This is a genomic window from Mycobacterium persicum, from assembly GCF_002086915.1.
GTDB classification, from domain to species: domain Bacteria; phylum Actinomycetota; class Actinomycetes; order Mycobacteriales; family Mycobacteriaceae; genus Mycobacterium; species Mycobacterium persicum.
In genome coordinates this window covers 5,208,284-5,323,626 of record NZ_MWQA01000001.1, presented here as the reverse complement: position 1 = coordinate 5,323,626, position 115,343 = coordinate 5,208,284, and the positions used below count along the sequence as shown (strand labels likewise).

Annotated in this window: 63 protein-coding genes and 1 pseudogene (1 of these 64 cut by a window edge); 33 read left to right on the top strand and 31 right to left on the bottom strand. The window is 66.2% G+C overall.

All coding sequences use genetic code 11. The features are described from left to right. A protein-coding gene (gene ffh, locus B4U45_RS24105; protein WP_083028241.1) for a signal recognition particle protein crosses the window boundary here: on the bottom strand, positions 1-874 show its 5' portion. 722 nt of this gene lie to the left of the window's left edge; the window shows 874 of its 1,596 coding nt (coding positions 1-874); the start codon lies at positions 872-874; its stop codon lies beyond the left edge, outside the window. Positions 875-1,380: 506 nt separating this feature from the next. Between ffh and B4U45_RS24100 the strand changes: the two genes are divergently transcribed. Next, a complete protein-coding gene (locus tag B4U45_RS24100; RefSeq protein ID WP_075548616.1) occupies positions 1,381-1,596 on the top strand; it encodes a hypothetical protein in 216 nt (71 codons plus the stop codon). A 181-nt stretch (positions 1,597-1,777) separates the two neighbouring features. Here B4U45_RS24100 and B4U45_RS24095 read toward each other — a convergent pair whose 3' ends face one another. Beyond that, positions 1,778-2,626, bottom strand: a complete 849-nt coding sequence (locus B4U45_RS24095) for an META domain-containing protein (RefSeq protein WP_131808342.1) — start codon at positions 2,624-2,626, stop codon at positions 1,778-1,780. Positions 2,627-2,997: 371 nt separating this feature from the next. Between B4U45_RS24095 and B4U45_RS24090 the strand changes: the two genes are divergently transcribed. The 7 genes from B4U45_RS24090 (at position 2,998) to B4U45_RS24060 (ending at position 12,725) form a co-directional block, all read left to right on the top strand. Further along, complete coding sequence (locus tag B4U45_RS24090) at positions 2,998-3,159, top strand: hypothetical protein (RefSeq protein ID WP_156908224.1); 162 nt, start codon at positions 2,998-3,000, stop codon at positions 3,157-3,159. Between the two features lie 179 nt (positions 3,160-3,338). Then, the gene (locus tag B4U45_RS24085; RefSeq protein WP_158006373.1) at positions 3,339-6,542 is read left to right on the top strand and encodes a type 2 lanthipeptide synthetase LanM family protein; all 3,204 of its coding nucleotides are present in this window, start codon (positions 3,339-3,341) and stop codon (positions 6,540-6,542) included. A gap of 62 nt (positions 6,543-6,604) precedes the next feature. Further along, positions 6,605-6,802: a hypothetical protein gene (locus B4U45_RS24080; protein WP_131808343.1), complete on the top strand. Its 198-nt coding sequence runs from the start codon at positions 6,605-6,607 to the stop codon at positions 6,800-6,802. 17 nt (positions 6,803-6,819) lie between these two features. After that, positions 6,820-7,752: a tetratricopeptide repeat protein gene (locus tag B4U45_RS24075; protein ID WP_075548620.1), complete on the top strand. Its 933-nt coding sequence runs from the start codon at positions 6,820-6,822 to the stop codon at positions 7,750-7,752. Between the two features lie 8 nt (positions 7,753-7,760). Continuing rightward, the gene (locus B4U45_RS24070) at positions 7,761-9,035 is read left to right on the top strand and encodes a hypothetical protein (protein WP_131808344.1); all 1,275 of its coding nucleotides are present in this window, start codon (positions 7,761-7,763) and stop codon (positions 9,033-9,035) included. A gap of 40 nt (positions 9,036-9,075) precedes the next feature. Beyond that, entirely contained in the window at positions 9,076-10,821 is a 1,746-nt protein-coding gene (locus B4U45_RS24065; RefSeq protein ID WP_075548628.1) for an ABC transporter ATP-binding protein, read from the top strand. After that, positions 10,818-12,725: an ABC transporter ATP-binding protein gene (locus B4U45_RS24060; protein WP_075548622.1), complete on the top strand. Its 1,908-nt coding sequence runs from the start codon at positions 10,818-10,820 to the stop codon at positions 12,723-12,725. Before B4U45_RS24065 ends, B4U45_RS24060 begins: the two co-directional genes overlap by 4 nt. Before the next feature lie 323 nt (positions 12,726-13,048). Here B4U45_RS24060 and B4U45_RS24055 read toward each other — a convergent pair whose 3' ends face one another. Continuing rightward, positions 13,049-16,273 (bottom strand): type 2 lanthipeptide synthetase LanM family protein, encoded by a 3,225-nt coding sequence (locus B4U45_RS24055; protein ID WP_219859527.1) that lies wholly within the window; start codon positions 16,271-16,273, stop codon positions 13,049-13,051. A gap of 118 nt (positions 16,274-16,391) precedes the next feature. Here B4U45_RS24055 and B4U45_RS24050 point away from each other — a divergent pair, with 118 nt between their 5' ends. Continuing rightward, on the top strand, positions 16,392-16,553 hold the full coding sequence (locus B4U45_RS24050; RefSeq protein WP_156908226.1) for a hypothetical protein: 162 nt from the start codon (positions 16,392-16,394) through the stop codon (positions 16,551-16,553). Positions 16,554-16,656: 103 nt separating this feature from the next. Here B4U45_RS24050 and B4U45_RS24045 read toward each other — a convergent pair whose 3' ends face one another. Both B4U45_RS24045 and ltrA read right to left on the bottom strand, forming a co-directional pair. After that, complete coding sequence (locus B4U45_RS24045; RefSeq protein ID WP_075549320.1) at positions 16,657-17,499, bottom strand: GerMN domain-containing protein; 843 nt, start codon at positions 17,497-17,499, stop codon at positions 16,657-16,659. Positions 17,500-17,716: 217 nt separating this feature from the next. Then, positions 17,717-19,048, bottom strand: a complete 1,332-nt coding sequence (ltrA, locus tag B4U45_RS24040; protein ID WP_198929553.1) for a group II intron reverse transcriptase/maturase — start codon at positions 19,046-19,048, stop codon at positions 17,717-17,719. A gap of 897 nt (positions 19,049-19,945) precedes the next feature. Between ltrA and B4U45_RS24035 the strand changes: the two genes are divergently transcribed. After that, entirely contained in the window at positions 19,946-21,667 is a 1,722-nt protein-coding gene (locus tag B4U45_RS24035; protein ID WP_075549319.1) for a DEAD/DEAH box helicase, read from the top strand. 13 nt (positions 21,668-21,680) lie between these two features. On the opposite strand, the gene B4U45_RS24030 is transcribed toward B4U45_RS24035, so the two are convergent. The 11 genes from B4U45_RS24030 to sepIVA all read right to left on the bottom strand — a co-directional run bounded on the left by B4U45_RS24030 (position 21,681) and on the right by sepIVA (position 34,810). After that, complete coding sequence (locus B4U45_RS24030; RefSeq protein ID WP_075549318.1) at positions 21,681-24,128, bottom strand: [protein-PII] uridylyltransferase; 2,448 nt, start codon at positions 24,126-24,128, stop codon at positions 21,681-21,683. A gap of 51 nt (positions 24,129-24,179) precedes the next feature. Further along, positions 24,180-24,518, bottom strand: coding sequence for a nitrogen regulatory protein P-II (gene glnB / locus B4U45_RS24025; protein ID WP_023372285.1), 339 nt, complete (start codon positions 24,516-24,518; stop codon positions 24,180-24,182). After that, entirely contained in the window at positions 24,515-25,948 is a 1,434-nt protein-coding gene (locus B4U45_RS24020) for an ammonium transporter (RefSeq protein WP_089025233.1), read from the bottom strand. Before B4U45_RS24020 ends, glnB begins: the two co-directional genes overlap by 4 nt. Positions 25,949-26,090: 142 nt before the next feature. After that, positions 26,091-27,380, bottom strand: a complete 1,290-nt coding sequence (ftsY, locus tag B4U45_RS24015; protein ID WP_075549317.1) for a signal recognition particle-docking protein FtsY — start codon at positions 27,378-27,380, stop codon at positions 26,091-26,093. A 57-nt stretch (positions 27,381-27,437) separates the two neighbouring features. Continuing rightward, the gene (gene smc / locus B4U45_RS24010) at positions 27,438-31,052 is read right to left on the bottom strand and encodes a chromosome segregation protein SMC (protein WP_099222972.1); all 3,615 of its coding nucleotides are present in this window, start codon (positions 31,050-31,052) and stop codon (positions 27,438-27,440) included. Positions 31,053-31,063: 11 nt separating this feature from the next. Next, the gene (locus B4U45_RS24005) at positions 31,064-31,345 is read right to left on the bottom strand and encodes an acylphosphatase (protein ID WP_075549315.1); all 282 of its coding nucleotides are present in this window, start codon (positions 31,343-31,345) and stop codon (positions 31,064-31,066) included. Beyond that, on the bottom strand, positions 31,332-31,745 hold the full coding sequence (locus tag B4U45_RS24000) for an OsmC family protein (protein ID WP_075549314.1): 414 nt from the start codon (positions 31,743-31,745) through the stop codon (positions 31,332-31,334). The genes B4U45_RS24005 and B4U45_RS24000 overlap by 14 nt, the downstream gene beginning before the upstream one ends. A 61-nt stretch (positions 31,746-31,806) precedes the next feature. Next, a complete protein-coding gene (gene mutM / locus B4U45_RS23995; RefSeq protein WP_219859526.1) occupies positions 31,807-32,658 on the bottom strand; it encodes a DNA-formamidopyrimidine glycosylase in 852 nt (283 codons plus the stop codon). Continuing rightward, a complete protein-coding gene (gene rnc / locus B4U45_RS23990; RefSeq protein ID WP_075549312.1) occupies positions 32,659-33,384 on the bottom strand; it encodes a ribonuclease III in 726 nt (241 codons plus the stop codon). It abuts the gene before it with no gap. Then, positions 33,381-33,974 (bottom strand): YceD family protein, encoded by a 594-nt coding sequence (locus tag B4U45_RS23985; protein WP_075549311.1) that lies wholly within the window; start codon positions 33,972-33,974, stop codon positions 33,381-33,383. The genes rnc and B4U45_RS23985 overlap by 4 nt, the downstream gene beginning before the upstream one ends. A 98-nt stretch (positions 33,975-34,072) precedes the next feature. Further along, positions 34,073-34,810 carry a cell division protein SepIVA gene (gene sepIVA, locus B4U45_RS23980; RefSeq protein ID WP_075549323.1) on the bottom strand — a complete coding sequence of 246 codons (738 nt, stop codon included), beginning with the start codon at positions 34,808-34,810 and terminating at the stop codon, positions 34,073-34,075. 262 nt (positions 34,811-35,072) lie between these two features. Here sepIVA and B4U45_RS23975 point away from each other — a divergent pair, with 262 nt between their 5' ends. The 13 genes from B4U45_RS23975 to mtf2 all read left to right on the top strand — a co-directional run bounded on the left by B4U45_RS23975 (position 35,073) and on the right by mtf2 (position 71,623). Beyond that, on the top strand, positions 35,073-35,804 hold the full coding sequence (locus B4U45_RS23975; RefSeq protein ID WP_082275630.1) for a thioesterase II family protein: 732 nt from the start codon (positions 35,073-35,075) through the stop codon (positions 35,802-35,804). A 676-nt stretch (positions 35,805-36,480) separates the two neighbouring features. Next, a complete protein-coding gene (gene fadD26 / locus B4U45_RS23970; RefSeq protein ID WP_075549310.1) occupies positions 36,481-38,232 on the top strand; it encodes a long-chain-fatty-acid--AMP ligase FAAL26/FadD26 in 1,752 nt (583 codons plus the stop codon). Then, positions 38,229-43,781, top strand: a complete 5,553-nt coding sequence (locus B4U45_RS23965) for a type I polyketide synthase (RefSeq protein WP_219859525.1) — start codon at positions 38,229-38,231, stop codon at positions 43,779-43,781. Before fadD26 ends, B4U45_RS23965 begins: the two co-directional genes overlap by 4 nt. After that, the gene (locus B4U45_RS23960) at positions 43,778-48,442 is read left to right on the top strand and encodes a type I polyketide synthase (RefSeq protein WP_219859524.1); all 4,665 of its coding nucleotides are present in this window, start codon (positions 43,778-43,780) and stop codon (positions 48,440-48,442) included. Before B4U45_RS23965 ends, B4U45_RS23960 begins: the two co-directional genes overlap by 4 nt. Further along, positions 48,439-55,008, top strand: a complete 6,570-nt coding sequence (locus B4U45_RS23955; RefSeq protein WP_075545331.1) for a type I polyketide synthase — start codon at positions 48,439-48,441, stop codon at positions 55,006-55,008. Before B4U45_RS23960 ends, B4U45_RS23955 begins: the two co-directional genes overlap by 4 nt. Continuing rightward, positions 55,005-60,482, top strand: coding sequence for a type I polyketide synthase (locus B4U45_RS23950; protein ID WP_075545332.1), 5,478 nt, complete (start codon positions 55,005-55,007; stop codon positions 60,480-60,482). The genes B4U45_RS23955 and B4U45_RS23950 overlap by 4 nt, the downstream gene beginning before the upstream one ends. Continuing rightward, positions 60,479-64,906 (top strand): type I polyketide synthase, encoded by a 4,428-nt coding sequence (locus tag B4U45_RS23945; RefSeq protein ID WP_075545333.1) that lies wholly within the window; start codon positions 60,479-60,481, stop codon positions 64,904-64,906. Before B4U45_RS23950 ends, B4U45_RS23945 begins: the two co-directional genes overlap by 4 nt. A gap of 11 nt (positions 64,907-64,917) precedes the next feature. Beyond that, the gene (locus tag B4U45_RS23940) at positions 64,918-65,907 is read left to right on the top strand and encodes an ATP-binding cassette domain-containing protein (RefSeq protein WP_075545334.1); all 990 of its coding nucleotides are present in this window, start codon (positions 64,918-64,920) and stop codon (positions 65,905-65,907) included. Next, positions 65,904-66,770: an ABC transporter permease gene (locus B4U45_RS23935; protein ID WP_075545335.1), complete on the top strand. Its 867-nt coding sequence runs from the start codon at positions 65,904-65,906 to the stop codon at positions 66,768-66,770. Before B4U45_RS23940 ends, B4U45_RS23935 begins: the two co-directional genes overlap by 4 nt. Continuing rightward, a complete protein-coding gene (locus B4U45_RS23930; RefSeq protein WP_371687017.1) occupies positions 66,770-67,597 on the top strand; it encodes an ABC transporter permease in 828 nt (275 codons plus the stop codon). Before B4U45_RS23935 ends, B4U45_RS23930 begins: the two co-directional genes overlap by 1 nt. Positions 67,598-67,645: 48 nt before the next feature. Further along, on the top strand, positions 67,646-68,905 hold the full coding sequence (locus B4U45_RS23925; RefSeq protein WP_075545337.1) for a phthiocerol/phthiodiolone dimycocerosyl transferase: 1,260 nt from the start codon (positions 67,646-67,648) through the stop codon (positions 68,903-68,905). A gap of 620 nt (positions 68,906-69,525) precedes the next feature. Next, complete coding sequence (locus B4U45_RS23920) at positions 69,526-70,248, top strand: rhamnosyl O-methyltransferase (RefSeq protein ID WP_371687015.1); 723 nt, start codon at positions 69,526-69,528, stop codon at positions 70,246-70,248. Between the two features lie 565 nt (positions 70,249-70,813). Next, positions 70,814-71,623 carry a fatty-acid O-methyltransferase Mtf2 gene (mtf2, locus tag B4U45_RS23915; RefSeq protein ID WP_075545338.1) on the top strand — a complete coding sequence of 270 codons (810 nt, stop codon included), beginning with the start codon at positions 70,814-70,816 and terminating at the stop codon, positions 71,621-71,623. 222 nt (positions 71,624-71,845) lie between these two features. Here the strand turns inward: mtf2 and pks2 are convergent, their stop codons facing one another. Continuing rightward, the gene (pks2, locus tag B4U45_RS23910) at positions 71,846-78,151 is read right to left on the bottom strand and encodes a sulfolipid-1 biosynthesis phthioceranic/hydroxyphthioceranic acid synthase (protein WP_075545339.1); all 6,306 of its coding nucleotides are present in this window, start codon (positions 78,149-78,151) and stop codon (positions 71,846-71,848) included. A 576-nt stretch (positions 78,152-78,727) separates the two neighbouring features. On the opposite strand from pks2, the gene fadD28 reads away from it, so the two are divergent. Both fadD28 and B4U45_RS23900 read left to right on the top strand, forming a co-directional pair. Further along, on the top strand, positions 78,728-80,470 hold the full coding sequence (fadD28, locus tag B4U45_RS23905) for a fatty-acid--AMP ligase FAAL28/FadD28 (protein WP_075545340.1): 1,743 nt from the start codon (positions 78,728-78,730) through the stop codon (positions 80,468-80,470). Between the two features lie 82 nt (positions 80,471-80,552). Continuing rightward, a complete protein-coding gene (locus B4U45_RS23900) occupies positions 80,553-83,270 on the top strand; it encodes an MMPL family transporter (RefSeq protein WP_116671199.1) in 2,718 nt (905 codons plus the stop codon). Between the two features lie 34 nt (positions 83,271-83,304). On the opposite strand, the gene B4U45_RS23895 is transcribed toward B4U45_RS23900, so the two are convergent. The 6 genes from B4U45_RS23895 to B4U45_RS23870 all read right to left on the bottom strand — a co-directional run bounded on the left by B4U45_RS23895 (position 83,305) and on the right by B4U45_RS23870 (position 96,676). Beyond that, positions 83,305-84,000 (bottom strand): LppX_LprAFG lipoprotein, encoded by a 696-nt coding sequence (locus B4U45_RS23895; protein WP_075545342.1) that lies wholly within the window; start codon positions 83,998-84,000, stop codon positions 83,305-83,307. Positions 84,001-84,342: 342 nt separating this feature from the next. Beyond that, positions 84,343-90,699 (bottom strand): type I polyketide synthase, encoded by a 6,357-nt coding sequence (locus tag B4U45_RS23890; protein ID WP_219859523.1) that lies wholly within the window; start codon positions 90,697-90,699, stop codon positions 84,343-84,345. A gap of 16 nt (positions 90,700-90,715) precedes the next feature. Next, the gene (locus tag B4U45_RS23885) at positions 90,716-92,812 is read right to left on the bottom strand and encodes a p-hydroxybenzoic acid--AMP ligase FadD22 (RefSeq protein WP_075545343.1); all 2,097 of its coding nucleotides are present in this window, start codon (positions 92,810-92,812) and stop codon (positions 90,716-90,718) included. Between the two features lie 15 nt (positions 92,813-92,827). Next, entirely contained in the window at positions 92,828-93,418 is a 591-nt protein-coding gene (locus B4U45_RS23880) for a chorismate--pyruvate lyase family protein (RefSeq protein ID WP_075545344.1), read from the bottom strand. Between the two features lie 43 nt (positions 93,419-93,461). Then, positions 93,462-95,210 carry an AMP-binding protein gene (locus B4U45_RS23875; RefSeq protein WP_183154981.1) on the bottom strand — a complete coding sequence of 583 codons (1,749 nt, stop codon included), beginning with the start codon at positions 95,208-95,210 and terminating at the stop codon, positions 93,462-93,464. 290 nt (positions 95,211-95,500) lie between these two features. Then, positions 95,501-96,676, bottom strand: a complete 1,176-nt coding sequence (locus B4U45_RS23870) for an LLM class flavin-dependent oxidoreductase (RefSeq protein ID WP_241780137.1) — start codon at positions 96,674-96,676, stop codon at positions 95,501-95,503. A 176-nt stretch (positions 96,677-96,852) separates the two neighbouring features. On the opposite strand from B4U45_RS23870, the gene B4U45_RS23865 reads away from it, so the two are divergent. Together B4U45_RS23865 and B4U45_RS23860 are read left to right on the top strand one after the other, a co-directional pair. Next, on the top strand, positions 96,853-97,665 hold the full coding sequence (locus B4U45_RS23865) for a phthiotriol/phenolphthiotriol dimycocerosates methyltransferase (RefSeq protein ID WP_075545346.1): 813 nt from the start codon (positions 96,853-96,855) through the stop codon (positions 97,663-97,665). 54 nt (positions 97,666-97,719) lie between these two features. After that, the gene (locus tag B4U45_RS23860; protein ID WP_075545347.1) at positions 97,720-98,976 is read left to right on the top strand and encodes a saccharopine dehydrogenase family protein; all 1,257 of its coding nucleotides are present in this window, start codon (positions 97,720-97,722) and stop codon (positions 98,974-98,976) included. Positions 98,977-98,996: 20 nt separating this feature from the next. Here the strand turns inward: B4U45_RS23860 and B4U45_RS23855 are convergent, their stop codons facing one another. Continuing rightward, positions 98,997-100,349, bottom strand: a complete 1,353-nt coding sequence (locus tag B4U45_RS23855; protein WP_219859522.1) for a condensation domain-containing protein — start codon at positions 100,347-100,349, stop codon at positions 98,997-98,999. A gap of 328 nt (positions 100,350-100,677) precedes the next feature. Between B4U45_RS23855 and B4U45_RS23850 the strand changes: the two genes are divergently transcribed. Both B4U45_RS23850 and B4U45_RS23845 read left to right on the top strand, forming a co-directional pair. Further along, the gene (locus B4U45_RS23850) at positions 100,678-101,409 is read left to right on the top strand and encodes an FkbM family methyltransferase (protein WP_075545349.1); all 732 of its coding nucleotides are present in this window, start codon (positions 100,678-100,680) and stop codon (positions 101,407-101,409) included. A gap of 54 nt (positions 101,410-101,463) precedes the next feature. After that, on the top strand, positions 101,464-102,198 hold the full coding sequence (locus B4U45_RS23845; protein ID WP_075545350.1) for a glycosyltransferase family 2 protein: 735 nt from the start codon (positions 101,464-101,466) through the stop codon (positions 102,196-102,198). Between the two features lie 101 nt (positions 102,199-102,299). On the opposite strand, the gene B4U45_RS23840 is transcribed toward B4U45_RS23845, so the two are convergent. Beyond that, positions 102,300-103,553 (bottom strand): glycosyltransferase family 4 protein, encoded by a 1,254-nt coding sequence (locus B4U45_RS23840; protein ID WP_240316611.1) that lies wholly within the window; start codon positions 103,551-103,553, stop codon positions 102,300-102,302. Between the two features lie 200 nt (positions 103,554-103,753). Here B4U45_RS23840 and B4U45_RS23835 point away from each other — a divergent pair, with 200 nt between their 5' ends. Together B4U45_RS23835 and B4U45_RS23830 are read left to right on the top strand one after the other, a co-directional pair. Continuing rightward, positions 103,754-104,647, top strand: coding sequence for an FkbM family methyltransferase (locus B4U45_RS23835; RefSeq protein WP_075545352.1), 894 nt, complete (start codon positions 103,754-103,756; stop codon positions 104,645-104,647). Between the two features lie 131 nt (positions 104,648-104,778). Then, positions 104,779-105,768, top strand: coding sequence for a Gfo/Idh/MocA family protein (locus tag B4U45_RS23830; protein ID WP_075545353.1), 990 nt, complete (start codon positions 104,779-104,781; stop codon positions 105,766-105,768). A gap of 3 nt (positions 105,769-105,771) precedes the next feature. Here the strand turns inward: B4U45_RS23830 and B4U45_RS23825 are convergent, their stop codons facing one another. After that, positions 105,772-106,413 (bottom strand): class I SAM-dependent methyltransferase, encoded by a 642-nt coding sequence (locus B4U45_RS23825; RefSeq protein WP_158006292.1) that lies wholly within the window; start codon positions 106,411-106,413, stop codon positions 105,772-105,774. Between the two features lie 496 nt (positions 106,414-106,909). Here B4U45_RS23825 and B4U45_RS23820 point away from each other — a divergent pair, with 496 nt between their 5' ends. Beyond that, the gene (locus tag B4U45_RS23820; RefSeq protein ID WP_075545355.1) at positions 106,910-107,899 is read left to right on the top strand and encodes a Gfo/Idh/MocA family protein; all 990 of its coding nucleotides are present in this window, start codon (positions 106,910-106,912) and stop codon (positions 107,897-107,899) included. Positions 107,900-108,003: 104 nt separating this feature from the next. Next, on the top strand, positions 108,004-108,828 hold the full coding sequence (locus B4U45_RS23815; RefSeq protein WP_082275204.1) for a class I SAM-dependent methyltransferase: 825 nt from the start codon (positions 108,004-108,006) through the stop codon (positions 108,826-108,828). A gap of 10 nt (positions 108,829-108,838) precedes the next feature. On the opposite strand, the gene B4U45_RS23810 is transcribed toward B4U45_RS23815, so the two are convergent. The 5 genes and pseudogenes from B4U45_RS23810 to B4U45_RS23790 all read right to left on the bottom strand — a co-directional run bounded on the left by B4U45_RS23810 (position 108,839) and on the right by B4U45_RS23790 (position 115,070). Beyond that, positions 108,839-109,726 (bottom strand): FkbM family methyltransferase, encoded by an 888-nt coding sequence (locus tag B4U45_RS23810; protein WP_075545356.1) that lies wholly within the window; start codon positions 109,724-109,726, stop codon positions 108,839-108,841. Positions 109,727-109,898: 172 nt separating this feature from the next. Next, positions 109,899-110,861, bottom strand: a complete 963-nt coding sequence (locus tag B4U45_RS23805; protein WP_075545357.1) for a GDP-L-fucose synthase family protein — start codon at positions 110,859-110,861, stop codon at positions 109,899-109,901. After that, the gene (gene gmd / locus B4U45_RS23800; RefSeq protein WP_075545358.1) at positions 110,858-111,892 is read right to left on the bottom strand and encodes a GDP-mannose 4,6-dehydratase; all 1,035 of its coding nucleotides are present in this window, start codon (positions 111,890-111,892) and stop codon (positions 110,858-110,860) included. The genes B4U45_RS23805 and gmd overlap by 4 nt, the downstream gene beginning before the upstream one ends. A 327-nt stretch (positions 111,893-112,219) precedes the next feature. Then, on the bottom strand, positions 112,220-113,527 hold the full coding sequence (locus B4U45_RS23795; RefSeq protein ID WP_219859521.1) for a nucleotide disphospho-sugar-binding domain-containing protein: 1,308 nt from the start codon (positions 113,525-113,527) through the stop codon (positions 112,220-112,222). A 162-nt stretch (positions 113,528-113,689) separates the two neighbouring features. Continuing rightward, positions 113,690-115,070: pseudogene (locus tag B4U45_RS23790) on the bottom strand (glycosyltransferase). Positions 115,071-115,343: the final 273 nt, after the last annotated feature.

Here is a 115,343-nt window from a genome sequence, read left to right as displayed (position 1 = left end):
GGAAGACGTCGAAATCCTCCAGCTTCTCCCCGGTGGAGGCGAAAAGGATTGGCACACCGGTCACTTCGCGGACCGACAGCGCCGCCCCGCCGCGGGCGTCGCCGTCCAGCTTGGTCAACACCACACCGCTGAAGCCGACGCCCTCGCCGAACGCCTGAGCGGTCGCTACCGCATCTTGACCGATCATCGCGTCCAGGACGAACAGCACCTCATCGGGGTCGATGGTGTCCCGGATGGCGGCGGCCTGGGCCATCAGCTCCTCGTCGATGCCCAGCCGACCGGCGGTGTCGACGATCACGACGTCAAAGTGTTTAGCCCGGGCTTCGACCAGCCCCGCAGCGGCGACGGCCACCGGGTCGCCGGGACCGGACTCCGGTGATGCGCCCGGGTGCGGAGCGAACACCGTCACCCCGGCGCGCTGGCCGACGACCTGCAGCTGATTGACCGCGGCCGGGCGCTGCAGGTCGCAGGCCACCAACAGCGGGGTGTGTCCTTGGCTCTTGAGGCGCGCGGCGAGCTTGCCGGCCAGCGTCGTCTTACCGGAGCCCTGCAGGCCGGCGAGCATGATGACGGTTGGCGGCGTCTTGGCGAACACCAGTTCGCGGGTCTGGCCACCGAGGATGCCGATGAGTTCGTCGTTGACGATCTTGACGACCTGTTGGGCCGGATTGAGTGCCCCGGATACTTCGGCGCCGCGGGCGCGTTCTTTGATCCGGTGGACGAACGCCCTGACCACGGGCAGCGAAACGTCGGCTTCCAGCAGCGCCAACCGGATTTCACGCGTCGTGGCATCGATATCGGCGTCGGTCAGGCGACCCTTGCCGCGTAGCCCCTGAAGGGCACTGGTCAACCGGTCGGACAGCGATTCAAACACGCCTGCCAGCCTAGCCGGGCGACGATACGGGCCTCACCATCCAGCCCCGTGGTGAGTGCCAGCCCCGCGAAGCGGGGCGCAGCAGCTCACCACCATCCAGCCCCGTGGTGAGTGCCAGCCCCGCGAAGCGGGGCGCAGCAGCTCACCACCATCCAGCCCCGTGGTGAGTGCCAGCCCCGCGAAGCGGGGCGCAGCAGCTCACCACCATCCAGCCCCGTGGTGAGTGCCAGCCCCGCGAAGCGGGGCGCAGCAGCTCACCACCATCCAGCCCCGTGGTGAGTGCCAGCCCCGCGAAGCGGGGCGCAGCAGCTCACCACCATCCAGCCCGTGCCGCGCCACCTACACCACCGCGACGACACGCCGGAGCAGGTCGCGCCGACGTCAATCTCGGTGAGCGCGTCCGGCCCGAGGTGGCCGAGCCGAGCGCGGCGGCTCGCGATGGAAGGGCCTTGGTCGCTGCCCATTACCAACGATTGAAGGCGGAGCGAAAAGGATAATCAGGTCGCATGGTTGAGTTTCGAGTGATCGACCCACACGGCGCGATTGTCGCAACGAAAAATCTTGCCAGTGCCGAAGCCGCGCACGCCTGGTTTGTCGACTCCGTCACGGACAAGTCCGAGCTGGGATGGCGTATGGAGGTCAACGACGCCGGGGCGTGGGCGTTCTTCGACGACACCGGAGGTTTTACCGCGCCGGCGAGCCGCCATCCCACACGACACTGAATTGCCGTCTGCGGGCGACACCCGGATTCTCCCATTTCTCGTCCGGGTTCACAGACGGCGGCTGGCGCCATCATCGTGCCGCCGATACGCCGATTCGTGCGATGGGCGGCTTGATGTTCATTTGTGCGGACCAACTTCAATCTTTGCTCTGCGGTGGCAATCGCCCGAGCTTTGACGGGCCTCATGGGGCGACCAAACGCGCAAGCGTGGTGCCCTCGGAGGCCAGCAGGTAGAGCTGACCTGGTGGGCCGGTCACGCTACGAGTGCGATCCAGGGCGGCCTGCACTCCGAACTCGACCCGCATGACGTCCGGATCGCACATCTTCTTGGTGTATGAGAGCTCCGTAAAGGTGAGGATGGCTCCATCCAATTCGTACCGCCCGACAAAGTGGTTGCACCCCGAGAACCCCACCGCCGCGCCATTTGACAACAGCCCCAAGGTGGCCGCGGTCGTCATCGGCGTGGCCGCACCCATAACTTCGACGAATCGCCACGTTGTCCCCACCACTTCCGGAACGGCGGGCTCGTCCAACGGCACCGTGCCCGGCAGACGCGCCTGTCCACCCGACGCGGTGCGACTGGCCGACGCGGCGATGCAACCGACATCGCAGCCGCGCAGCGGGCCGCTATCGGCGGCCGCGCGGACCGTACACGTCAACGCGGCAAGAAGGGCTGCGGCCGCACATGCGACCAATCTGATCGCGAAACCTGACCGGCCATTGCCAAGCGCGGACACGCGGCGACGTCCGAGATGTTCGGAGCTACCCAGGACGCTGAAAGCGACGTTTTTCACCGCCCCCGCGTGGGCCTCCAGCCCAGCTGCGCCCGGTCGCAACACATCCCCCGAGTGCCACCTGAAATCATCACCGGCAGAAACGATCTGCTTACCGTCGCGACTGAAAACCACACTCTCCGCCGCGTGGCAGCCGGTCATCGGGACGCCGGGCCAACCAATACGTCTGCCGGCCGCAGGTCGCACGCCGATGACGTGGTCCTTGCGGACGGCCCGGACGCCGACCCGTTCTCCCACCGACTCATCTCCTTCTTCCCGCTAAATCATTCCAGATCAAAGCAATTCAGCCGAGGGCTGTCCTTGCCCGGCGTGCCTGCGAGAACTTCGATGCGTCGACTCTGGCCTTTCCAGCGATGTGGCGACAGGGCCTTTCGACTCTCATCCGGGTCTACCGCCCATCATGGGCCGGGAAACGGCAGAGATCGACGACGTCGTCGGCACGGGCACGAGCCTCGGCATCCCGGGGACCTTTGGCCCTACCGCGCCGGTTTGCGGGCGGCTATCGTTAGCAGCAGGGAGACTGTTCCACGCTGGATTTCGCCTGCATACGGTGAGATTCGCATCCTGAACCCCGCGGCTCAAGGAACGGAAAGTTGGAGGGAGTTAACGTGACCGGCAAGCTGATTCTGGAATTGCCGCCTTTCCTGATGGTGGAGAAACTTCAGGAAGATCCTGGCGATGAGGAACGGGCTGACAGCAACTTCCAAAGCTCCATTATCTACAACTGCTGCAGCCAATTTCCCTGTACGTTCTCGAAGTCCCGTTACTAGGCTCGACGGCACCGAGTTCAAACGTTGCCCAGGCGATGCCGTCCAGGCAGCGGGTTGTTGAAGCGGGTTAGCCCAGAAGGCTCGGGGCTGCTGCCGTCGGGGGTGATCAACACGTGCAAGTGATAGGGCCGGCGACGCGGCCCGCGGCGGAATTGAACCATGCGGAGCGCGTCGCATTGGTGTCCCGAGCGAGTTCCCTGCGCGAGCGGATTTCGCACCCAGATGCCTTCGACCCGGAAGGGGTTTCGCGCAAGGCAGCGGCACGGCTGAAGAAGTGGTGCGAGATCGTCGCCGACGGCGACGCGGACCAGTTTCGCCGCCGGTTGTCGCTCGACTCGATCGAACTAGAACGGGTACGGGCATTGCTCGGAGACGTGGCGAGGCCGGAAGTCTTTGGCCTGCCGACATGGACTGAGGTGCTGGACGAGGTGTTGCGGGCGGGCGCTGCCGGTGGGACCGGTAGCGGAGGCGATCGCGAGTTGCCCTTCCTGCACACGGATGCGCCGGTGCCGTTCGAGGAACTGCTGTTGCCGTTCCTCGCCGTTGCCGAAAACCGCTTGGACGAAGCCGCCAGCGACTACCGCGCGCTGCCGGTCCAGGTTCGCGGCAGCATGGAACATTCTCTGCTGCAAGCCCTCTCGCGAATTTCCTCGCGGGTGCTGGAGTTGGAGTTCCGCACTTTTCTGGCGTGCCGTCAACTCGACGGGCTGCCCTGTCCGGACCCGGCACGGGCACACGAGTCACGGACGGCGTATCTGGAGTTTGTCGCGGACATCCGCAGAACCGGCTGGCGGCCCTTGTTCGCAGAGTATTGCGTGATGGCAAGGCTGATGGCGGTCGCGGTGCTGCAGTGGGTGGCCAACAGCGCCGAATTCCTCACCCGGCTGCGAGCCGACCGAGCAGACATCGGCCGGATCTTCGGTGTCTGTGATCCTGGTGATCTCGCGGCCATCAAAATGGATTTGTCAGATCCCCACTTCGGCGGCAAGTCGGTGGTCGCCATTGAGTTCGCCGGTGGGGAAATGCTGATCTACAAGCCGAAGGATCTGGCACTGGAAGCGGCGTACTTCCGCTTCACCACGTGGCTGAACACACTCGGTGCGGATCCCACCTTTCCGGTGCTGAAAATGCTCGAGCGCGACGGATACGGGTGGGTGGAATTCATCGACAACCGGGCTTGCGAGTGCGACGACCAGGTTAGGCGCTTCTACCGCAGGTCAGGCGCACTCCTGTGCTTGCTCTATGCTTTCAACGGCACCGACTTTCACTTCGAGAACCTGATCGCCTGCGGGGAATATCCGGTGCCGGTGGACCTCGAGACCATCTACAGCCATCCGATGGCCACCGACGATTCTGAACTCACGGATGAAGTCGCGCGGCGGCTGGGCCGATCCGTCTTGGCCACCCACTTCCTCCCGAATCCGGTCAAGGGCCAACACCGCCATTACGACATCTCGGCGATCGCGCGATCTGCGGATGAAGAAGGCGAATATGAAGTCTTGACCTGGCAACACATCAACACCGACGGATTGGGATATCGATACGGAAAGGTCAAGGCCAAGCAGGGGGACAACCTGCCGCGTTTCGAAGAGCAATACCTGTCCCCGGACAGCAATGTGGAGGAAATTGTCGACGGTTTCCAGTCGGTCTACGAGCTGTTGACAAACCATCGGGAACAACTTCTGGCGCCGGACAGCCCATTTCACGAGATCTTCACTTACCCGGCACGTTTCATCCTTCGTAACACCATGCATTACATGTCCGTCCTCAACAGCGCCTGCCATCCCGACTGCCTGCGTGAAGGCATCGACTTTGACATCCAGCTGGACGTGCTGTCGCGGCCGTTCCTGCATGACAAACGGCGGCTTGAGCTTTGGCCGCTGGTCCGCGAGGAGGTGGCGGCATGCTGGCGAACCGATGTACCGAAATTCACCGCGCCGGGAGACAGCGATTCGCTGGTACTGCCGTCGGGCGAAACGGCGCATGCGTGTTTCACCGATTCCGCAGTCAACCAGTCGCAGCAGAATTTATCGCACTTCGGCGACGATGACCTCTGCTGGCAGGTCAAGCTGATCAGGGGGTCGATGGATGCCCGCGATGCCAAGAGATTCATCTGGTATGCCCCGCCCGGCGAGTACGACGACGAGCAGATGGAGCCTTTGGACCGAGCGCAACTGGTGGAACAAGCGGTCGCGTTGGGGCGCGGTCTGGAGCGCGCGGCAATTCGCCAAGCCAATGGTGAGCCGGGGTGGCTGGTCCTGAAGAGCCTGCCGCAGGGCGACGAATTCGCCTTGCGGGCAATGGAATTGGAACTCTACAACGGCCGGTGCGGGGTAGCGTTGTTCTTCGCCGCGCTCGAGAAGGTGGCCCCGGATCTCGGATTCGGCGAGTCGGCGCGGGCCGCCCTGGCGATCGTGCGCCGCTGGCTCGCCAAGGCCGACAGCCACGACATCGCATCGCTGGGGATCGGCGGACTGCTGGGATTTCCCTCGGTGACCTACGCCCTGGCGCGCGTCGGGGTCCTGCTCGAGGATGGCGGGCTGGTCGACGAAGCCGTCGGCGCGGCCCGCCGGATCGGCCCGGAGATGGTGAACGGGGACAAGGCATTCGATGTCCTCGGGGGTGGGGCCGGAGCGATCTTGTGCCTGCTCGCGTGCTGGCGTGCCGGCAGCGATCCGCAATTGCTTGCCATCGCCGACGCCTGCGGCCGACATTTGCTCGACGCGCGCAGCCTGACGCCCTCCGGGCACCGGACCTGGGCCACCCTTGCCGGCAAACACCTGACCGGCATGTCGCACGGAGCGGCGGGCATCGCCTACGCCCTGGCTGCACTGTTCAGCGCAACGGACGAACGGGAATTCCTGGAAGCAGCCAGGGAAGCGGTGCGCTTCGAAGCTTCGGAGTTTTCTCCCGAAGTGAACAATTGGCACGACCGCCGGGAGGTCCGCTACTCGGGAATGACGATGGACCAGCCCGGGTTTGGCATGTTCTGGTGCCACGGCGCCCCCGGGATCGGCTTGGCACGACTGGGTGGCCTGCCCGCACTCGACTCCCCTGAGATCCGTCGTGACATCGCGGCCGCGTTGGCAACCACCGGCGCTTGCGGTCTGTTGCCTCGCGATCACATTTGTTGCGGCAACATGGGTTTGGTGGAGACACTGCTGACCGCTGGTCAGGTGCTCGGCGACCCATCGTGGACCCGGGAAGCGCTGCGGATCAGCTCGCGCGTGGTAGCACGGGCCGGGCGCATCGGGGATTTCGCGATCACTTTCCGCCATGGCTTCCGAAGCCCGAACTTGTTCATGGGCGCGGCCGGAGTCGGCTATGAGCTGCTGCGCGTTGCCTATCCCGACGATTTGCCGGCGGTTCTGCTGCTGGCGTGATCACCGGCCGGTCACCACCGGAGCACCCCGAGACCAAGAGCGCCCAGACCGGAGGAGCGAAAATGGACGATCACCCGACCCTGACCGAGGACGAATTGCGGTCCGCGGTTCGCCAGGTGTTCAAGCGCGCCCAGACCGACTGGGAATTCCGGCAACTGTGCCTGTCCGATCCCGCCGCAGCGATTCGTGAGATCAGCGGCAAGTCGCTGCCGTCCGGCTTCGCACTACAGTTCACCGACACGCGAGAATCCGTCGGCTGAACTTTCGCGTGCCCCACATGGAACTCTACGAAGTTGTCAGAGATGCGGTGAACCCGCAGATGCTGCAACTCATCAAAGATTCACTGGTCATCTCCAAAGATGCTGACTACGCCATGAACGGCGTGCCGTTGTCCGACACCCAGCACTTCGGGGACCGTCAATGCCCGGACAGCTGGGCGCGTTATAGCCACCCGGTTTGCGAGGCACTGCTGCTCGCGGTCGCGCCGGTGGTAGCGCGGGTCAGCGACAAGGAACTGGTGCCCACCTATAGCTATTGCCGGATCTATTGGAACGGCGCGGTGCTCGAAAAGCACACCGACGGTGCGAGTTGCCAATACAGCGCATCGCTGTGTGTTGACGTTGACCCCGAGCCGTGGCCTCTTTACCTGGCAGACACCGAACTAGTCTTGAACCCCGGCGATTTGGTCTGTTACCGAGGCATCGACGTGGTGCACTGGCGCAAGGCCTACACCGGCCATCAGCAGATCCAGGTCTTCTTGCATTACGTCGACAAGAACGACCAACACGCGGCGTGGGCCTTGGACAAACGGCCCACGCTGGGCTTCGACACGAAGGCCGCCGAAATCCGCACCCTTGACCTTGTCCGGCGAGCGCTGGCCGCGCACCGGCAGGGCCGTTCGGATGACGCTCGAGCCACGTGCGAAGAAGCCCTGCGCATCGAGCCGCGTCAGTTTGATGCCCTGCACGCCTTAGGTGTGATTGCACGCGAAGCCGGGCAGCCAGAGCGCGCGCTGGAGTTGATTTCACAAGCAATCGAGATTTACCCGGAGGACCCGGCGTTCTATCTGAACTTGGGCAAGACCCACCAAGACCTGGGCAACACAACTGCTGCGATCGCCGCCTTCGAAAGCGCACTGCAGCTCAAACCTGACCTCGAGGCCGCGAAAGCTGCGCTTGGGACTGCTCGAGAACAACCGTTGGGCGGGTGATGCTCGCGATGAAAGCCGCGTCTGTTGAGGCCGTTTTCGGCAAGCTTGGCCAGGGCATCGAAAGACAATGGCGCAGTCTGGACTATGACCAGGACGCCTTCAGCGCGATCGCGGTCGAGATGCTCGCGTCCGCTGAGATCGTCGGCTCGATCGGGTCGCAAGACATCCTCGACTGGGCCATGGCGGCGCGTCAGCTACCCGCGCAACACGACATCGCAGCATCTTTCGGGCAGCCGCCGTTGACCATGTACCGGACCGAGCGCTTTCACGTGTCGGTGCTCTTCTGGCTGTCTGCGACCGTGTCCATTCACGAGCACGGCTTTGAAGGCGCGTTCGGCGTCCTCGACGGCTCCAGCATCCACTCGAGCTGGACTTTCGAACAGACGCTGCCGATCAGCACCAACCTCAAGCTGGGCACGGTGCGCCGTAACTCGACCGAGCTGCTGGAGATTGGTGCGATCCGCCCGATACTGGCGGGACAGTCCGGCGCGCACTCCCTCGTGCATCTGGATACGCCGTCGGCGACGGTGGTGATTCGCACCTGCGCGGACCCCCGTCATCACCTTCAGTACAACTACCTGGCGCCCGGTGTGGCCATCAATCCCGAATATCGGGACCCGACGCTCGTCAAGAAATGCCAGCTGGTCAAGCTGATCGCGTCCTACTACCCGCAGCGCCTCGGTGCGCTCATCGACGCGTCGTTGACCGGTGCCGACCCGCTGTCCGAACTCGAATTGCTCTCGGCGGCAATCACGACCGGCCCGTTTCGCCGCTGGTTCCCGAGTGCCAACGCGGCGACCCCGGCGCCCGCCGCGAGCGCGCCATGGATCCAGTCGGTCGTCGACGAACGGCGCCGGGAAAGCATGTTGATGTCCCTGCGCAGCCGCAGTCAGGATCCGGCCCAGCGGTTGGCGCTTGCCATCATCATGAACCACCTCGATGCCGCTACCGCCATCGAGCTCTTTGCTCGCAAGGGTTTCGCCGACCCGGTCGCGAGGATGGCGTCGGCAATCACCGAGCTACTGGTCAAGGGGCCATTCAAGGAGGTCGAAGACCCTCCGGCGGCAACGCTGCTGCACGACGTGATATCCAGGCTGATCGATCGCTGGAGCCTGGACCAGATCCGATCGTCGTTCGCGGACAAGCCAAGTGGCACCACCACGGACCAGGAACTCCTAGCACTCGCCGAGATTCTTCGGCGCACGACCTTCCTGGCCGACCTGATCCCGACCGATCGGCTCATGTCGCAACAGCGTTGCGCCGGGCCGATCGCGGCGCCATAACCCCCTGCACCCCACTACGGTGTTGTGCGACAGTAACCGGATGCTGGCGGGACTACTACGGCACTATGCCTGGCCGTATCGATGGCTGATCGCGGTCGTTGCCGGCCTCCAGCTGATCAGTACCCTTGCGTCGCTGTACTTGCCGACGGTCAATGCGTCGATCGTCGACGACGGCGTCGCCACGGGTGACACCCACACGATCATTCGGCTCGGTGGGCTGATGCTGGCGGTGACCGGCCTGCAGGTGGTGTGCGCGCTGGGCGCGCTCTACGCCGGGTCACGGGCCAGCATCGGGTTCGGGCGGGATCTACGGTCGGCGATGTTCGATCACGTCACCGAGCTCTCGGAGCCGGACACGGCGCGCATCGGAACACCGTCACTGCTGACCCGCACCACCAACGACGTCCGGCAGATCGAGGTGGTGGTGCAGATGACGAGCACCGTGCTGATCACCGCTCCGATCATGTGTGTCGGCGGCGTGGTCATGTCGATCCACCAGGATGTCGGCTTGTCGCGGCTGTTGATTGTCAGTGTTCCGGTGTTGACGGTGGCGAGCTACCTGATGATCTCCCGAATGCTGCCGCTGTTCCACCGCCTGCAGAGCCTGATCGACAACATCAATCGCGTCATGCGAGAACAGCTTTCGGGTATCAGGGTGATCCGAGCCTTCGCCCGGGAACGTTTCGAGCAGCGGCGGTTCACCAAGGCCAACCGCGACGTGTTCGTGACCGCGCTGGCGGTCGGTCGGTGGCAGGTGCTGATGGCGCCGGTGACGATGCTGGTGATCAATCTGTCCAGCGTGGCACTGACGTGGTTCGGCGGCCTGCGCATCGAAGCCGGGCAGATGCAAGTCGGGTCGCTGATCGCATTCTTGTCGTACTTCCTGCTGATCCTGATGTCCGTGCTGATATTGATGGAATTTCTCGAGCTGTTGCCACGTGCGTCGGTCTGTGCCGGGCGCCTGGGCGAAGTGCTGTCGACGACTCCGGCTATCACCAGCCCGCCGGACCGAAAGCGGCCGGCATACGGCATCGAAGGGGCGGTGCGGCTCGATCGGGCGACGTTTCGCTATCCGGGCGCTGATCGCCCGGCGCTACAGAATGTTTCGTTGACCGCGTCGCCGGGGACCGTGACGGCGATCATCGGTAAGAGTGGTTCGGGCAAGTCGACGCTGGTATCGCTGATCTGCCGGTTCTACGACGTCGCCGACGGCGCGGTGCTGGTGGACGGCATCGACGTTCGCGACTACGACACCGAAGAGCTTTGGTCGGCGATCGGTCTGGTGCCCCAGCGCGGTTATCTGTTTTCCGGCACCGTCGCAGACAACCTGCGCTTCGGCAGGCCGGGCGCCAGTGAAGCCGAGATGTGGGAGGCGTTGCGGGTGGCCGCCGCCGACGATTTCGTCCGCCAGCATGCCGATGGCTTACACATGCAGCTGGCTCAGGGCGGCATCAATCTGTCCGGCGGGCAGCGGCAGATGCTGGCGATCGCACGCGCGGTGATCAACCGGCCCGCCGTCTATCTGTTCGACGACGCATTCTCCGCCCTTGACGTGCAGACCGACGCCCAGGTGCGCACCGCCTTGCGTGAGGTGGCCCCGGACTCGACGGTGATCATTGTGGCACAGCGTATTTCGACAGTGGCCGCGGTTGACCAGATCGTGGTGCTCGACGCTGGCGAGGTGATCGGCGCCGGCACGCATGATCGGCTGCTGGCGACCTGCCCGGCCTATGCCCAACTCTCCGAACTGCAGTCGCTGCGCGCCGATGCGGTGGGCTGGCAATGACGTCGACATCGGCTCCCGTCCAAGGACAGCTCGAGGATTCCCGCGAGAAGCCGCAAAGCTTCACCGCCTCGGCGATACGGCTCGCGCAGCGCCTCACGCCGCACGCCCGATTGATCGCGGCGGTGCTTGCCGCCGCTGTCGCCGGTATCGCGTTGGCGGTGGTCGGCCCCCGTGTTCTCGGTCACGCCACCGACCTGTTGTTCAACGGTGTGATCGGCAAGCAGCTGCCGCCCGGGCTCACCAAGGAGCAGGCGATCGCGGCCCTGCGGGCCCGCGGTGACAACGGTTTCGCCGACCTGGTATCGGGGATGAATGTCGTGCCGGGCCAGGGCATCGACTTCGGCGCGGTGGCACGCACGCTGATGGTCGCGTCCGGCCTCTATCTGGCGTCGGCGCTGCTGCTGTGGGCCAAGGGACGCCTGCTCAACGTCATCGTGCAGCGCACGATCCTGGTGCTGCGCGCCGACGTCGAGGACAAGCTCTACCGGCTGCGGCTGTCGTATTTCGACTCGCATCAGCGCGGCGAGTTGCTGAGCCGGGTCACCAATGACATCGACAACATCGAGACCTCACTGTGGATGACGATCAGCCCGTTGCTGACCGCGGTGCTGACGGTGGTGGCGGTCTTGTCGATGATGCTGTCGATTTCCTTGTTGCTGACCGCGATTACGGTCCTGACCGTGCCGCTGTCCATCTGGGTCACCCGGGTGGTCGCGCCACGTGCACGGCGGCTGTTCGTGGAGCAGTGGGCCGTTATCGGGCGGCTCAACGCCCACGTCGAGGAGACCTACAGCGGGTTGCCGTTGGTCAAGACCTTCGGTCAGCGCACGCGTGCCCAGGAGCGGTTTCGCGACCTCAACGCCGGGGTCTACCGTGCCAGCTTCGGCGCCGAATTCCTGTCCGGGCTGATCTCGCCGGCGGCCGAGTTCATCGCGAACCTCAACTACGTTGCCGTTGCCGTGCTCGGCGGTATGCAGGTGGCGTCGGGACACATCACGCTGGGCAGCGTGCAGGCGTTCATTCAATATGTGCGCCAGTTCAACCAACCAGTCATCCGGATCGCCTCGATGTATTACGTCGCTCAGTCGGGGGTGGCCAGCGCCGAGCGGGTCTTCGAGTTGCTGGACGCCCCCGAGCAGGAGCCCGACCCCGCGGCGACGCTGCCATCGGCCGTCGAGCCGGGACCATCCGGGCGGGTGGAGTTTCGGCAGGTGAATTTCAGCTACCGTCCGGGCATCCCGGTGATCAAGGACGTTTCGCTGGTCGCCGAACCGGGAACCACGGTGGCGATCGTCGGACGTAACGGATCAGGTAAAACCACGCTGATGAACCTGCTGATGCGGTTCTACGAAGTCGATTCGGGTCGAATCCTGATCGACGGCGTGGACATCGCGACCGTGAGCCGGCCGTCGTTGCGTTCCCGGATCGGGATGGTGCTACAGGACACCTGGCTGTTCGAGGGGACGATCGCCGACAACATCGGCTACGGGCGTCCACACGCCGGCCGCGACGAAATCATCGCGGCCGCGAAAGCGGCCTGCGTGGACCGCTTCGTCGAGACGCTGCCCGACGGCTACGACACCCGGATCAGCGACGAGGGTGGTGACGTCAGCGTCGGCGAAAAGCAACTGATCACGATCGCTCGGGCATTCCTGGCCCGCCCTCAGCTGCTGATCTTCGATGAAGCCACCAGTTCGGTGGACACCCACACCGAGGTGCTGATTCGGCGGGCGATGTCTGAGCTGCGCCGTGGACGTACGAATTTTATTATCGCTCATCGCCTTTCAACTATCCGCGCCGCCGATATGATCCTGGTGATGCAGGGCGGGGAGATCATCGAACGCGGCACCCATGCCGAGTTGCTGGCGCGCGGCGGCGCCTATTATGCGATGTCCCGGGCCTGAACCGAAACGTGCGGCCTATCGGGGACCAAAGGCCCTTGTAGGGATTTGCGGCTGCGGCCGACAGTAAACCTCTATGTCAGATCCGCGCGATACCCGAGCAGCAAGGCGAATCAGAAGGGGTAGAACCATGGACGACGTCAGGACCGACATGCGGCTTGCGGACGATGTTTTCGTGCAAGCTGTTACCGATGACGCGTTGGAAGCCGCGGCGGGCAGTAGGTGGATCGGTTCGAAGAAGACCGATGCGGGTTCGGCGTGGTGTTGCGGGGACGAGACTATTCTGCACACCTGCGGAGGCTAGTTGGCACCTCACGCAGCTGCGGCTATTCCCAGACCAAGACGTTGGGAAGCGAGCCATCGATCCGGCGCAGCAGCGTGTAGCCGACGCCGGCCAGCCCCTGGAACATTCCGGGGTTGAACCGTCTGGTACCGCCGCTCCATCGGTAATCGCCGCGGCTGGCGGCGGTCGAGATGACCTCGGTCAGGTGCCGTGCTGCCAGTTCACGCAAATTGTCTCGTCCCAGGACGGCTCCGGCTTCGCTGAGAAATTCGATGCTGCCGAGGGTGCCGCAGCACAAGGTGTCCCGACGTATACCGGCCCAGCTGTCTTCCACGGCGGTCAGAGCGCGTGTTATGTCGTTGTACAGCAACGCGTTATCGGCGCATTGCAATCCGGTCATGGCGATCCGCGCCACACCGATGCCGGGAGATCCGTGACACCACTTACACGGCCACACCTTTTCTCCGTTGCTGTCCAGATCGGCCCAGGCGTGGCGGTGCGGGTCGAAGTTGGCGTTTTCGAACGCAATGCATTCCGCGGCGGCGCCGGCGAATTCGTCGATTCCGGTTGCCTCGGCCAACGAGGCGAGGGCGTAGGCGTAACCCGCTGCGCCGTGCGAAATGCCGTTGAGGTCCAGTGACCCCGATCCCTGCCCGCTCCAACTGCGGCGCCCCGCCGATCCGATACGCGGTTGATGCAATAGGTGCTCGCCGCAGCGGGTTGCACGGTCGAGCAGATCGCGAGATCCGGTGTCGCGGTGCAGACGAAGCAACCCGAGGATGGCACCGGCGCTGCCGCCGATGACGTCGAGTTGATTGTCCGCCGCGATCAGGTCGTCGGTGAGCAGTGCCGCCGCAACCTGCGCATCGGCGAGCAGGCCATCGTCTCGCAGGCATGCCGACATCACGGCAAACGCGTAGATGACCGACCCCAGGCCGCCACCGGCGCCCACTCCCAGCGAGCGGGCGAAGCGGGCCGCGTTGCCGCTGTTGAGTTCCTTGCGAACGTGGGCCAACCCGGCCAGCGCCAGTTCCGCCGAGCGGGCGCAACCCGTCACCGCCGCGTGCGCAGCCAGGAAGACCCCGATACCCGACACGCCGTTGTAGAGGCCGGGGCCCAGACAGATCAGTTGGAAGAGTTCGGAATCACCCAGCCAGTCGAGCGCGATCCATGCTGCGCTGCGTCCACGGCGAATCGCGTACCGCGACAAGTCCGCGGCGATCCGGTCCGCCTCGCAGCGGAACATCTCTGTCACCGGCACACCGGTTACGTCGGGGCTTGCTGTCGGTTCCAGCCCGAGCGCTTCCGCGGATATGCGTCCCCGCGCAAACGATTCCATGTTCTGCCGGATGATGGTGACCTGCCACTCGGTCCCCGCGCCGTCGAGGCCACCGGCCAGGGCCAGCGCGTGGCCCAGGCCGGAAACGCCGGCGGCATGGACCGAAGTGCCGGTGACGTCGCGAATGTCGGTGGTGTCACTGGTCATCACAAAATACGGAATGTTCAACGCCAGCAGCGCTGCCCGTTCCGCCCGCACCAGCGGCGACTGCGGATCGATGTCCTTGTCCCAGTCGGACAGCCGGGCAACAAAGTCGGCCTGCGCAGACCAGATGACGCCGTCGTCCATGCGCCGTGGATCCTTCAGCCGCTGCAGCAGCAGCGCATAGAACCTCGTGGGACGCAGTAGTTTTCGTACCGGCAGGCCGGCGAAACCATCGAAGAGCCCGCCTGTCGCGGCGTCGGCGCGCCACTCGGCCAGGAACCCCGCATAGGCTCGGAAGCCCTCGATGAAAGCCTCGACGTGGTCGGCGAACTTGGCGTAGCGGCCGCCCACGTGCGGCAAGTTCGGTGTGCTGCTATCGGTTTGACGAGGTCTGGCCGGGCGCATCGCGTCGGTGTTGACGTCGGTCCAGCGGATCCCGTCAGCGGGCGCCCAATCCGACAGCAACCCGCCGATGGCCCCGACCTCGTTGTCGGGATAACGCAGGTAGGACGGGATCAGGCGGACCATCATGACGGAGTTGGCGATGGTCTCCACGGCGGCCCGGTGGGCGTCGCTCTCCGGGTCGCCGGCATCGGGCCGATCGATGGTGGCCTGCAGGATGGTTTCGATGTCGATGGGTACCGGGTGGGCGCCGGCTGCGATGATGTTCTCCTGGTGCATGTCGCCGGCGGCAAAGCAGTAGAACAGCGCCAGCCAGGCACCGGCCCGGGTGAAGTAGGCCTCGACGTCGCGATCATCGGCGCAGGGCCCATGCTCGATAAACTCGGTCCACCCGTAACCGTCGCGGGCCAGCGCCCGCACCGCCCGCAACCTGACCGGCGCCACCGCGTTGAGCCGCTCCACCACCGCACACCACGCGACGTCGACCCGTAAATCCTTGGGCTTATACACAATTCGAGAACCATCCGCGAACACCACGACCTGCACCGAACGACCACCATTGTGCAAATCACCAAGCCCACCCTCGACACCGACCACCCGACCGACCACCGGCGCACCCAACAACTGAGCACCGATCACCGCCACATCCGCACCCAAGCGCACCACCAACTCCGCGCTGGCATCGATCCACTGCCGAACCACAACCGCCATCAGCCGCAACAACACCGGCTTGGCCTCAAACAACCGTCGAAACCCCTGCCCCCGCATCTCCACCACGAACTGGCCATAACTCAACGACCCCGCACGCGCAGTATCGAACAACGCATACAACGCCGGCGCACACAACTGCGACAACTGCGCCACCAACGCCCCACGCAAACTCGCCCGCCCATCCTCACCAAACAACCCGGCCACCGACGCCGCCACCGCCGACCACAACCGCGCCTCAGCCTGCACCACCACCGGCATCAACAACTGCTCAAACGCACACCCCACCCCCCCGCCACCGGCATCCACCCCCCGCAACGCCGCCTCGATCCACACCGCATCGAGCAACCACCCCGGCACCGGTGCCGACGAAACCCGCCGCGCACCGCCAAACCGCTCCAACACCAACGCAAAATCCCAACCATCGCGAGCCAACCGCCGAGCAAACTGACGCCAATCACCACTGGCACACGACCGACACCACGCCGCCAACCGCCGCCCCGCCCGATCAGCATCCGACTTCTGCCCCGGCACCGACTCGAAATCACCCGACAACAACTCATCAACACTGGCCGCACCCACCAACACCCGCTCAAAAAACGTGTCCATCCCGTCCCTTTCGCCGCCACCCGGCGTAAACCCCGCCCCACCACCATAATTGGCCACCACACTCACCAAAACACCCAACGACCATCAGCGCCCACCTTGAGGACCAAAGTCCCTACAAGCCCACCACCACTACGACAGACAGTAAAAGTCCACCATCAACCCATACCCAGAAAGGACCACCCCGATGAACCACACCATCCAACTCCCCCAACTCGACGACGACATCTTCGCCTTCAACTTCTCCGACGAAGCCATCGAAGCCGCCGCCGGCATCAGCAGCGGCATCGAAGACACCACCCAATGCACCTGGTCAGTCACCACCCTGTGCAACCCCTGCAAAGAATAAGCACCCCAACACCATTCACCATCTGGGTGCGGCCTGATCACTCGCCTGCCGAAACAGCTTGATTCTCTTGGCAATCGAGCTTCCTACAGCTATCGGCGGGGTCTCAGAAGTTCACCGGAACCTCGTAGACGTTGCGGTGGGATCCGTCCTTCATGCTTACTTCCCAGACGGTGACACGGCCCAGGCCAGGGCGTTGCGTCGAGTAATTCGAGGTGAATGCGAAGGGGCCCCAGTTTCCCCATTCCAGCCCCGTCACCGTGGTGAAACCCTGGTCTAGCTCGGCGCCGTCCGGGGCGTTGACCGAATACGTGACCGTTCCCTCGAAGACGTTGGCGATTCCGGAGACCTTCAACGGCGAGGTCACAGCTTGCCCGGGCACCGGCGACTCGATCAGAATCCTCGGTAGCACGGCGTCGATGTCGGCGCGTTTGAGGTTGGCCGCCCCTTCCAACGGCTTCCCGGCGACGGTGATGGTTACCTGGTCGACGCCGGCGAACTGGGTGAGCGTGCAGACGACCTCGGCGACTCGCAGCTGCATCGGGGCGCCCGGCAGCGCGGCGCCGTCGGCCCGGAAGTCGTTGGACAGGTCGACGGTCGCGGTGCCGCCCGCGACGTTGAGGCCCAGCAGCGTGGTGGCGGCCGGAATCTCCGTCGACAGGCCGATTCCCCGCTCGAAGTCGTCGGGCCCCGCCAGTAGCGCCCGGACCGCGAGTTCGGCCGCCATGGATGAGTGCGGATCGGCCGCGTTCCGCCCGGCAGTGGCGACCTTGCCGGCCCGCACGAAGTAGACCCGAAGGGCAACGCCGGTACCGGGCATCGTCGTCGGCGCCATCGACGTCGCACCGGACTTCGACGACGTGGTCGCAGCCGGCGGCTGGTGCGTGGCGCATGCAGCTCCCGCGTATAACCAGCCGATGGCCGAGATCAAGCACAGTGCCCGCCGCATGGGCTGAGAGTGCCACCAGAACGCGGTGGTGCGCCAGGGACGAATGGCCTCTCCAGGTGCCGCGGCCGTCGCTCGCTGCAAAAGCCGCACCCGCGGATCGGGTCACCTCATTGGTAGTCGGGGGCGCGGTGCTCAGTGAGCCCGTTTCCCCTTCCCCCTTTCAATCCGTGCGTGCGGTTTTCCCGCACACGGCTTACCGATGATCTTCTAGACATGGTTACGCTGCCTTCGGGTAGCGGATGGTGCCACGAAGCCGGTGCAGGCCGTGCCCGTTAAACCACTCTTCGGTCCACTGATCGGCTTGGCCGGCACGCAGATTGCGGCCCCGCTTTTGAACCATCAAGCGGAACAGCCGCCATCGGACGTACCGGTCGATCTGGCGGAACTTCTTGGCGGCATTGCCGGTACGAAAGTAGTTTCCCCAGCCGCGCAGGATCGGGTTCAGATCCGCGATGACGTCCCGGATATCGAGACCGACCCGATTGCCCCCGGTGCGGTCACGCACCTTGGCCCGTAGTCGGGCCATGGCCGTTTGGCTGGGCCAGCGGTGCAGGTAGTAGCGCACAATGCGCTTCTGTTCCCACAGCCGCCCCGACATGCGAGCTCGGAAATGACAGCCCAGAAAGTCCAGGCCCTCACAACCTGCCCGTAGGTCGACCACCTTCGTCTTATCCGGATGCAGCCGCAACCCCAACGACGCCAGGATTTCTCCTACCGCCGCTAGAGCGTGCTCGGCTTGTTCCGCCGTACGGCACAACACCACACCGTCATCGGCATAACGCACCAACTCACCTACCCCACGGGCAGCGAGTTCGGTGTCGAGCACATGCAGATAGACGTTGGCCAACAGCGGCGAGATCACCCCGCCCTGCGGAGTGCCCGCGACCGTCCGCTGGGTCACCCCCTCGACCAACACTCCTGCTTGCAGCCACAAACGCAGCAGTTTAAGCACCCGCCGATCCGAGACCCGCCTACCCACCTCCGTGAGCAGCCGGTCGTGGTCGATCTCACCGAAGAAATTGGCGATATCGAACTCGACCACAAACACCTGACCCTGGATGAACCCGGTCCGCAAGCGTTCCTTGGCCATCACCGCCGACCGCCTCGGCCGAAACCCGAACGAGCACGACAGAAAATCCGCCTCGAAAATCGGTTCCAACACGATCTTGGCCGCCGCCTGGACCACCCGGTCTCGCACCGTGGGAATACCCAACGGCCGCTTACCACCTCGTGGTTTCGGGATCTCCACACGCCTAGCAGGCGCGGGACGATACCGACCTGTGCGAAGGTCATGGCGCAACTCACGCAACATGCGGTCCACGCCGTAGTCCTCCACCGCGGCCACGGTGATCCGATCCACCCCGGCCGCGCCCTTGTTCTTACGCACCCGCTCCCACGCCTCCCACAGGACGTCACCCCTGTAGATACGGTCATACAGGGCGTGGAAACGCCGACCCTCAGACTGCTTGGCCGCAGCCCATAGCACCCGTTGCAGTTGTTGCACTTTCACCGGCGAGGCCACCAACGGCTCGTCGTCGGCTACGGGCAAGCGATGGCTTACCGGGGTAGTTGGACCGAGTCACCTCGGTCATGCCCTCACACTTACCCGCTTCGCGCGCGTGATCAAAGCAGGGGCCCTTCCCTCCCGGCGTGTCTCTCACACCGATCAGCGGTACTACGACCCCCTCGGACTCCCGCTGCCCTCCAAGGGATTTCACCATCGGCTTATACCCTTGGTCTTTGCCTGACGCAGGCTGAGCAGACCGACCTCTCCCCTTCCGAACCAGACTGTGTGCACGTGCCGCTCCCCATACCCCGGAAGGACCCGCCGAGCTAACCCCGGACCAGGGCTCGACAGACATAGGCCTTCGCCGTGACATGAGCGGCTCGGCTCCTCCGTTGTAAATTTGACGAGGCTGCAGGACTCGCGCCTAACGGCACTACGGCCCGCGCACTTGCTCCCTCCAAAGAGGCTCTCGACACCCCGCTTAGCCCGCCGCCTCTCAACGACGAACCGGGGCCTGCTACCCGGCGCTCCGGTGCCTACCGGGACGGGACTTACACCCGCAAGCCTGATCCAGCTTCTAGGACGCACCATGCGGCCCACCGTAGAACAGCCCGCGGTTATCGGTTGGCTTTCCACCAGGTGTACAGGCCGGCGAGGTCGGGTCCGCTGGCCAGAGCCAGCAGCAGGTCGCGGTCTTTCGCCCACAACTGACCCATGTCGCGACTGCACCCAAAAGTGTTGCCATGCTAGATTTCACACTCGCCGCCCAGCCGCACTGATTCGACCCGCAACACTTTCGTCGCGCCCGCCGGTGTGCCGACAACGGCTCCCCGCGTGTTATGCCGCGACATGCCAGCACGTCGGGTCGGCGTGCGGAGGCAGGTGACGGCGTGAACGTGAACCGCCACGCGCGGGTGAGCATCTGGGGGGCAGTGTTCGATGCAGCAGGTCAGTCACGCCGACGCCGACGGCAGTCGGCCGTTGCGGGGCTGGCAGCGCCGGGCAATCGTCAAGTACCTGGCCGCCGAGCCGCGGGATTTTCTGGCCGTGGCCACCCCCGGGTCGGGCAAGACGACGTTCGCCCTGCGGATCACGGCCGAATTGCTGAGCCATCGCGCGGTCGAGCAGGTCACCGTCGTGGTGCCCACCGAGCACCTGAAAATTCAGTGGGCACAGGCCGCCGCGCGGCATGGGCTGGCCTTGGACCCCAGGTTCACCAACTCCAACCCCCGGACCTCACCGGAGTACCACGGCGTCGTCGTCACCTACGCCCAGGTCGCCGCGCATCCGACGCTGCACCGGGTGCGCACCGAACAACGCAAGACGCTGGTCGTTTTCGACGAGATCCACCACGGCGGCGACGCCAAGACCTGGGGCGACGCCATCCGGGAGGCATTCGGCGACGCCACCCGCCGTCTCGGCCTGACGGGCACACCGTTTCGCAGTGACGACAGCCCGATCCCGTTCGTCAACTATGCCCCCGACGGGGACGGCGTGCTGCGTTCGGAAGCCGACCACACCTACGGCTATGCCGAAGCCCTTGCCGACGGCGTGGTCCGGCCGGTGGTGTTTCTCGCCTACTCCGGGCAGGCGCGCTGGCGCGACAGCGCCGGCGAAGAGCATGAGGCACGCCTGGGTGAGCCATTGTCGGCCGAGCAGACCGCACGGGCCTGGCGCACGGCGCTGGACCCTGCGGGCGAGTGGATGCCTGCGGTCATCACCGCCGCCGACCAGCGGTTGCGTCAGCTGCGCGCCCAGGTGCCCGACGCCGGTGGCATGATCATCGCTTCGGACCGGACGGCGGCCCGAGCCTATGCCGGGTTGCTGACCACGCTGACGTCCGAAGCGCCCACCGTCGTCCTGTCCGATGATCCCGGATCCTCTTCCCGCATCGCGGAATTCGCCTCCAGCACCAGCCGGTGGCTGGTCGCGGTGCGGATGGTCTCCGAAGGCGTCGACGTGCCCCGCCTGTCGGTGGGGATCTATGCCACCAGCGCCTCGACGCCGCTGTTCTTCGCGCAGGCGGTTGGCCGGTTCGTGCGGTCACGCCGACCCGGTGAAACCGCGAGCATCTTCTTGCCGTCGGTTCCCAGCCTGCTGCAGCTGGCCAGCGAGCTGGAGGCGCAGCGCAACCACGTGCTGGGCAAGCCGCACCGGGAATCGGGCGACGATCCGCTCACCGGTGACCCGGCCACCAGGACACAAACCGAACCGGGTGAAACCGGCTTCACCGCACTGGGAGCCGACGCCGAATTGGATCAGGTCATCTTCGACGGATCGTCGTTCGGCACCGCCACTCCGGCGGGAAGCGACGAGGAGGCCGACTACCTCGGCATCCCCGGGCTGCTCGACGCGGAGCAGATGCGCGCCCTGCTGCACCGTCGCCAAGATGAGCAGCTGCAACGGCGGGCCCGGCTTCAGCAAGGGGCCGCGCAAGCAGGCCCCGCCCAGCCGGCCACCACCCACGGCCAACTCCGCGAGCTGCGCCGCGAACTCAACAGCCTGGTGGCGATCGCGCATCATCGCACCGGCCGGCCGCACGGCTGGATCCACAACGAACTTCGCCGCCGCTGCGGCGGGCCGCCGATCGCCGCCGCAACCCGCGAGCAGCTCAAGGCGCGCATCGAAGCCTTGCGCCAGTTGAACTCCGAGCAGGCGTGACCGCGGGGGCGGGTCAATCGCCGACGGGCTCGTCGACCAATACGTCGGCGGGGGTACCCAGCACCGCCGACAGCTGCTGCTCGACCGCGGCGGGTACGTCGGACTCCCCGGGAACCATCACGCAGAAAACGTCGGCCGCGGTCGACCCGAACGTGTTGACCTTGGCCCACACGATATCGACGCCCGCGCGCTCCAGGGCGTGCGCGAGCAGCGCGAGCAATCCCGGTCTATCCATGGCACGAACCTCCAGGATGAGCTGACCGGAGCTGGCAGATTCCAGCCACATGATGCGCGGCGGGGCGGCCGAACGCGTGACCGGCACTCCGGCCACCACCTCACCGGCTCGCTCGGATGCGAAACTGCTGGCCTCGCTGTCCCGCTTTTCCACCATGGCCAGCACATCGACGTCGCCGCCGAGGGCACCGACGAATTGCTGGCGCAGCAGTTCGGCCGCCGGCGGCGAACCGAACAGCGGGGACACCACGAATTCGGTGATCGCAACACCGTCGTGACCGTTCACCGCCGCGGAATGGACACCCAGCGAATTCAACGCCAGCACGGCAGCGGCTTTGGAGACCAACCCCGGCTTGTCCGGGGCGACCATCACCACCTGGTACATCCGTGCGCTGTCGCCGGGTCCGATCTCCACGTGCACGCCGTGATCGGCGGCCAACGAAAGATAGTGCGGAGCAAGGGGTTTCGCCTGAGGCAGGGCCTCGCCTGCCATCACCATCCGGCAGCGTGACACCAGTTTGTCGACCAGCGACGCCTTCCATTCGCTCCACACGCCCGGGCCGGTGGCCTTCGAGTCGGCTTCCGTCAGCGCGTGCAGCACCTCGAGCAATTGCGGGTCCCCGCCCAGGGCCTCGGAGACACCCTCGATGGTCTTCGGGTCGTTCAAGTCGCTGCGGGTGGCGACGACGGGTAGCAGCAGGTGATGGCGGACCAGCTTCGAGAGCACATCGACGTCCGCCGGCGGTAGACCCAGCCGCTCGCCGATCTGCATGACCATTTCGGAGCCCAGGACACTGTGGTCGGCGCCCCTGCCCTTACCGATGTCGTGCAGCAGCGCGCCAAGCGCCAGCAAGTCGGGTCGGGCCACCCGGGTGGACAGCGGCGCCGCATGGATCGCGGTCTCGATCACATGCCGGTCCACGGTCCATTTGTGGGCGACATCGCGGGGCGGGAGGTCGCGGATGCTGCCCCATTCCGGCAGCAATCGGCCCCATAACCCGGTGCGGTCGAGCGCTTCGATCGTCCCCACCGCGGTGGGGCCGGCCAGCAGCACCACCAGCAGGTCGTCCAATACCTCACGCGGCCAGGGCGTCGGCAGCTCCGGAGTGCAGGTGGCCAGCCGGCTCAAGGTGGCGGCGCCGATGGGCAGTCCGGTGTCGGCCGCGGCGGCGGCCACGCGCAGCATCAGTCCCGGATCGCGTTCGGGGTGAGCGTCCCGGGCCAGCACGATTTCGCTGGCGTACTCGACGACGCCCTCGTCCAGCGGCCGCCGCTTGGGCCGGTGTCGTAGGGCCGAGATACCCCGCCGCGGCAACGCATTGGCGGCGGTGCGCAGTCCGGTTTCGGAGTGGTAGGCGATGGTGCGCCCGGCGCCGGACAGCATCCGCGCCAAGTCGAATCGGTCGCCGAAATGCAGGGCTGCGCTGATGTCATCGGCGTGCTGGGCCAGCAGCAGATCGTGCCCGCGGCCCGATACCCGGTGCAGTTCGGTGCGCACGTCGAGCAGCGTGAGGTAGGCGTCGTCCAGCGAACCCACCGGCAGGCCCGGAGCGGCCATGCCGTGGCGGTCGATGAGCTGCGCGATCGCCAGCGCGTTGAGCAACTGCACGTCGCGAAGGCCACCGCGACCCGACTTGAGGTCGGGTTCGGCGCGGTGGGCGATGCGACCGTATCGCAACCAACGATCATGCGTTATTTCGACGAGTTCGTCCATGCGCGAACGTATTCCGCTGCGCCATTGCCGCCGCACGCCTTCGATCAACCCGTCCGAAAGTCGCTTGTCGCCGGCGATGTGACGGGCTTCCAGCATGCCCAGGGCGGCCACCAGGTCGGAATTGGCCACGCCCAGCGCGTCAGTAACGGTTCGCACGCTGTGGTCGAGCCGAATGTTGGCGTCCCACAACGGGTACCACAGCTTGTCGGCGACCTCCCCCAGCACCTCGGCAGGCTTGCCGTCGTGCACCAGCAGCAGGTCCAGGTCGGAATGCGGCAGCAGCTCGCATCGGCCCAGCCCACCGACCCCGACGATCGCGAAGCCGCTGTCGTCGGTGATCCCGATTTCCGCGGCCTTGGCGGTCAGCCAGGACTCGTGCAGGTCCAGCCAGGCCTGTCGCAGCTCCGCGGGATCCGGTGCCCGCTGGTCGTCGGACAGCAATTGGCGCCGTGCGGCAACCAAATCGCTTGCCGGGCAGGCGGTTCCGGCCTGGTCGCGCTGGTCGGGGGTCATACCGGGTGGGGCCGGCGCGTCCCAGATCGGTTCAGCAATGCGCGACGACTCTCACAGCGCGTCCGGTCCGCGTTCACCGGTGCGTACCCGCACGATGGTGTCCACAGGGCTGACCCACACCTTGCCGTCGCCGATCTTGCCGGTGCGCGCCGCCCGCACGATGCTGTCGACCACCTTGTCGACGATGGAATCGTCGACGACCACTTCGACCCGGACCTTGGGCACGAAATCGACCGAGTATTCGGCGCCGCGGTAGACCTCGGTGTGGCCCTTTTGCCGTCCATAACCCTGGATTTCGCTGACGGTCATCCCCAGGACGCCGGCGTCCTCGAGGCTGGCCTTGACGTCGTCGAGGGTGAACGGCTTGACGATCGCGGTGATCAGCTTCATTTCGGCTCCGCCTCCACTTTCTCGCTCACTCGCTCTTCCAGGCCGTTACGCGAACCCAGCGCCGGGCCGGGACGGGGAAGAACCGAACCGCTGGTGACCGCGAAATCATAGCCGCTCTCGGCGTGCTCAGCCTCGTCAATACCCGCGTATTCTGCCTCCGCACCCAACCGCAGCCCGATGGTGTACTTCAGGATAAGAGCCAAGATAAGCGTGACGACGCCAGAGTAGACCAGAACGCTGAACGCGCCGACCGCTTGCCGTTCCAACTGCGCAAACCCGCCGCCGTAGAACAACCCCTTCGACACCCCGGCCACGCCGTTGATGGCCACGCTCTCGGGTGCGGCCAGTAAACCGATCAGCAACGTGCCCACCAGACCGCCGACCAGGTGTACCCCGACCACGTCGAGCGAGTCGTCAAACCCCAGCTTGAATTTCAGGCCGACCGCCAGCGCGCACAGCACACCGGCCACCGCCCCGACCGCCAGCGCGCCCAGAACGTTGACCGACGAGCACGACGGGGTGATGGCGACCAGTCCGGCGACAATGCCCGAGGCCGCGCCCAGCGTCGTGGCCTTACCGTCGCGGATGCGTTCGGTCAGCAGCCAGCCCAGCATGGCCGCGGCGGTGGCGACGGTGGTGGTGATGAACGTCGACCCGGCGGCGCCGTTGGAGCTGGTGGCCGACCCGGCGTTGAATCCGTACCAGCCGAACCACAGCAACCCGGCCCCGAGCATCACGAACGGCAGGTTGTGCGGCCGGAACAGCGTCGTGGGCCAGCCCTTGCGCTTGCCCAGCACGATCGCCAGCACCAGGCCGGCCACACCGGCGTTGATGTGGACCGCGGTGCCCCCGGCGAAGTCGATGGCGTGCAGCTTGTTGGCGATCCAGCCGCCGTGCGCGGAGGCGAACTTGTCGAACGCGAAGACCCAGTGCGCCACCGGGAAGTAGACGAACGTCGCCCAGAGCCCGGCGAAAGCCAGCCAGGCACCGAACTTGAGCCGGTCGGCGACCGCTCCCGAGATCAAGGCCACCGTGATGATCGCGAACATCAGCTGGAATGCCACGAACACGGTGGCCGGCAGGGTGCCGGCCAGCGGAATATTCACCGCCGCGGTTTGCGTCGCGGGATCGGCGGCCACCGCGTTGCCCCCGATCAGGCCCTTCAGGCCCCAGTATTCGGTCGGGTTGCCGGCAATGTTGCCGACGTCGTCGCCGAACGCCATCGAGTAGCCGTAGAGCACCCAGAGCACGGTGACCACGCCCATCGCACTGACGCTCATCATGATCATGTTCAGCACGCTCTTGGCGCGCACCATGCCGCCGTAAAAGAAAGCCAGGCCCGGCGTCATCAACAGCACGAGGGCAGAACTCGCCAGCATCCAGGCCGTATCGCCGGTGTTGGGTACGCCCATGATCGGGAATTGGTCCACTCGCTATCACCTCCAGTCAGCGTTGGGAGGGCCCCAGGACTATGACTGGCGACCTGATCCAGAACCATGCGCAGTAGTTGTTGCGGCGATGGTGCGGTGATGTTTCGTCAGGATTAACGTAAAACTTGCTGTGTAAGAGCTGCTAGCCGAGCAGCGCGTCGACGAAGGCGGCCGGTTCGAACGGCGCCAGGTCGTCCGGGCCTTCGCCGAGCCCGACCAGCTTGACCGGCACGCCGAGCTCCTGTTGGACGCGGAAGACAATGCCGCCCTTGGCCGTTCCGTCCAGTTTGGTGAGCACTACGCCGGTGATGTCGACGACTTCGGCGAAAACCCTGGCCTGCGCCAGTCCGTTCTGCCCGATCGTGGCGTCGAGCACCAACAACACCTCGTCGACGGCGGCGCGGCGGGTCACCACCCGCTTGACCTTGCCGAGTTCGTCCATCAACCCGACCTTGGTGTGCAGCCGGCCGGCGGTGTCGATGAGCACGACGTCGGCGCCGTGGGCGATGCCCTTGTCGACGGCATCGAAGGCCACCGATGCCGGGTCGGCGCCTTCGGCCCCGCGCACCACCTCCGCACCCACCCGGGCCGCCCAGGTCTGCAGTTGATCGGCCGCCGCGGCCCGGAAGGTGTCGGCCGCGCCGAGCACCACCCGCCGGCCGTCGGCCACCAGCACCCGCGCCAACTTTCCGACGGTGGTGGTCTTGCCGGTGCCGTTGACACCCACCACCAGCAACACCGAGGGATGGTCGGCGTGCGGCAGCGCCCGGATCGAGCGGTCCATGACCGGCTGCAGTTCTTTGACCAGGACATCTCGTAGCACGGCCCGGGCATCCGCCTCGGAACGCACATCGGCGCTGGCCAGCCTGCTCCGCAGCTGCGACACCACCGACGCCGTGACCACGGGGCCCAGGTCGGCGACCAGCAAGGTGTCCTCGACGTCCTGCCAGGAGTCCTCGTCCAGGTCGCCGCCGCCGAGCAAGCCCAGCATGCTGCGGCCGAAGGCGTTCTGCGACTTGGCGAGCCGTCCGCGCAGCCGCTCCAACCGCCCTTCCGGCGGCTCGATCGCCTCGACTTCCGGCGCTACCGGCGGCGCAACGGTCTCGGGTTCGGGCTTGACTTCGGGGAGATGGACATCAGAGATGGTGCGTTTGACGGCGTCACGCGGGAGGGTCGCATCGTCGCCCACCGCGGGCAGTCCGCTGGTGTCGATCCGATCGGCCGGTTCGACGGTCTCGACAGCCGAGGGCGTCTGGCTGAAGGTGATGCCGGACGACGCCGTGTAGCCGCCCGAACGGTCGATTACCCCCGGTTTCGGCTGGGTCGACAGGCGGATCCGGCGACGGCGATAGCGCACCAGGCCGATGACCAGCGCGGCGATGACGACCAGGACGGCGACGACCGCGATGGCGATCCACAGACCTTCCGACACACTGACATCCTTCCAGGGGCTTACCGGGGCGCCCGGTCCCCACGCTACGGGTCACCGTCACGAAGAATTGGCGACCAGCTCATCCAGCTGCTGACCCCGCATTCGCTGCGAGATCACCGCGGTGATGCCATCACCTTGCATGGTCACGCCGTAGAGGGCATCCGCGACTTCCATCGTCGGCTTCTGGTGCGTGATGATGATGAGCTGAGATCGGTCGCGCAGCTGTTCGAACAGGCCGAGAAGCCGCCGCAGGTTGGTGTCGTCCAGGGCGGCCTCCACCTCGTCCATGATGTAGAACGGCGACGGTCGGGCCCGAAAGATCGCCACCAGCATCGCCACCGCGGTCAACGCCTTCTCCCCACCGGACAGCAACGACAGCCGGGTGACCTTCTTACCCGGCGGACGGGCTTCCACCTCGATACCGGTGGTCAGCATGTCGTCGGGTGCAGTCAGCCGCAGCCGGCCTTCGCCGCCGGGGAACAGCGAGCCGAACACGACCCGGAATTCGCGTTCCACGTCGACGAACGCGTCGCTGAAAACCTGCAGGATGCGGGCGTCGACGTCGGCGACGACGTCCAGCAGATCCTTGCGGGCGGCCTTGACGTCCTCGAGTTGGGTGGACAAGAAGTTGTAGCGCTCCTCCAGCGCCGCGAACTCCTCGAGGGCCAGCGGATTGACCCTGCCGAGTTCGGCCAGGTCCCGCTCGGCGCGTTTGGCCCGGCGTTCCTGGGTAACGCGGTCGAACGGCATCGGGGCGGGCGCGACCACCTGCTCGCCGCGTTCGCGGGCCTGCTCGAACTCGGCCATCTCCAGCTCGGTGGGCGGCAGCGGCACTTCGGGACCGTACTCGGCGATCAAATCGGCCGGCGCCATCCCGAACTGCTCCAGCACCATGTGTTCGAGCTGCTCGATTCGCATTGCCGCCTGGGCGTCTGCCACCTCGTCACGGTGTAGCGAATCGGTCAGCGCAGCCACCCGCGCGCTCAACGTGTTGGTCTCCTCGCGAACCGCCGCCACGGCCGCCAACCGCTGCCGGCGTTCGGCGGCGAGCTCGTCACGAAGGTGCGACGCCGCGGCCACCACCCGGTTCAACCGCCCCGCCAACAGCCGCCCGGACTCGGCGACGGCCGCGGCCACCGCCGCCGAGCGCAGTCGCGCTTCCAGCGCCTGCTGGGCCCGCAGCCGCGCCTCCCGTTCGGCCGCAGCCGCGCGGCGCAGCGAATCTGCTCTTCCCCGAACGGCATTGGCGCGTTCCTCGGCGGTCCGCACCGCCAATCGCGCCTCCACTTCAACGGCCCGCGCACTTTCGGTCGCAGCCGCGATCGCTTGCCTGGCTGCTGCCGTGCTGGGCTCGGCCGCCTGCACGTGTTGGGTCTGCTGGGCGTTGCGCAGCCTGGTCTCGAGCTCGATGACCTCCTCGAGCGTCTGCGCCCGCCCGGCCTCCAGTTCCTCGCGCTGCCGCAGCAGCCTGGTCCACTCTTCCTCCGCCGCGCGCGCGTCCTGACCGAGCCGGCCCAGCTGCTCGTAGGTCGCCGAGATGGTGGCGTCGGATTCGTTGAGCGCGGCCAGCGCCTGGTCGGCCGAGTCCTGGCGAGCCGCTTGTTCGGTCAGTGCGCCGGACAGCGCCGCGCTGAGGTGAGCCACCTGCGCCTCGGCCGCGGCCAGCTCGCTGCGGGCCTTGTCGATTTCGGAGGTGATCTCCAGCGTGCTGGGCCTGCGGTCGGACCCGCCGCTCACCCAGCCCGCTCCGACCAGGTCGCCGTCGGTGGTGACGGCTCGCAGCTGGGGCCCAACCGCCACCAGATCCAGCGCCTCGGCCAGGTCGTTGACCACCGCGACGCCGGAAAGCATCGCGGTGATCGCCCCGCGCCAGCGCGGTGGCGCCTCGATCAGATCCAGTGCCCACCGCGCGCCGCCGGGCAATGGCGGGGCCGGGTTGTCCGGGGCCGGCCAGTCACTCAACACCAGCGCCGCCCGGCCGCCGTCGGCCTCCTTGAGCGCGCTGACGGCGGCGCGAGCCGCGCCGGGGCCGTCGACGGCCAGCGCGTCGGCCGCCGCTCCCAGCACCGCTGCCAGTGCGGCCTCGTAGCCAGGACGGACCTTGACCAGCTGGGCGATCGGCCCGAGAACTCCCGCGCCGCCGTGGTTGCGGGCTAGCCAGGCCGCGCCGTCCTTGCGGTCCAGTCCCACCGAGAGGGCGTCGATGCGGGCCCGCAGCGACGCCACCCGGCGTTCGGCGTCGCGTTCAGCCACCTGGAGTTCGGCCACCCGCTGGTCGGCCAGCCGCAACGCGGCCACCGTCCGCTCGTGCTGCTCGTCCAGGCCGACCTCGCCCTGGTCCAATTCGCCGACGCGGCCCTGCACGGCTTCGAATTCCGCGCGAGCCTGCTGAGCACGCGCGGCGGCCTCTTCGATCCGTTCGGACAGCCGCGCGACGCTGTCGTCGGTCGACTCCACGCGTGCCCGCATGGTTTCCACCTGTCCGGCAAGCCGCGCCAGGCCCTCGCGCCGGTCGGCCTCCGCCCGCACCGCCGCCAGATGGGCCCGGTCGGCCTCGGCAGCCTGACGCTCCCGTCCGGCCAGCTCGGCACGGGCGGCATCCAGGCGGGTGCGCGCGGCGGCCAGTTCCGCCAACAGCTGCTGTTCGGCGGCGGCCACCTGCTCGGCCTCGGCTTCCAGCTGCTCGGGCTTTCCGGGGTCGGTATCGGCGCTGGTCAACGGCTCGACGTCGAGATGCTGAGCGCGCTCGCTGGCGATGCGTACCGTCGCGCCCACCCGCTCGGCCAGGGCGGAAAGGCCGAACCAGGTGTGCTGTACCGCCTCGGCCCGTCGGGAGAGTTCGGTCAGCGCGGCCTCGTGCGCGGCCAGCTCCTCGGCGGCCACCGACAGCCGCGCGGCGGCCTCGTCATGTTCGCGGCGCATCGCGTTCTCGGCGTCCAAGATCGCTGCGCGCTCGGCGCGCCGGCCGACCAGATCGTCGGCGGCCAGCCGCAGCCGCGCGTCGCGCAGGTCGGCCTGGATGGTTGCGGCGCGGCGGGCGACCTCGGCTTGGCGGCCCAGCGGCTTGAGCTGGCGCCGCAGCTCGGTGGTCAAGTCGGTGAGCCGGGCCAGATTCGCTGCCATCGCGTCCAGTTTGCGCAGCGCCTTCTCTTTACGCTTGCGATGTTTGAGCACGCCCGCGGCTTCTTCGATGAAGGCCCGGCGCTCCTCGGGCCGCGACTGCAGGATCTCGTCGAGCTTGCCCTGCCCGACGATCACATGCATCTCGCGGCCGATCCCGGAGTCGCTCAACAGCTCCTGCACATCCATCAAACGGCAACTACTGCCGTTGATTTCGTATTCGCTGGCGCCGTCGCGGAACATCCGCCGGGTGATCGACACCTCGGTGTACTCGATCGGCAGCGCATTGTCGGAGTTGTCGATGGTGACGGTGACCTCGGCCCGGCCCAGCGGAGCACGCGACGACGTGCCGGCGAAGATGACGTCTTCCATCTTGCCGCCGCGCAGGGTCTTGGCCCCCTGCTCGCCCATCACCCACGCCAGCGCGTCGACCACGTTGGACTTGCCGGAGCCGTTGGGACCGACGACGGCGGTGATCCCCGGCTCGAACCGCAGAGTCGTTGCCGCGGCGAAGGATTTGAAGCCCTTCAGCGTCAGACTCTTGAGGTACACGAGCAGCCAGATTACCGCTCGCTGAACCCGGCGATCCGCTCCGACGCCTCCGACCAGTCGGCAACCACCTTGTCGACGCGACCAGGGGTGGCGCCACCCTGCAGCAGCCGCAGCAACTGCTCCCCCGACTCGCGCGGCCCCTGGGCGACCACCAGCACCCGGCCGTCGGCCCGGTTGGCCGCGTAGCCGGTCAGGCCCAGCTCCAGCGCCCGGCAGCGGGTCCACCAGCGGAAACCGACGCCCTGGACCCGGCCGTGCACCCAGGCGGTCAGCCGCACATCAGGTGCCGACATCGGTGACCTCGACGGTGACCGTGGTGCCCGACTTCAAGGTGCGCCCGACGGTGCACACCAGGTCGATGGCCCGGTCGACGACCAACAGCAGGCGCTCCTTCTCCTCGGCGGCCAGACCCGACAGGTCGAGCTCCAGGGTTTCCTCGAGCAGCGGATAGCGCTCCTGGTCGCGGTCGGCCGCACCCGATACCTTGATCACCGCCTGGTAGTCGTCGCCGAGGCGACGGGCCAGCGGCTGATCACTGGACATGCCGCTGCAGGCGGCGAGCGCGATCTTCATCAGCTCACCGGGGGTGAACACCCCGGCGACGTCTTCGGAGCCAACGAGCACCTGCGCTCCGCGCGAGCTGTATCCCGTATAGCGGCGAGTGCCGGTGCGTTCGACCCACAGTTGCGTCATGGCTTCTTTGTACCGGTTCGTGCCGGGGGTCCTCGCGCCGAGTAACGCCGATCTCGACGCGTCACCGCCGCGGCCGCGGCTGGCATCGCGGACAGTAGAACGACGAGCGGTTCATGAACTTCTCCCGGCGAATCACCGCACCGCAGCGCCGGCAGTTCCGGCCGTCGCGGCCGTAGGCGTCGAGCGATCGGTCGAAATAACCCGACTGGCCGTTGACATTGACGTACAGCGAATCGAACGACGTCCCACCCTGAGCCAGCGCGTCACGCATCACCTCGGCGGCGGCATCAAGGACGGCGCCCAGTTGCCGGCGGGTCAGGGGTGTTGCCAGCCGGGCGCCGTTCAGCTTGGCCCGCCACAGCGCTTCGTCGGCGTAGATGTTGCCGATTCCGGAGACCACCTGTTGGTTCAGGAGCTGGCGCTTGAGTTCGGAATGCTTGCGCCGCAAGACCTCAACGACGGCATGGGCATCGAACCGCGGATCGAGCGGATCCCTTGCCAGGTGGGCGATCGGCGCCGGCACCACGCTGCCGTCCACGGTCACCAGGTCAGCAAGCAGCCACCCGCCGAAGGTGCGCTGGTCGGCAAAGCTCAGCACGGTCCCGTCGTCGAGCAGGGCGGAGATCCGGACGTGGTCGGAGCGCGGCACTGCTCCCAGCAACATCTGCCCGCTCATGCCCAGGTGCACCACAAGCGCGCTATCCGGGCTATCCAGCGTCAACCACAAGTACTTGCCGCGCCGGTCGGTTCCGGTAATCCGCGCGCCCAGCAGCCGCGCCGTCAGGTCGGCGGGTCCGGCCTCGTGGCGCCGAACCGCCCGGGGGTGATGGACCCGGACCGCGGTCAGCGTCTTGCCCACCACATGGGCCGCTAAGCCCCGCCGCACCACCTCGACCTCGGGTAGTTCGGGCATCTAGGGCGAAGGTTTCCCAGCCGTGTCCAGCGCGTCCAACGCCTCGAGCGCCTTATAGGCGGCTGACGCGGCTTTCTGCTCGGCTTCTTTCTTGGACCGACCCATACCCGACCCGTACTCGCCGTCCATCACGACGACCACCGCGGTGAACTCCTTGTCATGGTCCGGGCCGGTGGAGGTGACCAGGTAGGACGGGGTGCCCAGCCCGCGCGCCGCGGTCAGCTCCTGCAAGCTGGTCTTCCAGTCCAGCCCGGCGCCCAGCGTCGCCGCCGCGTCCAGCAATGGTCCGAACAACTTCAGGATCACCTTGCGCGACACCTCGATACCGTGCTCCAGGTAGATCGAGCCCAGCAGCGATTCCATACCGTCGGCCAGGATGCTGGATTTGTCGGCTCCACCGGTATTGGCCTCGCCGCGGCCCAGCAGGATGTGCACGCCAAGACCGTTATCCGACAGGTTGCGCGCGACGTCGGCCAGCGCCTGGGTATTGACCACGCTGGCTCGCAGTTTGGCCAGGTCGCCTTCGGAACGGTCGGGGTGGCGGTGGTAGAGCTCGTCGGTGATGGTCAGCCCCAGGACCGCGTCGCCGAGAAACTCCAGCCGCTCGTTGGTCGGTAGCCCGCCGTTTTCGTAGGCATAGCTGCGGTGCGTCAACGCCAGTGACAGCAGTTCATCGGAGAGGTCGACACCGAGCGCGTCGAGCAGACTCTGCCGTGACGCTGTCACCGCTCACCTCGATCCGCGGTGTCGGGGCTCTGCGCGGTGGCGATATCGGCCAGCTTCGCCCACCTGGGGTCGATCTGGTCATGGTGATGGTCGGGATCGGTGTCCAGCGCGACACCGCACCGTGGGCATAGCCCGGGGCAGTCGGGGCGGCACACCGGAGAAAACGGCAGTTCCAGGCCGACCGCGTCGACAATCGACTGCTCGAGATCGATCTTCTCGTCGACGACGTGCCCGACCTCGTCATCCTCGGTGGTGGCCGCGGTGGTGCTGTTGGGATAGGCGAACAGTTCGGTCAGGGCAACCCGTACCCGGCCCTGAATCGCGGTCAGGCAGCGGGAGCACTCCCCGGTCGTGGGGGCGCTAACCGTCCCGGTGACCAACACTCCCTCGGAAACCGACTCCACACGCAGGTCCAGGGAGAGCGGGGCGCCCCGCTGGATGGCAATCAGCTCCACGCCGATGCGGGTGGGGCTGACCACGGTGTCCTGCACGGTGAACATGGCCCCGGGGCGGCGCCCCAACCGGGCGATGTCAATCGCCATCGGCGCGGTCAGACGTCCGTGGGCTGTCTGGCTGTGCTGCCTCGCCATAGGAGAGATCCTACGGCGCGCGCCGGGCTGCGGCGGGAATCCCCGCCTGCCGCGCCGAACCCATCGCCGCGGCGGACCCTCCCGCGGCGGGAACTCGACTAGCGCGTTGCGTAGTCGTGCGTACCGGCAGCGGTACGAAGCTGATGACGGCCTCGTCCGACGGAGCGGAGTGTGCCGTTGAGCATTTCCTCGAACTCGGCAAGCTTGGTGTCCACGTAGACGTCGCATTCGCCGCGCAGCCGGTCGGACTCGGCGTGCGCCGTGTCGATCAGGCGGGTGGCTTCGGCATTGGCCGCCTGCACGACCTCGTTCTGCGACACCAGGCGCTGCTGTTCCTTGATGCCCTCCTGCACCGCCTTCTCGTAGGAGATGTTGCCGCTTTCGATCAGTCGATCGCATTCGGACTTGGCCCGGCTGATGCTGGCCTCGTACTCCCGCTTGGCTGAGGCGGCAATGCGCATCGCCTCCTCCCGGGCGTCCGCGACCATCCGCTCACTGTGCTGGCGCGCTTCACCCACCATCCGATCGGCCTGGGATTTCGCGTCGGACAGAATCCGGTCCGCCTCCGCGCGGGCATGGTTCAGCATCGAGTCCGCCTCGGTGGTCGCCGCGGAAACCATGGAGTCGGCATGCGCTTTTGCTTCGTGCAGCATCGAATCGCGGGCGTCGAGCACATCCTGCGCGTCATCGAGTTCGCCGGGGATCGCGTCCTTGATGTCGTCGATCAGCTCGAGCACGTCGCCGCGCGGCACCACGCAGCCCGCCGTCATCGGCACGCCGCGGGCTTCTTCGACGATTGCGCTCAATTCGTCGAGCGCTTCAAAGACTCGGTACACGGCCATATCCTCCCGGCATCCCTGGCATGACTTGTTGTTACCAGTGTGCCTGCTGTTATCCCTGTGACGCTGGTGGCGACGTCGGTGTGTCGGCCCGTTTCCGGGCTTCGGCCGACCGCGGGCCGCACCCGCTCCGCCGACGCCGCCCGGGCCGGCATGGGTATCCATGGGTATTCCGTGGGCGGTGTACTCGATGGCTCGCCGCCCCTCGGTCGAGTTAACCGGCGTCGATGTGCGCGTTCGGCCACGGTAGGGTGGCGCCGTGCACGCCCGCTCGAACGACGGCAAAAGCCCTACGCTGTATATCTTCCCGCATGCCGGTGGAACCGCAAAAGACTATGTCGCATTCTCTCGCGAGTTTTCCGGTGACCTGAAGCGAATAGCTGTCCAGTACCCGGGACAGAACGACCGGTACGGCCTGCCGCCGCTGGAAAGCATTCCGGGTCTCGCTGACGAAGTGTTCGCCATGATGAAGCCGACCGCCCCGATCGGCGATCCGGTCATCTTCTTCGGTCACAGCATGGGCGGAATGCTGGCCTTCGAAGTCGCATTGCGGTTTCAATCAGCCGGTTACCGCATCCTCGCGCTGTTTGTGTCGGCCACCTCGGCGCCGGGCCATATCAGGTACAAACAACTCGAGGGTTTCTCCGATAACGAGATGCTGGATTTGGTGGCCCGGGCGACCGGCACTAATCCGGATTTCTTTGACGACGAAGAATTTCGGGTGGGCGTGCTACCCACATTGCGGGCCGTCCGCGCCATTGCCGGCTACACTTGCCCGCCGGAGACAAAAGTATCGTGCCCAATTTATGCATACATCGGGGATAAGGATTGGATTACCACCCGCGAAGACATGGAGCCGTGGCGTGACCGAACGACGGGAGAATTCGCGATCCGCGTCTTCCCAGGAGATCATTTCTATCTCAACAAGAATTTGCCAGAGCTCGTAGGCGACATCGAGGACAGGGCACTCCAGCAGCTCCACGAAGCTTAGCTGCGGCAAACCTCCGCCCACCTGGCCCGCACCTCACGCACCAGGTGGCGCCATTCCTGGCGCCCGGCTGCCGAAGTTCGCCACAGCTCGGCGCCACAGCCGGCCGGATGCCGCATCGCGGACCTCTGCCGGGCCCCGGGCCGGGTTGGCAGAACGACCGCCGCGCGCCCGCCGGCGCAGCATCCCAGGCAAGGCTGTGAACTTTGTCACAACGAGACGCCGGTCCCAAAGTGCTGGCACCAGCGTGCCAGAATCGACATACCAACTCTCACTGCACTAGTCATCTGTCACTGATGTATCAAATGTCACATCTGCCACCTCGGCTCACAGCGGACTGCCTGGTACAAAGGCTTAATGCACGTCGGAACGGTGCCATAGCAGGCGGTAGCATTGGCGGACGCTGTGGGGAAAGTGTGGATTTTCCCAATACCGCCCGCACCCGTCCCGAGAGGTGGTTACCTTACGTAGACCGACTAGTCGTATGGGGAACGGGGTCATTCTGGGGGCGGTCAGCATAGGCACATCGGTGTGCTTTAACAGCGAAAGCTGCCTCCGCGTCATAGCGAACTAGTCAGCTCAGACCCGCGGGTTCCATGATGCTGGTCAGTCGCACTGTGCCAGGGATTCACAGGTGCAACACACAATCAAACCGACAAGCCGATGGGAGTTAAGTGCGATGCCGGTGATCGACTCTTCCGTCCCTGCTTTGCTGAAGCAGCGGGCGGATCAGCAGGCTGACACCACCGCGTATACATTCATCGACTACGGATTGGACCCGAAGGGGTTCGCTGAGAGGTTGACGTGGTCGCAGGTGTACGGTCGCGCCTGCACCATCGCTGAAGAGCTCAAATTATACGGGTCACCGGGTGATCGCGTGGCTATTCTGGCGCCGCAGGGCCTGGAATACGTCATTGCATTCCTCGGCGCCCTGCAGGCCGGATTTATCGCAGTTCCACTCTCCACGCCGCAGTATGGTATTCACGACGATCGCGTTTCCGCGGTATTGCGCGACTCCAACCCGGTCGCCATTCTGACGACGTCGTCGGTCGTCGCCGACGTCACGAAATACGCAAACGCGCAAGACGGACGACCCGCGCCGTTCGTCATCGAGGTCGATCTGCTTGACCTGGACTCGCAACCTCAGCTCGCGGCGCCGCCGCGGATGTCGACCGGAGCGGCTTACCTGCAATACACCTCCGGTTCGACCCGCACGCCGGCCGGCGTCATCGTGTCGCACCAGAACGTCATAGCCAACGTGACGCAGAGCATCCATGGCTATTTCGGCGCTCCCGAAATGCCGACTGACGCGGTGCTGCTGTCGTGGCTGCCCTTGTTTCATGACATGGGCCTGATTCTTGGAATATGCGCGCCACTGGTCGCGGGCCGAAGCGCAGTCCTATTCAGTCCGATGTCGTTCTTGCGCCGTCCGGCCTGCTGGATGCAATTACTTGCCACCAGCGGACGCTGCTTCTCCGCGGCACCGAATTTCGCCTTTGAATTAGCCGTGCGGCGAACGTCCGACGAGGACATGGCTGGGCTCGACCTCGGCGACGTGGTCGGAATCGTCAGTGGCAGCGAGCGAATCCACGTGGCCACCGTGAAACGCTTCACCGACCGTTTCGCCCGGTACAACCTCAGCCCGACGGCCGTGCGGCCCTCCTATGGGCTCGCGGAAGCGACCCTCTACGTGGCGGCTCCCGAGCCGGGCACCGCGCCCAGGACCATTCGTTTCGACTACGAACGATTGACTGCCGGGCAGGCCAGGCGCAGCGGAACCGACGGGTCGGTCGGCACCGAACTCATCAGTTACGGTTCGCCGGATCCGTCAGCGGTGCGCATCGTCGACCCCGAGACCATGATCGAGAATCCGCCGGGGACGGTCGGTGAAATCTGGGTGCACGGTGACCACGTTGCGCTGGGATATTGGCGCAAGCCGGAGCAGACCACGCGCACGTTCACCGCCAAGCTGGTCAATCCCGCCCCGGGAGCGCCCGAGGGGCCATGGCTGCGGACCGGAGACCTGGGCGTCATATCCGAGGGCGAGCTGTTCATCATGGGCCGCATCAAAGACCTTCTGATAGTCGATGGCCGCAACCACTACCCCGACGACATCGAGGCGACGATCCAGGAGATCACCGGGGGCCGCGTCGCGGCGATCGCCGTCCCGGACGACATCACCGAGCAACTGGTCGCGATCATCGAGCTGAAGAGACGCGGGGCCTCGGCCGAAGAGGCCATGCGCAAGCTGCGTTCGGTCAAACGTGAAGTCACCTTCGCCATTTCGAGATCGCACAGCTTGCGCGTGGCCGACCTGGTTCTGGTCTCCCCCGGATCGATTCCGATCACCACCAGCGGCAAGATCCGCCGTTCGGCCTGCGTGGAAAGGTACCGTCGCGACGGCTTCAAACGCCTGGACGTGAGCGCATGACGGCGAGTATCAATGACGAAGCCGACCTTCGCCATTGGCTTGTCGACTACTTGGTGACGAATATCGGCTGTACACCCGACGAGGTCGATCCCAATCTGTCACTGGCCGATCTCGGGGTGAGTTCGCGTGACGCGGTGGTGCTGTCCGGTGAATTGACCGAGTTATTGGGCAAGACGGTATCCCCGATCGACTTCTGGGAACATCCGACGATCAACGCCCTGGCCGCATATCTCACCGCGCCCGAGACCGATTCCGAGTCGGACGCGACGCTCAAGCGCCCCGGTCGAAGCTCGCTGGAAGAGCCGATCGCCGTGATCGGCATGGGGTGCCGATTTCCCGGGGGGATCACCAGCCCAGATGCGTTGTGGCAGTTTCTTTGTGACCGCCGCTCGGCGATCGGGAAGGTCCCCGACGAACGGTGGGAGCAGTTCGACGACGGCTCACCGGAGGTACGGGCACTGCTGGACCGCACCACGCGGTGGGGCTCATTCCTGCCCGACATCGACGCATTCGACGCGGAGTTCTTCGAGATCTCCCCCAGCGAAGCCGACAAGATGGACCCCCAGCAGCGCCTGCTGCTGGAAGTGGCCTGGGAAGCGTTGGAACACGCAGGAATTGCGCCCAGCGCGCTGCGACGCTCGCAGACGGGAGTGTTCGCCGGGTCGTGCTTGAGCGAATACGGCGCGATTGCCTCCACCGATCTGTCGCAGGTCGACGGTTGGAGCAATCCCGGCGGCGCGATGAGCATCATCGCCAACCGCCTCTCGTACTTCCTCGACCTGCGCGGCCCGTCGGTGGCGGTCGATACCGCATGCTCGTCGTCGCTGGTGGCGATCCACCTGGCCTGCCAGGGCCTTCGGACCCAGGACTGCAACCTGGCCATCGCCGCCGGAGTGAATTTGTTGTTGTCCCCGGCCGTATTTCGCGGCTTCGACCAAGTCGGCGCGTTGTCGCCCACCGGTCATTGCCGCGCCTTCGATGCGGCAGCCGACGGTTTTGTGCGCGGCGAGGGCGCCGGGGTGGTGGTGCTCAAGCGGTTGACCGACGCGCAACGCGACGGCGACCGGGTGCTGGCGGTCATCTGCGGCTCGGCAGTCAACCAGGACGGCCGCTCCAATGGGCTGATGGCCCCCAACCCGGCGGCTCAGATGGCCGTGCTCCGCGCGGCCTACACCAACGCGGGGATGCAGCCCAATGAAGTCGACTTCGTCGAAGCTCACGGCACCGGAACGCTGCTGGGCGATCCGATCGAAGCCCGCGCTCTCGGCACCGTGCTGGGCCGCGGACGCCCCGAGGACGCTCCCCTGCTCATCGGCGCCGTGAAGACCAATCTCGGCCACACCGAGGCCGCGGCCGGCATCGCCGGCTTCATCAAAACGGTGCTGGCGGTACAGCATGGCCGGATTCCACCGAACCAGCGCTTCGAAAGCCCCAACCCACACATCCCGTTCGCCGACCTGCGGATGAAAGTTGTTGACACGCTGACGGAATGGCCGGCTACCGGCCATCCGCGGCGTGCTGGTGTGTCGTCATTCGGATTCGGCGGCACCAACGCGCACGTGGTGATCGAACAGGGCCAGGAACTGTCACCGTCACCTGAGCGCGACCCGGATCCGGCGGTGTCGACGCTGGTGGTGGCGGGTAAGACGGCGCAGCGGGTGGCCGCGACGGCAGGGGTGCTGGCCGACTGGATGGAGGGCCCCGGCGCGGAGGTGCCGTTGGCCGATGTCGCCCATACCGTCAATCATCACCGATCCCGGCAGGCCAAGTTCGGCACCGTGGTCGCGCGTGACCGTACGCAGGCGGTCGCTGGATTGCGTGCGCTGGCCGCCGGTCAGCACGCGATTGGTGTGGTCGGCCCCCAGGAGGGTTCACCGGGGCCGGGCATCGTGTTCGTCTACTCCGGTCGCGGCTGGCAATGGCCCGGCATGGGCCGCCAACTACTGGCTGAGGAGCCCGCTTTCGCCGAGGCCATCGCCGACCTGGAACCGGTGTTCGTCGAACAGGCCGGCTTCTCGCTGCACGACGTGCTCGCCGATGGCAAGGAACTGGTCGGTATCGAACAGATTCAGCTGGGCCTGATCGGCACGCAGCTGGCGCTGACCGCGCTGTGGCGCTCCTACGGTGTGCAACCCGACGCGGTGATCGGCCACTCGATGGGCGAGGTGGCCGCCGCCGTGGTCGCCGGAGCGCTGACACCTGCCGAGGGCTTGTGGGTGACCGCGACGAGGTCGCGCCTGATGGCGCCGTTGTCCGGGCAGGGCGGCATGGCCCTGCTCGAACTCGACGCCGCCGAGACCACATCACTCATCGCCGACTACCCGCACGTGACCCTGGGGATATACAACTCGCCGCGTCAGACCGTGATCGCCGGTCCCACCGGGCAGATCGACGAATTGATCAACCGGGTGCGCGCCCGGGATCGGTTCGCCAGCCGCGTCAATATCGAAGTGGCCCCACACAATCCGGCCATGGATGCGCTGCAACCCCAGATGCGTTCGGAACTAGCCGATTTGAGCCCGCGGACGCCGACGATTCCGGTCATCTCCACCACCTACGAAGACGTCGACACCTGCCCAGTGTTCGATGCCGAGCACTGGGCCACCAACATGCGCAACCCGGTGCATTTCCAGCAGGCCATCGCACGGGCCGGCGGCAACCACCACACCTTCATCGAGATCAGCGCACACCCGCTGCTGACTCAGGCGGTCATCGACACGCTGCGCAGCGCCCAGCACGGAACCCGATACACCAGCATCGGCACCCTGCAACGTGACAGCGACGACACCATCACCTTCCGCACCAACCTCAACACCGTGCACACCGACCACCCGCCGCACACGCCACACCCGCCCGAGCCGCACCCGCCCATCCCGACCACTCCCTGGCAGCACCACCGCCACTGGATCACCACCAAACGCTCGACCCACGTGGCCGCTGCGGCCCCCGCGGCGGGCACCCTGCTCGGCCAACACATTTCGGTCCTGTCGAGTCCGCCGTCTCACCTCTGGCAAGCCAGGCTGGCGCCGGATGCCAAGCCGTACCGGGGCCGGTATCGATTCCACGGGGTCGAACTCGTGCCAGCCTCTGTTGTGCTGCACACCATGGTCTGCGCCGCAACCGAATTGGGCTATGGCGCGCTGACCGACATCCGATTCGAGCAACCCGTTTTCGCCGACCAGCCGCGACTGATCCAAGTGGTCGCCAACAACCTATCGATCAGCCTGGCCTCGATTCCGGCTGCCGAAGGGTCGTCGAACCGGTGGACACGGCATGCGACGGCGCGACTTTTGTCGTCACCGGCGGGTTCGGCCCTTCCCGGCTACGGATACCACCGTCAGAATGTTCACCGCGACGAGATTCCCGACGTTGCAGCGTTGTTCGCCGCCCATGGCGTCGACGGTCTGCCCTTCACCTGGTCGGTGGATTCATGGACACCGGAAGCCGCCGGGCTCACCGTCGGGATCGAGCTTCCTGAGGCACTGCCCGAGGGCTCGAGCGCACCGCTACTGGACGCCGCAGTGCACGTCGGAGCGCTGGCCGACGACACCGACCCGCGGCTCTACGTGCCGGCCGCGATCGAGCAGATGTGGTTCGGCGACTCTGTCGGGGCACCGCGCGCCTCGGTGAGGCTCACCCGAACCGCCCGCGACGGTGACGGGATCACCGTCGATGTCGACATCACCGCCCCGGGCGGCGCAGCCAGCATGTCGATGCGCTCACTGCGCTACCGGGCGCTGGACTTCGGCGACGGGCAACCGGCCGCCGAGAGCACCGACGCCCGCAGCTTCGTGCACACGATCGACTGGCAACCACGCGCCGATGTCGTTGACGCGCAAGCCCACCCGGCGGCCGGTCGGGTGACCGGGCCACAGCCTATCGCGGTGATCGGTGATGACGGTGCCCCGCTGCGGACACATCTCGAGAACGCCGGATACCCGCCCGCAGCGGTGTCGGATGCCCGGTACCTGCTGTACGTCGCGGACTCCCAGCCGGCAACCGCCGACGAGACCGACGTCGACTTCTCCGTCCGGGTAACCGCCGAAATCGGCTCTCTGGTAAAGACTTTGGTGACACGAGATGCCGACAAGCCGGCCGCGCTGTGGATCGTCACCCGCGGAGTCCACGAATCGGCGGCCCCGTCGGCGCTGCGCCAGAGCTTCCTGTGGGGGCTTGCGGGCGTCATCGCCGCCGAACATCCCCAGCGGTGGGGCGGGCTGGTCGACCTCGCGGCCGACGCCGACGTGGACGAATCCGCGCCGATACTCATCGATCTGCTTGCGGCACCGAGCAAGTCGATCCTGGTGTCACGAGACGGCGTGGTACTGGCCCCCGCCCTGGCCCCGGTGCGGGGCACGCCGGTGCGCCCGTCTTTGCAGTGCCGGCCCGATGCGGCCTACCTCATCACCGGTGGGATGGGAGCGCTGGGTCTGCTGATGGCCGATTGGCTCGCCGACCGCGGCGCGCGTCGCCTGGTGCTGACCGGTCGTACCCCATTGCCACCACGGCGAGACTGGGAACTCGACACCCTCGACCCTGGACTGCGAACGAAGATCAACGCCATCCGTGCGCTGGAAATGCGGGGCGTGGCGGTGGAAGCCGTCGCCGTCGACGTCGGATGCCGCAATGACGTGCAGGCCCTGCTGGCCAAGCGCGATCGGGACGGAGCCGCGCCGATCCGCGGGATCATCCACGCCGCGGGTGTCACCAACGATCAACTGGTGACGCAGCTGACCGACGATGCGGTGCGACAAGTGATGTGGCCCAAGGTCGCCGGCAGCCAGGTGCTGCACGAGGCGTTCCCGCCCGGCAGCGTGGACTTCCTCTTCCTGACGGCTTCGGCGGCCGGCATTTTCGGCATCCCGGGACAGGGTTCGTACGCGGCCGCCAACTCTTATCTGGATGCGTTGGCACGGGCCCGCCGCCAGCAGGGCTGCCACACCATGAGTCTGGACTGGGTTGCCTGGCGGGGGCTTGGTTTCGCCGCCGACGCGCAGATCGTCAGCGACGAGCTACAGCGCATGGGTTCGCGGGATATCACGCCGTCGGAGGCGTTCACCGCGTGGGAATATGTCGACGGCTACGACGTCGCGCAAGCCGTCGTGGTGCCGGTGCCCTCACCGGCCGCCGGGCCCGCGTCGATCGGTGCAGCCGCGTACCTGAAGCCGGCGCAGGACTGGTCGCAGATGTCGGCCGCCGAGGTGCGCACCGAGCTCGAGAAGGGACTGCGCGGCATCATCGCCGCCGAGCTGCGGTTGCAGGAGACAGAACTAGACACCGACCGACCGTTCGCCGAACTGGGGCTCAACTCGTTGATGGCGATGGCGATTCGGCGCGAAGCCGAGCAATTCGTCGGGATAGAGCTTTCGGCGACCATGCTGTTCAATCATCCGACGGTGGCATTGCTGGCCCAGTACCTCACCAAACTCGTCGCACCACAGCAGGATTCGACTGCCGACGAGATGGCCGCGTTGTCCGCCTCGGCGGGAAGCGTGTTGGACAGCCTGTTCGACCGGATCGAATCGACCTCGACCGAGGGCGAAAGGTGATACGCACCGCCTTTAGCCGGATCTCCGGTATGAGCGCAGAGCAACGCGCCACGCTGGCCGAGGAGTTCACCAAGATCTCCCGGATCGCGGTGGCCGAGCCCGTCGCGGTGGTGGGGATCGGCTGCCGGTTTCCCGGCGGCGCCACCGATCCGGACAGCTTCTGGGACTTGCTGGTTGACGCGCGCAACGCAATCTCGCGGGTGCCGGCCGACCGGTGGGACGCCGACGCGTTCTACGACCCCGACCCGTTGACACCGGGCCGGATGACCACCAAGTGGGGCGGATTCGTGCCCGACGTCGCCGGCTTCGACGCCGAGTTTTTCGGCATCACCCCGCGCGAAGCCGCCGCGATGGACCCGCAGCAGCGGATGCTGCTCGAGGTGTCCTGGGAGGCCCTCGAACATGCCGGCATTCCGCCGGATTCGCTGGCCGGCAGCCGGACCGGCGTCATGATGGGCGTGTACTTCAACGAATACCAGTCCATGCTGGCAGCCAGCCCGGAAAACGTGGACGCCTACAGCGGCACCGGAAACGCACACAGCATCACGGTGGGCCGGATCTCGTACCTGTTGGGGCTACGCGGTCCCGCAGTGGCGGTGGACACCGCGTGTTCGTCGTCGTTGGTGGCGGTACACCTGGCCTGTCAAAGCCTGCGGCTGCGGGAAACGGACTTGGCGCTGGCCGGCGGCGTCAGCATCACCCTTCGCCCGGAGACGCAAATCGCGATATCGGCCTGGGGATTGCTGTCCCCACAGGGCCGGTGCGCCACCTTCGACGCGGCGGCCGACGGGTTCGTGCGCGGCGAGGGCGCCGGCGTGGTGGTGCTCAAGCGGTTGACCGACGCGGTGCGCGACGGCGACCGGGTGCTGGCGGTGGTCCGCGGCTCGGCGGTCAACCAGGACGGCCGCTCCAACGGGGTCACTGCGCCGAATACAGCGGCCCAGTGCGACGTGATCGCCGATGCGTTGCGATCTGGTGACGTCGCACCCGAAAGCGTGCACTATGTCGAAGCCCATGGAACCGGCACGGTGCTGGGCGATCCGATCGAGTTCGAGGCGCTGGCGTCGACATATGGCCGGGGCGAGGGTTCGTGCGCGCTGGGGGCGGTGAAGACCAATATCGGGCATCTGGAGGCGGCGGCCGGGATCGCGGGGTTCATCAAGGCCGCGTTGGCGGTGCAGCACGCCACGATCCCACCGAATCTGCATTTCTCGCAATGGAATCCAGCCATCGATGTCGCGCCGACGAGGTTCTTCGTTCCCACCGAGAACACCGCGTGGCCGGCCACGGCGGGTCAGGTCGGGCCGCGGCGCGCGGCGGTGTCGTCATTCGGACTGGGCGGGACCAACGCGCACATCATCATCGAGCAGGGTCCCGAACAGGTTCCGGTATCGGGTCGCGGCACTGAAACCGGCACGGAAACCGACGCCGATACCAGCACCGAGGTGTCGACGCTGCTGGTGACCGGCAAGACGCCGCAGCGGGTGGCCGTCACGGCGGCCGTGCTGGCCGACTGGATGGACGGCCCGGGCGCCGCGGTGGCGCTGACCGACGTGGCCCACACGCTGAATCACCACCGGGCCCGGCACGCCAAGTACGGCATCGTGGTCGCCCGCGAACGCGCCCAGGCGGTGGCCGGGTTGCGTGCCCTGGCGGCCGGGCAGCACGCCACCGGCGTGGTCGGCCCCCGGGACGGCTCGCCCGGGCCGGGCACGGTGTTCGTCTACTCCGGCCGCGGATCGCAATGGGCCGGGATGGGTCGCCGATTGCTCGCCGACGAGCCCGCTTTCGCCGCCGCGGTCGCCGAATTGGAGCCGGTTTTCGTCGCGCAGGCCGGCTTCTCGCTGCACGACGTGCTCGCCAATGGCAAGGAACTGGTCGGCATCGAGCAGATCCAGCTGGGCCTCATCGGCATGCAGCTGACATTGACCCAGCTGTGGCGCTCCTACGGGGTGCAACCCGACCTGGTGATCGGCCACTCCATGGGCGAGGTGGCCGCTGCCGTGGTCGCCGGAGCCCTCACCCCCGCCGAGGGATTGCGGGTCACCGCCACCCGTTCGCGGCTGATGGCCCCGCTGTCCGGGCAGGGTGGCATGGCCCTGCTCGGCCTCGACGCCGCGCAGACCGAAGCGCTCATCGCCGACTACCCGCAGGTGACTCTGGGGATCTACAACTCCCCGCGCCAAACCGTGATCGCCGGGCCCACCGCTCAGATCGACGAGCTGATCACCCGGGTGCGGGCCCAGAACCGCTTCGCCGGCCGGGTGAATATCGAAGTGGCCCCGCACAATCCGGCCATGGATGCGCTGCAGCCCCGGATGCGTTCGGAACTGGCCGATCTCACCCCGCGGACACCAACCATTCCGATCATCTCCACCACTTACGAAAACCCGCCTACCCAACCGGTTTTCGACGCCGAGCACTGGGCCACCAATATGCGCAACCCGGTGCGCTTCCAGCAAGCCATCACGCATGCCTTCGACGGCCCGGACGGCCCCCACCACACCTTCATCGAGATCAGCGCACACCCGCTGCTGACCCAGGCCATCACCGACACGCTGCAAGCCGCACACCCGGACGGCAGCGGGGGCACCTTCGCGACTATCGGGACGCTGCAACGCGATACCGATGACACCGTCACGTTCCGCGGCAACCTCTACACCGCCCTGGACCACCCACCGCAGACCCCGCACCCGCCGGAGCCGCGCCCCGCCATCCCCCCCACCCCGTGGCAACACACCCGCCACTGGATCAGCGCCGCGGCGGGCGCCGAACGTCCGACTCCCACCAAGGTCGTGGCGCCCGGAGAAGTGCACTCCGGAAACCGCCCGCTCGACGATTGGTGCTACGAACTGGCCTGGCCGGCCTGCCCGGCGCCGCAGGTCGACCGGTCAAGCGCCGCGCGCTGGCTGGTGGCAGCCGATGACGAATTGTGCACCGAGCTGCGCCGGGTCGCGGGTGCGGATTGCCGGGTCGAGCTCCTGCCGTTGACCGCGTTCGCCGGCGACGGTGACCTGCGCGCGCTGCTGGAGGCCCTGCCCGCGCTGGACCATGTGCTCTACGCGCCGCCGGTCTCCGCCGACCCCCTGGACGTGGGACATGCCTACCGGGTATTCCACGCGACCCGGCGGCTGGCTGCCGCGATGAGGGCCAGCAACTCGCCGGCGAAGTTGTTCGTCATCACCCGTAATGCCCAGCCCGTCGCGGAGGGTGATCGGGCCAACCCCGCGCATGGGGCGCTGTGGGGGCTGGGTCGGTCGCTGGCCCTGGAGCATCCCGAAATCTGGGGCGGGCTCATCGATCTCGACCACTCCACGCCGGCAGCACTGGCGGTGCGGCAGGGGCTGGCCGCGGTCCGGGGCGCCGACGCGGAGGATCATGAAGATCAGGTCGTGTACCGGCTGGGCGCCCGCCGCGTGCCTCGGCTGCAGCGGCGGCCGGTGCCCACCGACGCGGTCACCCTCAGTTCTGACACCAGCCAACTGGTGATCGGGGCTACCGGCAACATCGGGCCGCACCTGATCCGCCAATTGGCCCAGATGGGCGCCACCACCGTCGTCGCGGTATCACGCAACCCCGGTGACCGGCTGCACGCACTGGCCGAAAGCCTTGCCGCAGTTGGCAAGAACCTCGTCACGGTGGCCGCGGATGTGACCGACGAAGGCGCCATGACGGCGCTGTTCGACCGGTTCGGCGCCGACTTGCCGCCGCTGGAGGGCATCTACCTGGCCGCCTTCGCCGGCCGGCCGGTCTTGCTCAGCGAGATGACCGACGATGACGTCACGTCCATGTTCGCGCCCAAGCTGGACGCCGCAGCCCTGTTGCACCGGCTGTCGGTGACGACGCCGGCGCGCTATTTCGTGCTGTTCTCCTCGATCTCGGGCCTAACCGGTTCGCGGTGGTTGGCGCACTACACGGCGACCAGCGGTTACTTGGACGCCCTGGCGTACGCGCGCCGGGTTATGGGCCTGCCGGCCACCGTCGTCGACTGGGGTTTGTGGAAATCCCTTGCCGATGCGGAGCATCAGGCCAACCAGGTGAGTGTGGGATCGGGGCTGCTGCCCATGGACGACGAAGTCGCCATCGGGGCGCTGCCGCTGGTGATGAACCCGGCGGCCGGGGTGCGCACTGCCGTGGTGGCCGCGGATTGGCCGCTGCTGGCGGCGGCATACCGCACCCGGGGATCACTGCGTATCGTCGACGACCTGTTGCCGGCGCCGGAAGATGTCACGTTGCCGGAAAGCGAATTCCGCCAAGCCTTGCGCAAATGTCACCCGGAGCGCCGACAGGACATGCTGTTCGACCACGTCGGCGCATTGGCCGCCGCGGTGATGGGAATGCCCGCCACCCAGACGCTGGACCCCTCGGCGGGCTTCTTCCAACTCGGCATGGACTCGCTGATGAGCGTCACTCTGCAACGGTCGCTGTCGGAAAGCCTCGGCGAGTTCCTGCCCGCATCGGTGGTTTTCGACTACCCGACGGTGTACAGCCTTACCGACTATCTGGCCACCATCCTGCCCGAGCTCATCGAAGCAACGGAGGCGACCGGAGCGGCAACAGCAGCGGTCACAGCCGGCCAGCCGGACCCCGACACCTACGAGGACTTCACCGAAGACGAACTCCTGGAACAGCTTTCCGAACGACTAAGGGGAACGCGATGACCGCCGCGACACCGGATCGCCGAGCGATCATTACCGAGGCGCTGCACAAAATCGACGACCTGACGGCGCGCCTGGAACGTGCCGAAAAGTCCAGCACCGAGCCCGTCGCGGTGGTGGGCATGGGATGCCGGTTCCCGGGCGGGGTGAACAACCCCGAACAGTTCTGGGAGTTGTTGTGCGACGGCCGAAGCGGCATCGTCCGGGTTCCCGCCGAGCGGTGGGATGCCGACGCCTTCTACACCGACGACCACACCGTGCCGGGGACCATTTGCAGCCGTGACGGCGGATTCCTCACCGACTGGCAGCCCGACGAATTCGACGCGGAGTTCTTCTCGATCTCGCCCCGCGAAGCCGCGGCCATGGACCCCCAGCAGCGGTTGCTGATCGAAGTCGCCTGGGAAGCGTTGGAGAACGCCGGCGTGCCCCCGCATTTGATCCGCGGCACCCAAACCTCGGTATTCGTCGGCGTCACCGCCTACGACTACATGCTGACTTTGGCCGGCCAGCTGCGCCCCGAAGAGCTCGACGCCTACATCCCGACCGGGAACTCGGCGAACTTCGCCGCCGGACGGCTGGCCTACATCCTGGGTGCTCGCGGTCCCGCGGTGGTCATCGACACCGCCTGCTCGTCGTCGTTGGTGGCGGTGCACCTGGCCTGTCAGAGCCTGCGTTCGCGGGAAAGCGACATGGCGCTGGTCGGTGGGACCAACCTGTTGCTCAGCCCCGGACCGAGCATCGCGTGCTCGCGCTGGGGGATGCTGTCGCCGGAAGGTCAGTGCAAGACCTTCGATGCGTCCGCCGACGGATACGTCCGCGGCGAGGGCGCCGCGGTGGTGGTGCTCAAGCGGTTGGACGACGCGGTGCGCGACGGCGACCGCATCCTTGCGGTGGTGCGCGGTTCGGCCGTCAACCAGGACGGCGCCAGCAGCGGGGTGACCGTCCCCAACGGGCCCGCCCAACAAGCGCTGCTACGCACCGCACTGACGTCGTCCAAATTAGCGGCTGCCGACATCGATTACATCGAAGCCCACGGAACGGGTACGCCCTTGGGCGACCCAATCGAACTCGACTCGCTGAGCAAGGTTTTCGGCGAGCGAGAGAGTTCCCCTCCGTTGGTGATCGGCTCGGTGAAGACCAACCTCGGTCACCTGGAAGCCGCGGCGGGTGTCGCCGGATTCATGAAAGCCGTACTCGCCGTGGGCAACGGCTACATTCCGCGGCACCTCAACTTCCGGCAGTTGACACCGCATGCGAGTGAGGCCGCGGCCCGGCTGACCATCGCGGCCGACGGCATGGCATGGCCAGCAACCGGCCGGCCGCGGCGCGCGGGCATCTCGTCGTTCGGCGTCAGCGGGACGAACGCGCATGTGGTGATCGAGCAGCCGCCCGCCCCGGCGGCCGGTGCGCCGCGCGACCCGGCTCCGGCGGTATCGACCCTGGTGGTGTCGGGCAAGACGACGCAGCGGGTGGCCGCGACGGCATCGGTGCTGGCCGATTGGCTGGATGGCCCGGGCGCCGGAGTGTCGCTGGCCGACGCCGCGCACACCCTCAACCATCACCGGCCCCGGCACGCCAAGTTCGCCACGGTGGCCGCCGTGGATCGGGGCCAGGCGGTGGCGGGGTTGCGGGCGCTGGCCGCGGGTCAATCCGCCCCGGGCGTGGTGGCTCCTCGGGAGGGCGCGGTGGGGCCGGGCACGGTGTTCGTCTACTCCGGACGTGGGTCCCAGTGGGCCGGAATGGGCCGCCAGCTGCTGGCCGACGAACCGTCATTCGCTGCCGCCGTCGCCGCACTGGAGCCGGATTTCGTTGCACAGGCCGGGTTTTCGCTTCAGGAGGTAATCGCCGGCGGCAAGGAGCTGGTCGGCATCGAGCAGATCCAGCTCGGGGTGATCGGCATGCAGCTGGCGCTCACCGCGCTGTGGCGCTCCTACGGGGTGCAACCCGACCTGGTGATCGGCCACTCCATGGGCGAGGTGGCCGCCGCGGTGGTCGCCGGTGCGCTCACGCCGGCGCAGGGCCTGCGGGTCACCGCCACCCGGTCGCGGCTGATGGCGCCGCTGTCCGGGCAGGGCACGATGGCGCTGCTGGAACTCGACGCCGCCGAAACCGAAGCCCTCATCGCCGACTATCCGCAGGTGAGCCTCGGGATCTACGCCTCACCACGCCAAACCGTGATCGCCGGACCGCCGCAGCAGATCGACGCTCTCATCGAGACGGTGCGCCAACGGGGCGGCTTTGCCACCCGGGTCAACATCGAGGTGGCCCCGCACAACCCGGCCATGGAAGCGTTGCAGCCCCACATGCGTTCGGAACTGGCCGATCTCACCCCGCGGCCGCCGACCATGCCGATCATCTCCACCACCTACGCCGACCTCGACAGCCAACCGGTCTTCGACGCCGAGCACTGGGCCACCAACATGCGCAACCCGGTGCGTTTCCACCAGGCCATCGCGCACGCCTTCGACGGCCCGCGCGGCCCCCACCACACCTTCATCGAGATCAGCGCACACCCGTTGCTGACCCACTCGATCAGCGACACCCTCGCGAGCACGCATCACGACGCCGAGTATCTGAGCATCGGCACGCTGCAACGCGACACCCACGACACCCTGACGTTTCAGACCAACCTCAACACCACGCACACCGCGCGCCCGCCGCACACCCCGCACCCGCCCGAACCACACCCCGTGCTGCCCACCACCCCGTGGCAGCACACCCGCCACTGGATCAGCGCCACTTCGCACTCTGGGTCCGCATTACACCGGGCAGGCATCCACCCGCTGCTCGGCGTCGGTGTCACCGACCCCACCAACGGCACCCGGATTTGGGAAAGCGAGCTCGCCCCGGACCTGCTGTGGCTCGGCGATCACGTCATCGACGATCTCTGCGTGCTGCCCGGGGCGGCGTACGCCGAGGTCGCGCTGGCCGCCGCGACAGCGGCCTTCCCGGTCGAGCACGACGGGCCCGAGCAGCCCTGGATGATCGGCGAGCTCGACCTCCACCAGATGCTGCACGTGACCGAAGGCACCGTGCTGGTCACCACGCTCACCGGCGACGAACAACGATGCCGGATCGAAATACGCTCTCGCAGTGGGTCTTCGGACTGGACCACCCATGCCACCGCCACCGTTGCCCGCGTCCAGTCAGCCGCGCTGTCGAACGGCGAGGCACCAGCTGCGGCGGTCGGCGACACGGCGGACGAACTCGACCCCGAGGAGCTGTACCAGCTGCTGCGCGGCGCCGGCCAACAACACGGACCGGCATTTCAAGGCATCGTCGGACTCGCCGTCGAGCAATCCGGCGCGGCCCGCGCCGACGTGCGGCTACCCTCGTCGGCCAGGCCGGGTTCCCGCGACTTCTCGCTGCATCCGGTCATGATGGACATCGCGTTGCAGACGCTCGGCGCCACCCGGATGGCCACCGACCTGGCCGGCGGGCGAACCGCCCGGAAATCCCTGGTGGTGCCGGTACGTTACGCGGGCGTACACGTATACGGCGACGTCACCCGCGGCGTCCGCGCCGTCGGCACCCTCGCCGCACGCGAGGGTTCGGAGCGGCTGGTCGGCGAAGTCGTCCTGACCGATCCGGATGGCCGGCCGCTGCTGGTCATCGACGAGGTCGAAATGGCCGTCCTCGGATCCGGCGGCGGCGCAACCGAACTCACCCAACGCCTGTTCACGGTGGAGTGGGAGCCGGCGCCGCTCACCAAGGCGGACCCGACATCCGCGGGCCCGGACCGGCTGTTGTTGATCGGCGACCCTGCCGCGGGCGATCCGCTGCTGCCCGCGTTGCGGTCGTCGCTGTCCGACCGTACCGAGGTGGAACAGGTCTCGCCGCACGACGAAGCGGCGCTGCGCGCGGCGATCACCCGGTCCGGCTCCGGGTGGGACGGCATCGTCATGGTCTGTCCGCCCCGCAGCGTCGACGAATCGTTGCCCGACGACGCTCAGCTGGAGCTGGCGCGGGCGCGCACCCTGCTGATCGCGCGTGTGGTGGAGACCGTGACACGGATGGGCACCCGTAAGAGCCCGCGGCTGTGGATCGTCACCCGCGGCGCCCAGCAGTTCGATCCCACCGACTCGGTCACGTTGGCGCAGACCGAGTTACGTGGAATCGCCCGGGTGTTGACGTTCGAGCATTCCGAACTCAAGACCACCCTCGTCGACATCGAACCCGAAGGCACCGGCTCACTGGCTGACCTGACCGCGGAGCTGCTCGCCGGGTCCGAGCACGACGAGGTCGCCTACCGCGACGGACAGCGCTACGTCAACCGGCTGGTGCCCGCGCCCACCACCGCGAAGGGTGAGCTGGCCGCCGAGTCCCGCCGCACCGTCGTGAACCTCGACGGCACAGGGCCTTTGGGCGGAGCCGTCCGGCTGCAGATCGACCAGCCCGGCCGGCTGGACGCGCTCACGGTCCACGAGGTGAAACGGCCCAGGCCGCAGGGCGATCAGGTCGAGGTCCGGGTGGTCGCCGCGGGACTCAACTTCAGCGACGTGCTCAAGGCGATGGGCGTGTATCCGGGGCTCGACGGCGCCGCGCCGGTGATCGGTGGCGAATGCGTCGGCTACGTGACCGCCGTCGGCGACGACGTAAGGTCCGGGGAGGCCTCGGTCGAGATCGGGCAGCGCGTCATCGCCTTCGGTCCCGGCACATTCGGCACCCACGTGGGCACGCTTGCCGATCTGGTCGTCCCCATCCCCGACACGCTGCCCGACAACGAGGCGGCCACGTTCGGCGTCGCATATCTGACCGCCTGGCATTCACTGTGCGAGGTCGGGCGGCTGGCCCCGGGCGAACGTGTGCTCATCCACTCCGCCACCGGCGGCGTCGGCATGGCGGCGGTCTCGATCGCGAAGATGATCGGCGCCCGCATCTACACCACAGCCGGCTCGGACGCCAAACGCGACATGCTGTCTCAGCTCGGCGTCGAGTACGTCGGCGACTCACGCACCGTGGATTTCGCCGACGAGATCCTCGAGCTCACCAACGGCTACGGGGTCGATGTTGTTCTCAATTCGCTTGCTGGAGAAGCAATCCAGCGTGGCGTGCAGATCCTGGCGCCCGGTGGTCGATTCATCGAGCTGGGCAAGAAGGACGTCTACGCCGACGCCAACCTGGGGCTCGCCGCGCTGGCCAAAAGCGCGTCCTTCTGCGTGGTAGACCTCGACCTTAACCTGAAGCTGCAACCGGCGAAGTACCGCCAGCTGCTGCAACACATCCTGGAGCACGTGGCAGCCGGCAGCCTGCCGGTGCTGCCCGTCACCGAATTCAGCCTGCGCGACGCGGCCGACGCATTCCGGCTGATGGCCTCCGGTAAGCACACCGGCAAAATCGTCATCTCGATACCGGACAGCGGCAGCATCGAAGCGGCCGCGTCGCCGCCTCCGCTTCCATTGGTCAGCCCCGACGGCGGCTACCTGATCGTCGGCGGCATGGGCGGTCTCGGCTTCGTCGTCGCCCGCTGGCTGGTCGAGCAGGGCGCGGGATTGGTTGTGCTGAACGGACGTTCGGCTCCCGGTGACGACGTCGAGGCGGCCATCGCGGAGCTGCGCGCCGCGGGTCACCGGATCGAGGTGGTCACCGGTGACATCGCCGAACCCGGCACCGCTGACCGGCTGGTGCAAGCCGTCGAAGCGGCCGGTTTCCGGCTGGCCGGTGTCCTGCACAGCGCGATGGTGCTGGCCGACGAAATCGTGTTGAACATGACCGATTCGGCTGCCGCGCGGGTTTTCGCTCCGAAGGTCGCCGGCAGCTGGCGGCTGCACCAGGCAACGGCGTCGCGGGACGTGGACTGGTGGCTCACCTTCTCCTCGGCCGCCGCGCTGCTCGGCACACCCGGGCAGGGCGCCTATGCCGCCGCGAACTCCTGGGTCGACGGCCTGGTCGCGTACCGCCGATCCCGCGGACTGCCCGCGATCGGAATCAACTGGGGCCCATGGGCCGAGGTCGGTCGCGCACAGTTCTTCGCCGATCTGGGCGTGTCGATGATCACCGCCGAGCAGGGCCTGGCCGCGATGCAGGCGGTGCTCGCCGCCGATCGGGCGCGCACCGGTGTGTTCAGCCTGGACGCCCGGCAGTGGTTCCAATCCTTCCCCGCCGTGGCCGGGTCGTCGTTGTTCGCAAAGTTGCAGGAGTCGACGGCGCCCCAGCGAAGCGGCGGCGGCAAGGTCCGGGCGCAGCTGGACGCCCTGGACGCGGCCGAACGGCCGGGCTACCTGGCGTCGGCGATCGCCGACGAGATCCGCGGGGTGCTGCGCTCGAGCGATCCGATCGACCACGACCGGCCGTTGGAGACGCTGGGGCTCGATTCGCTGATGGCCCTGGAATTGCGAAACCGGCTGGAAGCAAGTCTGGGCATCACCTTGCCGGTCGCCCTGGTGTGGGCCTACCCGACGATCACCGATCTGGCGGCCGCACTGTGCGAACGCATGGACTATGCGCCGCCGGCCGCTGCGCAACACACGGCGGACGCGGAACCCGAACTGTCTGACGAGGAGATGGATTTGCTCGCCGATCTGGTCGAAGCCAGCGAGCTGGAAGCCGCCGCACGAGGTGAGTCATGACGAGCCTGGCAGAACGCGCGGCGCAACTGTCGCCCAACGCCCGGGCCGCCCTGGCGCGCGAGTTGGTGCGCGCCGGGACGGCCTTCCCCACCGACATCGCAGAGCCGATCGCGGTGGTGGGCGTCGGATGCCGTTTCCCGGGGAATGTGACCGGACCGGAAAGCTTTTGGCAACTGCTTCTCGACGGTGTGGACACCATCGGCGAGGTGCCGCCGGATCGCTGGGATGCCGACGCGTTCTACGATCCCGACCCGTCGGCGTCCGGGCGAATGACGACGAAGTGGGGCGGTTTCGTTTCCGACGTCGACGCTTTCGACGCCGACTTCTTCGGCATCACGCCCCGCGAAGCGGTGGCGATGGACCCGCAGCATCGGATGCTGCTCGAGGTTGCCTGGGAAGCGCTCGAACACGCCGGTATCCAGCCGGATTCCTTGAGCGGCAGCCGAACCGGCGTGATGATGGGGCTGTCGTCGTGGGACTACACGATCGTCAACATCGAACGCAGAGCCGACATCGACGCCTACCTGAGCACCGGTACCCCGCATTGCGCGGCCGTCGGCCGGATCTCCTACCTGCTGGGATTGCGCGGTCCGGCCGTCGCCGTGGACACCGCGTGCTCGTCGTCACTGGTGGCGATCCACCTGGCCTGTCAAAGCCTGCGGCTGCGCGAAACCGACGTCGCACTGGCCGGCGGGGTGCAGCTCACGTTGTCGCCGTTCACCGCGATCGCGCTGTCCAAGTGGTCGGCGCTGTCGCCGACCGGTCGCTGCAACAGCTTCGACGCCAACGCCGACGGATTCGTGCGCGGCGAGGGCTGCGGTGTGGTGGTGCTCAAACGGTTGGCCGACGCGCTGCGCGACCGGGACCGGGTGCTGGCGGTGGTCCGAGGTTCGGCAACCAACTCCGACGGCCGCTCCAACGGCATGACCGCACCCAACGCGCTGGCCCAGCGCGACGTGATCGCCTCGGCGCTGCGGCTCGCCGATGTCACCGCCGACAGCGTCCAGTATGTCGAAACACACGGCACCGGAACAATATTGGGCGATCCCATCGAGTTCGAGTCGCTGGCGACCACGTATGGCCTTGGTGGTAAAGGCCAGAGCGAGAGCGCGTGCGCGCTGGGCTCGGTCAAGACCAACATCGGTCACCTGGAGGCCGCCGCCGGGGTGGCCGGATTCATCAAGGCGGTGCTGGCGGTCGAGCGCGGCCAGATTCCGCGCAATCTGCACTTCACCCGGTGGAACCCCGCCATCGACGCGTCGGCGACGCGGCTGTTCGTGCCTACCGAAACCGCCCCGTGGCCCGCGGCATCCGGACCTCGCCGAGCCGCGGTGTCGTCGTTCGGGCTCAGCGGGACCAACGCGCACGTGGTGCTCGAACAAGGCCCGGACCAGGCGCCACCGGCGGCCGTCGAAGCATCCCCTGTCACCACCGTGACGGTGTCGGGTAAGACGGCGCAACGCGTGGCCGCCACGGCCGCGGCGTTGGCCGACTGGATGTCCGGCCCGGGCGCGGCGGCATCGCTTGCCGACGTGGCGCACACCATCAACCATCACCGGCCCCGGCACGCCAAGGTCGCCACCGTGATCGCGCGTGACCGCGCGGAGGCGATCGCAGGCTTGCGGGCGCTGGCGGCCGGACAGCCGCGGGTCGGTGTGGTGGGTTGTGATCAGCGTGCTGGCGGACCGGGCCGGGTATTCGTGTACTCGGGTCAGGGCTCGCAGTGGGCCGGGATGGGCCGGCAGTTGCTGGCCGACGAACCGGCGTTCGCCAAGGCGGTAGCCGAGCTGGAGCCGGTATTCGTTGCCCAGGTTGGCTTTTCGTTACAGCAGACACTTTCCGCGGGCGACGAGGTGGTCGGCATCGACCGCATTCAGCCGGTGCTGGTCGGGATGCAGCTGGCGCTGACCGAGTTGTGGCGGTCCTACGGCGTGACACCCGATGCGGTGATCGGGCATTCGATGGGTGAGGTGGCCGCGGCGGTCGTGGCCGGCGCATTGACACCCGAGCAGGGCATGAAGGTGATCGCCACCCGGTCGCGGTTGATGGCCCGGCTGTCGGGTCAGGGCGCGATGGCGCTGCTCGAACTCGATGCCGATGCCGCCGAGTCGCTGATCGCCGACTATCCGCAGGTGACGCTGGCGGTGTATGCATCGCCGCGTCAGTCGGTGATCGCCGGGCCGCCCGAGGCGGTGGACTCGATCATCGCCGCGGTTGCCGCACAGAATCGGCTGGCGCGACGCGTCGAGGTCGACGTGGCCTCCCATCACCCGATCATTGACCCGATCCTTCCCGAATTGCGAAGTGCGCTGCAGGATTTGACTCCGCAGCCGCCGCGCATCCCGATCATCACGACCACTCGCCCAATCGACGAATACTCACACCCGGTGATGGATGCCGACTATTGGTCGGCCAACTTGCGCAACCCGGTGCGATTCCACCAGGCTGTCGCCGCGGCGGCCGACCGTCACGGCTGTCATGCCTTCATCGAGATGAGTCCGCACCCGGTGCTCATCCACGCCATCACCGAAACCCTGGAGAGCGCCGGCGACCAGATCGTCACGGGGGCGATGAACCGCGACCACGACCAAACGCTGTTCTTCCACACCCAACTCGCCACCGTCGGGGCGACCACCCCGGACGACGCCAACGGACGTCTCGTGGACGCACCGCCCACACCGTGGCAGCACAGCAGGTTCTGGGTCACGGATCGGTCCGCGATGTCGGAACTGGCCGCCAGCCATCCATTGCTCGGCGCCCACATCCAGATGCCCAGCGGCGGAAACCACGTCTGGCAGGCCGATGTCGGCACCGACGTATCCCCGTGGTTGGCCGACCACAAGGTGTTCGGCCAACCGATCATGCCGGCCGCGGCGTTCGCCGAGATCGCGTTGGCCGCGGGCGCCGAAGCGCTGGGCGTATCCGCTGAGTCGATCGGCATGACCCAGTTCGAGGTCGAGCAGATGCTCCCGCTCGATGACCACACCCAGCTGACGACCCAGTTGATTCGCAATGGGGACAGCCAGATTCGGGTCGAAATCTATTCCCGCTCGCCCAACGGCGACTTCCGCCGGCACGCCACGGCCAGGGTCGAACAAGCACCGCCCGACGTCGCGCGCACCCGTCCCGAGGCGCATCGTGCTGCCACCGCGGCAACCGTGTCGCCCGCCGATTTCTATGCCCTGCTCCGCCAGACCGGTCAACACCACGGTCCCGCCTTCGCCGCGCTGAGCCGAATCTCGCGTTTGTCCGACGGTTCCGCCGAAACCGAGATCACCCTTCCCGACGAGGCTCCGCGGCACCCCGGATACCGGCTTCATCCGGCCATGCTGGATGCGGCCCTGCAAAGCCTGGGTGCCGCAATACCCGACGGCGAAGTCGCGGGATCCGCCGAAGCGAGCTATCTGCCGGTGTCCTTCGACAAGATTCGGGTCTACCGTGACATCGGCCGCCACCTCACCTGTCGAGCCCAGCTGTCCAACCTCGACGGCGGCGCCGGCAAGCTGGGCAACGTCGTCCTGATCGACGACACCGGGCAGGTAGCGGCCGAAATCGGCGGCATCTACCTGCGACGGGTTGAGCGCCGGGCGGTGCCACTGCCGTTGTCGCAGAAGATCTTCGATGCCGAGTGGATCGAAAGCCCGATCACGGTCGAGGCCGGTCCAGCGGCGGGATGCGAGGCCGCACCCGGCAGTTGGCTGGTGCTCACCGATGTGACCGCGGATAGCCAAACCCGGCTGATGGCCGACCAGTTCATCGAACGGTGGCGTTCGGTGCGGCGGGTGCTCACCGCCGATCTCGGCGACGAACCGGCGGTGCTGGCCGCATTCGCGGAAACGGCGGGCGATCCGGACCACCCGCCCGTCGGCCTGGTTGTCTTCGCCGGCGGCGCCTCGACCGGATTGGACGACGGACTGGTCGCGGCGCGAGACCGGGTGTGGTCGATCACGACCGTGGTTCGCGCGGTCGTGGGCACCTGGCACGGCCGCTCACCGCGGCTGTGGTTGGTCACCGGCGGCGGACTGCCCGTTCACGACGACGACCCGGGAGCCCCCGCAACGGCATCCTTGAAGGGTCTGGTCCGGGCACTGGCCTTCGAGCATCCCGACATGCGCGCCACCCTGGTCGACCTGGACGACATGCCAGACCCGCTCGCCAAGCTGACCGCGGAACTACGGGACTCGGGCACTGACGACGTGATCGCGTGGCGGGGTGACCGCAGGTTCGTCGAACGCCTGTCGCGCGCCACCCTCGATGCACAAGCGGGTCATCCGGTGGTCCGCCCCGGAGCCTCCTACGTCGTCACCGGTGGTCTCGGCGGGCTCGGGTTGGTGGTCGCGAAATGGCTGGTGGACCGCGGCGCCGGCCGGGTGGTGCTCAATGGCCGCAGCGAACCCACCGACGACCAGCGCCAGGTGTTGGCCGCACTGGAAGCCCGCGCCGAGATCGTGGTCGTCCGCGGCGACGTCGCGGCGCCGGGAGTGGCCGAACGTCTCATCGAGGCCGCAGGACAAGCAGGGGCTGAATTGCGCGGTGTGGTGCACGCCGCCGCGGTCATCGAAGACAGCCTGGTGTTCTCCATGAGCAGGGACACCCTCGAGCGGGTATGGGCACCCAAGGCGGCCGGAGCACTGCGGATGCACCACGCCACCGAGGGCTGTCAGCTCGACTGGTGGCTCGGATTCTCTTCCGTCGCTTCACTATTGGGCTCTCCCGGCCAGGCGGCGTACGCCTGCGCCAGTGCCTGGCTGGACGCGCTGGTCACCTGGCGCCGAGCGTCCGGGCTGCCAGCGGCGGTGATCAACTGGGGGCCGTGGTCGGAGGTGGGCGTGGCGCAAGCCCTGGTCGGCAGCGTCCTGGACACCATCACCCCGGCCGAGGGCATCGAGGCCCTGGATTCGCTGCTGGCCGCCGGCCGGGCCCGCACCGGTGTCGCTAGGCTGCGCGCCGACCGGGCGCTGATCGCCTTCCCGGAGATCCGCGGCATCAGCTACTTCACCCGGGTGGTCGACGAGTTGGACTCGGCGGGCGATCTCGGCGACTGGGCCGGACCCGACGCGCTTGCCGACCTGGACGCGGCCGAGGCGCAGCGGGTCGTGACCGAGCGGATGCGTGCGCGGATCGCTGCGGTGATGGGCTACGCTGACCGGTCAGCTGTCGATCCCGCCGTACCGCTGACAGAGCTGGGGCTTGACTCTCTGATGGCGGTGCGGATCCGCAACGGCGCGCGGGCCGACTTCGGCGTGGAACCGCCGGTGGCACTGATCTTGCAGGGGGCGTCCCTGCATGACCTGACCGTCGACCTGATGCGCCAACTCGGGCTCTCGGGCCCCGACCAGACGCTGGAAAACCAAAAAAGCATGGCCACCGTTCGCGACCGCGCGCAGCAACGCGCGGCAGCGCGACATGGAGCCGCGGCACGGCGGCGGCCAACACCCCCCAAACCTCAAGTACACGGAGGACAAGACTTGTGAGCACACCCGACAACGCCATCGCGGTCGTCGGCATGGCCGGCAGATTCCCGGGCGCGAACGATCTGTCGACCTTTTGGAGCAATCTTCGGCGCGGCAAGGAGTCGATCGTCACCCTGTCGGAACAGGAACTGCGCGACGCGGGCGTCAGCGACAAGACGCTGGCCGACCCGGCATACGTGCGTCGCGCGCCGCTACTGGACGGGATAGACGAATTCGACGCTGACTTCTTCGGATTCCCCCCGCTGGCCGCGCAGGTGCTCGACCCGCAACACCGGCTGTTCCTGCAATGCGCGTGGCATGCGCTCGAGGACGCCGGCTGTGACCCCGCCCAGTTCGACGGCTCGATCGGCGTGTACGGGACCAGCTCTCCCAGCGGCTATCTGCTGCACAACCTGCTGTCGCATCGAGACCCGAACGCCGTGCTGGCCGAGGGACTCAACTTCGACCAGTTCAGCCTGTTCCTGCAGAACGACAAGGATTTCCTGGCGACGCGGATATCTCATGCGTTCAACTTGCGCGGCCCGAGCATCGCGGTCCAAACCGCCTGCTCGTCCTCGCTGGTCGCGGTGCACCTGGCCTGCCTGAGCCTGCTGTCCGGCGAGTGCGACATGGCACTGGCCGGCGGGTCATCGTTGTGCATCCCGCACCGCGTCGGTTACTGGAACTCGCCGGGATCGATGGTATCGGCGGTCGGCCATTGCCGGCCCTTCGACGTGCGCGCCGACGGCACCGTCTTCGGCAGCGGTGTGGCGATGGTGGCGCTCAAGCCGTTGCAGGCGGCCATCGATGCCGGCGACCGCATTCACGCCGTCATCCGCGGATCGGCGATCAACAACGACGGATCGGCGAAAATGGGCTACGCGGCCCCCAATCCGGCCGCCCAGGCAGACGTCATCGCCGAAGCCCACGCGGTGGCGGGCGTCGATTCCTCGACCGTCAGCTATGTCGAGTGCCACGGCACCGGCACCCCGCTGGGTGACCCCATCGAAATCCAAGGGCTGCGAACGGCATTCGAGTTCTCCGAAACGCCCCGCCCGGGCCCGTGCGTGCTCGGCTCGGTCAAGTCCAACATCGGCCACCTGGAAGTCGCCGCCGGAATCGCGGGTCTGATCAAGACGATCCTGTGCCTGAAGCACAAAGCAATCCCCGCAACATTGCACTACACCAGCCCGAACCCCGAGCTGCGGCTCGACCAAAGTCCGTTCGTCGTGCAAAGCAAGTACGGCCCGTGGGAATGGGACGGCGTGCTTCGCGCCGGGGTGAGCTCGTTCGGGGTCGGCGGCACCAATGCGCACGTCGTTTTGGAGCAGGCACCCGCGGTTCCGGCCCACACCGCAACCACCGGACCTCAGGTGCTGCTGCTGTCCGCGAAAACTACTGCCGCGCTGCGGGAGTCGCGCAACGCCCTGGCCAGCGCGCTGGAACGGCCGGAGTGCCCGGACGTATCCGACGTGGCCTACACCCTCACTCGGCGCCGCAAGCACAACATCACCATGGCCGCCGTAGTCCACGACCGCGAACACGCCGTCAAGGTGTTGCGGGCGGCCGAGCACGACAACGTCTTCGTCGGCGACTCCGGCACCGGCGGTGCCGCTGAAACAACCACGTCGCCGGCGTCGGACCGGGTCGTTTTCCTCTTCCCCGGGCAGGGCGCACAGCACGTCGGCATGGCGAAGGGGCTCTACGACACCGAGCCCGTTTTCGCCGAATACTTCGACACCTGCGCCGCCGGATTCCGCGACGAGATGGGCGTCGATCTGCATGCCGAGGTGTTCAGCGGGACCGCAACGGATCTGGAGCGCATCGACCGATCGCAACCGGCGCTGTTCACGGTGGAGTACGCGCTCGCCAAGCTGGTCGACAGCTACGGGGTGCGTGCCGGCGCCTACATCGGCTACAGCACCGGCGAATACATCGCGGCCACTCTGGCCGGGGTATTCGACCTAGACACGGCGATCAAAACCGTCGCGCTACGGGCTCGCCTGATGCATGAGTCCCCGCCCGGCGCCATGGTCGCGGTGGCGGTGGGCCCCGACGAGGTCGCGCAGTACCTCTCACCAGGGGTGGAGCTCTCCGCAGTCAACGATCCCGGCAACTGCGTGGTCGCCGGCCCGAAGGGCGCGATTCGCGAGTTCACCCAACGTCTCAACGAGGCCGGGATACCCGTTCGCCGGGTCCGCGCCGGGCACGCGTTTCACACCAGCGCGATGGATCCGATGTTGGATGAATTCCAGGCATACCTGTCCCGGCAGCAGCTCAGTGCTCCGCGCACGCCGTTGCTGAGTAACCTCACCGGAACGTGGTTGACCGAGCAGCAGGTCACCGATCCGGCCACCTGGGCACGCCAGATCAGTTCCGCGATCAGGTTCGCCGACGAACTCGACGTGGTGCTGGCAGATCCGGGTCGAGTCCTCGTCGAGGTCGGTCCCGGCGGGAGCCTCACCGGTTCGGCGATCCGGCATCCGAAGTGGTCGGCCACGCATCGTGCTGTCCGGCTCATGCGTCACCCGATTCAAAACGCCGACGACCGCGACACCTTCCTGCGCGCCCTGGGTGAGCTGTGGTCCGCCGGAATCGAGGTTGACTGGACGCCGCGGCGTGCGGCCCAGCCGCAGCTGGTTTCCCTGCCCGGTTATCCGTTTGCCCGCCAACGGCATTGGGTGGAACCCAAGCACATGGTCTGGTCGCAGGTTCCCGCCGGGAGCAACGGCTCGCCGGTGGGTGCGGGGACTGGCGCGGGCACCGCCGAAGTGGCGCAGAACGGAGAATCCCAGACCGAGACCACGTTGCGTCGAATCTGGGAGCAGTGCATGGGTGTCAGCTCCATCGATCGAAACGCCAATTTCTTTGACATGGGCGGCGATTCCCTGATGGCCATCAGCATCGCGATGTCCGCCGCCAATGAGGGCCTGAGCATTACACCGCAGGACCTGTACGAATACCCGACCCTGGCCGCGCTGACGGCTGCCGTCGATGCCTCGTTCGCGGCGAGCGGTTTGGCCAAAGCCCCGGTGACTGACGCACATCCGGCGGTTCCACCGAATATCGCGTACTTCCTCGACCGGGGACTGCGCGACACCGGTCACTGGCGCGTCCCGATGATCCTGCGCCTCGACCCCAAAATCGGCTCGGAGGATGTCCGGGCAGTGCTGACCGCGGTGGCCAACCACCACGACGCATTGCGGCTGCAGCTCGTCGACAATGCCGGAATGTGGGAGCAACACATCGCACCATCGGCGGAGTTCACTCGGCTTTCGACGGTGTCACTTCCTGATGACGTGGCCGCCGGCAGCCCGGAGGAACGAGCTGCGGTGTCGAAGATTCTGGCCGAATTGCCCTCAGATCAAGGTGATTCGGATGTGCCGCTGGCAGCAGTGCATATCACCGGTGCGCACGGCGGTCCGCACTACCTGGGGCTGGCCGTGCACGAGACGGTCAACGACGATGTATCGCGTCAAATCCTGGGACGCGACATCGTCACCGCGTTCGAGCAGCGGTTGGCGGGCGAGGAGATCACGCTGGAGCCGGTCACCACCGGGTGGCGGGATTGGTCGGTTCGCTGCGCGGCCCTCGCGACGCATCCCGCAGCCCTCGACACTCGCTCCTACTGGATCGAAAACTCAACCAAGGCAACCTTGTGGCTGGCTGACCAAGACATCACGCAACCGCCCAGCACCGAGGATCTGACCAAGTTCTCAACTACGCTGAGCGTCGAGCAGACATTCGAGCTCGATGATGCTCGGCGCCGGTTCCGGCGGTCGATCCAGGAGATCGTGCTGGCCGCGCTCGGCCGAACGATAGGCAAGACGGTCGGTGACGGTGTGGTGGCCGTCGAACTCGAGGGCGAGGGGCGCTCGGTGCTACGGCCGGACATCGACCTGCGCCGGACCGTCGGCTGGTTCACGACGTACTACCCGATTGCGCTGGCCTGCGCGAGCGGACCGGGCACGTCGGCGATTCAACAGCTGGACGCCGTTCACAACACCGTTAAATCCGTTCCGCACTATGGGATTGGCTACGGGCTGCTGCGGTATCTGTATGCGCCGACCGGACGCATGCTCGGTGCGCAGCGCACCCCCGACATCCACTTCCGGTATGCGGGCGTCATTCCCGAGCTGCCGAGCACCGATGCACCGGTACAGTTCGACTCCGACATGACGATGCCCGTGCGCGAGACGATCCCTGGGTTGGGCCATGCGATCGAGCTCCGGGCGTATCGCTCCGGTGGCTCATTGCATCTCGATTGGTGGTATGACACCCGTCGTATCCCCGCAGCAACGGTGGAAACGCTGGCACGGAGCTTCCCGGCCACACTGAGCGGATTGATCCAGGAGGCCATCGCGGCCGAGCATGACGAGATCGAAACGATTGGGGCACCCGAAGCGGGTGCCCTGGTGGACTTGTCCAGCCTGGATGCGGGCTGAGGAGGATCGGAATGCGCAACAACGACATGGCAGTAGTGGTCCGCGGGATTCACAAGGCGTTCGGCACGGTAGTGGCCCTCGATGACGTCAGTTTCGAAGTGGGCCGCGGCGAAGTGATCGGGCTGCTCGGTCCCAACGGAGCCGGCAAGACCACCATGGTGGACATCTTGTCGACGCTGACCCGGCCCGATGGCGGCTCGGCGACGGTCGCCGGCCACGACGTCGTTTCGGATCCGGCCGGTGTGCGCCGCTCGATCATGGTCACCGGACAGCAGGTGGCCGTCGACGACGCCCTGACCGGTGAGCAGAATCTGGTGTTGTTCGGTCGCCTGTACGGGCTGAGCAAGTCCGAAGCACGTCGCAGGTCGCAGGAACTGCTCGAGCAATTCGGGCTCATGCATGCCGCGAAGCGGCGGGTGAGCACCTATTCGGGCGGGATGCGTCGGCGCATCGACATCGCGTGCGGATTGGTGGTCCAGCCGCAAGTGGCTTTCCTCGACGAGCCCACCACGGGACTGGACCCAAGAAGCCGGCAGGCGATTTGGGATCTGGTGGCCAGCTTCAAGAAGCTCGGCGTCGCCACCTTGTTGACGACACAGTATCTCGAGGAAGCGGATGCGCTCAGTGACCGGATCATTTTGATCGACCACGGCACGATCATCGCCGAGGGCACCGCGAATGAGCTCAAGCACCGTGCCGGCGACACATTCTGCGAAATCGTGCCGCGAGATCTCAAGGACCTGGACGCCATCGTCGCGGCGCTCGGCTCGCTGCTGCCCGAGCAGAGCAGGGCCATCCTGACACCCGAGTCAGACCGGATCACGATGCCGGCGCCAGACGGCACGCACACCCTGATCGAGGCCGCGCGCCGAATCGACGAGGCGAACATCGAGCTGGCCGACATCGCGCTACGCCGGCCGTCGCTCGATGACGTATTCCTGTCCATGACAACAGATCCCAGCGAGTCGCTGAGTCATCTAGCGTCGGCGGGCATGCGATGAGCGCCGCGGCCACCGTTCCCACCCCGGCACCGGCCTTCAAGGGGTTCAGCCCGACCGTGGAGAAGCTGAACCAGTCGACGCTTCGGCAATGGCGGGTGCTCATCAGTCGCTTGTTCTTGCGCACGAGCATCGGCGAGTTGCTCACCACCGCCGGCGCGCCGGTGGTTTTCATGGTGGGCTTCTACATACCCTTCGCCATACCGTGGAACCACTTTGTCGGGGGTGCAAGCTCCGGCGTCGCCAGTAACCTCGGGCAGTACATCACGCCGTTGGTCACACTGCAGGCCATCTCGTTCGCCGCCATCGGGTCGGGCTTCCGGGCGGCAACCGACTCGCTGCTGGGTGTCAATAGACGGTTTAGCTCGATGCCGATCGCCCCGGTGACGCCGGTGCTTGCCCGCGCGACGGTCTCGGTGTACCGGTGCTCCATCGGTTTGGCGGTATCGCTGGTCTGCGGCTACGTGATCGGATTCCGGTTCCACCGCGGGGCCCTCTACATCGTCGGCTTTTGCTTATTGGTGCTGGCGATCGGGGCTGTGCTGTCATTCGGCACCGACCTGCTTGGCACAGTTACCAAGAACCCCGACGCCATGCTGCCGCTGCTGACCTTGCCCATTTTGATCTTCGGACTATTGTCGGTCGGCCTGATGCCGTTGAGGCTGTTTCCTCGGTGGATCCACCCGTTTGTCCGCAACCAACCGATCTCGCAGTTCGTTGAGGCGATGCGGGCGCTGGCCGGAGATACCACCAAGAGAGTCTTACCGGTGACGTGGCCTGTGATGGCACCGACGCTGGCATGGATCGTCGGTTTCACACTGTTGTTGGTGCCCATGTCCGTCGTCGTATTGTCCAGGCGGCGATGATGCCGGCCACAACTGAGGAAGTCGGGCTCGCGCCGGCGCGCTCGCAGAACCCGGAGAACTCTGTTCGCCTGCTCGTTGAGCAAACTCTCTTGCAGACCAAGCGGTTACTCATTCGGTGGGCGCGTGACTATGTCACCGTCGTCGGAGCGATCGTGTTGCCGATTCTGTTCATGGTGGTGTTGAACATCGTGCTCGGTAACCTGGCTTACGCCGTGACCCACGACAGCGGGCTCTACAGCATTGTTCCGCTCATCTCGATCGGTGCCGCGATCACTGGCTCAACATTTGTCGCGATAGACCTGATGCGCGAGCGCTCCATGGGTTTGCTTTCCCGATTGTGGGTGGTGCCGGTGCACCGGGCATCGGGTCTGATCGCTCGAATTCTGGCGAATGCGGTACGGACGCTGTTCACCACTTTGGTGATGCTGGGCACGGGCGTTGTGTTGGGTTTCCGGTTTCGGCAGGGCGTGATCCCGAGCCTCATGTGGGTAAGTGTCCCGGTGATACTGGGCATCGCTATCGCCGCCATCGTCACCACCGTCGCGCTCTACACCGCGCAGACCGTCGTGGTTGAAGGCGTGGAGCTGGTGCAAGCGATCGCGATTTTCTTCTCCACCGGCCTGGTACCGCTCAACTCTTATCCAGGCTGGATTCAGCCGGTCGTCGCCCATCAGCCAGTCAGCTATGCCATCGCGGCGATGCGAGGCTATGCGATGGGCGGCCCGGTCCTGTCTCCGATGATCGGGATGCTGGTGTGGACCATCGGTATTTGCGTCGCATGCGCGGTACCGATGGCCATCGGTTACCGACGGGCCAGCACGCACTGACCGAGCATGCGCTGGCCCGGCATGCAATGACCAGTAGGGGTTCTTGAGGTGTTTTCCGGATCCGTGATTCGAAAGCTGTCACACAGTGAAGAAATCTTTGCGCAGTACGAGGTTTTCACGTCGATGACAATCCAGCTGCGCGGCGCGGTCGACGTCGACGCGCTGTCGGATGCTTTCGATGCCCTCCTCGAGGCCCATCCGGTCTTGGCGGGTCACCTCGAGCCAAGCCCCGATGGCGGTTGGAATCTGGTTGCCGACGACATGCTCCACTCGGGGATCTGTGTCGTCGACGGCACCAACGGGGCGTCTTCGGGAGACTCACAGATCCGGCTCGACCAGAGTGTGTCGTTGATGGATTCGCGGCTGACGCTCAACGAGGGAGGGGCCGAGCTGACCCTGTATGTCCATCACAGCATGGCCGATGGTCACCACGGGGCCGCTCTCGTAGACGAGCTGTTCTCCCGGTACACCGATGCGGTAACTACCGGTGATCCCGGTCCGATAATCCCGCAGTCCGCCCCGCTGCCCATGGAGATCCTGCTCGAACAGCGGGGCGTCAAGAAGCAAGGGCTATCGGGAGCCGAGCGTTTCATGTCGGTGATGTTCGCCTATGAGCTTCCTGACACCACCAAGGCGGCTGTCCTCGCCGATCCTGGATCACCCCAAGCTGTTCCAGTGAGCAGACTCCTGCTCTCCAAGCTGGAGACATCGGACCTCGTTGCATTCGGGCGTGAACATCGACTCAGCGTCAACGCCGTGGTCGCGGCGGCTATCCTGCTGACCGAGTGGCGGCTGCGCAACACCCCGCACGTCCCGATCCCCTACGTTTACCCCGTCGACTTGCGATTTCTTCTTGCGCCGCCGGTGGCGCCGACCGAAAGCACGAACCTGCTCGGGGCAGCCTCCTACCTTGCGGAGATCGGCCCGGATACCGACATCGTCGATCTGGCAAGCGATATCGTTGCCACCCTGCGCGCTGATTTGGCCAATGGTGTGATCCAGCAGTCGGGGCTCCACTTCGGCACAGCATTCGAAGGAACTCCTGCCGGGCTGCCGCCACTTGTCTTCTGCACCGACGCAACCGCGTTCCCAACTATGCGCACACCACCGGGTCTTGAGCTGAAAGACATTCGGGGCCAGTTCTATTGCTCCATCAGCGTCCCTCTCGATCTGTATTCGTGTGGCGTCTACGATGGGCAACTGATCATCGAGCATCATGGGCACCTGGCGGAACCGGAAAAGTCCCTCGAGATGATACGTTCCATGCTGTGCACTGTTCCCTCCGAGTATGGCTGGGTTATGGAATAACCGGATGTCAACGGCTGCAGAGTAATTCGTCAACCAGCCGGGGAGCTGGTGTCTCGTGGGTGATGCAGGTAGCGGCGGCGTTGCCGGATAACCGGTTTGCCGACCACGCCGGACCGGCGCTTGACCCGCGTCATTGAGCCAATCCAATCCCTCGCAACATCCTGGGAACCTTGTCCGGTGTGCCCCAAGGTCTGGCGCCATAACGGCGTCCAGCGTGCGACATCACACCGACGCTTTCCACGTATTCTCCACCGTGATGATGATCATAAGAAAGCTCACTTTCATTTGCAGGACGGGCGGGTGCGCTAACTTCGAAAAGGGCCGATGCCAATCGCATTAACCCGAATTTGCCGTCAATCGCCGTACCAACGAATGCGGGTATCTGCTACGATCCTGCGGTGCAGTGGCCGCCTCAGAACATCTTGAGCCGGTAGGCCGGGTCGCGCTGACCTGGCACTGAGCCGGAGAGAGGCAACTCACGGAGCCAACTAGGTTGACAACATGCGGGCCTGAAGGATCGCCATACTCGAGTCCGCGCCGACACCATAGGTTCCGTCCGGCAACTGGTCAAATGGCCAATACTTCAATAACCGCGGACTGGCTAGTGAGGAGATGACGGGATGGACGTGGCGGGCACATTCATGCGACTGATGGACGTGTTGCGGAAACTCACCAGCGCTGTGGCCCAACTGATTTACCGACCGACCGGCTCCGCGGCGGAGGAATACCATAAGTGGTACTACAGCAATTTGGTGTGGAATCAGACTACGTGGTTGGGCGTCCAGTGCTGGAAGTCCGTGAGCGATATGTGGAATTACCAGGAGATCCTGTTCGACTTGAAGCCCTCGCTGGTCATCGAGTTCGGCAGCCGCTACGGCGGTTCGGCGCTGTTCTTCGCGAACGTCATGAGACACACCGGCCAACCGTTCAAGGTGGTCTCAGTCGACATCTCACACAAGGCCCTCGATCCAATGGCCCGTCGGGATCCTGACATTCTGTTCATTGAGTCCTCATCCACCGTCCCAGCCGTTGCCGAGCACATCGAACGACTCAAAGGCGAGTACCGCGGCACCATCTTCGCCATCCTGGACAGCGACCACTCCATGGATCACGTACTGGCCGAGATGAAACTGCTGCGGCCCCTTCTCTCCTCCGGCGACTACCTGATAGTCGAGGACTCCGATATCAATGGGCATCCCGTCCTCCCGGGGTTCGGACCCGGCCCATACGAGGCCATCGAGGCTTACGAGCGTGAATTCCCAAACGATTACAAGCATGACGTGGCGCGGGAGAACAAGTTCGGCTGGACATCTGCTCCTAACGGGTTCCTGATCCGCAACTAAGCGGTCCGCCAGCAGAATTGGATGGCCGAGGCCGTATGCGCGGCAGGTGCCGGGCATGCGAGCGACCGGCGCGGCGGCTGATCCGTTCTGCCACAGATGCCAATTGCGCTGTGCCGAATAATTTCCCGGGTTCATCGGATGGTCGGAGACGACGCCGTGGACATTCTCCACGGCTGGGGCGCGCTGGCCGAATGCCCCCGACATGCTCGGTCCACCGCCCCGGCAGTGTCCGGCCGACTGGCTGAGGCTTTGCGATGCCGCCAGACGGGTACGCGGCCAGGCCGGTTGATCGCATGCGTCAACCTGCCGTTGCGTAGTGTCAATCAGCACTCGACACCCTCACGGGCGCAACGAGTTTGTCGCCCACAAACTGCGCGGCGCAGACAACCCGAAGCCCCGGTGACGCCGCGGCTGGCGGAATCGGCTCGCCGTGGTACCAACCGTTGAGGGGCAGCGGTATCAGCGGTATCAGTAGCGGACATAGCGGCGGAGGCGTGGCAGACCGCTCCGGCGGTCACCGAGCGGACCATTTGGACCTTGACCGGCGGCCTGTCATACTCCGCATATGGCACTCAAAGACCGCGTGTACGACGTGGTTCTCCCGGTCGGCTGGAAGCTGAATCAGAAGGCCCAGAAGTACATTTACCCTTCGTTCACCAAGCGCGTCGCCACCGATGAGCTGGTGTTCCTCAACATGGGCTACGAAGAGGATCCACCGATGGCGATACCGCTGGAACCCGCTGACGAGCCCGACCGGTACTCCATCCAGCTTTACCACCGTGTTGCGGCCCAGGTGGATCTCACCGGCAAACGGGTGCTGGAGGTCGGTGCCGGACACGGCGGCGGAGCCTCATACCTCACACGTACCCTGCACCCGGCGTCCTACACCGGATTGGACCTGAACCCGGCCGGCGTTGCGTTTTGCCAAAAGAAACACCATGTTCCAGGCCTCGATTTCGTGCAGGGCGATGCTCAGAACCTGCCGTTCGCCGACGAATCGTTCGAGGCCGTGATCAACATCGAATCCTCACTCTACTACCCTGATTTCCCTCGTTTCCTCGGCGAAGTGGCGCGGGTCCTGCGTCCGGGAGGCCATTTCCTGTACACCGATTTCCGGCTCCCGTTTGGCATTGCCGCCTGGGGGACGGCGCTGGCCAACGCGCCAATGCGAATCGTTTCGCAGACCGAGGTCAATGATGAGATCCTGCGCGGATACGAGAAATTGTCGCCGTCACTGAAGGCGCTTTACGATCGCAATACGCCGCGGCTGCTACGGGGCGTATACGCAAAGCTTTTCGCAGTGGATGGCAAGACCACACATCCCCTGAAAAGCTGGGGATTCTCTTACCGCGTCTATTGCTTAACCAAACCCTGAGGCGGCGTCGGAGACATTGACCGACCGCAGGCGTCCCGCGGGATACCGCTGAACCAGCGGCTGATCCAGGCCTCGTCTTCGAAACCGCTGACGCTGCGTCGCCGCGACAGCGCCCATGGGGGGTCCTGAGAAAACGTTGTCCGGCCAACAACTTTGGCGGCCGGGTAGGAGGCACCGGGGACGACCAGCGAGTCGTCCCCGGGGTCAACCAAGCTCCGGCCTTTATGCCGCCGGCGTCGCCGCTTCTTCCTGGGCCAGCGTGTCCGCCAGGTGCTGGGCCAAGGCGCGCGCGGTGTTGTGCGTCGCGATGACCTTGGGAGACAGGCGGATCCCGGCCTCGGCCTCAATGTGAGTACGCATTTCGAGCATCCCCAAAGAGTCCAGACCGTACTCGAGGAATGGGCGGTCGGCGTCGACTGTGCGACGCAGGATCACGCTAGCCTGCTCGACGATCAGACGCCGCAGTCGGGCGGGCCATTCATCTTGCGGCACCGACATCAGCTCGGTGCGGAATTTGCTTGGGCCCCTTGAGCCTTGGCCAGCTGATTGGAACATTTCACCCCACGGGCTGCGCCGGACAAGGTCGGGCAGCCAAGGCGCCCCGATGATGGGGATGTACCCGGTGTATGCGCGGTCATAGCGCAGCAATGTTTCGAAGGCGTACGCACCTTCATCCGGGGTGATCATGACTTCGCCGCCCTCGGCCAGGAACGTGGCGCGACCTACCTCTGCCCACGCACCCCACGCGATCGCGCAGACCGGCAGTCCTTGCGCACGGCGCCAGTGAGCGAAGGCGTCGACCCAACTGTTGGCCGCGGCATAGGCACCCTGCCCGGGCGACCCCAATAGGGCCGCACCCGAGGAGAATAAGCAGAACCAGTCCAGCGGCTGTCCACTCATGGCGCGGTGCAGGTTCCACGATCCGAAAACCTTCGGGGACCAGTCGCGGTCGATCAGCTCATCGGTGATGTTGGCCAGCGTGGCATCCTCGACCACCGCCGCCGAATGCAGCACGCCGCGTACCGGAAGCCCGGTGGCGGTTGCCACGCTCACCAGGCGATCACCGGTCTCAGGTTCGGCGATATTGCCGCACTCCACCACGATGTCGGCACCGGCCGCGCGAAGACTCTCGATGGCCTGCCGCGCCTTGGGGTTTGGCTGGGAACGAGCGGTCAGCACGATCCGACCACAGCCCGCCGCAGCCAGTTTCGAGGCGAAGAACAGGCCAAGACCCCCTAGGCCACCCGTGATGATGTAGGCGCCGTCGCGGCGGAACACCGGCACCCGCTCCGGAGACACCACGGCACTGCTGCGCCCGCTGCGCGGCATGTCGAGCAGCAGCTTGCCGGTGTGCTCGGCATTGCTCATCGCCCGGATGGCATTGGCAGCGTCGGCCAGCGGGTAGTGCGTGCACTCCGGTGCGGTCAGCACACCGTCCGCGGTCAGTTTGAACACCGTGGTGAGCAACTCGCGGACGCGGTCGGGCTGCAGCACGGACATCAGCGCCAGGTCCAGGTAGTAGAACGTCAGCCCGCGACGGAACGGGTACAGACCCAGCCGGGTGTTGCCGTACACGTCGGCTTTGCCGATTTCGACGAACCGCCCACCGAACGCAAGCAGCTCCAGCCCGGCCCGCTGAGCCGCACCGGTCAGCGAGTTCAGCACGATATCCACCCCGTACCCGTCGGTGTCGCGCCGGATTTGATCGGCGAACTCGACGCTGCGGGAGTCGTAGACGTGCTCGATGCCCATGTCGTGCAGCATGGCGCGCTTGCGCGGATTGCCGGCGGTCGCGAAGATCTCCGCTCCGGCGGCACGCGCGATGGAAATGGCCGCCTGTCCCACGCCACCAGTTGCGGAGTGGATCAACACTTTGTCACCGGCCTTGATCCCGGCCAGGTCGTGCAGCCCGTACCAGGCGGTGGCGTTTGCGGTGGCCGCCGCGATCGCCTGTTCATCGGCCAGCCCGGGTGGAAGCGTGACTGCGAGGTTGGCGTTGCACGTGAGGAAGTTGCGCCAGCAGCCTCCTTCGGAAAAGCCGCCGACGCGGTCACCTACCTGGTGGTCGACTACCCCTTCCCCGACTGCCGTCACCACACCGACGAAATCCATGCCCAACTGCGGCTCGCGGTCGTCGATGATGGGGAATTTTCCGAACGCGATAAGAACGTCGGCGAAGTTGATGCTGGAGTGGGTGACAGCCACCTCGATCTGCCCGGGCCCGGGCGGAACGCGATCACAGGCGGCGAGTTCCAGTGTTTGCAGGTCGCCGGGCGTGCGAACGTGCAGCCGCACACTGTCGTGTTCATGGTCGACAGTGGTGGTTTGTCGCTCGTCATGGCTCAGCGGGCTGGGGCAAAGGCGCGCCACATACCAGTCACCATCGCGCCAGGCGGTCTCGTCCTCATCGGAGCCTCCCAGCAGTTGCTGGGCCACCTTTTCTACTTCCGTGTGTTCGTCCACATCGATGTGGGTGGTGCGCAACAGCGGGTGTTCGCTGCCGATCACCCGCAGCAAGCCACGTAGCCCGGCCTGCTCCAGGTTCGCCTGGTCGTCCGACCGAACGATCTGGGCTTGCCTGGTCACGACGAACAGGCGAGGAAGCTCACCCTCCAATTCCGCCAGCTCCCGGATGATCCGAACCAGATGACGCACCTGCTCGCGGCCCTCCAACAGGCTGTCCTGGTCCGGCTCGCCGCCGCGCGGCCCACAGAGGATCACGACACCGTTGTTCGCGCGAGCACGCAGCTGACTGCCGAGCCTTTCCAGCGTGGTTGCCGCCTCGACCTCCCTCGGCAAGTGCAGGGTGCTGCATTCGGTGCCTTGGGGGCCGTGGGTTTTCAGGGCGTCCGTCAACGTGGAAGTCAGCATGTCGGCGCCGTCGGAGGCGTCGATCAGCAGCCATGATCCCGCCTCGGCCGCGGTGGCCTCGGGCAGGTTTCGCTGCTGCCACGCCAGGGTCAGCAGCCGCTCGCTGAGCACGCGGTTGCGCTCGGCGCTTTCGGACGTACCGGTTCCCATGTGCAGGCCTCGCACCGCCAGCAGCACGGTCCCGTGCTCGTCCAACACGTCGAGGTCAGCCTCGCCCCCAGTGACCCCGGCCTTGGTCAGCCGTGTGTAGCAGTAGCGGGCATTGCGTGTTGGTCCATAGATACGCAGGCTGCGCACACCCAGTGGCAACAGCAGACCACCGCTGCCGGCGGCATCGACGCCGGCACCGACCGACTGGAAACAGGCATCCAGCAGCGCGGGATGAACGTGGTAGGCGCCCTGTTGGAAGCGGATCGAAGCGGGCAACCCGACCTCCGCCAACACGGTGCCGGCTCCGGCCTCCGCGGTGTGCGCGGTGGCCAGACCGCTGAACGCGGAACCTAACTGAACGCCACGCTTGGCGAACGATTCCCGCATCTCGGCCCCGTTCACACTGGACGGGTGCGCCGCCAACAGGGCGGCGATGTCGTAGGCCGGCGGCAACAAATCGTCCGCGACGGCATGCAGCGTCGCGGTGGCGTGCCGCGTACTCTCACCGTCCTGATTAGACGCCACCGCGAAGTTGACGACACCTGGCGCATCGACCGAGGCGATTGCGTCGATCGGGGTCTGCTCGTCGAGCAAAAGCATTTGCTCAAAGGCGATGTCGCGGACCTCCGACGCCTCGCCGAAAACCTCCCCCGCCGCGGCCAACGCCATCTCACAGTAGGCTGCGCCGGGCAGTGCGGCCACGCTATGCACCTGGTGGTCGCTGAGCCAGGACAACGTCGCGGTACCGATATCGGCCTGCCAGACGTGGCGCTCCGGCTGTTCGGTGAGCCGCACATGCGAGCCCAGCAGCGGATGCACGGTAATGGTGCAGGCGCCTTGCGCCCTTTGTTCTTGCCCTTCGCCTTCGATGTACAAGTGCGGGTGGGTCCACGCCGGCAACGGCGTATCGACGAGCCGGCCCGCGGGATACAACACCGAAAAGTCCACGGCGGCACCCGCGCTGTGCAGATCAGTCAGCAATCCGCGCAGCCCCAGCGGCAGCGGCTGCTCACGCCGCATGCCCGCCAGAGCCGCCGCCGACATGTCGAGACTGCGGGCGGTCTGGTCGACGGCCCGGGTCAGCAACGGGTGAGGTGACAACTCGGCGAAGACCCGGTAGCCGTCCTCCAGCGCAGCCTGCACCGCCGCAGCGAATTGGACCGTATTCCGCAGATTGTCCACCCAGTACCGGGCATCGCACACCGGCCGCTCGCGCGGGTCGAACAACGTCGCCGAGTAGTACGGAACCTTGGGTGTCATCGGTTTGAGATCACCCAAGGCCGCGGCCAAGTCGTCAAGGATCGGGTCGACTTGAGGCGAATGCGATGCGACATCGACGGCCACCTCCCGCGCCATCACGTCACGCTGCTCCCACCGTGCGACCAGATCGCGCACCGTTTCGGTGGCGCCGCCGATCACCGTCGACTGCGGCGAGGCCACCACCGAGACCGCGACATCGTCGATTCCGCGTGCCATCAGCTCCGAATTCACTTGCTTGGCAGGCAGTTCCACCGACGCCATCGCGCCGGCCCCGGAAATGCGGCACATCAACTTCGAGCGGCGGCAGATGACCCGCGCCCCATCTTCCAGCGACAGCGCTCCAGCGACCACGGCTGCGGCCGCTTCGCCCAGCGAGTGTCCGACCACCGCGCCCGGGCGGACTCCGTAGGACTGCTCCATCGTGGCGGCCAACGCGGTCTGCATTGCAAAGATGGTCGGCTGCACCTTGTCGATGCCGGTCACCGTCTCTGGCGCAGTCATGGCCTCGGTGACCGAAAAGCCCGATTCTTCGGCAATGACCGGCTCGAGCGCCGCGATGGTGGCGGCGAAAACCGGTTCGCTCGCCAGCAGGTCAACGCCCATCGCCGCCCACTGCGAACCCTGACCGGAAAATACCCACACCGGTCCGCGGTCGCCCTGCCCCACCGCGGCCTCATACGGGAGCTCGCCATCGGCGACCTCACGCAACCCCTGGACCAGCTCGGGCAGACCGCTGGCCACCACCGCGGTGCGCACCGGCCGGTGCGCGCGCCGCCGCGCCAACGTGTAGGCCACATCCGACGGCACCACGGAGTCCTGGTGGTCTTCCACCCATTCGGCAAGCCGGCGTGCGGTCTGTCGCAGCCCTTCGGTGGAGCTGGACGAGATGGGGAACAGCAGCGGCCCCCCCGCCTCGGACGCCGGCGCGGAAACTACTGCGCGGCCTGGTGCCTGTGCTGGTGCTTGCTCCAGGATCGCGTGTACGTTCGTTCCCGACATCCCGAACGACGACACCGCGACCCGCTTCGGCGCGTGGTCGTCGCCATTGGGCCACGGCGTAACCGCCTGCGGCACAAAGAGTCCCGTCTCGATCCCGGCAAGTTCATCGGGAAGGCGGTTGAAGTGCAGCAGCGGCGGCAGCACCCCGTGCTGCATGGACAGAATGGCCTTGATCAGACCGACCGCCCCCGCCGCGGCAGTGCTGTGGCCCATGTTGCTCTTGGCCGACCCGAGCGCACACCGGGTGCCGGCGCCGTACACCCGCGCCAGGCCCCGGTATTCGATCGGGTCACCGATTGGTGTGCCGGTGCCGTGCGCCTCGACCGCGCCGACCGTTTCGGCCTCCACGCCCGCTGCCGCCAACGCCGCGCGGTACACGGCCACCTGGGCATCCTCCGACGGCATCGTGAGCGTCTCCGTGCGACCGTCCTGATTGGTGGCGGTGCCGCGCACCACGGCAAGAATCCGGTCGCCGTCGCGCAGCGCATCCGGCAGCCGCTTGAGCAACACCATCGCGCACCCCTCGGAACGCACAAACCCGTCCGCGTCGGCGTCGAAGGAGTGGCAACGTCCGGTCGGTGAGAGCATGCCCTGACCGGATGCCGCCACGCTTGCGTGCGGCTCCAGCAGTACCGCGCAGCCGCCCGCCAACGCCAGGTCGCTTTCGCCGTCGTGCAGGCTGCGACAGGCCAAGTGCACCGCCATCAGACCCGACGAACACGCAGTGTCAAACGTCAACGCCGGACCATGCAGGCCCAGTGCGTAGGCGATCCGCCCGGATGCCACGCTGTTGTTCAGTCCGGTCACCACGTAGGGGCTCGCCAAGCCGCTGGCTCCATGGGTGACCACCAGGTAGTCCTCATGTGTCAGACCGGTGAACACCGCCGTCGATGAGCCGGCCAGCGACGCCGGGTCCAGGCCGGCATGCTCGATCGCCTCCCACGAGGTTTCCAGCAATAGCCGGTGCTGCGGATCGATCGAGATCGCCTCCCGCTCGCTGATCCCGAAGAACTCGGCATCGAATCCGGCGACGTCGTCGAGGAACGCACCCCACCGCGACACCGTCCGCCCAGGCACTCCGGGCTCAGGGTCGTAATAGTCGTCGGCCTCCCAGCGGTCTGGTGGAATCTCGGTGACCAAGTCGTCGCCACGCAGCAACGACTCCCACAGTTTCTCGGGCGAGTCGATTCCCCCCGGAAGCCGACATCCCATGCCGATGACCGCAATGGGAGTGACACGTGTTTCCATTCGCTCTCTAACCTCGTCTCAGCTCAGCTCAACGGGAGTTCCCCGACGACATCCCCGAATTTTTCACAACAGGCAGCGAGCTGGCCGCACCGCCGCTCTGCCAGTCCCCAGCCCGGATCTCGACACCAAGGCAGGTCTCGGAGAGACAAGCTTAGACGGCTGTACAAGATTCTGAGGACCAATGGGGCGAATTCCTCCGGTTTCCGCTGCGGTTAGCTGCCTGAGCAGCGCAAATGAAAATCACCGACCGCCGACCGACGCTCGTGACGAGGGTGGTCCCCCTGTGCAGCCTGGTTCGCCTCGGCAGCAACCTGACGTCCATAACGTCGAGATGACGCCATGACGAGATGACGCCATGACGTGCCAAACGCTGCGATGGGTTCCCCGGCGGCCACAGTGCCGAGCCCGGCAGGTCCGCATGGCGCGACCAGCGTGTCGACATCGCCTCGCTGCGCCTGCTTCATCGGCGCCGGGCCCCGCTGAATCGGCGGTTGTGACCCTGCAGCCCGCTGGGTCCTAACCCTGCGGATGCCGTCTCACAGCCGTCATGACGGCCGGACGGTAACGTGATAGCTCATGAGTGTGCGTTCCCTGCCGGCTGCGCTCCGCGCGTGCGCCCGGCTACAGCCCAATGACCCAGCGTTTACCTACATCGATTACGAAAAGGACTGGGCCGGTGTCCCCGAAAGCCTGACGTGGTCACAGTTGTACCGGCGAACGTTGAACGTTGCACGCGAGCTGAGTCATTGCGTTCCGGCCGGTGAGCGCGCGATGATATTGGCCCCCCAGGGACTCGATTACATCACCGCTTTTCTCGGCGCGTTACAGGCCGGAGTTATCGCGATTCCGCTTGCGGTCCCTCAGGGCGGCGCCACCAATGAACGCGTTGATGCGGTACTGCAGGACGCGTCGCCGGGTGCCATTCTCACGACATCTTCGGTTATCGACGATGTCAGCCAGCACGTTACCGCGCAGCCCGGTAAGTCCGCGCCCTCGATCATCGAAGTTGATTTACTGGACCTGGATTCTGCGAGTGGATCCAGTGCCGGCGACGATAACCACCCCTCGATTGCGTATCTGCAATATACCTCCGGGTCGACCCGTACCCCGGCGGGCGTCGTGATGACACATCAGAACCTGCGGACTAATTTCGAACAGCTGATGGCCGGCTACTTTGCCGACACTGACGGGATCCCCCCGCCAGGTTCGACCCTGGTTTCGTGGCTGCCGTTTTATCACGACATGGGTTTGGTTCTGGGAGTTTGTGCGGCAATTTTGGGGGGATATCCCTCACTGTTGACCAGCCCAGTCGCGTTCCTGGCACGTCCGGCACGGTGGTTACACATGCTGGCCAGCACTCCGCACACATTCTCCGCAGCGCCGAATTTCGCCTTCGAACTGGCGACAAAAAGGGTATCTGACGAGGAAATGGCCGGGCATGACCTCGGCGAAGTACTCACCATCCTCAGTGGCAGCGAGCGGGTGCACCCGGCGACGATCAAGCGCTTCGCCGACCGATTTGCGCGCTTCAATCTGCAAGAAAAGGTGATCCGTCCCTCGTACGGCCTGGCAGAAGCAACTGTCTTCGTGGCCACCAGCAGGCCTAACCATCCGCCGAAATTTGTCGATTTCGAAACCGAAAAATTGACCGACGGCGAAGCAAAGCCCTGCAATAACGGAGACGGCACAGCGCTAGTCAGCTATATTTTGCCGCAATCACCCATCGTGCGAATCGTGGATCCGGAGACTAGCACCGAATGCCCGGAAGGAACGGTCGGTGAGATTTGGGTGCATGGCGACAACGTCGCTACCGGCTATTGGCAAAAGCCGGAAGAGAATGCACGCACTTTCGGCGCAAAGATTGTGAACCCCTTGGCGGGAACACCCGAAGGTCCTTGGCTGCGAACCGGAGACTCGGGTTTCGTCAGGGACGCCGAATTCTTCATCATCGGCCGGATCAAAGACCTGCTGATCGTTTACGGGCGCAATCACTCTCCCGACGACATCGAGGCGACGATCCAAGAGATCACCCGGGGCCGCTGCGCGGCAATAGCAGTCCCCAGTGATCGCAGCACCGAAAAGCTGGTCGCCATCATCGAACTGAAAAAACGCGGCGACTCGGATCCCGATGCGATGGAGCGGCTGGGCGCCATTAAGCGTGAAGTCACCACGGCTTTATCGGCTTCGCACGGCCTTAGCGTCGCGGACCTGGTGTTGGTTGCGCCGGGCTCGATCCCGATTACCACCAGCGGCAAGGTCAGGCGAGCAGCATGCGTCGAGCAATACCGCCAAGATCAATTCGCTCGCTTAGACGTTTAACAAGGCCGGCCGTCATCCCCAGAATTGGTACATCCGTGTGAAAACGTCGTGCCCGGACACCGACGTCAGTACGATCGCGAGCGTGCCCGGCGACGAGAGCCATCGGCGATCTCGGGTCGCCCGCCTACTTGTTGTCGCCGCTTGGATTGCCGCAGCGGTGATCGCCAACGTGGTTCTTGCGCTGACACACGCGAAACCCGGCGATACCGCCTCGGCGCTGCTGGCCCCGGACGCCACGACGGCGGCAGCCAACAGCCGGATCGGGCAGTGGTTCCCGGGCAGCGGCACCAACGCCATCGCCTACCTGGTGGTGGACGGCCGCGACCAGCTCGGGCCGGCCGACCAGCATTACTATGACGCCGCGGTGAGCGCACTGCGCGCCGACACCGCCCACGTCGGATCGGTCCTCGACTGGTGGTCTGACCCCCTCACCGCGCCGCTGGGAACCAGTCCCGACGGGCGCTCCGGCGTCGCGATGGTGTGGCTGGTGGGCGAGGCCGGTAGCGACAAGGCGCGCGAATCGTTCGATGCGGCCCGAGCGGTGGTGCGTAAGCTACCGCCGAGTCCGGGGCTTCGCGCCCGCATGGTGGGCGCGGATGCCATCAACCACATCCCGCTGCGCATGCAGGTGTGGCAGGGTGCGGCGGTCGCGGTCGCCGCGGCGGTGCTCGCCGTGCTGCTCCTGCTCCGATCGCGGCAGTCCCCGCGTTCGGTCGCGATGGTGCTGCTGGCCACCGGACTCTCATTGACAGTGGGGTGGCCGCTCGCCGCGATGGTGCCGCGAAGCAGCACGGCGCTGACGGTGTTTTCCGGGACCCTCGCCTTTGTCTTGACGATCGCCACAATGACCGCAGCCACCCTGCTTGCTGCCCGGCTCGGGCCCGACGGCAGTGTTGCGGTGACGGACCGGCACGCATACCGCGCTTTGCTGCCCCGGTTGGCGCTGCCCGGAGCGTGCGTCGCGCTGGTCACCGGCCCGCTGCTGCTTGCGCAAACACCCGCGCTGCACAGCGTCGGCAGCGCCGCACCGGATGTTGCGGTGGCACTTGCGGTTTCGTTGACACTTCTGCCTATCTTGCTCGGCTTCGCCATGCCTCGCGGGCTGTCAGGGCCGCAGACCGGCGGCCTCGGCTGGGCTGGCCGGTTGCCAAAGCCCGGCTTCTCCAACCCCATTGCCGTGGCTGTCGTGGTGCTGGCGATCTGCGCGCTACCCGTCATCGGAATGCGCTGCGGTATCGACGAATCCCGGGCAAACCCACCCGGGACCAGCGCCGCGCGACTGCTGCCCGGAAATCCCCTGCCCGACGTGGTGGTGGTCAACTCCGCCGCGGATCTTCGCCAGCCGGCAGGGCTCATCGCCATCGATCAACTCAGCCACCGACTGATGGAGATTCCCGGGGTGCGCAAGGTGGAGTCGGCGGCATGGCCGGCCGGTGTCCCGTGGGCCGACGCCTCGCTTACCTCCGCCGCGGGCAAGCTCTCCGATCAGTTGAACCGGGGGGCCGGGTCGTTCATGCCGCAGCTGAATGCCATCAAGTCTCTGGGAGCCACGATCGATCAGGTCAGCGCCGCCGTCGACGAGCTGGACAGCAGCGTGAGAATCGGTCTCGCCGGGGCGAATCAGATACAGCAGAACATCAACCGCGTCATCTCTGTCACGCAGAACCTCCGGGGCAGAGCTGCCGAAGTTTCGCAATACCTGAACCCGTTCCGGGACTTGATCACCGGCGGTACGTATTGTCCCGACGAGCACCTGTGCTCGGTCGCGCGGCAGATCGTGGGACCCCTGGACCTGGTGGTCGCCGATGTGGCCGCGCTGACCAACGGCGCCGACCGCATGGCCGCGGTGTCGAACCAAACAATGGGCGCCTTCGCCTCGACACCGCACGTGGTGGGGGAAATGCGGTCGACGCTGAGCCAGCTGCGCTCCTTCGTGCCAAAGCTCGAATCAAGTATCCAAGAGATCCTGCCGCAACTCGTGCAGGTGTCGGCGTTCCTGAAGAACATCAGCGTCGATTTCGCCGACACCGGAGAGGGCGGTTTCCACCTCACCCGCAAGGAACTGGCGGATCCGTCGTATCAACACGTGCGCCAATCGATGTTCTCGGCCGACGGCACCGCGACCCGGCTGTTCGTCTATTCCGACGGGAACGGTCTGGACCTCGGCGCGGCGGCGCGGGTGCAGTCGCTCCAACTTGCCGCGGGCGCGGCAATGAAGTACGGAAGCCTTGTCGACAGCCAGATCACGGTCGCCGGGGCCGCGCAAGTAGCCGCAGCCGTCCGCGGCGCCCTCACCCATGATGCCGTGCTACTGGCCGTGACGATGCTCGCGGTGGCGGCCTTGATCGGCCTGTGGCGCGGCGCGGTCAGCGGACTGGCGGCCGGCCTGGTGGTGGCCGCGTCCTACCTTGCCGCGCTGGGGATTTCGGTGGCGCTGTGGCAACACTTGCTGGATCGCGAGCTGCAGGCCGCGGTTCCGCTGGTGTCGTTCGCTATCCTCGCCGCGTTCGGCGTCCCGCGTCTCGCCGCCACTTTTCTCGCCACCGATCGTGTGGGGACCGTGACGCTTCGGAGCGCCGTCGCCCCGCTCACCGGCCTTGGTGCCGTTTTCGCCGGCGGCCTACTGTTGGTGTCGGCCGCTTCCCCCGACGCTCTCACCCAGCTCGGTACCGTTGTGCTGATCGGGCTGGGCGTGCTGACCGTGGCCGTGCGCGTGGGCATCCCGGCCGTGATCACCAGGGGCCGCACTCAGCGGCCGGCCGAGCAGCCGCCGGCCGTCGAGCCCACAGCGGACAGCTGAAACGTGTTGGCTCCCGGCGTTGCTAGTCGACTTACTAGTCGACGTTGAGGGGTTCGTTCCATTTCGACAGGGTCAGCTCGACCGCCCCGGACCCGATGTCGATGTTTGCCCGCACGAGGCGGTGCGACCCGTCCGAGGCGATCCACACGGTCGCGGGCCTAGGCTGCCTGGCTGCAGGATCCAACATCTTGACGGTGTCCGTCGGCACGGTTCCGCTGATCTTGGTGGTGGGAATTCCGTCGATCACCTCCGAGCCTTGCGACTGCAGATTGGTGATACCCGCGAGCACCTTCGCCACCCCGTTGCTGGGATCAACCACCCGTGAGGCTGCCAACTCGGAGACCGAGCCCAGGTTGGTCCAGTCATCGAACAGCTTCACCGAGATGTTGTCGTCCTTGGTGCGGAACGGGACGTCCGGCTGGCCCTGATAGGTGCACACCCCCTTCGCGGCGAGCGGATTGGCCCGGACATCGACGTCGGCGCTGGTGATACCGAGCAAGCTGTCGACTTTCCCGGACGTTCGAATCGCCAGGTGCACGCTCGTCAAGGCCTTTGTCGCCTCGAGCGACTGCTTGACCTCGGTCACCAGCGCGGGGTCGCTCGTCGTGCTGACCGAACTGTGCGCCTCGGATTCGGGTTTGTCGGCAGCGCAGCCGGATAGCCACAGCATCAGCCCGGCGGCCACCGCCACCACGAGGGCGAAAGTCACCGGCGGTTTCCGATCGTTCATTGCTCATCCTCTCGATGATGTTTCGCCCGAACCGCACGCGACGCGTGCGGCATCGACCCAACACACAGACCAGTCAAGCCACCACAGCTCAGCAAGGCAGCGACGACGTTCACCGGTTCAGTGCCTTGTCCCGGCCCTGTCCCGGCCCTCTCCGGCCCCCGTGATCCGCCGCGTGTGGCTGATCAACCCAGCCGACTATAGGTTCGTTGCGTCCACACTAGTCCGGCGCGGTAACGCCCGGGCGCCCGTCGCGAACCCGGCATCCGAACGGTACGACGGGCCGTCGGCACCCGGGTGCTGACGGGCCGATGCCGCGACCCTGCCGGTGCCGGCCGGACCGTGCTACGCATGGACCGAGACCTTCTCCTCGTCCTCTTCGTCGCGTTCGGCATGCGGTGACTGGTCACCATTGGACTCGGGATGGATTTGCCGGGCGATGTAGTCGGCGACGGCCGTCGGGGTGGGGTGGTCCAAGATCACGGTGGGCGGCAGGGTCAGCCCGGTGGCGTTCTTGAGACGGTTGCGTAGCTCGACGGCGGTCAGCGAGTCGAAGCCCAGGTCTTGGAACCCGCTGTCGGGGTCGATGTCCTCGGGAGCGGGACGACCCAGCACCGCCGCGGCCTGCGCCCGCACTATCGCGACCAGCAGGCCGTGTTGCTCGTCGGGGGCCAGCCCGTGGAGGCGTTGGGCAAGCGCCGACTTCGATTGGGTGGCATCTGCGGTGTCGTCGATTTGGCGTCGCCGGGGGCGGCGGGCGAGCCCGCTGAACAATGCCGGCAAGCCGCCGGCCTGGGCCCGGGCGTTGAGTGCGGCGCGGTCCAGGCGGGTCGCGACCATGACGGGGTGATCGATCGTCAGCGCGGTGTCAAACAACTCCAGCGCCTGCTCCGGGCTCATGGCGACCAGCCCGCTACGACTCATCCGGGCCAGATCACGCTCGCTCAAATGAGCGGTGATGGCACTGGTTTGCTCCCACAACCCCCACGCCAGCGATGTTCCCGCCAGGCCCGCGGCCTGCCGGTGAGCGGCCAGCCCGTCCAGGAACGCGTTCGCCGCCGAGTAGTTGCCCTGCCCCGGAGAGCCCACCGTTGCCGCGATCGAGGAGCACAGCACAAACATCGACAGATCCAGACCTCGGGTGGCCTCGTGCAGGTTCCAGGCGGCGTCCACCTTGGCCCGCAACACCGTGTCGATCCGATCCGGCGTCAGCGAGCTGATCACCGCATCGTCGACCACACCTGCGGCGTGAATCACCCCGCGCACCGGCGGCCACTCCGCCGCAAGCTGCGTGAACAAGCCTGCGACCGCGTCCCGATCGGCCACGTCGCAGGCCACCACCTGAACCCGGGCACCCGCGTCCGCCAACTCGGCGGCCAGCTCGGCAGCCCCCTCGGCGCGATCGCCGCGCCGACTGGCCAGCACCACATGACGCACCCCGTACGCGCGGACCACGTGGCGGGCCAGGACCGCACCGACCATCCCGGTGGCACCGGTGATCAGCACGGTGCCGTCGGTGAGCCCGTCGGCCAACGCCGAGGGCATGGTCAACACCACCTTGCCGATATGGCGGGCCTGGCTCATGAACCGGAATGCCGCCGGCGCGCAGCGCACATCCCAGCTGGTGACCGGCAGCCGATGCAGCACCTCGGTGTCGAACAGCTCCTTCACTTCGCGAAGCATCGCCTGCATGCGCACCGGACCGGCCTCCGAGAGGTCAAACGCCCGATACCGCACGCCCGGATAGTTGGCGGCGATCTTCTGCGGATCGCGGATATCGGTCTTGCCCATCTCGAGGAACCGCCCGCCGCGGACCAGCAAACGCAGCGAAGCGTCCACGAACTCGCCGGCCAGCGAGTCCAGCACCACATCGACCCCGCGGCCTTCGGTGACCGCCAAGAACTTCTCCTCGAACTCGAGCGTGCGGGAATCGCCGATATGGTCGTCGTCGAACCCCATGGCGCGCAACGTGTCCCATTTGCCGCGGCTGGCGGTGACGAAAACTTCCACTCCCCAGTGGCGAGCCAGCTGCACCGCCGCCATGCCCACGCCGCCGGTGCCGGCGTGGATGAGCACCGATTCGCCCCCCTTGATCTCGGCCAAGTCCGACAACCCGAACAAAGCCGTCAAGAACCCCCCCGGCACCGCCGCAGCCTCCGCGAACGACCAGCCGCGGGGCGCCCGGACAACCAGTTGCTGGTCCACCACCGCCAGCGGACCGGCTCCACCCAGGAAGCCCATCACCGCGTCGCCGACGGCCACACCGGTCACGTCCGGGCCGGTCTCGATCACCACTCCGGCGCCTTCGGCACCCAGCGGTGGCGCCTGGCCGGGATACATCCCCAGCGCGGCCACCACATCGCGGAAATTGACCCCGACGGCTGCCACAGCCACCCGCACCTGCCCGGCCTGCAGCGGCGCCCGGGCCTCCGGGCAAGGCTGAATCACCAGATCCTCCAGAGTGCCGCCGCCACCGGCGGCCAACCGCCACGCCTCTTCGGCGGGCAGCGCCAGCAGTGGCGGCGCCGGAGCCAGCCGGGCGTTGTGCACCACGCCGCCACGCACCACCAGTTGGGGTTCGCCGACGGCGGCCAGCGCCACCGCATCCACTCCCTGATCCACCGGTGCGTCGGTGTCGACCAGGACGATCCGGCCGGGTTGCTCGGCCTGTGCCGAGCGAACCAGACCCCACACCGCCGCGGCAGCCAGATCGCCGACATCTTCACCGGGCAATCCCACGGCGCCGCGGGTCAGCACCACCAAGGTGCCGGCCCGGTCGGTGCCCAGCCAGGACTGCAACACCTGCAACGCGGCGTGGGTAGCCGCATATGTCGAGCCCACCGCGTCCGCACCGGCAGAACCGCACTCCCACACCACCACGGCGGCATCGCCGGCTCCGGCGCCATTGCCGTTGACGCTCGCCGACGTACCCGCAGCAGCGGCGCAATAGTCCTCCCACGACAGCGCCGACAGCACCTCGGGTCGGTCAGGGTCGTCAATACTGTTGTGGTTCACCGGCATTGGTGACCAAACCACTTCCAGCGGCCCCTGGTCCGGCCCGCGGCCGGCCGCGCTCACGGCAGCGCGCAACTGCTCGGCCGTCGTCGCCCGAGTCACCAGGGCGCCGACCGTCAGCACCGGCAGCCCCTCGGCATCGGCGATCTCGACCGAGATGGCGTCGGCACCCGCCGAGGCGAGACGGGCCCGAACCCGCCCGGCGCCACCGGCGTGCAGCGACACCCCGCGCCAGCAGAACGGCAGCATCGTCTCGGTGGTCTCGATAGCCAGTCCCAGGGCATGCAGCACCGCGTCCAGCACGGCCGGGTGCATCCCCATACCCTCGACCGCCACCCCGTGCTGCGCGGGAGCAACCACCTCGGCGAACAGCTCCGACTCGCGCCGCCAGACCGCCACCAGCCCCTGAAATGCCTTGCCGTAGGCATAACCGCGGGCGGCCAACCGGTCGTAGCCGTCGGAAATATCGACAGGCTCGGCACCCTCCGGCGGCCACACCGACAAGTCCGCCGAGGCCTGCGCGGGGCTCTCCCCGACGGTGCCCATGGCATGCAGCAACCATTCCCCGTCGCAGTGGTCGCCGCGGGAATACACCGACACCGCACGGGTTCCCGCATCATCGGCGGCGCCGACCACCACCTGCACCCTGACCCCGGCGCCCGGGTGCATCACCAGCGGCGCGGCCAGGATCAGCTCGTCGATGACCGCACAGCCGACCTCGTCGGCGGCGCGGATGACCAACTCCACAAAACCCGCCCCGGGGAACAGCACCACCCCGCCGACGACGTGATCGGCCAGCCACGGTTGATCGGCCAACGACAACCGGCCCGTCAATACCACTCCGTCGGAGTCGGGCCGCTCGACCACCGCACCCAGCAACGCATGTTCGGTCGGGCCCAGACCCAGACCGACCGCGTCGGCGGGCCCGTCGCCGCCCGGCGTCTCCCAAAACCGCCGCCGCTGAAAGGCATACGTGGGCAAGTCGACGCGCCGTCCACCCGAGCCGGCGAACACTGCCGGCCAATCCACCGGCACACCAGTGGTGAACAACTGACCGGCCGCACCCAGCGCAGCGGCCAATTCGGGACGGTCTTTACCGAGCATCGACACCACGACCGCCTCAGCCGGGGCCAACGACTGCTCGATGGAGCTCGTCAAACCACTGCCGGGACCGACCTCGATGAAGTGCGTCGCGCCGAGCTGCTGTGCATGGCGCGCGCTGTCGGCGAAACGCACCGGCCGCCGGACATGGTCGACCCAATACGACGCTGACCCGAAATCACCTGTGGCGCCGGCTAATTCGCCCGTGACGTTCGACACCAGGCCGATTTGCGGCGGCCGCGGCTCGAACCGGGCCGCAATCCGGGTGAACTCGTCGAGCATCGGCTCCATCAGCGGCGAATGAAAAGCATGCGACACCGCCAACCGGTGCACCCGCCGACCCTGCTCGGCGAAGCGATCCGCGATCGGGCTCACGGCGGCCTCGGCGCCGGAGATGGTCACCGATCCGGGCGCGTTGATCGCGGCGATGCCCACCCCCTCGCCCAGCAGCGGCGTCACCTCATTTTCTGAAGCGGCCACCGCCACCATCGCCCCGCCCGCCGGCAGCGCCTGCATCAACCGCCCCCGCGCCACCACCAACATGGCCGCGTCCGCCAGGGTCAACACCCCGGCGACGTACGCCGCCGACAGCTCCCCCACCGAGTGGCCCATCACGAAATCGGGCTGCACACCCCAGCGCCGCAACACCGCGAACAACGCCACCTCGACCGCGAACAGCGCCGGCTGAGCAAACTCGGTGGTATCCAGCAACGCCGCATCGCTACCCCAGACAACTTCGCGCAGCGGCAATCTCAGATGCTGATCCAACTCATCGGCCACTTCGTCGAAGGCTTCGGCGAATACCGGCAGCCGCTCGTACAACTCGCGGCCCATCCCGAGGCGCTGAGAGCCCTGCCCGGGAAACACCACCGCCGTCTTGCCCGGCGGACCCGCTTGACCCACCGCGACGCCGGCGCCCGGGTCACCATCGGCCACGCTGGTCAGCCCCGCGATCAACGCCTGCCGGTCGGCGCCGACCACCACGGCTCGATGCTCGAACACCGACCGGCCGGCAAGCGCGCAGCCCACGTCGAGCGGATCCAATCCCGGGTTGGCCTGCACATGGGCCGCCAACCGGCCCGCCTGCGCTGTCAACGCCTCAGCCGATCTGGCCGACACCACCCACGGCAGCACCGACAACCGGTGTCCGTCCCCGGTGGTGTGGTCCGTCGCGACGGGGGCCGGCGCGGGAGCCTGCTCCAGGATCACGTGGGCGTTGGTGCCGCTGATCCCGAACGAGGACACTCCGGCCCGGCGCGGACGCCCGTCGACGGGCCAGTCCCGGGCCTCGGTCAACACCGACACCGCGCCGCTTTCCCAATCCACCCGCGGCGAAGGCGCATCCACGTGCAGCGTCGCCGGCATCAGGCCATGCCGCATCGCCTGCACCATCTTGATGACCCCGGCCACGCCCGCCGCGGCCTGGGTATGACCCATGTTCGACTTGATCGAACCCACCCACAACGGCCGCTCCGCAGGACGGGCTTGGCCGTACGTGGCCAACAAGGCATTCGCTTCGATCGGGTCACCCAACGTGGTGGCCGTCCCGTGGGCCTCCACCACGTCCACGTCTGCCGCGGTCAACCCGGCGCTGCCCAACGCCGCCCGAATGACCCGCTGTTGGGCCAGCCCGTTGGGCGCGGTCAAGCCATTGGACGCGCCGTCCTGATTGATGGCGCTACCGCGCACCACCGCCAGCACCGAGTGCCCCAACCGCAGCGCATCCGAGAGCCGCTCGAGGACCACCACGCCGGCGCCCTCACCCCAGCCCGTCCCATCGGCCGCCGCGGCGAACGCCTTGCAGCGACCGTCGGCCGCCAGTCCCCGCTGCCGGCTGAATCCGACGAAGATCGACGGCAACCCCATCACCGTCACCCCGCCGGCCAACGCCAAGTCGCACTCCCCCGAGCGCAACGACGCCATCGCCCAGTGGATGGCCACCAGCGACGACGAGCATGCCGTGTCCACCGACACCGCCGGGCCTTCCAGCCCCAACACGTAGGAAACTCGACCCGAGGCCACGCTGACCGCCGTGCCGGTCAACCCGTACCCTTGCAGCCCCCCGGTTTCCTTGCTGCCATAACTCGGCGCGAAGATCCCGGTGAACACCCCGGTCGCCGACCCCCGCAACGACAGCGGGTCAATTCCCGCGTGCTCCAACGCCTCCCACGAAACCTCCAGCATCAATCGCTGCTGGGGATCCATCGCCAACACCTCACCGGGGGCGATCCCGAAAAACCCGGCGTCAAAACCCGCGGCATCGTCTAGGAACGCGCCCCAGCGCGTATAGGTCTTGCCCTCGGCATCGGGGTCCGGATCGAACAACCCCTCCACATCCCAGCCGCGATCCGTCGGAAACTCCGACACCAGATCCCGACCCTCGGCGACCACCTCCCACAACTTCTCCGCGGAATCGACCCCGCCCGGAAAGCGACACCCGATACCCACCACCGCCACCGGTTCGGTGGCGCGCTGTTCGTAATCCCGCAGCCGCGCGCGTGCCTCATCGAGCTCGACAGCAACCTTTTTCAGATAGCGGAAGAGCTTTTCGCTCTGCTGGTCGGCGCCTTCCATGCTCGTCGTCATCGCCACTTGCTCCTCTTCATGATTCGCCCAACTCCGCATCGATCAGCTGGAAAATTTCGTCCGGAGTCGAGGCGTCCTGGATCCGTTTGCCCAACCGATCACCGGCGTCGGTGATGGTGCCGAGGATGGCACGCAAACGGTCGGCCACGCGCTGCTTGTCGCCGTCCCCGATCGTCAGTACCAGCTCATCGATTCTTGTCAATTCCTCGTCGACTCGCCCCTTCGCGTCGATATTCGCCGACAGGGGCATGGCCGCCCGGCCCCCACCGGACAGTTCGGCCTCCAAATATTGGGCCAATCCCGATATCGAGCCGTAGTCCCACCCGACCGTTTCCGGGAGCCGCAGGCCGGTAGCCGCGGCCAGCCGATGACAAAGTACGACCGTCATCTGGGAGTCAAACCCTAGCTCGGAGAACGCGACATCCCGATTGAGCGACTGCGGATCCGGCTCACCCAGCATCTTGGCGGCCTCGGCAGACACCGCCTCCACCACCAACCGGTGACGCTCCTGCTGCAACGCGCTCAGCCGTTCCTTCAGCGTCACCTCGCCGGCGGTCCGCCCGGCAGCCGAGTGGTCGTCGAGCCGTGGGTCGGTGTCAGGCCGGGGCTGGGCCGACGAGAGTTCCCAGATCGGTTTCGCTGGGCTCTTGGCACGAAGCGCGCTCCGCAACAACTTTCCGTTGGCGGTCCGGGGAAGCCGTTCCACGACGGCGAGTCTGTGCGGGACCTTGAATGCGGACAGTCTGGTCAGCAACCCCCGGTGGATGTCTCGCATCACCGATTCGTCGATGACCGCGTGGCCTGCCGGCACCAGAAATGCCTGCAGTGCCGAGGCGCCGGTGGACTCCTTCACTCCGACAACGGCGACCTCAGCCACCGCGTCGTGCTCGACCACGAGTCGTTCGACTTCCCGCGGATTGACGTTGACGGCTCCGACGATTTCCGTGTCATCCGCGCGGCAACGGTACGAAACCCAACCCTCGGCGTCGATCCAGACCGTGTCGCGGGTGTCGAGCCACCCGTCATCCTCCAGGATCGGTTCGGGACAGTTCCAGTAGCCGGTCGCGATCGATGGTCCGCGGACCCATAGATTTCCGTCCACCCCGGGTTCTGCGGGTGCGCCATCCGGTCCCAGAACACGAATCTCGTAGGGCGGAAGAGCCTTTCCCATAGTTCCCGGACGCCATTCGTCGACGGTATTCGAGACGAAGGTCTGGCCCACCTCCGTGGATCCGATTCCGTCAAGAATGGGGATACCGCCGAAAAATTCGACCAGCCGCTCGGCGAGTCCCCTGTCGAGGGCCTCGCCCGCTGACACCAGGCACCGGAGCGTCCGAAAAGACTCCGAAGAACAGGTGTCGACAACCCTGGCAAAGAAATTCGGCACGCCATAGAGCACGGACGGCTCGAATCTCTCGCACAGCGTGGCGGCCATTTCCGCACCCACCGGCAATGGATTGATGACCGCGGAACCGCCGGTCGCAAGGGGGAACCAGACCGAATTACCCAGGCCATAGGCGAAATACATGCGTGCGGTGCTCAGCCCCGTGTCGTCGGCCGTGAGCCGCAGCGCCTGGTGACACATGGCGTCAACAAATGTCAACGGGTCGGCGTGCCGATGGATGGCCGCTTTCGGCGGCCCGGTGGTACCGGAGGTGTAGGTCGCATATGCGTCGGCATCGCCCTCGAGCCGCTCGTATTCCGCGGGCTGGGCCCGCGCCGCCGCCGACAACAGCTCGGCGGCATCGACCACACCCGACGGGCGAAACCGGCCGCACAACGGGCCGGAGGTGACGACCAGCGCCGGCTCGGTGTCGCGCTCCAGAAACGCATGATCGTCGCGATGCAACTCCGGATTCGCCAGAAACGCCATGACGCCTCGAGCCAGGCACGCCAGCAAGAGCTGCACCAGCTCCGGTGAATCCGGAAGGCACAGCAGGACGCGATCCCCGGCGCCGAGGCCGCGTTGTCGCAGCACCTGCGCAAGCCGCGCGGCGCCGTCATGGATTTGGCCGTGTGTGACGATCTCCGGCGCATGGTAGGCGGGCCGGTCGCACCATCCCGCTTCCGAAGCCCGCTCAGCCAGGAACCCTGCCAGGTTGCCATTCCGCATTAGTAGGTGACCGCCCTAGCGCGCCGCAGTGATGACGTTCGAAAACTGGCGGCAATCGGCTTCCTCATGCGGGACATCTTGGAATACGGTGCGGAGGAAATACTCGGTGATAAGCATGATCGGCTGACCGCCCGACAAAATGCGGTAGCGGCGCGCGACGGTTCTGCGGCGCGAATGCTGGTATCCGTCGAGAGCGAGCCAGCGGGGCGAGGCTCCGACCCAGACTTTGGCCGCCTCCTTGAATGTCTCGATGTAGCTGGCTGCCATAACCTCGCCAATAGGGTGATCCGTTCTGGTCAATCGCGCCACTATTTCGGCGGGCAGCAGATCAATGGCGACCAACGACTCCGCGGCCACGAACACGTTGCCTGAATTCCGGCCCTTGAGCAGAATATTGCGGTGCAGAACCCGGCTTTCCGCCGATCGGCCGAGTTCGACCATTTTTGGTGCGGCCCGCCGAATATGTTGATTGACAATCTGCATGACGATCTCTTCGTTGGCCACCACGTTAAGAATCCGTGTCAGGGTGCCATTGGTTGCGATGAGTATCCGAAGATCGCGATCGAGGTGTCGGATCTCTTCATCAGATAGCGTGCAGTCGGTCATATTCCATGTCTCGGGTAACGCGCAAACCCCCATACGTGTGCCGTCATGCGGCACCGTCCACGCGGGTGAATTCCTGGTTCAGGTAACGCTCGACGCAGGTTGAACGTCGGACCTTACCGCTGGTGGTGACGGGGATCGAGCCCGGAGCCACCATAACGACATCCGCGACACGTACCCGGTGTAAACGCGATATCGCGGACGTGACGTCACGTTTGACCGTGCGCAGCCTATCCGCTGCCGCGTCGTCGGGGTGACCCCACGTCGTGACCTCGATGATGGTGACCAGCTGCTCGGTGCGGTCGTCGGGCACCGCTATCGCCACCACCCGGCCACCGGTGATCTCCTGGATCGTCGCCTCGATGTCGTCGGGATAGTGGTTGGACCCATCCACCACCAACAGATCCTTGATACGGCCGGTGATGAACATTTCGTCCTCGAACATGACGCCGAGGTCTCCGGTCCGCAGCCACGGACCGACCGGCGTGCCGGCCGAGGGATCGACGAGCTTTGCCCCGAAGGTCCGCTCGGTGAGTTCGGGGTTTCGCCAATAGCCCATGGCGACGTTGTCGCCCTGCACCCAAATCTCGCCGACGGTTCCCTGGCGAGTCTCGGTCCTGGTGTCGGGATCGACGATCCGCACGGTGGATGCCCGCGGCGTACCGTAACTGACCAGCTTGGCGCCTTCATCGCCGTCGCTCTCGCAGCGCTTCGCTCGGCCGGCCGCCAAATGCTGGTAGTCGAAACAGACAGTCTTGGGCGGGCGTCCCGGTCCGGCGGTCGCCACGTACACCGTCGCCTCGGCGAGTCCGTACGAGGGTCGGATCGCGGTCTGGCTGAGGTTGAACTTGGCGAACCGGTCGATGAAACGCCGGACCGTGGCGGGGTTTACGCGTTCGGCGCCGGTCGCGATCGCCCGCACGTGCCCGAGATCGAGACCGGCCATATCCTCATCGGATGTTCGGCGCACGGCCAAGTCGAAGCCGAAATTCGGTGCACTGGAAATCTGTCCACGATGTCGGCCCAGCAATTGCATCCAGCGGGCCGGCCGCTGCAGAAATGCCATCGGGCTCAGCAACACTGCGGTGTCCTGGTTGATCATCGGGAGAATGACGCCCAACATCAAGCCCATGTCGTGATAGAACGGCAGCCACGACACCGCGGTGGACGGAACCTTTTCCGTGTCCCCGAGGTAATCGGACATCAGCTGTACGCAATTGCTGATGACGTTCTTGTGCGACAGGACAACACCGGCCGGCGAGCGGGTCGACCCCGACGTGTACTGGATGTAGGCGGTGCCCGGATGTGCGGGCGCGGCGGGGGTCAGTTCCCGCGGCGAGTCCAGGTCCAGCGAGTCGATCGCGACGACGACGGGTTCGCGGCCCTGCGGGGCGCGGGCATGCGGCACATACTTGACGACTTCGTCGACAGCCGACGACGTCGTCAGAATGACCGTCGGCAGGGAATCCCGCAGGGCCGCGGAAATTCGTTCGTCGTGGATGCCGAACTGCGGTACCGGCAGCGGAACGGCGATCAGACCGGCCTGCAGCGTGCCCAGGAAGGCAACGATGTATTCGAGTCCCTGGGGGGCCAATATCGCCACCCGATCACCGCTCGACCCGCAGATCCTCAGCTCGTCCGCGACGATCGTCGCGCGCCGATTGACCTGCCACCAGGTGAGGGTTTCGGTGAATCCCTTCGGATCTACCTCGTAGTCGATGAACTTGTACGCGGCACGGTTGGGGTACTGGCTGGCTGCCTTCTGCAGCAGATCAGTGAGCGACGATTCGCTCATCGCGAATCGCGTTGCGGTCCCGTTCGACGGTTGCACCGCTTGCGGATCCGCGATCCGTTCGGTTTGCGTTGCCACCTCGCCCCCAGCCTGAAATGACAAGTTCGTCTGCATGATCATCCTTCGGCTCTTGACGGAAGAGACTACGGACGTTTTGCTGCCGTGTCCTTCGAATCGGAATCGGCGCATATACGGCTCGTAGATTGCCCGGAGGCGCAATGCCACGTCGATGAGGCCCCACGACAATAACAGGTCTTGGCCACTGTGCCCGCGGCGCAGAATTAACCCGATGGTCAGCGGCGCTTCGGCGAGCTGACGCCCAGCTTCCTGAGTCCGCGCAGCACCTGGGCGTGCGGCAGGCTCGCCGCGACCGCCTTGCGCAGGCTGGGATTGACCAGACTGCCATTGATCACCAGCAGGTACTCGAGGCCGTGATCGCGCCATTGGGCTACTTGGTCGACGACTTCCTCGGGGGTGCCGCTGAAGACAACCTCTTTCATGAGCGCGGGCGGGACTTTCGCGGTGTATGACAAGACCGTCTGCTCGTCCATGGTTTGGGGAATGACATCCTGGACCCCGGCGAAGTCGGCTCCCATCGGATGCTCGACACCGTGGCGGGCCCAGGCCGTACCGGGCACCCCCAGCGCGGTCATCTTCACGACGACAGAGTCCAGCGCCTCCTCGACGTCGTCGCGATCTCGGCCGGTGATTACGCCGCGCACCGCCGAGGGGATGATCGACATCGGGTCACGACCGGCGTCGGATGCCGCGGTGCGCACGGCTTCGAGGGCCGTGCTGTAGTCGCCGGGACGCACGAGCACAATCGGAACCCAGGCATCGGCGTAGCGTCCGGTTGCCCGCAGCATCCGCGGACCGTGCGCGGCGACCCAGATTTCCGGCCATTTTCCCCGGTATGGTGGCAGCTCGAACGCGGCGTTATGCAGCGGAAAGTACGCCGATTCGCGCGAGACAAGCTCCCCGTTCGCATTCCACAACGCACGTATTGTGGCCAGCGCTTCTTCAAAGCGCGCCACCGGTCTGGTCCACTCCACGCCGTAGGGCTCGTTGCCTTCACGTTCCCCGACACCGATGCCGAGCATGGCGTTACCCCGGGTAAGCAGTTGCAGGGTCGCGGCGGCCTGGGCCGTGACCGCCGGGTTGCGGCGACCGGCGTCGGTCACGCATATGCCGAGCCGCAACCGCTTGGGTCTGCCATAGGCGAGGTTTCCCAGCATCGTCCACGGCTCGTAGTTCGCGTCGACGCTGGGCACCAGTTTCGCCGCGATTCCCAGATATTCGGGTGTCGCGATCGAGCGCGGCACCAGCCCGTTCAGATGGTCACCCACCCAATAGGAATCGGCACCGGTCAGCGTGGCCGCCACCATACTGGACCGCGCCAGCCAACCGGGCCGAAACCGCGAGTGCACCAGCGAATCGACAAAGCCGAAACGAAATCCGCCCCCGCTCACTGCCCGCATTCCGCGGTGTTGATCACTGACATGCCGGGGAGGCTACCTCAGCAGGCCGCTTCCGGCGGGCCGGCCGACGCCGGACCGGCGGCGGGCAACGGTCCAGAGCTCAACGCGGTCGACGCAGTTCCCGCAACGGACTCGCTCGTCTTCGGCGTCTGCCATACTGCTTGCCCATGCCCTTCAGTCCCACCCACAGCCTGCTTGCCCGCGCCGGGAGCACCGCGCTCTACAAGCGAGTTTGGCGGTTCTGGTACCCGCTGATGACGCGCGGGCTCGGTAACGACGAAATCGTGTTCATCAACTGGGCTTATGAGGAAGATCCGCCGATGGCCCTGCCCCTGGAGGAATCCGACGAGCCCAACCGAGCCCACATCAACCTGTACCACCGCACGGCGACCCAGGCCGACCTGACGGGCAAACGGGTGCTGGAGGTCAGTTGCGGCCACGGCGGCGGAGCCTCCTACCTGACACGCACCTTGGCGCCGGCCTCCTACACGGCGCTCGACTTGAACCCGGCCGGTATCAGACTTTGCCAGAAGCGACACCACTTGCCGGGTCTTGATTTCGTGCGAGGCGACGCCGAAAATCTGCCCTTCGACGACGAATCCTTCGACGTGGTTCTCAATGTCGAAGCCTCGCACTGCTATCCGCACTTCCGCCGCTTCCTCGCCGAGGTGGTGCGGGTGCTGCGTCCGGGAGGGTACTTCGCCTACGCCGACCTGCGCCCCGGCAACGAGATTCCCGACTGGGAGGCCGATCTGGCCGGCGCCCCGCTGCGGCAACTGTCGCAGCGGGAGATCAACGCCGAGGTCCTGCGCGGCATTGAAAGGAATTCCCAGAAGTCACGAGAGCTGGTCGAACGCCATCTACCGGCCTTTCTTCGTTTCGCGGGCCGGGAATACATCGGGGTGCAAGGCACCCAGCTGTCCCGCTACCTGGAAAGCGGCGACATTTCCTACCGGATGTACTGCTTCGTCAAGGAGTGAGACGGCCAACCGCCCGCCCCAGGGGCGCAGCGATGCTCGGGTAGTGTCACCCGGATGAGTCCGGCCGAACGCGAGTTCGACATCGTCGTGTATGGCGCCACCGGCTTCTCGGGCATGTTGACCGCCGAACACCTAGCGCGCGCCGGGTCGAGCGCACGGATTGCGCTGGCCGGCCGCTCCAGCGAAAAGCTGCGCGCCGCGCGGGAAACGTTGGCCCCGGCCGCCCGTGACTGGCCACTGATCGTCGCCGACGCGTCACAACCGGCGACTCTCGAGGCAATGGCCACCCGGACCCGGGTGGTGCTGACCACCGTAGGCCCCTACACCCGCTACGGCCTGCCGCTGGTGGCGGCCTGCGCCAAGGCCGGAACCGACTATGCCGACTTGACCGGTGAATTGATGTTCTGCCGCAACAGCATCGACCTTTACCACAAGCAAGCCGCCGACACCGGCGCCCGGATCGTGCTCGCCTGCGGATTCGATTCGGTGCCTTCGGATTTGAGCGTCTATCTGCTGTACCGCCGGGCGATCGAAGACGGCACGGGTGAACTCTGCGACACCAACCTGGTGCTCCGCTCGTTCTCTCAACGCTGGGTCTCCGGCGGCTCGGTTGCAACGTATTCCGAGGCGATGCGCACCGCATCCCGTGACCCGGATGCCCACCGGCTGGTCACCGACCCGTATACGCTGACCACCGATCGCGGCGCCGAACCCGAACTGGGTGCGCAGCCGGATTTTCCCCGCCGCCGCGGACGCGACCTGGCGCCCGAACTTGCCGGCTTCTGGACCGGCGGGTTCGTGCAGGGCCCATTCAACACCCGGATTGTCCGTCGTAGCAACGCATTACAGGACTGGGTCTACGGCCGGCGGTTCCGCTACTCGGAGACCATGAGTCTGGGACGGTCGTTCGCAGCGCCGGTCGCATCCGCCATCGTCACCGGCGCCGTCGCGGGCGCCATCGGTTTGGGCAACCGGTACTTCAGTCGACTGCCCCGCCGGTTGGTGGAGCGCGTCACGCCGAAACCGGGCACCGGTCCAAGCCGCAAGTCCCGGGAGCGCGGCCACTATCGATTCGAGACGTACACCACCACCACGACCGGCGCCCGTTACCTGGCGACATTCGCGCACGATGTCGACGCATACCAGTCGACCGCGGTGTTGCTCGGGGAAAGTGGTCTGGCACTGGCGCTCGACCGCGACAGGCTTTCCGAATTGCGGGGCGTTCTTACCCCGGCGGCGGCAATGGGCGATGCACTGGCGGCACGTCTGCCGGGTGCCGGGGTTTCGATGGGGACGACCCGGCTGAACTGACGCCGACCCGGGTGGGATGGCTACCGCGCCCCGCCGACCGGCTCGGGGCATCCCCAGCCCACCGTACCGACGAGCGAGAACTCCGACAGCGTGCTCGAAAGATCTTGGCGCAACTCATCATTCGAGTTCGACCGGCCCGGCTGATAGGAAAGCACCGACACGAAGACCTCGGCGGGCGTGCGTCCCGACAGCAATCCCAGATATCCGCCGCTGCGATCCATGACCGATGTGCTCACTCCCCAGAAACCCGTTACGGCGAAGTGGTCGGCGTCCGTTCCGTCCGGACGGCAGGCGGCCGGGTTGACCACCCCGATGTTGGACGAGACATTGCCGGCCGCCGCGCCGACCGTTCGCCGGACCAGCCACCGCGGCAACAGCGGTACCAGGGGCAGCAGCACCGACTGCTCGTTGGGGAACTGCTGACGGCGGATCAGCGCTTTCTTTGTGGCGGCGCGGATTTGGCGCAAGTCCGTCGCCGCGGAAGCGGGGTCGACGGTGATGTCGACCTTGGTGACCGCGTTGGCGCGAGTGTCACCGGCGGTGCGTTCGCTGACGGGGATGGCCACAATGACCGAGCCGTCCGCGGCGATCCGTCCCAATCCCCGGGCGAGACGCACCGCCAATCCGGCTAGCAGGGTGTTGCTGGTCCCGCCCAGCGATTGCGCGCGAGCGTCCCATTCTTCGGCATCGACCAAGATCGTCGCTGCCGGAAATTTGAACGTTCGGTCCGCTGCGGCGGGCCCTGCGACGGGTCGGGTACGTCGCGGCGCCGCTGTCGGCGGATGGCGGCGGTGATTCCGGGCCATCCGTGCTGCGTCGGCGGCGGTGCGGGCGATGCCGGGGATGTCACGCACGGCCTGGCCGAAGTCTTCGCGGATGGCTTCCCAGCGCCGGCGTGACCCTGCTGCCGGCCAGCTGATCTGCTGGTCGCGGCCGCAGGCCGCGTCCGCCACCGCCTCGCACAGCCCGACGGCGTCGGTGAGGCAATGGGAGATGACCAAGCTGACGCCCGCGCCGCCGCCGACGAACGGGTGCACCGCGAGCCGCCATTCGGGTCCCCGCTCGGCGTCCAGAGGCGCGCTGGCCTGCTCGTTGACCCAGGTGTCGAATCCTTCGCGAGGCCGCGGCACCGCGACGATCTCGAGGTCGGTCGGACCATTGGACGAAACCCAGCGATGACGGCCGAACGGCAGGGGTGAGCATTCGATTCGGCGGGCCAACCGTCCCCGCTGCAGATGGTGATGAAACTGGCGCAGCCGGTCGATGTCGACCTCGCGGTCGTACACCCAGACACACTGCAGCACGTTGAAGGTTCCGGTCGCTCGCTCGGCGGCAAAGAACGTCTGGTCGAGTAGATCGACCACGTTGCTCATGGCGACAAGTCCCTTCGCTTTAGCCGCACCCGGTCCGAGCCCACCGCATCCCCTCCGGCGGCCGCCGCACGCAAGCCCAAGTACCACACCATGATTGAACGACGTGCGGGCGACTCGACGCCGCGTGACGCGGTGCCGCCAACTCGAGGGCAAGCTCTCAATCTCCTCGCGTTGCCGCGGTGTAGTCTAGCGCGCCTCGCCGCTGGAGCGGTTCGCCATCAACGGGGTGATCGCCCTTCGCCGTTCGTCGACAAGCACCCGACCACCGGCCGCGCAGCCCCCGCTCCGGCCGGGCGGGTCAGGCCGACGGGCATGTTAGTGTCACACGGTGCATTTGTCGGACCTTGCTCGATTCATCGTGCGCAGCGCCGCCTTCGAGGTGCCGCGCCGTTATTCCGAGTGGGACCTGCGGCACCAGTTTGTGAAACAACTCGAATTGCGCCGGGTCGATGTCGTTTTCGATGTCGGAGCCAACACCGGGCAATACGCCAAAGGCCTCCGCCGAGCGGGATACAAGGGCCGCATCGTCTCGTTCGAACCGCTATCCCGGCCATTTACCGCTTTGGAAAGAAAAGCGGCAACCGATACGCTTTGGGATTGCCGGCGGTGTGCGCTAGGCGATGCCGAGGGGACGGTCTCGGTCAATGTCGCCGGAAACGCCGGTCAAAGCAGTTCGGTGTTGCCGATGCTGACGCGTCACCAGGAGGCATTTCCCCCGGCCAACTATGTCGGCACCGAGGAGGCGCCGATTCACCGACTGGATTCCGTGGCACCCGAATTTCTCCGGCTGAACGGCCCCGCTTTTCTCAAGGTCGACGTGCAGGGATTTGAAAAACAGGTACTCGACGGTGGCAAGTCTACGGTCAATGACCATTGTGTTGGGCTGCAACTCGAACTCTCCTTCGCGCCATTGTACGAGGGCGGCATGCTCATTCCGGAAGCATTCGAGCTCGTGTATTCATTGGGCTTCACATTGACCGGTTTACTGCCCTGTTTCATCGACGCGCGTAATGGTCGAATGTTACAGGCCGACGGTATCTTCTTCCGCGATGCCAATTGACTGGAACCGCTACGCGAGGCCGGCTTGACCGCTGCTGAAACAACGAAAGCCGCCATGTCCGCACCAATGTTTTCCCTCATCATCCCCACCTTGAACGTGGCCTCGGCGCTAGGAGTTTGCCTCCAGAGCATCGCCTGCCAGACCTTTCGGGACTTCGAGCTGATACTGGTCGACGGCGGCTCGACGGATGCCACCCTCGATATCGCGAACAGCTTTGCCCCCAACTTCGGCGCGCGACTGGTCGTCCGTTCCGGCACCGACCGCGGGGTCTACGACGCGATGAACCGCGGCGTGAGCCTGGCTACCGGGACGTGGTTGCTGTTTCTGGGCGCCGACGACGCGCTGTACGAGGCGGACACCCTGGCCCGGGTGGCCGCCTTCATCGGCGAACATGAGCGCAGCGATCTGGTATATGGCGACGTGCTCATGCGCTCAACCAAATTCCGCTACGGTGGCGCCTTCGACCTCGATCGCCTGCTGTTCAAGCGCAACATCTGTCATCAGTCGATCTTTTACCGCCGCGAGCTCTTCAGCAGCATCGGCCCCTACAACCTGCGCTACCGGTCGTTGGCGGACTGGGACTTCAATATCCGCTGCTTCTCCAACCCCGCACTCGTCACCCGGCACATGGACGTCGTCGTCGCACGCTTCAACGAGTTGGGCGGACTCAGTAATACCTTCGTAGACAGGGCTTTTCTCAAGCGGCTGCCGATCACCACCAGATTCGGCATCAGGCTGGTCATCATTGCGGCGCGCTGGTGGGTGAAGTGGCGGGCACGCGGTGATTGAGTCCGGCCAGGGCCGAGCAGGGAGCCAACCCTGTTGCCGCCCAAGGTGATTCGGCCAAACACCGCTGCGAACGACATCACCACATCGGATATGGCTGTGGCTCAAAGTATTTCGCGATAGATTCGGGCCGTCTCCGCCGCGTTCTTGTCCCAGGAGAACGCCGGGAGCCGTGCGTAGCCACGCTCGCGCAGATCGGCGCGCAGGCTTTCGGTGGTCACCACGCGCTCCAGAACCGTACGCAGCTCCTCGGGGTTATCCGGATCGAAGAAGACACCGGCATCGGCGACCACCTCTGGAATTCCGCCCGCATTGCTGCACACGACCGGGCAGCCCTGGCTCATCGCTTCGAGCGGGGGGATCCCGAAACCCTCGTACTGCGACGGATAGACAAAGGCGGCGGCTGTCCGGTAGCGCGCCGCCAGCTCCTCGTCAGACCCGGACTCGAAGCGCACCCGGTCAGCGACTCCCAACCTGCTGATTTCTTTCTGCTCGTCGCGCAGGAACGGGGGGCCGCCGAAGGCGATCAACTCGAAATCCCGCAATACCGGCGAACTGCTGTAGGCGCGCAGCAGGGTGGCAAAGTTCTTGTATCCCCCGCGACGCCCTACATACAGGATCGTGGGCCTGCGCCCGCCGCTGTCGACTGTCGTGGTGTTTTCCTGCACGGGCAGCGAACAGGCAAGGTGCACAACGCTGGCGCGGGCCGGGTCGATGCCATAGAGACGCACGAGGTCGTTACGCGCGCTTTCGGAGACGCAGATCACATGGTCGGCGCGATTGACAGACGCGCGTTTGGCGGCGATCGCGAGTTTGGCCATGGGCGGCTTGAACAACTCGTGGATCATGTCGAAGATCGTCACCACCCGGCGCCGCGCCTTACCGACGGGCTTGAAGGGGTGCCAGGTCTCGTGCAGGATGTCCGCGTCAGACTTCGACCACACGAACGGCGCCGCAACCTGGTTCGCGAGTTCGACGAGGACCGGAGCACCTTTGAACGTGTACGGCACATACTTGCCATGGGTGAAGCCGCGGGCGGATTCAGCGGCCAGATAAGCGTTCATGTAAAAAGGCGCGACGACGGACACCTCCGACACCGTGTCGGCAGGTAGGCGGCTTGCCAGCTCGAAAAAATAGCGCGACACACCGCCGTATCGCTGGATGGCGAAGATTTGGTGATCGAATGCGACTTTCATCAGCGCTCGGCGCCCACCGCTGCCTCCACTGCCCTGAAGACAGCGCTCATCCGGCACAGCACAGTATCGAACCTCCTGGATATCTCCCGCGGCATCGTCAAGCCCGGAAGAATGACAATCAGAAGGTACGCCACGCTCACGGCGATGAACGAGCCAACCCACCCGGCCGCGACACCCGCGGCTTCACGTTGCCCGCCGCGTCGCGGGTGGGTGCCCCCGGATTCTCTGCCGCAACTCCCGGCGGCACCCGCACGCAAACGGCGGCGCTGCGGCAAAGCCGCGCGGCCCGGGGCGTGCTGCGGCCAAGGTAGACGCCCTCCGAGGGTCGGTTACCATCTGCGGATGGATGTGGACGCAACGCGATGAGCTATCGCCTTTTGTTGAGGCAACTCGTACTGGAGCTCTCCTACCGTACGGTTCGTCATTGGTTCGGAACGCGTGAGGTCATCCGCGACGTACAAGGCGTTTCGCTGGCGATGCCGTGGTATCACCGGCTTCCGGACTACGCCCGCCTGTTCCCCACCTACGGTCAGAATCTGATCGACCTGGCGGTTGGCCTCGCCGAGACCGACAAGCCGTTGGGCGTCATCGACGTCGGAGCCAATATCGGTGACTCGGCCCGGCAGCTCCTCGCCAAAGTCGACGCCCGCATCCTCTGCATCGAAGGCGACCCGGAGTACCTGCCATACCTGGAGCGCAACGTCGGCTCGGACGACCGCTGCGTGATCGAGTTCGCCCTGCTGCTCACCGACGCTGCCAAGGCCTCCGGTCTCGGCGCGGTCCGAAAGGGCGGCGACACCCGCTTCGCCCAGGGCGGCACCGGCGGCGCGGCCGCCGCGCTGACCGTGGCCGAGTTGCCGAACCGTCACCCCGAACTGCCGCCGATCAGGCTGGTCAAATCGGACACGGAAGGCTACGACACGATTCTGGTCCCGGCGCTAGCGCGGGCCTACGCGGATACCCGCCCGTTGCTGTTCTTCGAGTATTTCCCGGACCTGATCCGGATGGCCGGGGTGCCGGACCCGACCGTGGTGTGGGCGGAGTTGCAGACCGCCGGGTACTCCTACGTGGGCATTTGGGACAACTTCGGCAGGCCGATTCAGGCTCTGCCGATCGAGGAGGTGCCGGCTGCGGCCACGGTGCTGGACAGACGGTTTGCCGACCGTGAGTATCACTACTGGGACGTCGCGGTCGTACATGCCGACGACCGCGCGGGTCAGGCCGTCCTGGACCGGCTGTTCGCCTCCGCCCGGTGAGGGACAGCCACGTCACCGCCGCTACCGGCACGCACTCTCCTCACCGATAGGGCTCTCCCCCGCGACTGCCGTACCAAGCCGTTCCCGCGCCCTTCCCGCGCCCTTCCCGCGCCAGGTGCTAGCGTCGGTCCGTGTCTCGACAGGTCCGGATCGGTATCCTGGGCGCCGCTCGTATCGCACCCTTGGCGCTTGTCAAACCCGCCAAGGGAAATGCCGAGGTTGTGGTGGCTGCGGTGGCCGCACGCGAGGCATCGCGTGCTCAGGCCTTTGCCGCCAAGCACGACATTGCCCGGGTGCACGACAGTTACGACGCGCTGATCAGCGATCCCGACCTGGACGCGGTGTACAACCCCCTGCCGAACAGCCTGCATGGTCGGTGGACCCGGGCCGCGCTGCAGGCCGGCAAGCACGTGCTGTGCGAAAAGCCGTTCACCGCCAACTCCGCCGAAGCGCGAGAGATCGCCGAACTGGCCGCGAATTCCGGTCGCGTGGTGATGGAGGCATTCCACTATCGCTATCACCCGCTGACCCTGCGCGTTGAGGAGATCATCGCCTCGGGCGAACTTGGCAAGCTGCAAAGGGTGGAAGCCAGCCTGTGCTTCCCCCTGCCAAAGTTCTCCGATATCCGCTACAACTACTCACTTGCCGGCGGCGCGACGATGGATGCCGGGTGCTATGCGGTCCACATGGTGCGCACCTTCGGCGGTTCAACGCCGGAAGTTATTTCGGCACAAGCCAAGCTGCGCGATTCCCAGATCGACCGGGCCATGACGGCCGAGTTACAGTTTGCCGACGGGCACACCGGCCGGGTCCGCTGCTCGATGTGGTCGACCAATCTCATCCAGATCAGCGCTCGCGTGCTCGGCGATCAAGGCGAACTGCACGTGCTCAATCCGGTATTGCCACACTCTTATCATCGGCTCTCGGTCCGATCAGCCGACGACAGGCGAACGGAGCGTTTCCCGCGCCGCCCCTCCTACGCGTATCAACTCGACGCGTTCGCCGGCGCGGTGCTGCGCAGCGAACCGGTAAAGACAACCCCCGAAGACGCGATCGAGAACATGACGGTCATCGATGCGATCTACCGTGCCGCCGGCCTCCCGCTGCGCGAACCGGCCTGACGCCTACCGTGCATCCGCCCGGACGAGGCGCTCATGATCTGCCCACGTCCGCGACCCAAGCACAACCCGTGGCAATACGTAAAGGAGACCCGCGACAGGGAGCGAGGTAAGTATTCGCAGCGCCAAAGGATTGAGCTTCTGTCGTGTCCAGATGTGCAGAATACCGGAGCTGTAAAAGTGCATTCCGAAGCGCTTTCCGATGAGCTCCAGGGTCGATTTTTGATAGAAGGTAATGTGTTGCCCGGTGGCGAACGTGTAGTACCACCACGCCTCCGGCGCCGGAGGCCCACCCGCAAAGAGCTCCGTCGTAAAAATAATGGTATCGGTACCCGTATTTTCAAGCAGCTCCGCGACAAAACCAACCGGATCAGCGAGGTGCTCCATCACTTCGAAGGCAGTGACCGCCGTGTAAGGGCCTCCTGGACCCGATTCGGCTTCGAAGCCCCGTGCGGTCAAATTAGGGCAGTGCTTGTCCGTCCAGTAATAGTCGAACCCGACGTCCCGCATCAAGCGGGTGAAAATGCCATAACCCCCGGCCGCATCGAGAAACCGGCCACGACGATCAAATAGAACGAGGAGCACCGCCGACGTCAGCCGCGCCAGGTAGTTGTTCCGAAACACCAGGCCGGTATCGGCAGATGTCACCGGGCTCGCATACGCCTCGTCTAGCCAATGCGGATCTTCGGTCTGCAAAACACCGCAGTTGTCGCAGAAGTAATATTTGCAGTCGTATTTGTGAAGGACTTTGCGAGTAAACGCATGCCGAGTACTTGAATCACAGATTCGGCACCGCATAGAGCCCAGACCTCCAGAGAATCTTTCGCAATGACTGCAAGACGTTCAAGCTACTGTTCAAGCCTCCGATGGTCAAGGGTGCGCTGGTGCCCGGCCAGTCCGCTGCCGTCAATTTCCAGAAGGCTTCCTGCTTTAGCGAGACCTGAACTCCCATCGGAGTCAACCATCCCACCACAGCTTGGCAGGTTTCAAATCGTTAAATTGATCTTGCAATAGTTAGACCTTATCAGCGGCGGGACCGCTTGGCGCCGGTATGCGGCCCACCACTAGCTAACGAGGCCACGAGATATGGCTATAGTCAGACCGTTTCTTGTCGCCGACTCAAGCCGGCTGTAGCGTCTGGGCCGTGTCTCGACAGGTCCGGATCGGCATCCTCGGCGCAGCCCGTATCGCGCCCTTGGCGCTTGTCAAACCCGCCGGGCAAAACGACGAGGTGGTGGTGGCCGCGGTGGCCGCACGCGATGCATCGCGCGCCCGGGCCTTTGCCGCCAAGCACGGCATCGAACGGGTCCACGACAACTACGACGCGCTGATCGCCGACCCGGACCTCGACGCCGTATACAACCCCTTGCCGATCAGCTTGCACGGCCGCTGGACCCGGGTCGCATTGGCCGCCGGCAAGCATGTGCTCTGCGAAAAGCCGTTCACCGCCAACGCCGCCGAAGCGCGCGAGATCGCCGAACTGGCCGCGCAATCGGACCGGGTGGTGATGGAGGCGCTCCACTATCCCTATCACCCGCTGGCGCGCCGCGTTGAGCAGATCATCGCCTCGGGCGAGTTGGGCAGGCTGACCCGAGTCGAAGCCAATCTGTGCTTACCGTTGCCCAAGTTCTCCGACATCCGCTACAACTACTCGCTGGCCGGTGGCGCGACCATGGAAACCGGGTGCTATGCCATCCACATGGTCCGCACCTTCGGCGGATCCACTCCCGAAGTCGTTTCCGCACAGGCGAAACTGCGCGATCCCCATATCGACCGCGCCATGACTGCCGAGCTGCGGTTCGCTGACGGACACACCGGCCGGGTCCGCTGCTCTATGTGGTCGACCGACCTGTTACAGATCAGCGCGCGGGTGGTCGGCGAGCAAGGGGAGCTGCGGGTACTCAATCCGGTATTGCCGCAGACTTTTCATCGCCTGACGGTCCGGTCAGCCGACGGCAAACGAGTGGAACGTTTTCCACGCCGAGCCTCTTACGCTTACCAGCTCGACGCGTTCGCCGCAGCGGTGCTGCGCGGCGAACCGGTGAAGACGAACCCACAAGACGCGGTCGGAAACATGACGGTCATCGACGCCATCTACCAGGCTGCCGGCCTTCCACTGCGCAAGCCCGCCTGAACCTGCATCCGGGCGGCTCGAATGGCGCCATCGTCGGTGCGCAGTGTACGTTGTGCGACGTGGTTGCGTCCCGGGTCGTTGACTCATTCCTCAAATTTGTCCCAGTGCCTCTCCTGATCAAGGCCGGCCTCTTTGTGCGGTACGCCCCGAGCGATGTGCTGGACAAGCTCAACGGCCGTAGCGACCCGCTGGTCCCGCCTCGCCGCATGGTGGGCGGCGGGTCTCGAAACCCCGCGGCACCTGGCCCATTTCGCGAATCCGGTGACGAGTTCTTAGGACTGCTGCGCGACTACGGCCAGCTTGAACCGCACTACCGCGTGCTTGACATGGGTTGCGGATTGGGTCGCGCGGCCCGTCCGCTGACCACCTTTCTCGACCCGGACAAGGGGCGCTACGAGGGCTTCGACATCAATACCGCCGAAGTGCGCTGGTGTTCGGAGCACTACGCGTCGCATCCCAACTTCCGCTTCCAGCGCGCAGACATCTACAACAAGATGTACAACCCGAAGGGCACGGTGCAGGCCGAGAAGTTCACCTTCCCCTACCCCGACGCGAGTTTCGAGCTGGCGTTCGCGTCGTCGCTGTTCACCCACATGCCCATCCCGCAGGTTGCTCGCTACCTCGCGGAGACTGCACGAGTACTTGCCCCCGGCGGGCGCGCGCTGCTCACCCTCTATGTGTGGAATCAGGAATCGCGGGAGTTGGTTGCGCAGGGCAAGTCGGCTCTGCCGTTTCGTCCACACCAGGATCTCATCGTGATCACCCCGTTCGTCCCGGAGGCCGCCATCGCACTTCCGCAGGAAGACTGGGATCAAGCCGTCCGCAACGCCGGCCTCGAACAGGTTGGTGATGTGTTATGGGGAAGCTGGTGCGGCCGAACGGCTTCCACCGCCTACCAAGACATGGTTGTGCTGCGTAAGCCGGAGTGACCTGCGTTCATCAGAGCCGCTCTTCTTCGCCCGTCCGGGTGTTGACCACCGGCGCCCCGCGCAGTGCGGCCAGCCGCTGCTCCCCGCGCAGGTGGTTCAGCCGACCCTTGGCGTCGCGGGAATCAACGAACTTCGACACCACATAGCCTTCGGCGGCAGTCAGCGGTTCGAGGCCGTGGGGGAGGTCGGATCGGATGAAATATGCGTTGTTGCCCGCGCTGTTGCTGCCGACGAAGTCGTATCCCTTGGATTCGGCCAGGTCGCAAAAAGCCAACAGGGATGCGCCAAAATATTGATTCATGTAGCGCCCTCTGGTGAAGTTCGGATCGTATGGGATGGTGATCGGGCGCTCCGCTCCGAATACGCTGTTGTATTCGACGATGACGATTGCGGGCCTCACGACTGTTAAGCCGCTCCACACCCAATAGTCATTGCCATCGATATCGATGTGCAGAAGTCCGATGTCGCCCTCGAACCCATGCTCCGATATCAATTGGTCGACGTTCTCGGCTGTGACGCGTGCGCATTTGCTCTGTAGGTCATAGAGCACTGAAATCCGATCGCGCTTGATGGCATCGACGTTGCGTTTGGAGCTGTCCATGACCAGCCCAGTCCAGTTGTCGTTCAACAGTAGGAATCTGGTGTTGGCCTCCTGGTAGCACCCTACGCCAAACTCGACGAACGTCTCACTGATGCCCGGCAGGCGGTGAATCAGCCATTGAATAATCCCATCATCGCCAAACTGGCTGAATACCGAGAACTCCACTTCGGCGATTGTGTTTATCGATTCCAGCTCTCGCACCCGCCAAGCCAACTCCCGTCCGATGAGAACGCGTTGCTTGCCCTCACCGCTGCTCAACAGCTCCACCCACATAGCAACCTTGCCGAGAAGATTCACCTATTTCCTATCTCGTCGTCAGGAATGTCGTGGTCCCGGGTCAGAAGTCAGCGTTCAAGATGACAACGACACAACGCCGGGCCGCTGAGTGGGAACCGTCCGGAGAATGGGCGCGAAGGCAGGTTTTCAGGCCCTCCACCTCACCGGCTCGCAACTACGAGCCAGTCAACATTCATTTTCTTGCCACGCCGGCGTTGGCCCGATACCACGCGACCGTGGAGTCGATGCCCTCGCGCAGCGTAATCCGGGATTGCCAACCCGCCTCCCGTAACACCGACACATCCAACAGTTTTCGGGGGGTTCCGTCCGGTTTCGTTGGATCCCACTCGGTTTCGCCGTTGTAACCCACCGCGCCGGCCACCATCTGGGCGATCTCGCGCACGCTGTGGTCGACGCCGGTACCCACGTTGACGGGACTGGGTCCGTCGAAGTGCTCCAGCAGGTACAAACATGCGCTCGCCAGATCGTCGACGTGCAACAGTTCGCGGCGTGGAGTTCCCGTGCCCCAGTTCGTCACCTTCGGCACGCCGCCGGCTCTGGCCTCCTCGTACCGGCGGATAAGCGCCGGCAGCAGGTGCGACGTGGACGCCGAGAAGTTGTCACCGGGTCCATACAGGTTGGTTGCCATCGCTGAGATCCAGGCCAGGCCGTGTTGGCTGCGGACCGCCTGGACCTGAAGGAGGCCCGCGATCTTGGCGATCGCGTAGGTGTTGTTCGTCGGCTCCAGCGGCCCGGTGAGCAGCGCGCTTTCCTTGATGGGCTGCTCGGCGAACTTCGGATAGATGCAGGAGGAGCCGAGGAACAGCAGCCGCGGCACCCGCGCGGCCACCGCGGCGTCGAGCAGGTTGACCTGGATTTGCAGGTTTTCGGACAGGAAATCAGCGGGATAGGTGCTGTTGGCCAGGATGCCACCGACCTTGGCCGCGGCGTCGATGATGACCTGAGGCCGCGACTCCATGATGAAGTCGAATGTCGCGGCCCGATCCGTCAGGTCGAGTTCCCGGTGGGAGCGCAGCACAAGATTGGTGAACCCCTCGGCCTGAAACTTGCGTAACAGCGCGGACCCGGCCAGCCCGCGGTGCCCGGCGATATACACCGGAGCGGCACGGTCAAGGACGCCGGTGAAGGTGTTCATTCTGGTCCGCATGCCCGGTCGGTGAGCGTCGGCTTGTCGATCCACGGCTTGCCCTCACACTCCAGCGCCGCGATGTCCGCGTCCACCATGATCCGCGCCAGTTCAGCGGTGTGTATCGACGCCTTCCACCCCAGCGATTGGGCGGCCTTGGTCGCGTCGCCGATCAGCGAATCCACCTCGGTGGGACGTAGATAGCGTTCGTCGAATCGCACATGCTTCTCCCAGTCGAGCCCGGCATGGTCGAAGGCGGTCTGGGCGAACTCGCGCACCGTGTAGCCGCGTCCGGTCGCCAGCACGAAGTCTTCCGGTTCGGACGTCTGCAGCATCGCCCACATTCCGTCGACGTATTCGGGTGCATACCCCCAGTCGCGAACTGCGTCGAGGTTGCCCAGGTAGACGTGCGACTCGAGACCGGCCTTGATCCGCGCCACGGCTCGGCTGATCTTTCGGGTCACGAACGTCTCGCCGCGCCGCGGTGATTCGTGGTTGAACAAGATGCCGTTCACCGCGAACAGTCCGTACGCCTCTCGGTAATTGCGCGTCACCCAGTACGAGTACACCTTTGCCGCGCCATAGGGCGATCGTGGGTAGAACGGCGTCTGCTCGCTCTGAGGTGGCGGCGACGCGCCGAACATCTCCGACGAGGACGCTTGATAGAAGCGGCATTCCACCCGGGAAAGCCGAATGGCTTCGAGCAGCCGGATGGATCCCATGCCGGTGGTGTCGCCGGTGTGCACCGGTTCGTCGAAGCTGACGCGCACGTGCGACTGGGCCGCAAGGTTATAGACCTCATCGGGGTCGATGGTGCTGAGCAGCGTCACCAACCGGGTGCCGTCGGTGAGATCGCCATAGTGCAAGAACAATCGCGCGTGCGGGTCGTGCCGGTCGACATAGAGGTGATCGATCCGCGCCGTGTTGAACGTCGAGGCCCGGCGGATCAGCCCGTGGACCTCATAACCCTTGCTGAGCAACAATTCGGCGAGGTAGGAGCCGTCCTGGCCGGTGATCCCGGTGATCAGCGCCCGCTTCACCGGATTGCCGCTTCCGTTGGTGCCTGCTCGTCACCACATTTCCGGCATCCCATCGTGGCCGTCTCCACTCCTTGTTATGCCTTGGCCGCTGCGGCGGGGGTCGCCGTCAGCTTGATGCGGCGTGCGTTCGCAAGACCGTCGTCGTGCCCGCTTCAAGGTACAGGACATATTCGGCCGCGCGAATCAGGTTCCCGACCCTAGTTCCATTGACCGCGGCAGACAAGTTCTGACCGTGCCGGGCGGCTTCGGCCCGGCAATCGATCGCAGGGACGGGTCGTCTGTCACCTCGCTGCGCCCTACGGTTGTTGGGGCAGAACACAGTTGCCCCTACCGCCCTTCGGTCGCGACGCCTCGGGCCGCGTTCTCGGGCCTGAGGTGCAAGGCGGTGTGGACGTGCTGGGCGAAACCGTCGAAGTCGCGGCCCAAGGCGTCGGCGAGCTGCAGGGCGGCCTGCCGATAGCCGGGGTCACCGAGGGCCTGCTGCACGGCGTCGGCCACCCGCCGGCGGCTGAGCCGTTCGGTTCTCAGCAGCATCCCGGCGCCGGCGCGCTCGAGGGCCTCCATGTTCAGGTGCTGGTCGAGGTTGCTGGCGATCCCGACCACCGGCACCCCGGCCAGCAAGGCCTGCTGCGTCGTCAGGCTGCCACCATTGCAGACCACCACCGCCGAACGGGCCGCGGCCGCCTCGCCCGGCAGGTAATCGGCGACAAACGCGTTGGCCGGCACGTTGCTCAAGTCGCTGCGATCGGCCGTGGCCGCGATCACCGTCACCGGCATATCAGCCAGCGCGTCCAGCACCACCTGCAACAGGTTCGTGCCGCCCGAAGTGCCCAGGGTCGCATAGCCGATCGGCCTGCCGGGCGGCAGCGAATCCCACCAGGGCGGCGGCCGCACCGCGGGCGACCACAAAACCGGACCCAGATACCGATGGTTGGCCGGCAGATCATAGGTCGGCACCAACTCGGGCACGTCGGCATACAGCGTGTAGTCCCCATCGGTGAAAATGCGGCACAGGTTCCACCCCAGAGTCGGCAACCCATGCCGGCGCCGGACCCAGTTGAGCGGCAGACAGTAGAGGGCGAAGATCAGCGGGCGATACAACCAGAACAGGAATGTGACCAGCCTGACGCCGAGCAGGCGCGTCCACAGCGTGTCCGGAAGCGGAAACCGGCGACGAGCGTAGGGACTCCAATAGGCGTTCGCGATGGCGATATAGGGGATGCCAGCCAACCGGGCGCTGGCCGAGAGCGACAGCCGGTTGTCGCCGACGACCAGGTCCGGCGCGATCTCGGCCAGCACCTTGCGGTCCTCCTCGACGTAGCGGCGCAACGTGCGCGTGTTATAGAAGAGTCGGCCCTGAGCGATCTTGGCCAGCACCCGCTCGCTGGGGATGGTGTAGATCGGGTGGTGCTGAAACGGGAGCGGGCCCAGCAGCTTGTTGAATCGTGGGTCGCAGGCGAAGTGGACCTCGTAACGGCTCGGGTCCAGCGACCGCGCCAGCATGTACGGCCGCACGACGTGGGACAGGGTCGCGGCTTCCCCGATGAACAGGATCCGCAGCCTGCGGGCGTCAGGATCCGAATCGTTCGGTTCGGTGCTCACCGGTGCACCATCCTCATCGCGCCCTCCAGACACCGCTCAACGACCCGACGCCACTCATGTTCGCGTCCGTTCTCACGCTGTTGGCGACCGTTGATCGTTACCCCGGGGCCGCGGCCGTAGAGTACACGCCCGACGCGTGCCCCCGAAAATCCGGGCAAACCGCGGACAGCCGGCGGCCCGGGGTGGTCGGTGGCGCTAGCCGGTCCGCAGATTTCGCTGCCAGCCGGTCGGTGACGTCACGCTGTCGGGCCTGAGGTGCAAGGCGGTGTGGACGTGCTGGGCGAACCCGTCGAAGTCGCGGCCCAAGGCGTCGGCGAGCTGCAGGGCGGCCTGCCGATAGCCGGGGTCACCGAGGGCCTGCTGCACGGCGTCGGCCACCCGCCGGCGGCTGAGCCGTTCGGTTCTCAGCAGCATCCCGGCGCCGGCGCGCTCGAGGGCCTCCATGTTCAGGTGCTGGTCGAGGTTGCTGGCGATCCCGACCACCGGCGCCCCGGCCAGCAAGGCCTGCTGCGTCGTCAGGCTGCCACCATTGCAGACCACCACCGCCGAACGGGCCGCGGCCGCCTCGCCCGGCAGGTAATCGGCGACAAACGCGTTGGCCGGCACGTTGCTCAAGTCGCTGCGATCGGCCGTGGCCGCGATCACCGTCACCGGCATATCAGCCAGCGCGTCCAGCACCACCTGCAACAGGTTCGTGCCGCCCGAAGTGCCCAGGGTCGCATAGACGATCGGCCTGCCGGGCGGCAGCGAATCCCACCAGGGCGGCGGCCGCACCGCGGGCGACCACAAAACCGGACCCAGATACCGATGGTTGGCCGGCAGATCATAGGTCGGCACCAACTCGGGCACGTCGGCATACAGCGTGTAGTCCCCATCGGTGAAAATGCGGCACAGGTTCCACCCCAGAGTCGGCAACCCATGCCGGCGCCGGACCCAGTTGAGCGGCAGGCACTGAAGAGCGAACAGCAACGGACGTTCCAGGCGGTACAGGATCCTGACCAGCCTGACGCCGAGCAGGCGCGTCCACAGCGTGTCCGGAAGCGGAAACCGGCGACGAGCGTAGGGACTCCAATAGGCGTTCGCGATGGCGATATAGGGGATGCCAGCCAACCGGGCGCTGGCCGAGAGCGAAACGCGAAGGTCGCCGACGACCAGGTCCGGCGCGATCTCGGCCAGCACCTTGCGGTCCTCCTCGACGTAGCGGCGCAACGTCCGAGCGGCGTAGAAACGGCCCTGGGTCAAGTTGCCGAGGAACCGCTCGCTGGGGATGGTGTGGATCGGGTGGTACGGAAAAGGCATCGGCCCCAGCAGCGTGTTGTACCGCGGGTCGCAGGCGAAGTGGACCTCGTAACGGCTCGGGTCCAGCGACCGCGCCAGCACGAACGGCCGCACGACGTGGGCCAGCGTCACCGCCTCGGCGATGAACAGGATTCGCACCCTGCGAGCGGCAGGATCGGGTGCGTTCGATGCGATGCTCATGCCCGCGTTCCTTCTCACGTCGCTGGCGACCGTTACACGTTACGCCGCACCCCGACGCCGTAGCGTACACGCACGACGACTCCGCGCTCGGGGAAATCCGAACAAATCCACACAACGTGGGCCCGGGCGGGTCGGTCAGCGTTCGGGCCGGCGGGGCCGACCCGCGATCTCGGTGATGGCGTTGCGAAATCCGAAAAATTCCCGGCTGCCCGTCGCCGGCGACGACGGCGGTACCCCGGCCAGGCGCGGCAACCCGGATCCCGATGCTGCCGGCGAAAAGCCATCGCGCTGGGCGTGTCGACAGAGCCTATCTCGTTGCACGCCAACGTTTTAAGAGCGGCGATGCGATGTCGGGAGCCGCGGTCCCCAG

What these genes read in the sequence shown, in the direction of transcription:
- B4U45_RS23965 (WP_219859525.1), top strand. Translation starts at nt 38,229, where the DNA reads ATGACGGCGAGTATCAATGACGAAGCCGACCTTCGCCATTGGCTTGTC.
- B4U45_RS23860 (WP_075545347.1), top strand. Translation starts at nt 97,720, where the DNA reads ATGAGTCCGGCCGAACGCGAGTTCGACATCGTCGTGTATGGCGCCACC.
- B4U45_RS24065 (WP_075548628.1), top strand. Translation starts at nt 9,076, where the DNA reads ATGCTGGCGGGACTACTACGGCACTATGCCTGGCCGTATCGATGGCTG.
- B4U45_RS24005 (WP_075549315.1), bottom strand. Translation starts at nt 31,345, where the DNA reads ATGTCGGCACCTGATGTGCGGCTGACCGCCTGGGTGCACGGCCGGGTC.
- B4U45_RS23895 (WP_075545342.1), bottom strand. Translation starts at nt 84,000, where the DNA reads ATGAACGATCGGAAACCGCCGGTGACTTTCGCCCTCGTGGTGGCGGTG.
- B4U45_RS23955 (WP_075545331.1), top strand. Translation starts at nt 48,439, where the DNA reads ATGACCGCCGCGACACCGGATCGCCGAGCGATCATTACCGAGGCGCTG.
- B4U45_RS24030 (WP_075549318.1), bottom strand. Translation starts at nt 24,128, where the DNA reads ATGACCCCCGACCAGCGCGACCAGGCCGGAACCGCCTGCCCGGCAAGC.
- pks2 (WP_075545339.1), bottom strand. Translation starts at nt 78,151, where the DNA reads ATGGAAACACGTGTCACTCCCATTGCGGTCATCGGCATGGGATGTCGG.
- B4U45_RS24070 (WP_131808344.1), top strand. Translation starts at nt 7,761, where the DNA reads ATGAAAGCCGCGTCTGTTGAGGCCGTTTTCGGCAAGCTTGGCCAGGGC.
- B4U45_RS23920 (WP_371687015.1), top strand. Translation starts at nt 69,526, where the DNA reads ATGGACGTGGCGGGCACATTCATGCGACTGATGGACGTGTTGCGGAAA.
- B4U45_RS23835 (WP_075545352.1), top strand. Translation starts at nt 103,754, where the DNA reads ATGAGCTATCGCCTTTTGTTGAGGCAACTCGTACTGGAGCTCTCCTAC.
- B4U45_RS23805 (WP_075545357.1), bottom strand. Translation starts at nt 110,861, where the DNA reads ATGAACACCTTCACCGGCGTCCTTGACCGTGCCGCTCCGGTGTATATC.
- glnB (WP_023372285.1), bottom strand. Translation starts at nt 24,518, where the DNA reads ATGAAGCTGATCACCGCGATCGTCAAGCCGTTCACCCTCGACGACGTC.
- B4U45_RS23880 (WP_075545344.1), bottom strand. Translation starts at nt 93,418, where the DNA reads ATGACCGACTGCACGCTATCTGATGAAGAGATCCGACACCTCGATCGC.
- B4U45_RS23855 (WP_219859522.1), bottom strand. Translation starts at nt 100,349, where the DNA reads ATGAGCAACGTGGTCGATCTACTCGACCAGACGTTCTTTGCCGCCGAG.
- fadD28 (WP_075545340.1), top strand. Translation starts at nt 78,728, where the DNA reads ATGAGTGTGCGTTCCCTGCCGGCTGCGCTCCGCGCGTGCGCCCGGCTA.
- B4U45_RS23865 (WP_075545346.1), top strand. Translation starts at nt 96,853, where the DNA reads ATGCCCTTCAGTCCCACCCACAGCCTGCTTGCCCGCGCCGGGAGCACC.
- B4U45_RS23985 (WP_075549311.1), bottom strand. Translation starts at nt 33,974, where the DNA reads ATGGCGAGGCAGCACAGCCAGACAGCCCACGGACGTCTGACCGCGCCG.
- mutM (WP_219859526.1), bottom strand. Translation starts at nt 32,658, where the DNA reads ATGCCCGAACTACCCGAGGTCGAGGTGGTGCGGCGGGGCTTAGCGGCC.
- B4U45_RS23935 (WP_075545335.1), top strand. Translation starts at nt 65,904, where the DNA reads ATGAGCGCCGCGGCCACCGTTCCCACCCCGGCACCGGCCTTCAAGGGG.
- B4U45_RS23930 (WP_371687017.1), top strand. Translation starts at nt 66,770, where the DNA reads ATGCCGGCCACAACTGAGGAAGTCGGGCTCGCGCCGGCGCGCTCGCAG.
- B4U45_RS23950 (WP_075545332.1), top strand. Translation starts at nt 55,005, where the DNA reads ATGACGAGCCTGGCAGAACGCGCGGCGCAACTGTCGCCCAACGCCCGG.
- B4U45_RS24060 (WP_075548622.1), top strand. Translation starts at nt 10,818, where the DNA reads ATGACGTCGACATCGGCTCCCGTCCAAGGACAGCTCGAGGATTCCCGC.
- B4U45_RS23875 (WP_183154981.1), bottom strand. Translation starts at nt 95,210, where the DNA reads ATGAGCGAATCGTCGCTCACTGATCTGCTGCAGAAGGCAGCCAGCCAG.
- B4U45_RS23885 (WP_075545343.1), bottom strand. Translation starts at nt 92,812, where the DNA reads ATGCGGAATGGCAACCTGGCAGGGTTCCTGGCTGAGCGGGCTTCGGAA.
- mtf2 (WP_075545338.1), top strand. Translation starts at nt 70,814, where the DNA reads ATGGCACTCAAAGACCGCGTGTACGACGTGGTTCTCCCGGTCGGCTGG.
- B4U45_RS23890 (WP_219859523.1), bottom strand. Translation starts at nt 90,699, where the DNA reads ATGACGACGAGCATGGAAGGCGCCGACCAGCAGAGCGAAAAGCTCTTC.
- B4U45_RS24050 (WP_156908226.1), top strand. Translation starts at nt 16,392, where the DNA reads ATGAACCACACCATCCAACTCCCCCAACTCGACGACGACATCTTCGCC.
- B4U45_RS24100 (WP_075548616.1), top strand. Translation starts at nt 1,381, where the DNA reads ATGGTTGAGTTTCGAGTGATCGACCCACACGGCGCGATTGTCGCAACG.
- B4U45_RS23845 (WP_075545350.1), top strand. Translation starts at nt 101,464, where the DNA reads ATGTCCGCACCAATGTTTTCCCTCATCATCCCCACCTTGAACGTGGCC.
- B4U45_RS23940 (WP_075545334.1), top strand. Translation starts at nt 64,918, where the DNA reads ATGCGCAACAACGACATGGCAGTAGTGGTCCGCGGGATTCACAAGGCG.
- B4U45_RS24035 (WP_075549319.1), top strand. Translation starts at nt 19,946, where the DNA reads ATGCAGCAGGTCAGTCACGCCGACGCCGACGGCAGTCGGCCGTTGCGG.
- B4U45_RS24080 (WP_131808343.1), top strand. Translation starts at nt 6,605, where the DNA reads ATGGACGATCACCCGACCCTGACCGAGGACGAATTGCGGTCCGCGGTT.
- fadD26 (WP_075549310.1), top strand. Translation starts at nt 36,481, where the DNA reads ATGCCGGTGATCGACTCTTCCGTCCCTGCTTTGCTGAAGCAGCGGGCG.
- B4U45_RS24075 (WP_075548620.1), top strand. Translation starts at nt 6,820, where the DNA reads ATGGAACTCTACGAAGTTGTCAGAGATGCGGTGAACCCGCAGATGCTG.
- B4U45_RS24000 (WP_075549314.1), bottom strand. Translation starts at nt 31,745, where the DNA reads ATGACGCAACTGTGGGTCGAACGCACCGGCACTCGCCGCTATACGGGA.
- B4U45_RS24045 (WP_075549320.1), bottom strand. Translation starts at nt 17,499, where the DNA reads ATGCGGCGGGCACTGTGCTTGATCTCGGCCATCGGCTGGTTATACGCG.